Here is a 115,343-nt window from a genome sequence, read left to right as displayed (position 1 = left end):
CATAACCAGATATACCAGTCCTCGCTAAGGTACCCATGACCAACACGTCTACCTCAATACTTTCTACGTAATCTGGAATCTTTTCGTCGGGTTTTCCATGCAGGTGGTGAATCACAATTTCACCTGTAATCCCAGACTCCTCCAACAGCTGTTGCAGAGCTTGTTTATGATCGGCTTTTGCCTTATCGAGTTCATGTTTCAACTCAGCATCATCGACTTGAATCCAAGCGTTACCATTAAGGTAGTTTTCTAAGTAATACTCCCAGCAAGAAATCACGTGTAAACGACTATCGCAGGTGTCGGCTATCGAACGCGATAATTCGAGTAAACGCACGGCTAATGAGTGCTGTTCATCGCTTGCCGTTAATGGGTCGATAGCCACAGCAACACGGCGTTTATCTCTTGGCTTATCAATTGGTCGGTGCAACCAAAGCGGACAAGGGCATTTTCGTAACAGAGTCATATCAATAGCTTTGAAACCCTCAGCACCTTCACCGAGCGGTTCAGCTTCTTTGATGATGAGATCTTTGTTATCAGCTAATGCTTCTTGAATAATACAGACAGCGGGCTTTTCACTGCTTTTCACAGTAAGAGGAAATGCGAGATCCTCTTCAGAGAGTCCCAGCTTCTGTCTATATTCGTGAATACTTTGTTTGAGGGAGTCTTGCAGCGATTGCTCATAACTTTGCTGATACTGGATCATGTCTGTTGGGAAATCAGGACACGCTATTAGCCCTGAGACAGGCACTTTGTTGCTAGATGCAATCCTCATCGCTTGTTCGAGGGCGTCACTATGGCCTGGCAATCCTTGTGTTGCAAAAAGTATGTTTGCGAATCGTTTCATACACACCTCCTTGTTTGGTTAAATATTAACCACCCACAAAGTATAATACCTAACGGATAATTGTAACGGCTTGTGACGTTGATGAAATCAATTCTCATTAAGAGACGGATATTGCTTCATTTTGTTTTACGTCACACTCTCCTTTCTTCACAACTATCGCCTTCGACCTAAATAAATTCCGCTACCTAAAGTTGAGACCAAATAAAAACCCAAATTACTCAAAGTTTTTTCTCACCTTAAGTAACTTGGGTATAAGCAATAACACACTTAGTGTCCGGATTTAAATGGATGACCTAAATTTTCACGCAACTTAGTTTAAAGATGCCATCTCAATCACGAATCGATATGCAAAGTTTTACGGCTTTAGTGACCTAAAATCGCCGTAACTCAATGTTAAGGTTGTTGTTTTGTCGGTGCCAAAGCAATTTCACGAACACATACACCTTGCGGTTGCTGATAAGCAAACAGCACTGCGCGTGCGATGTCATCTGCGGCCAACACACCGCCCATATCCACCTTCCAGGCGTCATAACCATCTTTAATATCTTGAGACGTTGTATGTGAAAGTAATTCCGTTTCCACTGCACCAGGTGCAATCGTCGTAACGCGAACATTCGATGACGCAACTTCTTCACGTACGTTTTCAGAAATAGCATGAACCGCAAATTTGGTACCGCAATAAGCAGCATGATCAGGGAATGTTTTCTTGCCCGCAATAGAGCTGATGTTAATGATCGTACCACTGTTACGTGCTTTCATAGGTGCTAGGACGGACTGCATGCCATTGAGCAAGCCAATTACGTTCACATCAAACATGCGCTTCCACTCCGATGCTTCCTGAGTATCTATCTGACCTAGAAGCATAACGCCTGCGTTATTTACAAGTGCATCTACCGGACCATACAACGCTTCAGCTTTCTCAATTGCAGCCTCAAAAGAAGCTTTGTCGGTCACATCTACCTTTTCACAAAGCGTATTTGGTAAGTTTAATGCTTCCAAACGTTCTACACGTCTTGCTAACAAAAGAAGAGCATGGCCCTGGTCACTGAAGTGACGTGCAATCGCTTCACCAATGCCTGAACTAGCGCCTGTAATAACAATTAACTTTTTCATTTTGAATCCTTAATAGAACGGTTTACATCAGTGGCGGTAAGTTTAAGAAAACTTTGTTTGTTGATATATACCGACCTAGTTGAAACACTGTTGTTATACTGCAACAATACTTTTTTGAATTATGAAGAAGTCATCATGCAAACACACATCAACCTTGCGGATATTCGCTCTTTCGTCCTAATCGCTCAACTAGGAAACTTCACGAAAGCAGCAGAGCAACTTGGCGTTTCTCGCTCACACGTTTCACGTCAAATAACAAATCTGGAGCAACAGATTGGTGTCACTTTGCTACAAAGGACCACTCGAACACTGAACCTCACCGAAGCAGGCAAGGTTCTGTATAAACAGTGTGAAACTGCCCTTCACAATATTGATCAAGCTGTTATGGCAGTGGTTGATGATGTAGAAGACTTAAGAGGTGACATTCGTATCAACTGTGTGGGGGGCTATTTAGGAGAAGACGTTGTCGCAGATATCGTTGCTCAGTTTCTAATCCAACACCCACAAGTGAGCATTAACTTAGATTTTAGCAGCCATCGTGTCGATTTAATCGCGGATGAATTCGATATCGCTTTTCGAATGGGAAAGTTAGACGACTCCAACTTTATCGCTCGCAAACTGATCGATGTGGAAATGGGGACATACGCAAGCCCAAACTATTTAGAAACATATGGCTATCCTTCACATCCAAAGGACTTAGAAAAACACGTTTGTTTGACAGGTAGTGTGACACGGTGGGCATTTGAGAACACGAATACAAAGCAGTCAACTGAACACCAGATACGTGGACAGTTACGATGTAAGAGCGGCAGAGTAATGATAAAAGCAGCCTTGGCGGGAAATGGCATCATCCGTGTGCCAACACTTTATTGCCAACAAGAACTCCAGACAGGCAAGCTAAAAGAAGTGTTTACCGACTGGAGCATTCCGAGTGTGGAATTTTCACTCCTTTATCATCACGACCGACATCAACCAAAACGCATCCGAGCCTTTGTTGATTTTACCACGCAATACTTTCGCAAACTGCAGAGTAAAGACAAGTAACCTGCATGTTGGTACCTGTCTATGTATGTTTTATAGGCTGAGCCTGCGAACCTGGGGTTTGTTCTAGAAAGAGTGTGAGCATTTTGACGCTTAAGGCTTGGTTTTCATAAACGTCAGAGGTGTTTGTCCAGTTTGCTTTTTGAAAAATGCAATAAAAGCACTGTCTGACGAAAACTCCAGCCAATCGGCAGCTGCGCTGACTGGCATGCCCGTTGATAACAATTCAACTGCCTTTAAAAGCCTCCACTGTTGCCGCCAATCTTGATAATTCATTCCCGTTTCCGACTTAAATAATCGTGTTACCGTCTTGGTGCTTGCCCCAACTTTGCTTGCAAGAGCAGTAAGCGAAGGAGCTAGAAATGAAGGTTCAACCAACTCTCGACGAAACGTTGTTAAGCGCCGATGCGATGGCAAAGGCAACTGAAACGAATAACGTTTCGCAGCATAAAACTCCTCCCAAAAAAGCGCCGTCGTATTTACCATCTCGCTGCTAGGCTTATCCCACTCCCAAAATGACATTTTATCAATAAGAGCTTGGAGTAAATTATTCACTTCTATCATCGTGATCTTACTCGGACAGGCAAACTCCTCACAATCAAAATACAAAGATCGGTACGCCACCACATTCGTCATTAGTGCGCGATGCGGCGTATTAGGTGGGATCCAAACCGCCTTTGTCGGTGGCAAAATACAAATCGAGTCTTCCAGAGCAAAACTCATACAACCTTGAGGTGCGTACAATAACTGCCCTTTCTTGTGCATATGCATACCTGAGTCGTGCTTGCCAATATCCGCAGCAATTCCCACTACACAAGTAGAAATTTTGTCTGCATCAAATTGTGTTTTTTCGTTAATAAGCGCCATTTTGTCCGAATGTTGATGTATTTGGTTTTTATGTTGTTATTAGATCAATCATAGCCTCATTTATACTGCCCGCCAACTTCATTAACGATGGGTAACAATATGAATACTAAGCCCTCTTTATGGCTCATGCTGGTTATGTTGATGTTTCCGCAAATTGTAGAAACTATTTATAGCCCAGCGCTGAGCTCAATCGCTCTTTCATTTGATGTAAACCACGCACAAGCAGCCCAAACATTGTCGATTTACTTCCTAGCTTTTGCCATTGGCGTTGTAGTTTGGGGAGTTCTCGCAGATAAACTGGGAAGAAGGCCCACCATGCTTATTGGGCTCTTTATCTATGGTTGCGCATCTTTACTCGCAACTCAAACCGAAAGCTTTGCTGTTGTCATGACCGCGCGAGCCCTAAGCGCATTTGGTATCGCGGTAGGATCCGTTGTCACACAGACCATGCTTCGTGACGCGTTTGACGGTCAAGAACTGAGTAAAGTCTTTAGCTTAATGGGGATGGGTATATCAATCAGCCCGGTAGTTGGCATGCTATTAGGCGGGCAGCTTACAGCGCTTGGTGGATACCGTTATGTGTTTTTTGCCTTGTTTTTAATCGCGTTAGTATTGCTCGCTTACAACGTTATTAAGCTTCCTGAAACACAGAAGGAACAGACACCAGTACGGTTGCATCAACTTAGCTGGAAAATGGTAAGAGACGCGCGAATTTGGCGCTCAGGATTACTGGTTGCTTTGTATAACATTGCTCTATTTTCTTATTACCAGCTTGGCGCATTTACTTTCTCAGCACTTGGGTATAACTCCGAACAATTTGGATACAGTGGCATGGTACTGGGGTTAGGCACTCTGCTTGGGAGTTATTTAAACAAATCCCTAGTGTCTAAAAATGTTCGAAAAAGCCAACTACTTTGGCTCTCAGCAGTATTGCTTAGTTTGGGATCAGTCGGTGTGTTGATTCTGAGCCAATCAATCTGGTTTGTTGCTCCAATGGTGTTAGTCGTCATGTCTTACGGGATTGCGATACCCAACATACTCAGTGATGCACTCGTTAATTATAAACAACAGGTTGGCAGCGCAGGCGCTTTATTTGGGCTCATGTACTACATCATGATCGGGACGGGATTAGCGATGGCTGGAACAGTACAAAACTTAGGTGTCGTTCTATTATCATGTAGCTGTTTAGCGATTTTATTAGCGTTTTCTAAAAGGCAAGTTCATACCAACTTGTGACCAGATACTACACATTGCTTGCCTAATCTTCCGAAGATTGGTCTACATCTTTTCTAACGGTTAACTAAAACGTAAATAAAAAGCGCCTGTCGGCGCTTTTTTATAAATGTGTCATAAGGGCTAGGCGATTGTAAAGTAAAAAATTTGACTATTTTTCAATGAAAGTACTAGGCTTATCTTTTTTAAAAAAACTATGTACCTCCCTCTATCTCGAGTGATATTGTCAATTAATACTAATTTTATTCCATGAATTTTCAAGATAAAGAATGTGATTCAACTTGTAATTAACATCATAAACAAAATAATAATATTTATATTTACCACGATGCCCTTTTATATCAAATTTAACAACAGGGCTAGAGTTTATAAAATCATCCAAGGAGTAATAAATGATATTTGCATAATAATCATTTAATTTATACTTTTCTATTTCCAACCCACTACCATTATCAAAGACAGACAGCTTATCTTCAGAGAATATAAAATTATTTTCTTTATCACTTACTTTATCAATAATATTAGAGTAGTTATCCAATGCATCAACTATGTCAATGAAAAGACCACAAACTGCATTTCTATTTAGTATGCCATTCATTGGGTTTCGGCTATTATTATAAATGCAGTTTATTTTATCAACTTGACGCTCACTAAAAGTAAATATAGCATTGACACCATTTACATTGGTTAGTTCTAATGCAGGTTGACCGTTAAACTTAATAAGATCAACACTCCTTGAATAGCCATTTTTCAGAATATCATTGTATGGTTTATCTAAAATCAATAGGTCACCATCGTCTTCTTTATAAACTGTGCTCGCATGAGCACAACCATAAATAGCTATGGAAAGCACAAATAGAAATAATTTTTTCATATCGAATCACCTAATATACTTTCAAATTCTTTTGCATAAGAAGCTATCAAATCTGCTTGATCTGAACCATTAATTATCTTTCTAGAATTTATGTAATCTGTATTTTTACCAATGTAGTCATCTAAGCTCTTACCAGTAAAAATACCTTCTTCCATCCCCCACAACATTATCATAAAAGAGTTGTGAAGCGTCATTGCCAAATCGGGAGAGTTAACAAAGTCAATACCAAATTTATCCTTAGCTCTTTGATAATTATTTTTCCATGTTAAATGTACATATCCTCTTCCTCGATACTTAAATCCATCACCTTCTTTTAAATTACCATTTAGTTTTGCCCTTTCTCGATACTCATCTGTATCCGCCAAAACGGGATCATATTTATTAAAGTAGTCTTTGCTTCCTATTTCGGGTTTTAAGCTAAAATATTCACCACTTAAAAAGTGGTAGGCTTCATGTTGCGCCGTAGCCAACATATACGCCACTTTTCTAACATCAAACTTGTATTCATTACTAGATTCAGAATAGTATTCGTTTATAACTTTTAACAAATTCCTCAAGTTTCCCTCTGACCGAGAGCCGAAAATAAATGGTTGACGTAGCTTAGGAAACCTAAGCTTATACTGTGTTATAAAATATTCAATATCGATACTAAAACCGTAACTATGAGGCGTAAAAGGCCAATAATGCCAAAGGCTCTTATCATCGCTTAGTTGCAAATCACCTTGTAAATCTTGCATCCATGAGAACTTATCTGCTCTTTCCAGTTCGAATTGCGAGAAAAGATCAAAGCTATCCATCACTTGATCGCGCCATGGGGAGTTACGGTAGTCCTCTATAGTCACAAAACCAGCGGAGCACTTAATATCTAGAGCTTCCTTTGCGGTCTGATGGATTGATTCATAAAGACTTTGTGACGACTCTGTATGCCAATCTGTAGGATGTTTCACAATAAATCGCTCAAAGTGTTTACGCTTACCGTCTAAGTATACTTTGGCATCGCGAGCAGTGAACGAGGAGAAGTCCGTTACTTGATCTTCTGTCACAGATTCAAGTAATTGCTGAATAAACGAATTACTCATATCAACGGCACCGCTACTATCGGCCCCATCGAGAACAACAAGTGGATATTCTTCCGCATTTTTGGGAGAAATCTGTTTTTTGAAAAATTCGGGCGGCTCCTCAAAAGAGAACATCTCGATATGCACACGATTATCTTCTTTCTTAGTTCCAATTGCATCGTTACTGTACTCATGCAGTCCCATGTAACCGATATCTTCCCCCGCTGAAACCTTTATCCCCTCTCTAAATAGGAGTGGGAGTAAAGAAACCACACTACCGTCCCTAATCATTGCCGCCTTGTCCGACATCCATTTAGGTTCTGAAACTGGTTCTGATAGGACAGCAGAGGAATCTTCTAAAATGTCAAAGTCACTATTGAGACCCGAAGCAAACCAAACAATCTTGTTTAACAGTGCTTTTTCGCTACCACTTGCCGATTCACCATTCTCTACCACACGGCACTTTATCATTTTGTAGGTATTTTTGTCGATCTGGTATGGATGGGTCTCCTTCTCTTCTGCGTACAGGTATTCAAGTAATGTTCCTTTAGACATCGACTGTTTTTTTTCACCAGAATTAGTTGGCACATCACTATGTTTGAAAGTGCGTACATTTCTCGCTTCTTGTAAACGGTAACGCGTGGTTATAGATGAATTGGCGCCAATATCTGAAGGTGGCGCAAGGTGCATATAAAGTGTATAGAACTTAAATACATCTTCATTATCTTCGGGGTTTACAGCCTCATGCTCGATAAGCACAAAGTTATTACTATACTTAAACTCTTGCTCTTGGTACGTTGAGGTTAGGTAATCAGGATTTATGCGAAATGCCACTATTTTTCCATCAAGCATCGCTTGAATAGGTCTGAGCCCTTTCCCCCACGGTAACATTTTTGATGTTAAGTGAATGCCACTATGCCAACCGTACCCTTGTCCTATTAAATAACGACCGCTCTTAGCTTGATCAAACAATTTCGTAAAATCACTGAGCGTGTAGTAAGCGTCACCTTCTCGCTGCGCTATCGGAAAAACTGCATCCATGATTTAAATGTCCTAGTCAGAAAAGTTATCGTCAAAAGTCACAAATGATGGGCGGTTCAAGTTGTTTGACTTCGTGTACACCACCGCATTAACCCTACCTAAATTAGTAGCAAAGCTAGATTGACTCGCTATGTTAACGGTACTCCCAAGGGCCATTGCCGATATAGAAATTAGGGTGTCATTTTTGGTTTCGAAAATTTGGCTAATGACGTCAGGAAGTGCTTGTTTGAAGTGGTTAAGTGCTTTTTTATAACCGTTTATCCCCTCTTCAACAGAACTCAACGATCTTGCAGAAGCTTGGCTTTGTATGAAATCTAAACGACCGATGATTTCACTGTTTAGCTCATCGATGTATGAACAGATTTGATTGTTTATCAACGTCCATAAAACAAACTGCAAATACTTCACAGTATTCCCAGTCCCTAAAAAGCGAAGCTTCGCTAATAATTCATAGGGAGGCTCAAACACATCAGCCTGATATAAGACTCTCAATATATCGCCATTTTCGTGCACTTGCTCCAAGAGCAGTTCAACTAAAGGTTCATATTTCTCTAGCGCAGTAGTATCAGTTTGGATGTGATAAAGTGCCGAAACATAAGCATCAGAAAAATCTTTAGAGTGATTTTGACTAATCGCATAAGGAGACGATATACGGCTTTGCTCTAACACAATATCTTTAAAGTCATCATCACTGAAGGATGGGGACATCAATATCCCCCAGTCATTAGCAACCCCAACACGATCTTCCCAAAATGGCGAGCGGCGACCTGCGACAAACGTACAAAAATCATTCGGATCAGGGTAAGTTTCCGTCACAATATTTTCAGCTAAAGATTGGTTCGGGGTGTAAGAGTCTTGAGTTTCGCTGAGCACTAACCTGCATTCTTTTAGAGCGAGACCATTAACAGATGCTTTTCCGCTAGAATCCAGCACTCCACTCCCAATGACAGCACCTGAAGGCTCGACTAAAGAAAATTGTGCATTAGAGTAAGGGAGCCCATTTGGATATTTGCATTCTATATCCAGCGTATACGTCCCTTCCTGCTCTTCAGTCACAGAAACCGATGGGTTTTGTGCGCCACCCAAACACATAGTGTTGGCTTTGTTCATGGTCATTTGATCGGACAGACGACATACGCCCTTACCTTCAAATTTAACCGTTGGTGAGGCTGAAATGAATTTTGCTTCGGCTTCTATCGTGCCTGAGGCAACGCCTTTTCTATCACCGCCCGCATCGCCGGTACTTTTTGAGAACGTACTGCCCTTGATAGCGACACTGTTACCGCCATCCATAGAGACTGTCGTAGTCCCACCAGCAAGGTCTGCTGATTTAGCATTGTTGCCATAAGGGATAGGGACGACTGGCTTGCCGACCTTAGTTAAACAAACATCTGGGAGCGTTGCATTCGCTTCACCACCTGAGCCTTTATGAACTATCGAAAGTCCATTCGCACCAACTGTTACGCCCATAACCAATCCATTTGAATTTTATTGATTGAATGATAAAAGAGATCGCAAACTGCAATCTCTCTAAATAACTAGTGAATTTCACTAAAAGACCAGTGATATTCACAATAAGCCCTAAAACTGGCAGAAGATCTCATTTTAGATCTCTGGTTATCTATACATTTCAAGCAGTTGCTGAAATTTTAAGTCTATGACGATGTAGGTTGCCGCATACATAAGCGCAAACGTCATCGCACTAAGACTCAAGATCAGCTTGGGTGAAATTACCCTTTTCAACGGCTTCTTTAGATATTTAGCTTTAAGGTTGATTAAAGAAACTTTTTCTTGTTCTGCTAGGCGGTCATCTCGCACTAATCGATAAATGGTGCTGCCAATTTCCGCTAACTTTTCGTTGCCACGCTCTTCACGGCCGTACTTGCCTTGGAAACCAAGTTGAAGCAATAAATAGAGAAACTCTATAACGTGACGGTATTTGCGAGGGTCGGCTTTTAAGCGGTCGAGAATAACGAAAAACTTGTCACCACCAGATGTTTCGTTGTGGAACTCAGACAGTAAGCTGTTCTGGCTCCAGTGACTATTTGCCCCCCACTCTTGTCGACAAACAGATTCATCAATCGCCGCACACAAGCAGTAACGAATAACAAGAACCGAAGCACGATCGAGCTCCATTTCATTAAGTTTTCGTTCACCTTTTCGAATCTCACGTGCCACTTGTTCACGAAATGGCATCGGGTCATCAAGCCAAGGGATCGAAGACATACAAGACAGACTGGCGATCAACCATGAGAACTGGTCCACTAGCGGGTTAATACCCATGTTGTCGATAGATAGATCTTGTACTGCGATGTTTCTCGATAAGTCAGGCGCTGGCATTACCTCCATTGGTTTGCCAGGCTCTGGTTGGAATAAGACTACGGTGACGTCGGTTTCTGCGTAACTCATAGACGAACGGCCCAAAGTTGCAATGATAAGTTAGCGAAATCGCCCGCAACGTGAATCGCAATCGCAGCAGTGTTCTTCAATGCCATCCACTCTTCGCCCGTTTTATCGAGCTCGAAATAGGTGTAGCCAGCGTGATACGGCAGCGCGCGTGGCACAACTGGCATTGGTTTGATCTCAATCCCAGGCAGTTGAAGGTTAATCAAGTCACGTATGTTATCGATAGAACCGATCTTCGTTTGGCTGACAAACTGGGTATGCAGAACATCCAAGGTCACGTCGGCTTTAACCGCGAGGATAAAGGTTGTCGTATCAATGATCTTATTGTCAGGGATTGCTGCCGTTCTGATGCCATAGTTCTGATCTTTTAAGGTCAGTGGAATTGCTCTTTGCTCAGACATCACGCTCAATGTCATTTTCGCACTGTCTAGGACGCGAGAAAGACAGCTAGTAAGATCACCATGATTGTACTTCGTAAACTCAATAGGTCGGCGTGTCGTTGAGCACAGCGTCGAAAGCTCACCCTCTGCCTGAAGAAGAATTCGATACAAAGACTCAGGATGCACAGCTTCTGTGCTTGCGAAATGCCAAAACAAGGGTTCGTATCGGTTGAGCGCTTGCAATAGCATAAAGTCAGAAACCGATGATACGCCTTGTTGATCCACCACCCCTAATCGCTGAACTATCGATTCCGCGCGATGCTTCAACATAGAAGCAAACTCGGTCGCAAATTTACTCAGTACTGTCGACGCATGAATATCGATGCAGGTAGGAATGAAACTATCATCTAAGATCACGCTGCCATCAGGCTTCACTTCTGAGATCTTTAAGATCGGAATAGACGTGTAAGCACTCTTATCTTCATGATCGTACATTAAGCAAAAGTTAAGCTTACCGACGACGATATTTGCCATGTCTTCCGAATCATAACAAGCGTCAACCGCTTCTTGAGATTCCATCGTATAGCGCGCACCGTCTTTTTTGGTACCAAATAACTCAGAGCGTTCCGATGGTAACGGACAGCACAAATAAACGACTTTATCGGCAATCGAAGGATCTACATCTTTCACTTCAGGCAACTCGGCAAGCAACGGAAGCTCAAATGGTGTCCGGTCTTGTAAAATACCTTCAGCACGAGTAATACCGATTTTACCCAGTGCTAGTAACTGAGAGTTGATTTCTAAACGTTTAATTCCCCAATGCAAAGGCGATGCATTGGCACTCAGTAGGCTCGATAGTTTACTTTGCGAACGATCGAGTTGTTGAAAATGCTGCGGCTTCATGAACATTCCATCTTGCCAAACAACTGGATTGTATAAAGACATGTTTCTATCCCTTAAAAGTAAACCTGTTCAATGCCGCGAGTGTTATCAGAAATTAACTCACTGCCCTCTAACTTGAGCTTGATGTAGTACTCGCTCTTCTCTTCAATAACTTCCACTTTTCGCCATGACGAACCATCAATATCACGAAAAGCCACTGAAAAACCGACGGCACGAGTGTCAGGGTCTAGCGTTAGCATTTCATGAACTTTTCCACCTGGCTGTATTTGATATTCGTAACGTTTGATGTACTCATCACCCAACGACGCTTTATCGTTTTCAAACAGCGCAAAGAAATCTAAGCTTCGGAACAATACTGGCGAACTTAATTCGTGAAGACGGAGAATAACTGGAGATGACTGGCCCCCATTTCTCACATTGAGTACAGGTGATGCCTCAATAACCAATTCAATCGACGAAGTTTCTGGTGTGATACCAGTGGACTCTTTAAATTGATCCCACATGGAACAACCGGACAACATGGCAAATCCGAGTAATACGGCGATACTACGCATGGTTTCCCTTAATCACTTTGTTATAGTTTTTCTTAATCAGCCCTTTTAAGGATGTTTCATTAAGCAGGCGACGATTATTAGTGTAGAAATCTAGGTATTCGGTCCACAGCTTTGACTTAGTTGAGAACAAAGACTGGCTAGTGACCCTGTTAGCAAATGCTACGGGATCGTTCGTTTCTGACTGTTCTAAAATGAGCTCATTCAGTGCTTTGTTAAACATAACTTGGTGGTCGTTCAGCTCATCGAGCATTTGTTCAACCAGTTCATTTGGAGCCAGTAATTGCTGACTATTCAAAGTGAGCATTAGCTCTGCAATGTTCGAGTTAGCCTCACTCGCACTCTGCTCATCTTTTAACGATTCCACTTCGTGCAACTCTTTCTGTAGGTTATCAATACATAAACGCAAGCAAGTGCCCATTTGCTTGAATAACTGCGCCTCGTTTGTCATCAACTCTGGGTTTCGAATACCCAAACCATCAAAAAACGCTTGCGCTATATCTTGAGAGCAAACGGCCGCATCAGTATCGACTTGTGCTTTCGTCGTACTGTTTATCGCGTGCTCTGCCGTAGGTATTTGAAGTTGCTGATTAGTGTTAGGAGAAGGCGTAAAAGATTGGGTCATCTCTTCCCATTTTGACCCTGTGTTAGCCTGCTCTACGACCATCTCAGTAACATTAGGCGTACGATGTTGTCTTTGAATCGTGCTATCTGGGGCTACTGTGCCAGGTTGCATCACCTCAGCTGAGGCAATATCGGCTCTATGTACCTTACCGCTTTCTGGCGCTAATGCATCATTGACTGATGCGTTACTCTTGGTTTCCACAGCCATCCAGTCTTCAGGGATTAGGCTTGGTTGATCAAATTCGGAATATATGCTGAAACTGTCATCGACCACCTGACGTGTGCTTTCCACGGTTCTAGGTTGTTCAGATTCTGTACGCTCATTATCACGAATTAAGTAATCGTCATCTCGCTGCATCGAAAAGTTAAGGTGAGCAACAGGATCATGACAATCAATGTCATCCTGTTTAGTCTCCATAAACAAATCTTCTAAGGCACCGACTTTTTCTTCCTCTTCGACAACCGCATCTCCTAGACTAACCAGAGGATCGCTAGATACTCGCTCAGGAGCAATATCAGCGGCGATGTCTAGTGTTGAGGTAACGTGCTCAAGAGAAACACCAATCTCATATTGCCCTAAATAAATGATGTCACCATCAACTATCGCAACGGGTTGATTTTTTAGTATTTTATTCCCATTTACCATTGTGCCGTTAGTTGATACGTCACTTATATAGTAGGTATCTCCATACACGCTGAGCAAACAATGAGTGCCCGATATAAAGCGGTTGTGATCGGCTAAAGACACGCTACAGCTTGGGGAACGACCTATCGAACCACCACTTTCAGGCATTTCAATATGCTTTGCACCGGTGTATTCCTCTGGACACTTTGAGATAAATAAAACTAGCTGATTTGAGTACATTTACGAACCTCAAAAGAGCAAAGAAACTGATAGTTCAAGCCCACCAATTCCATCATTTACAACCGGAAGGATATAAGAGGCCTGCGGGATAATTTGTATATGGGCGTCAGGATTACTGCCTAACTTTATAGCAGTACCAAGGGTCACAACCGCACCTAACTCAAACTGGTCGATGTCTTCAACACTCTCATAACGATAGCCCTCTTGGTCTACTTGCCAGCGATTAGAATATTGCGAGTAACCGACAGACAAGCCCGCACCAACGTATGGCGTGAAAACACTCCAAGAAGTCAACGCATATTGAGGAACAACACGAAGTTCATAGTTCGTCGCTTCTTGATATAAGCCGTTTGCTGGCGCTTCAATATCTTCTGCTAGATAGTTTAGCCCTAACCACCAACGCCAACGGTTATTATTTTCATCAATAGGACGAGTATGAACCAAGCCGAACCTAAGCGTATCCTGCTCACCACTTTTACCTTCATCGTATTTAATGCTATCGATAGTCAACATACTGGTAGAGAGTCCATATCGCTCCCCTTTTGCCATTGCAACAGAAGAAAATAGACACATGGCTGAAATCAGCCCAATTTGACTTGGTTTTAGCATTTCGTCCCTCTAGGAAAACCGATATTCTACTTAGAGGCGAAAGATATCAATTATATTCTCTTTTTCAATAAGCCTAAAAAAACACCTATAATTTAATACATTTCAACTATCAGGTTGGTTGTTTTACCTACAAACAAAAACTAAAGAACCGACTACAGATTAAGTGACGAGACAGTAAATCTTTCTATTTAAATAGAAGTCACAGAATTTGATTGCTAATTGAACAAACCGTAATCTCCGATAACAATTTAGTTACTTTTTAATCAACGTTCTCATCTTCATATATAAGTTTCTTCTTATAAATAGACTTAACTATTGATATTAATATTATGAACAAAGATCACACTAAAAGTAATTTAATTTCTTTTAATGAATTTTTATTATCTAATCCGCTTATTTTGTCTATAGAATTGCGTCAGATGTGCACTGCTTATAATTTAATATAACAGTAGTGAAATCCTATATAACTTAATACTTCTATATGATCAGTTGGAACTTTCTTTATGTTTTTTACCGACTTCGCTCGAAGACCAATCGATGAAAATAACCCAAGCGGCTCTAATCCTAATGGTTCTGAGGATTTTGACGAAATTAAACGTCAAATAAACAACCTGAATAAAGTCACAGGGAGAGTCTCGTGGAAAACGGTTCAAACACTCTCAAAAAAGATCTTGAGTACCCAAGCGAAAGACCTACGTTGTTGCTGTTACTTTACCGTTGCGTCAACCTATAACGACGGCTTAAGAGGCCTTGTTGAAGGGTTAAACTCAATACTTGATGTGTGTGTCGTATATTGGTTCAACGCGTATCCAGAGCATTCAAAGTCAAAGGCACGAATGAGCGCTATTGAATGGATGGTAGAGCATACTGAAAAACGAATTAATAAGCATCGAGCGTTACCAGAAGAGCTTCCATTGATAGAGGCAGCACATCAATTATGCTTGAGGATTGAGGAAGAGCTTCGTCTTCATTACGGTATTGAAGCGCCGTCATTAGGTCGCATTCGCCGTATTTTGAATCAATGGATTGAGCAGATAAAAGAACAACAGATTGCGGCTGAGTTACGCGAGAAAAAACAAGCCAACACTAGCGCTCCTGCAGCAACGCAGAAGGCACCTGAAATTAAAGTGAATGTGTCTCCCTCTCCGGCACCGGTGTCATCACCCAACCTAAATAGCCAAGAGAAAGCATCACCGGCAAAGTCTGGTCGATTTATGATCTACTTCGTTATTGGTTTGATTGTTACTGCGATATGTTCACATTTCATGTACGAGCAACAACGTTATCGAACATTGGAACAAAAAATTAATCAAGCTTCACTTAATGAACTTGTAAATTTGGTCGCCTCGTTAGATTACGAAAATAAAAAATATGCTCAGTCATTGAAAACGCAGGCCATTAATCGTGTCGATATTATGATGAATAACTGGTTTTTAGACTCGGCAAAAGTAAGTAACGTCAGCGAGCTCGATAGCTTGACCAATGAATTAATCGCGATCTATCCGGATTCGTCTTCTGCACAGCAACTACGTCAGAACTTTTTGACACAGAGCGCCCATTTAGAAGACCAGTTTATGGATGTTTATAAGCGATTCTCAGACGCAAGAACGGTGTTTGCCAACGTAGCTAGACAGAATGTAGATAAGAACTCTGAAAAGGCGTACGAATACAGTAACTCGTTATTCCCGCTTTTAGGTCGTATTGAATACGCTGAAAAGTATTCACAGCAAAAGGAAATTGACCGCGCAACCCTTTTACTGAACATCTACCTATATAAATTGAGTCAGCTACAAGCTGAAAAAACTGACAATAAATAACAATACAATTAAAGAAGTTTTAGGCTTATGTTCAAACAAAAACTGTTTAGAAATCCAGTGGTGATTTCTACTATATTGATGTTTTTAGTGGCTGTAATTATCACCACTATTTATCTGCTTTTTCTTGACGAAATCGATCAACTTTATCTTTGGCTGACCCTTGGTGCTATCGCCATTGTTTACGTCACTTTTCAATTCACATTATGGTTGAAGAAAAAGAACAACGCTAAAGCTCAACATTTGGAAACCGAGGAAGAAGCACTTTCTATGGTTATCCAGCCTCTTCTTGCTAACTCAGGCAAGAAACCAATTTACCTGATGCTTGGTAATAAAGGGTCAGGGCGACGTCAATTTTTATTTAATTCTAGTGCAATCAAACCGATGGATCGCACTAGAACCGCTAAGAATGACTTTTTTGAATGGTACGAATCTGACAGCGCTGTATACATCAAACCAGACCAACGCTTAGTGTTCCAGGAAGTATCAAGCAGTGATGCTTCTTTATGGAATACGTTCATTGAAGAAGTTATTCATCATCGACCTCGAAAGCCATTTTCTGGGTGTCTATTCTTCACCGATTTCGAGTTCATGATCGTCTCTGAGCCAGAGCAAAAAGAGTACACCATTTCGTCGTTATTGGCGCGCTTGAGTACCATCAACTCTAAAACGTCTTCAGCATTGCCAATCTATTTGATTATGTCAAAGCTAGACAAGTTAGATGGCTTTAAAGAATACATGCACTTTAGCTCTCTCAAGACACGTGTTGAGTTCCTCTCTATCCCACTAAAAGAAGCCAAAGGTGTATTTGCAGAGTACTACCGCGATAGCTATCGAAATCTAGTGAGAGTGCTTGAAAGTAATGCGCTAGATGCATCCGCTAATTCAACGGACATTGATGAGAAACAAGCAATACTCGCTTTCCCTAAGCAGTTTGAGCTATGTCAGTCTGAGGTCAGCTATGTGCTTGAGCGTCTATGTGATGTTAACAACGGTGTCTATTCACTAGACATCCGTGAGATTTTCTTTAGTTCGAGTCTGCAAGGCGGTCGCAAGTACAATTTACTTGCAAAAAGTTGTAGTAATTACTTCAACTTACCTATTATCGCGTCAGAGCATACTCAGTTAACAGAAACGCCTTATTTCTCTCGCTTTCTGATTGATTCACAAATATTGCCGGAAAGCGACTTTGCGGGCGAAAACAAGACGTATCTTCGTCTAATTCAGAGACAAAGCCGTTTGGCAATACTCGGCTCTATTATCCTGCTTACTGGGGGCAGTTACTTCTTTTTCACGACATTAGACAGTAACTTACATGTGATGAATCAACTCTTGAGTATCGATGACAAATCACAAGTGGAGCAAGATGCAAGATTCGATGAGCTTTTAGCGAAGGCGACGAAAGCAATAGAGCCTTCTTATGGGGCGTGGCTTAAAGGTTCTAAGGCTTTGGATGAAGAGATATTACCACTCAACATTAGCCGCTTGGATCAAAGCACTCGCATCGCTTACGAAGCATTACTTAAGGACGTTGCTCAACAGTTGATACCTCTCATTGAGAAAGGTTACCGTCTACAACTGACACAAAATCAAAACACTTTTACACGCGCTTTACCTCTATTGAAGGGGTATCTAATGCTAAACGATCCAACAAAGCGTGATATCCGTTTTTTGCGTCATCAAACTCTCCAAATGATGAACGATTTGAGCAACCAAAGTGACGTCGTCAATCAGGCGATGCGTTATTTGGACGCTTACTTTCGCACACAGTTTGATCCAATTGATATCAATATGGATCTTGTTCGCGCAACACGTCGCTCATTGCTAGCAAATTCGAATGTTGATCTCGTTTATGCAGGCATTTTAAACGAAGCAAATTCGATTGATTTAGGAACCCTAGATCTGCAACGAGCTGTGGGTTTTGAGTTTAGCAATGTATTCAACACACCAATCGATAGTGAACGCTTGATCGTAGATAAGATCTATACCTCCACTGGTTTTAGCACTTTTTATCGACCACGCGTGGACCTAATGTCACAACAAGTCATCAGTGACAACTGGGTTTTAGGTCTGTCACAACACGTTATTCCTACTAGTGAAGAACAAGAAGCCTTCAAAGAGGAAGTACGTAAAAAATATACTGACGACTACATCAGTAATTGGCGCAATGCGCTGAGTGAACTAAAAGTCCAGAACTATGACAATGTCGGCGATCTAACGAACGCGATAGACTTAATCTCGGGCCCTTCTTCACCAATGACAACCGTACTGAAGCAGGTCTATGCCAACACACAATTTTCACCCGTTGGTGAAAAAAATGCTCTGATTTCAAAGCTAGACCCGAAACTCGTGGCAGCGGCAGACTCCGCATCAGACGTAGTAGAGGAAGTAGTTAAGCCTGATTACTTGTTGATGAAACGTGTTGAACAAGCTTTTCACTTATTAAACCAACTTCAGGTCAGTGAAACACCAAACTCCCCTACTCCTTGGGATGAGACCGTAACAGCGCTAAGCCGTGTTCGCACGTATATGAAAGACATTGCTGATGCACCTGACCCGCAAATGGCGGCGCTAGCGGCAGCTCAGCATCGAATGAACAGCAGTGAAGCTGACCCATTAATAAAACTTAAACAGATTGCCCAAAAATCACCGGAACCCGTTCGTAGCTGGTTGTTAGATGTGGTTCAACAAAGCTGGTCAGTCATGATTAAAGAGTCCGCTAAAGGCATTCAAACCCAATGGTACAGCGAGATTTACACCAAGTTTAAAGAGATAGGGCTAGGACGATACCCATTTGATCTAACAGCGACCGAGGAAATCTCAATTGAAGATTTTGAATTACTGTTTGCTTCAGGTGGCTTGTTAGACACATTTATTCAGAAAAATTTTGCACCGTTCTACGATACCAATTTGTGGACGCCAAAACAGGTGGATGGCGAGACGATGCCAATCTCTCCGGCTCTGTTAGTGCAACTGCGTAACTATAACGTTATTCGAGACACATTAATTAATAAAAGCACTAACCGCGTTCATATTCCGTTTAGTGCAAGAGTACTCGATCTTGATTCTAGTGCGATTAGAGCGAGCTTAAAAATTGCAGATACCAATATAAGTTACTACCACGGTCCAAGCCGCATTCGTGAAATGGCATGGCCACCGCAAAATGATGACTTCAATATTAGTATCACACTCCAGGATGTAACCGATGAAGGCAGACAGCACGTTTTAAATAAGAGTGGTCAATGGGCGATATACAGATTGCTAGGTGACTCGACCTTGACAAACACTCATAACGGCAGCTTTGTCAGTGACATAAAAGTGTCAGGGAGGGACTTGAGCTTACGCATCACTCCGTTGACACAGAAAAACCCATTCACTCTTGCTGAGCTGTATAACTTTACGCTCCCTGAGTCGATTTAATAACAATATAAAAACAAAATAGGCAGAACACATGATTTCAAACATGACTTTACAAGGTTTAGATAAATTAGATCGAAAAATACTTTCAAGTCTATTGTCGAATGGGCGAGAGTCGATTGCGAATCTATCCCGAAACATTGGTTTGTCTCGAACAGCAGTAGCAGAAAGAATTAATCGTTTAGAAAAGACCGGTATTATCAAAGGCTATACCGCACAGATTCGTGTAGAAAATGAAGGGCGAAAAGCCGCTAGTTATCTACTGATCTCTTGTGAAAAGGGTAAGAAGAATGATGTAACGAATGCACTTAAAGAAATCCCTGAGGTTCGCTTAACGAGCGTTGTTGGTGGCAACTTTGATATTATTGCTCTAATTGAAGCGCCCGACCTGCAGTCTATTCATCATCTTTGTAATGAAATTGAATCATTTAACGGCATTCAAAGGCTTGATACTACCGTTGTACTGCATCAGCCGATCAGTCGTTAAGCTTTTCTGACCTCTTTGAGGAAAACATAAAGGGCCGCTCGTTGAGCGGCTTTCTTATATGCTTCCGATAAGTCGAATTTTGGCGTCTTTATCACCTGGGTTGCCAAGCCAGAACGTTTGACCTAGTTGGTTCCCTTCTCCATTACCCAGTTTGTTTTCTGGAATACTGTCTAGGTTAACTGTCAACTTTAGGTCCCACGACATTGGGTCACGCAGAATAAAGCGCATCAAGCCCACCAGCGTCTTATGTAACTCACCATCGTAGGAAAACTGCTTAAACGTTTCAAAATCAATGTTGTCGATACACAAGTTAAACTTGCCGTTCAAATCCGCAATGCTTTGTCCCAAGTGTAAGCTTTGTCCCAATACACAATTGGAACGATTGAGTTTGTTACGCTGGCTTTCAGCGATTTCTACGCGTCTATAAACCCATTCTTCGATTCGCACATTCGGCAGTGAAAAGTAGTGCGAAACAATACCGGAAATAAGCTTAGGTGAACGTGTACGCGTAGATAACTGGTTCACGTAAGACAGAACCTTCGCTCGATCTAACTCCGCGACTTCGCAATCTTGCATAACGCTAGAAAGACCAGCCAAATGCAGTATGCGCCCAGAAAACGCATCGCTTGCCCCGCTTTTGTACTGCACGTGATATCGGTATTTCTTCCAAACACGATACAGTAAGCTTGTATAGCGGTTGTGGAAAAAGTCGAAGAAGTCCTTCACTGGGTTATCATCGGGATCACGACCGACGAGTTTCTCAGTGTAAGACGCAGGTAGGGGCGAGCTTGAACCATGCAAGCCAAGAAAGTTCGTCTCAATACGTGAATATTGCTGTCCGTTTCTTTCCATATGAGTAATAAAGTCCATATCACTCTTTGGAAAGCACAGGTTTGGCGACACGCTGAACTCAATTCGCTCTTGGTGAAAGTATTTGTTCTCGCCCACGGCAACAAAGTTTGAGTTTGGCTCCAGCTGGTAGTGTTTCTCTAACAGCAACACCGCTTGGTAGAAACTAAACTCATTCGACTTATCAGAAAGTGTATTAATCATAGTATTGTCTGCTGCCCGATTAGGCTTGCCCAGTTGTAAACCTCGCCCGTCGCTTCATCGAACACCTCTAGTTCGGTAAAGGAGTTCACACTCGAATACAAACGGATAAATTCATTCAATACCGTGGCCATAAGGAACATATCGCCTTCATTTACGAAGAACTTAGAGTCCGTCACGAGCTTGAATTGGTTACCACGCACAGATACACCACGAAATACGCGATCGATTGGTTTCATCTCTGAAGAAATAATGCCATCAAGTCGATGAATCGACGCGCGGTGGGCTTGTCTATCGACTCGAGAGTGGAAGTCGTAAGTCGAGAGCAACACTTTCAACACATCGATATTGGCCAAAGACAAGTAGTTGAGCGACATGTTGGCAATCAACTGCCATTGAAGTTCACCATTAACTTGAGGACTTACTGACTGTGTTGGCTTAGTAATGTTTTTAAACGTCGCATACGTTGGCGACTTGTGCGTCGCGTACGTGATGTCCCCTACTGACAGGCGCTCCGCTAAGTCCGCGTTACTGCATTGCAGTTTCATCAATACTGTTTCAGTCCCTAAATCCGCGATGTCGCCATTGTGAGTATGGAATGAGATATAGCGCTCTAACCCTCTTCCGCTTACTCGCTCACCTACTTTGGATTTGTAGAACTCTCGCTTATCACGTTGGTTGATTTGGTGCTCAAACGACTCAAATTCGATTAATGGTTTACGACGGCGTTCGTCCTTACTCCAACTCTCCACTTGCTCAATGGAATAAACCTCGTAATGCTCTTGAGTGTTACTTTGTGGACGCACCTTGTACTCGTTTCGTCGATGCTCTAAACGGATTGGATCGCCGTCTTTTTCAAACAAGTTAACCGCAGGTGTGCAGTGCAACCTTAAGTGTTTATCTTTAAGTACCACTTCTGAAGGCAAAGCACGCTTAAAGTGGAATTTGATTTTGACCGTGCTGCGTTGCGGAATGCCTTTTAGCCACTCTAAGCCTTTAATGTCGAAGAACATGAACTTATCTGGCAAAGAGAAGAATTCTTGCAGCAAACGGTAGCCTGCAAAGGAGTTTTTGCTGTAAGGCAGCAGCGCCTCGTCCTCTTCATGCCCGACTGGCTTAACGTACTCTGGCCCTAAACGATGTTTGTAGCCACCACCAACATCCAACTCGACGTAATCTAGATAACGGAACAGCCATAAGAAGACAGTGCGAGTAATATGAATCTCACCATGCAGGTGCAAACGCAACGTATCTAAACCGATACGAGACAGCTCAAGGCCATGCTCCGTCGATAACGTCACATCAATCATCGAGCTGGTGCGGCTGTTAGTTTGTTCAATGTTAGTAATCGTAATTGGGTATAGATTGACGTCATAACAAGTACGGAACAAACACTGCGTGCCTTCTACCTGCTCGCTGGCCATTTCCGCACCACGTTTCACCACGGTTTTCTCAGTAACACTTCCGGTATGCGGTTTTAGTTCGCTAATACACAAAGACGGAATCGAACGCATGTAATGTGGCCACAGCAAAGTCATCAGAGATTGCGTTAGCTCAGGAAGTTCATCGTCAATCTTTTCGCGGATGCGTCCGGTCAAAAAAGCAAAACCCTCCAGCAATCGTTCGACATCTGGATCAAAAGTTCCTTCAGAGAGAAAGTGAGTTAACTTCGGATGATATTTGGCAAACTCACTACCCGACTCGCGTAAATACGTGAGTTCATCTTGAAAGTATTTACTGTTACTCAAGTGGCACCTACTAAACGTTAAATTGGCCGTCGGTTCCCATGTAGACATCGATCGACATTGGGACTTTACCGCCGTTATGGGAAACTTCGCCGCGAATACCAAAGCCGAGTTGTAATGGATTATGGTGGTCTTCACGGTAATGAACCTCGACATTCAGCAGTCGGGGCTCAAAGCGTTCTATGGTTGACGTGATGTTTTTTTGAATATGGCGAACGAGGTTTGTGTTGTTAGAAAGTACGTCGTTAAAATCTGGCAGACCATACTCATTGTCGATCATTGCGTTGCCGGAATGCGTATTCAACAAGTCAGCGAGATGCGAGTGAATGGATTCAATCAAATGCTTATGAGACACCACTTTCTCGTAGCAGTTTTTTGGTTCTCCTAGCTCGATCCGCTCTAAAAGACGGTAACCTTTTTCCATATGCGATCCTACGAAAAAAGCAGCCAGTCTTCACTGGCTGCTTGATGGTTTCAGTAATGGGTTATTGGTCTAGCTTACCAACTAGAGACAAGTCGAAGCTTGCGCCCATGTACTTGAAGTGAGGACGTACAGACATCGATACTTTGTACCAGCCTGGATCGCCTTCTACGTCTGATACTTCAACCTTCGCAGCGCGAAGTGGGCGGCGACCACGAACTTCCGCTGGCGGGTTCTCTTGGTCAGAAACGTATTGACGAATCCACTTGTTCAATTCGATTTCTAGGTCAGAACGCTCTTTCCAAGAACCAATTTGCTCACGCTGTAGCACTTTTATGTAGTGCGCTAAACGGTTGATAATGAACATGTAAGGAAGCTGAGTACCTAGCTTGTAGTTCATCTCGGCTTGTTTGCCTTCAGGCGTGTTCGCAAACACTTTTGGTTTTTGAACAGAGTTTGCAGAGAAGAACGCCGCGTTGTCAGAACCTTTACGCATGGTTAGCGCAATGAAACCTTCTTCTGCTAGCTCATACTCACGACGGTCAGAAACCAGGATCTCGGTTGGGATCTTAGTCTCGATTTGCCCCATAGCTTCAAAGTTGTAAACCGGTAGATCTTGTACAGTACCACCGCTTTGAGGGCCAATAATGTTCGGACACCAACGGTACTTAGCAAATGATTCACTGATCTTAGACGCCATCGCGTACGCTGAGTTGCCCCATAGGTAATTATCATGGCTGTCTGTCACTTGCTCATCGTAGTCAAACGCCTTGATTGGGTTATCTTCAACAGAGTAAGGCGTACGAAGCATAAAGCGAGACGTACATAGACCTAGGTAACGTGCATCTTCGTGCTCACGCAGACCACGCCATTTCGCGTACTGTGGACCTTCGAATACAGACTTAAGATCTTTTAGGTTTGGCAGCTCTTCGTAGCTGTCTAGACCAAAGAATTTAGCCGATGCAGACGTGATGAATGGTGCGTGAGACATTGCACCTACGTTCGCCATATATTCCATCAGTTTGATGTCAGGCGACGAAGCAGACATAGCGTAATCACAAATGACGGCGCCAACAGGTTTACCACCGAACTGGCCGTATTCACGTGTGTAGATTTGCTTGTACAGGCCAGACTTCACCACCTCTGGAGCGTCTTCGAAGTCATCAAGAACTTCGTCTTTCTTCGCAGAGATCAGTTCGATTTGAATGTTCTCGCGGAAGTCAGTGTGATCAACCAGGTACTTAAGGCCACGCCACGTTGATTCAATCGCTTGAACTTCTTCGTTATGAAGAATTGCATCAACTTGCTTAGACAATTTTTGGTCGATTTCAGAGATCATCAGATCAACCAGAGATTGGTCGACTTTCTCTGTGTTCGAACTGCTTAGTAGCTCACTGATGAATGCTTCTACGCCGCGTTTTGCAACGTCAAAACCTTCATCACTTGGCTTTAAACGTGTTTCGTTAAGAATGCTATCCAGAAGTGAGCCTGATTCAACTAAGGCTGCTTCTTGTTCTGGCGCTTGTGCTTCTGCAGACATGATATCCCTTACTCTTCTTTCGCGTCTTGGTCGTTGCCAATGCTTAGTTCATCCAACAGTTTCTTTCTCGCTTCTTCATCTTGAAGAACCGATGCGATCTTCTTACGGAACGCAGGAACATTTCCTAGAGGACCTTTCAGTGCAACCAAGGCTTCGCGAAGCTCAAGTAGGCTGTTTAGTTCAGGTACACTTTTCGCGATCGCTTCAGGAGAGAAGTCCTTCATATTTTGGAACGTCAGATCAACTCCAATCTGGCCGCCTTCTTCATCAGAAAGACGGTTTTCAACGTTGACTTTAACGTTTGGAGACATGCCCTCTAGCACTTCGTTAAAGTTGTCTTTGTCGATGTTAATTGGAGTACGTTCTTCAATTGGTGTCTCATCTGCACGCGCAGTAAAGTCGCCAACTACCATCATGCTTAGCGGCAGCTCTACGTCTTCTTGCGTATCGCCAGTTGCTGGAACATAACGGATATTAATTCGCTCTTTAGGAGCCACCGAGCCGTCACGTGACATAATTCGTTCCTTATCTAACTCTTTAATTAGTCGTAAATTGCTTTCCACTCTTCATACTTCTCAGGTAGAAGATCCTTGCTTCCAAATAACCGATGGAGTGTTTTTCGAATTAGGTCTTCTAACTGTGACGATAAGTGGGGTTCCCAGCTCGCGAGATTAAACGCTTTTTGTACTTCCCACCCCTTCTCAAGATACGGCAAACACAACGGGTATAATCCAACAGACTGGTAAGCTGCTATCAATTGTAAATACAGCATGAACTGCCCACGTCCCGAGCTATCCAGCTCAAGTTTGCGGGCAAGCTCTGCGGCACATTCCCCTAGATTTTCTAGAGTGATATCCTCCACTGGCAGCGAGTCTTCCTGCGAAATCACAACCGTTTGAACAACGGGTTGAGAAGTCGAAGAAGTAGTATCTTGAGTCGATAACCAGCTCAAGGTCGCTTCATCTGCAAATGGTATAGAATTCTTAAATGAGAGGTGCTCGATGCCCTCTAGTGATTCAACAAAACGCGTCACTTCTTGTTTCACAGCAAGCGCTGCATCATCAAAGCCCAAGTTATTAAGCATCGAATACACGAAGTAATGGCCCGTCAGCCAAAACGGCGCATCCGTTAATGTGCGCTCCAAACGCTTAATGGTGTCGATGTCGCTTTCTTGTTCAGCTTTATCTCGGTATTCCGCTTGTTGATCGGACGACACTGCCAAGCTCAAAGGCGTTTGATTATTTTGGTGGTCGGGTAGACCATCAATGTCATCCCAAGTCAGATGACGATAAATCCGGTAAGCCAGCGGATCACTTGGGTTCGCATGAAGCATGACTTCCGCAACCTTCTTCAAGGTGCGCTTAGAAGCCGTCGGCGAAGAGAAGTCCGTATCGACATCGACTTCTTTTGCTACCGCTTTCTTAACTGGCGCAGGTTTAGGGGCCGGCGGAACCGCCTTCACCGGTGCGGTTTGCACTTCACTCTGCGCTGGCGTTTCTGCGGCGGCAGGCTGCGTAGCTGGTGCAGGCGCCGCTTGTTCGACGTTAACGACTGCTTCATCGCTCTGCTCATCAGCCGCCGCTTGTTGAGATAAAACATTGAGTTGAGTGCGAATCTCAAAGAAATCCGCTTCTGAGTCTTGGTAAACCTCGTCGTACTGGCGCTGCACTTCTTCAATAGTCGAAATGCAGTTTGATACCAAATCCCATGACTGAGCACTTTCCGCTAACTTGCTGCTGACCAGTTTAAACTGATGGTTCAACCATTCGACCGCGCCATCTCGACCCCGCTTTCGGGAAGGATACAATTCAACGCCAAAGCGACTTAACGCCTCACTAAGCAGCTTTAGACCTTGTTCAAAGCCTTGCAGACCAAACTCTTCTGTTAGCGCGCGAACGAGGTAACAAATGGCTTTTAAGTCTTTACTGTGGTGCTCTAGAACTTCAGTCGCGTGCGTTTTTACTACGCTCCAATCTACTGTTTCGCCAAACAAGGAACCGAATTTCTTCACTTCGGATTCCATCATTTCATAGCAAAACTCGTAACGGGCATCATTACCCACTGGAGATTCATCAGAAATAGGATTAAGCAGACGATCGATATCAATGTTGGACAAAATTCACGTCTCCTTCAGTCAAGTAATCTCTCAACGCACGCGCTACCGCAATTGCGCCATTTGCTGGCTTAGATAATCGATGGCTCTGCTCAATTGCATCCGACGCCATGCTATCTAGAATTTTCGTGATTTCTGTAAATTTGCTTGGTGCATTCCGTTCTAAATCGGCAAGGGATTCATGTAGCTTTTGTTTGTCGTAAACGGATTGCTCCATCACGGTGCTAAACAAAATAAATTCGCTTCTTGCGACGATTAAATCCTTTATTTTTTTGTCTAGTTCTGGCGTATTACCGAAGTAGGCTTTGGCTAATTCAGCTTCTTCAATTGCTTTGGTGTAAAAGTGGGCCTCTGCATGTTTATCGATGGAGTCATTAATATTTTCCATCACAGTCTTTGGTAAGATTTGGTTGTAGAAATAGGCTTGTGACTGGTTTAACAGCCATGCCTCTTTCATTTCATTTTCTGCGAGCTTAGCTTCACCATCTAAAATTAAGCGAGCAATCTGCTTATCTCGACTGCCAGCTATGGCAGATACTTTCATGGAATCGATAGACGCGACATTTAATCCAGACATCACTTTAGTCAACGCCTCATCCGCATATGGAAACAGGGCACCGTCACGAACAAGGGTTTCTCGCAAGGTGACAAGCTCCTTACGTAATTCGACTAATGCCAATGGTAAGCCATCCGCTAACGATTGATACGACGTTAACTGAGCCTGTTTTTCTTCATATAAATTCGAGAGGCTTAACTGCTGAGCTTGATATGCTGTTCGATAAGCTACTGTCATATCAATACTCTGAGTAGCTTGAGACAATTCTTCTTTGATTTTCCATGGAGGCTGAGCCAAAAAAGAAGCCGTTTCAGAGGGCGTAATAACGTGAGTTACAGTAGTGACACCTCGGGAAAAAATGGCATCCAATTGATCTTTATTCTGTTGATACAAATAACTTCCTGCTGTTGCCAGCACACTCAACACTAAGCTCGCCTCTAATATTTTAAAGCGACCATACGCCGTTTTATCATTTGGCTTACAGTGTGTAAGCAGCAAGTCCGCGTTACGCAAGCTACTGAAAATTGGTGCGTTAGAATTTGAGCTAATTGATTGCGTATCGATTCGCGCTAACTGTTGAGCAAAAGAAATAGCGGTATAGCCATGCCCTCTTGGTTTGTTGATGACTTCTTTCAGCAATTTCCAAATATGAGCCGGGATCAAAGCCGGACGCTTTCGATCTTTTAACTGCTTATTCCAAGCATCACCAAATATTGATCCTAAAAATAGGTGTCCAGCGAGCAAAGCGAGAGAGTAAACATCATCTTGCGGTTCCGCGATGCCAGTTTCTATATAAAGAGGGGAAGCGTAGCTCAAGCTTGCTTCTGCGTAAGGTTCTGTCTCTCCAATGTAACGAGCAGCGCCGAAATCAATGAGCTTAACGTAATCGCCTTCACTCACTAATACGTTAGATGGTTTAATATCAAGATGGCAGATACCTCTTGTATGCATAAACTCTAGAGCGCCAGCGAGTTGATACACCAACCAAGCGATGTGGTCGTGGCGGAAGCCTTTAGAAGAATGACGCTCCATTTTTTCTGCCAGTGATTCACCTTGGATCCACTCGTACATCAAATATGGGCGTTCGAATTCGTTGCCGATTTTTACAAAGTTAGCCACGCTAGGGTGTTGAGAAAGCTCCAGCCTGCTCGCTTCGTTAATCAACATTTTGCTCGCAAATTCTGGCGAGTCATCATTGATAACTTTGCAACAGATTTGCTTCTCTGGCTGCCCTTTTTTTGCAAGATGGTAAACCGTTGTCTTACCATTTTTAGAAGGAAGCTTGTCTAATACATCAAACTGTGAAAAAAGCACGTACTCAAGCTTCGGCTTATTTTTTTCTGCTAGCCTTTGCTCATTCAGTTTCTTTTTCTCAATAGCTTTAACAACCAACTGATCGATATATCCTTTGGCTGTACTCTGATTATTAGACACTTAGTACTCTTTCATAGAATAAATATTATTAGAGTTGAATAATATTTTCTTGAACGTACTTGTATCAAGGTTGGTATTTAAAACAAACAGTAAGCCTATTATTTTAGTTATTATTACTAACTTATTAGACTTTTTTACTTACGCTTTCACTGCATGAGTTATACGCTTTTTCGTGTTACAAACTTCAACCTAATAATATGAGTATATTTTCATTGCTATTTGATCGATGAGTGCCCACTAACATTGCAGTAATTGGAGAACTCCTTTGTCACCATGAAAGTCGAACATTAACAACGTAGTTGGTTGCTTAAAGTGGTGCTCTCTGACCGCAAAGGCAATTAAAGCGAGAGAAGAACAACTGCCCATCGTGCCCCACAACTCATTGATAAGCTGCGGTTGTTCTGGGTTCGTGAATCGTTCTGCTTTCGCCCCCAGAGCAAAGCCGTAATCTTCCGAATGCATGCGCAGGTTCGTCATATCGGAATACACTTCACCAAATGAATCGAGCTTTTTACTCGCACGTTGAACAAGTCGAAACATGCCTCTTCGGTCTGAAGTGTTTAATTCCGTATCAATGTAGCCAAGCTGCGCTTGAGGCTTAAGTTTCAATGTTTCTACGGTGTTTTTTCGACAAAGAATTAAACCCGCCCCACCCTCGCTCGGAATAACGCCCCATGGATTATTGGTACTCATTACCATCGCATCGTCGATGAGTGTTTGCATCGAACTCACCAAGGAATCGACACTGATACACATCATAGCATCATATTTATCCAATGATTTCATGGCCTGGAGAACGAAACTAGGCCCACTGGCATGAACAGCATTCACCACAGAGAGAAATTCAGCATAGTTACTTTCACCAAGCCATTCTTGCAGCTTTACTAGAGAAACAGACACAGGCACCGCTATAAGCAAAGGTATTGGTCTCAATGAACGTGGTAACTGTGCTAATAATGAATCAAGCAAGTGGGTGATTAACTCACACGTTTTTTCAAACTGCTCACTTTCTTTGGTGTATTCGATTTTGGCGTAAGTAAAACGCTCGATACCATCATCCCCTACACATTGGTCGAATCTTCCTAAATCAGCATACGAAACTGCACTAGCAATATCTAAATTCATACCGGTTGGCGTCATCACTTCCATCCCTAGCACGTAACGGCCTGTTGAATTATGCATGCTCGCTTACCTCTTCCAACTTAGTGATGGATGTCGACACCAACAAATGCTCCTTGCCCTGACAAGGAAACGCAGCGGTGTAACTGATTGATATAGTTTTCTTTTCCGCATCAACGAATAAGGTGTACATCGCCATATCAGCTTGATAACTTTGATCTTTGAACGTCGCGATCGCACGGTATTTTTCTTTAGGAATTCGAAATGAAAGCGTGTCATCATGACAAAAGCCACTCATCATCAAACGCTCCCCCCCACGAAGGAAGCCTTTGCACTGTTGATCAATAGGCGCGCTTTGGAAGAACCGCTTATCAAAATCGAGTGGCAACATTGGCTTGCGATTCTCAATCCAATCGTCATCGAACGTGCCGGCCAGCTTCTGGCGCGACTCAAAGAACGGAGGCACAGGCCCGAACCCCGCAACGCGTAGCTTTTTCGCGGCGGCACTCCAGTCCTCTCGGGGATAAAAAATCGAGGGTACTTTCTGTTCAAGCAATTCTTTGTTGGAGTCGGCAACCCCACCACCTATTCGGTTACGTAAATCACCGCCTACCGCGCAAGTGTAATCAATGTCTTTTTCAATAAATGGGACTGGATTGCTCAGCGTGATACTGCCAGCATGCTCAACCCATACGCGTTCCCCGTGAATAGCGAGAATCTTATCGATATGACCATCAATCAACACGCGACACTCTTGGTATGTCACTGGCTTTTTCGCGTAACTGCGCGCTTTGCCGTAAACAAGTACATCTGTGTTGTCTTTGGTATACGCGAACTCGTGGTCAACTTTCATCGCAGAGAAGCCTTCTTCGCCCAAATATTGGGGATCATCGAAGATTTCACTTTCACCTAATTCGTGCCAAACCACACCATCGAATTGCCATGTGCGTTTGGCGACCACAACCCACACTTCATCGCCGTTTTCGTCACGTTGAAAACGACCTTTAAGTGATAGCTCAGGGTGCGCCTCAATATCCCATAACTGCATTGCTATTCCTTAAGTTGAATCGTTCGCTCGCAGAAGGTGCGGCCTTTAAATTGTTAAAGTTCCAGTCTTGTTGATGAATCGGCATTGCCATATCCCAAGGCACGTAGGCTCTGGATTGAATACAGAGTTGAAGCCATAGCCAATAGCGGAACAGCACATCAACGTTAGAATCTTGCATCGCAGCTAACGTAGACTCGAAGCTCAATGCGTAACCCAAGCGGCTTGGTAGATTTTGGATATATTTTTCATCTTCCACCCACTCATTGAGCAGATCGACGATCTCTTCCCATTCATACTCGACACCAACATCTTGCGGATTCAGAGGAAGAAGCTTTCCGTAGACGACATACAAGGCTTGAAGCCAAATTTCACCTTCAGCTTCCTCCAGACTTTCCAAGTGCTCGATGATTTGGGGCACCAGTTTCCAATCGCCACTCAGCGCAAAATCAACAGGTGCTAATGAAGAAGAGATATCAAACGCCTCAAACTCTTTTAACTCAAGCAACTTGGCATAAGTGAGCACTTGCGCTGATGGTAATCTATTTGGTTCGATGCCAAAGCTCTGACGGAACCAAGTGCCTCTGTCACGTTTGGTAATCAAACGTTCAAATAGGTATTGTTCGCTGCCTGCATTGTCATTAAGCCAATCAATCCCCTCTTTTACGTCTTGTAAAGCGAGCAGTGGCAAAGCAACTTGAGAGCTAATGATGCTGGCTTTGTGCCAGCGCTTGATGAGAGAAACACTTAATGTTTGACGTACACGTAAGCATTCAAAGTAAAACGCACTGGATGTCGCATTACCCTCAATAAGCTCCGAAAGCGTACTATCCATAGATTCAACCGGAGATTGTACGGCAATGACCATTGCAGTTTTAGCGTCAATATCTTCGAGTAAACTCAATCCGCACAAAAGGTTATCCAACTCTGAGCCCAACTCCCCCTGTAGCATCAGCCAGCTGTAAATTTCTGGCTCCTGGCCTCTTAACTGATGAATCAACCCCGGTGCTAGCCGATAAAACGACAAGTACACCTGCTTCAGTTCTTCAATTTGGCGTTCGATCAGATTGAGATACGCCAACTCACGACTTGGATAACCCCTTTTGTGAATTTGAACTCGCTGCCTGATTAAAAACCCGATACTTTCAGAAGCAATGGATAGCTTTTCATTACAGAAATCCAGCCATGTTACTGGCAACTGGGAAAGGTCATTCACAGCGCGCTCAGCTTTTGCTAACGCGCCTTCGACTTCTTGATTGGTTATGGGTGCCTTTAGGTGCTCGACACCGATTCTTTGTCGCATCTAGTTATCCGTTATTAGCGTGCCATAACGCGATTGCAATTAGTTAACTCGAAGTAATTAGCTCACTTGGCGTGACTTGTTAACACAAAACCATTAGCTAACGCTAGGTAGTTAGTTAATTGCGATCGTTCCGCCTTGAATTTTTTGTGCTTTTTCTGCTTGAGAAGTGACGTACTTCGCTTTAGTGGTAATTCGTCCATCGCGCCCGCTATAGCGAGTTTCTGTCTCACCACTTTTGACTACCAACTCTTGTTCTGTCTCGATAACCATCTTCTTCGCTCGCAATACAAACTCGTCAGAGTCATCCAGAATGGAGAAGAAAATGTCCGTCACAAGAGGCAAGCTTAAGTCGTCGTTCAAAAACTCAACTCGACAACTTAATCGATTATCGATAGCCATTTGCAGTTCAGAACGACGAAAGCCACGTCCTAGTCTCGCAGTGAGTGGCTGCTTAAATGGGTTACCGTCAAAATCAACTCGCACACTGCCCATAGACTCATTGATAGCCACTATTCTTCCAAAACGCGAAAAGCAAGCCGTTGATTCGGCTTGCTGCTCTGATATTACTTCTGTTGTAAGAGGTTGTTTTTCCATTGTTAGTTAACCACTACGTTGCCACCTTTCACGACGACTTTGTCACTGCCTTCGATCGTAATAGCCGAGCCTGATAACTTTATTGAACCATCACTGTTCATCACTAAAGAGGAACCCCCCGTTTTCAATACAATCTTGTCGCCACTGATAATTTGCGTTGCACCATCAGCTTTATAAGCGGTGTTCCCTTTCACTGATACCGTTAAGTTGCCACCAACCGTCTGGTTATCATCCGCACCAATATCTGAACTCCTAGACGCACCGATAGTAAGGTTACTGTTTTCGCCAATATCTAAGTCATCATTTTTACCGATCTTAGTCGTACGGTTATCACCAATTTCTAAGTCAGAATTGTTTTTCACATACTGGGCTTCGTTCGCGTTGTATGTGACGGTAACGTCTTGCTCGACTGTCTCGGTAAACGTACTGTTTACTTGTGTCGTTTTATGCCCATTAATGGTTTCTTTATGGTCACCATGAACTTCATTCGTTTGGTGACGTGCAACCTTCAAGAATTCATCTTGACCGATATCACGGTAACGGTTGTTGAGCACCTTGGTCGACATGTCTTTTTGAGCGTGAATATAGACTTCTTCTTGGTTCGCTTCGTCTTCAAAACTCAACTCGTTGTAACCTGTTCCTTTGTGCGTTTGCGTGCGGAACGTGGTACGAGTTTTGTTTTCTGGCAAAGAGTACGGTGGGAAATGCAAACCGTTGTAAACTGCGCCCGTAACTAACGGACGATCTGGATCCCCCTCAAGGAAAGTCACTACGACTTCGTGGCCAATACGCGGCAAATAAACTGCGCCCCATGTTGGCGCCGCCATGGATTGGCTTACACGAATCCAACAGCTTGAATGTTCGTTGTTATCACCGTAGCGATCCCAATGGAACTGTACTTTCACTCGACCAAGCTTGTCGGTGTAAATCTCTTCACCTTCTGGTCCTACAACGACCGCCGTTTGAGGGCCATCCACTACTGGTGCCGCTAGTTTAGGCGCTTTAAACACCACATCACGTGGAATACATGAGAACTGGTTGTAGTAAGTGGTTGGCATACCACTCGCTTCATCTTCATGCACTTGCGGATCTTGACCTGTGTGCATTACAGACAACATGAGGTAATCGCGGTTAATCTCAGAACGCGGGTGGTCACTGACGTTAAAGCTGTAACCAGATGCTAAGCGCATTACGTCACTCGTTGCTTCCACTTGTTGATTATCGACTATGTGTTCCGACATCCACTCCGTGGTTCTCACCTGACCCATCAGCGGGTCAACGTATCGTCCAGGATAATCAAACTGCTTGAGATCTTGGTCTAGCTCGCCAGCCTGTGTCATCTCTTGTGGAATTTTAGGGTGTTCGTAGTTGTAATCTGTGTACGTAACCTGTCCCGTTCTAACGCGGTTAACTAACTCGAGATCAGAGATATGTTCGCGATCGGCAACACCGCCACCATCGGCATGATAAACAATCGGCCCAATGTAAGAAGCATTTAGTGGCGAGCTTATCAAAGGTGCAATCGCGTCATTACTGTCGACAATGACCATCGTATGATTTGAATCGCTATGGTCAAAGTAATACCACATACCGTGTTCAGCCATCATACGCTGCACGAAGTGCAAGTCAGACTCACGGTATTGCAGAACGTATTCTTTTGGAGGATAAGTACCCGACACTTCAAATCGGTAATCGGTGACTGCCCCATCATCGAGTACTTCTGTGATGATGTCTTGCGCTGACTTTTGCTGGAAAATACGACAATCTTGGCGCTGAGATAAGAACCAAGCTTGAGGAACCAAGACTAATTGATAACGAGAAAAACGACGTCCAGTCCCTAAGTAACGAACTTCATTCACCACGCCGTTGAACACGCGCGCAGCCCCAACACCTTGTCCGTAAAGTGTCAACGTTCCTGCTTTACGTATTAACTCATCGAACGAGATATCTGGATCAAGTGAAAGTAATGAGAGATTGATGTGGAAAGGCTTAGATAACTCTTCATGAACATGAAAGCTCTCAACCCGAAATTCATGCCCACATCCAGGTACTTCAAATTTAAATTCTACGTCATTCACCATATCTTTTACCTGATACAAATAATCGAATTAGGGCCAACAATCGTTGGCCCTGAATCTTTACGCGACGAGCAATTAAGCTTCGCGTGGAGCACGCCAGTCGTCGTTACCCGCAGTACCACAGTTTTCGTGAGTTACTTCGATCGCACGGTAAGTGAACTTAAGCACTTCTTCTGTCACGCGGTCAGCTGTTGCTGCGTCTTGACAGTGGTTCATACGAGTTTGGATATCGACAAGTAGCGCATCAATCAATTTGATTGAGTAGTAGTGCTCTTGTTTACCTTGAACTGAAGTACGGTAGAAGCGGATCACACACTCAGGAAGTTTTTCGCCAGATACTAGTGCGTTGAATAGTAGTGGAGATGAGCGATCTTGAACTTTAGTTACAACAAGTGGACGGTGTACACGTTGACCCGTTGGCTGACCACTTTGTGGATCACGTGGAACTGTTAGCACGTGATCAAGCTCTTGTACTAGGAACTCATCAACGTGAGCTTCTTGCCATGTGTTACCTACTGAATCTGCAGAGTAAGTATCTTTAGTAATATGGCCTTGAGTCTCACCTTGGATAGACATATATGCTGGAGTTGGCATCGCTATTTCCTTTTCTAAAATCTGTTTTGTTTAAATCACCAAATCGCTTATCACCGCGACTACTTGGTATAATCAAAGTCCGTGCCAACTTTAAAAACACAGCAAAAACAACGACTTAATCAAATTAAGACATTATTCACTAATATCTTGAGTACAATTTATTGGATAAAAAACCAAAAAGTTGGATTAAGATAATAATAAATTGTTCTAACTTTAAAAAGTGAAAATAACCATATAAAACCGTGTAAATAAAGTCATTAAAACTAATAAATCCGACACTTTTACTATCAATTAATTTAGAATAACAACGCCATTAAAATAACCACAAACATTAATGTCACAATAATCATTAAAAATAACCAACAAACGATAGTCAAAATATCTTGATAAAAAAAGAACGCAATCACTTTTAGTATAATAGCCGCTACCTCTTTTCCTCTAAAGAATAAAATGGCTATGATAAATATAAACCTTTCTTCATTAATTCAGCGTCTACACCCGATTGCAAAAGTAGCATTAGAAGACGCCGCTGCACTTGCAGTCTCTGAAAAAGCAAACGAAGTTCAAATTGAGCATTATTTACTGAGTCTATTAGAAAGGCCAAATAGTGATTTTGACGTCTTATTAAGTCATTTTGATTGTTCTGAGAACTTATTAAGACAATCGGTTCGATCCACACTCGACACCAACGCCAAAGGAAATGGCAGCAAACCTGTTTTTTCTGCTTTATTAATCGAATGGTTGCAAGAAAGCTGGCTGGTTTCTTCTTTAGATCTATCCGAAACACAAATCCGCTCTGGTGCCTTACTCCTTACTCTTGTTAGCAACCCTCTCCGTTACGGCCAACATGGTTACGCCTCTATCCTTGAAGCGGTAAACCCTGACAGCCTTAAGCGTAACTTTGCAGAGCTTACAAGCCACTCTATTGAGGCGCAAGTTGCTACTTCAGAGAAAACACAAGCTCGTGAGGATGGCTCAGCACTGAGCAAGTTCACAACCGACTTCACTGGTAAAGCACGCAAAGGCGAAATCGACCCTGTTTTCTGCCGCGACCAAGAAATCCGCCAAATCGTGGACATTCTTGCTCGTCGCCGTAAAAACAACCCTATTGCTGTTGGTGAACCGGGCGTTGGTAAAACCGCAGTAGTAGAAGGTTTGGCACTTAAGATTGTACAAGGTGACGTACCAGACAACCTCAAAGGTGTTGAGCTTTACGGCCTGGACATGGGTCTCCTGCAAGCTGGTGCAAGCGTAAAAGGCGAATTCGAAAAACGCCTAAACGCAGTATTGGATGAAGTGAAAAACTCACCAACTCCAATCATTCTATTCATCGATGAAGCACACACCCTTGTTGGCGGTGGTAACCAAGCAGGCGGCAGCGACGCGGCAAACTTGCTAAAACCAGCCCTAGCGCGTGGTGAAGTGAAAACCATCGCTGCGACAACATGGTCGGAATACAAGAAATACTTCGAGAAAGATCCTGCTCTTGCGCGTCGTTTCCAATTGGTGAAACTCGACGAACCGTCTCCTGAGCAAGCAGCATTGATCATTCGTGGTCTGCGCCCAGCATACGAGAAGTCACATAACGTTTACGTGCGTGACGATGCTATCACTGCTGCGGCAGCACTTTCTGCTCGTTACATCTCTGGTCGTCAACTGCCAGACAAAGCGATCGATGTACTAGATACGGCGTGTGCACGAGTGAACATCAGCCTTAATGCCATTCCTGCTTCTGTAGAGACACTGCAGCAAGAACTTGCAGCTCAACAGCGCGAGCTTGAAGCACTTGAGCGTGATGCTCTGCAGCAAACTGGCGACAAGCACAGCCTTGCTAACATTCCAGACCTAAAACTGGCAATGGAAACAACGAAAGAAGAGCTAGCAGAACAAGAAGCTCAATGGCACAAAGAAAAGGAGCAGATCCAAGAGATGATTGCTCTACGCTCTCGCTTGCATGAACTGGTTTTTGGCGAAACAAATGAAGAAGAGCTTTCTGCAGACGAAGATTCAGAACAAGAGCAAGACGTTTCTCCATATGCAGAAATGGATGAAGAAGCCGTTCGCATTGCAATTTCAGCCTGCCAAGAACAGTTAGACGCAATCCGCAGTGGTAACCCGCTGGTTCACTTTGAAGTGGGTCCAGATGAAGTTAGCCATGTGATCTCGGACTGGACTGGTATTCCTATGGGTAAGATGCTTCAAGACGAAGCAGAAACCACGCTAAAACTGAAAGAAAGCCTAACACAAAGCATCAAAGGCCAAGAATACGCTATCGATGCACTGTCTGAAGGCATTCAAACTGCGAAAGCTGGTCTAGGTAACCCAGACGCACCAACAGGCGTATTCCTGCTGGTTGGCCCAAGTGGCGTGGGTAAAACCGAAACGGCTCGTGCGATCGCTGATCAAATGTTTGGTGGTGAGCGCTTTATGACGACCATTAACATGTCTGAGTTCCAAGAGAAGCACACGGTATCTCGCCTAATCGGTTCTCCTCCGGGTTACGTAGGTTACGGTGAAGGCGGCATGCTGACAGAAGCGGTTCGTCAACGTCCATATTCTGTTGTTCTTCTTGATGAAGTGGAAAAAGCCGACCCTGAAGTGTTGAACCTGTTCTACCAAGTGTTCGACAAAGGCACGCTGAACGACGGCGAAGGCCGCACAATCGACTTCAAGAACACGCTGATCATCATGACCAGTAACCTTGCAACACACGAGATTGAATCTTTGGTTCATCAATCAAAAGACATCGATGCGAACATCATCGCAGAAGCTATTCGCCCTACTTTGAACCAACACTTCAAGCCAGCGCTGTTGGCACGTATGTCAGTACTACCATTTGTTCCGCTGTCTGATGAAGCAATGAAAGAAATTATTCACCACAAGCTGAACAAAGTTTCTCAGCGTCTACAGAGCCATCACAAGTTGTCGCTAAGCTACGAAGACAGCTTGGTTGAGTTCGTACTAGGTAACTGTCGCCTTGCTGAAACGGGCGCGCGTAATATCGACGCGGTCATCAACCGTCAGTTGCTGCCGCAACTATCGACTCAGCTATTAGTGCATGACAAGGATGATTCACATACGCAAATCGAAGTGTCTGTCGATGAGCAAGGAACACTAACCTATGCGTTCAGCTAACCATAGCGAACTTAGTAACGCCCTACTTGCGATCAGTCAGTCTTTGGCTGATCGCAGCCAGCTTACCCAAACGTTGGATGCTGTGTTGACTGCTGCGAGACAAATGACCCTCGCAAAGCACGGCATCATTTATGTGTTGGACCAGACTGGGCAGGCGTTGATTCCAAGTACCGCTCACCATAACGATAAAACTATCGTTTCCCATCCTTGGGATGCATTACAGTTAGACTCAGCCAGTGAGAACGATCCATTTAACTTTGCCATTCGTAATGGTGAAGTGGTGTTGATTAACGAGTTGTATAAGTACAACGGCTATGACTGCGAAAGCATCTATCAAACTGAGCAGACACTGGGATTAAAAAGCGAGAACTTATTGGCTTGGCCTTTGATTGATAGCGAAAGCAAAACCATTGGACTGTTAGTCTTACTCGATTTGAACGTCATCGATAACGAGGCAGCCTTGACTGAGTTTTGTCGTATGGCCGCGAGTAATATTCGCCAAGCTGTGTGGTTAGAGCAATACGGGCAAGTGATTAAAAATCTCAATGCAGACAATCAAGCCCTAGTGCGCGAGAATACTCAGCTCAAAAAGCGTACCCAGAAAGCCTATCAAGGTCCTATTGCAGAGAGCGAAGAAATGCTCAATGTCTTGAATCGTCTTGATAAGGTGCTATCTCTTCCTGTCGACGTTCTGTTGCGTGGTGAAACGGGCGCTGGTAAAGAGGTGATCGCGAAATACATTCACGAAAACTCTAATCGTTCAGAACAGCCTTTGATCGTTCAGAACTGTGCGGCTATTCCAGAGCAGTTATTGGAATCTGAGCTTTTTGGGCATAAGAAAGGTTCATTTACGGGCGCAGACAAAGACAAAGTCGGTTTGTTTGAAGCAGCCAACGGCGGCACGCTTTTCCTAGATGAAATTGGCGATATGCCAATGCTACTGCAGGCAAAGTTACTGCGTGTACTACAAGAACGCAAAGTTCGCCCTATCGGTACCAGCAAAGAGATTGAGGTGGACGTTCGCGTTATCGCCGCAACCCACTGTAATCTTATGCAGCAAATCAAAGATGGCGGATTCCGTGCCGATTTGTTCTATCGTTTGAATGTGTTCCCTATTACATTACCACCATTGAGAGCTCGCAAGTCAGACATTATTCCCCTTGCCGAACATTTCGTGCAACACACAACCAACACGCTAGGTCTGCCGCAAGCGCCAGGGTTAAGTGCCAACGTACGTAAACAGCTGCTTGCCTACCAATACCCAGGGAACGTGCGTGAGCTTAAGAACATCATTGAGCGCTCGGTGCTACTGTCCGATTTTGAAACCATTACTCACATTGAGTTTGGCGAACAAATCCCAGAAGATGTACCAAGTATCGACATGAAAGCAGCTTCACCTACCCCAGAGCAACCTGCTTACGAGCAGCAAGCACAAGCGGATTTAGAAGACGTTTCAAAGAGCCTTAAGGACGTTGTCAGCCAATACGAGCGTACAGTAATCATCGATTGCTTAAATGCCTGCAATTGGCACACCAAGAAGGCCGCTGAGCAGTTGGCGCTGCCAATGAGCACACTCAACCACAAGATGAAGAAATACGACATTTCTGCAGCGGGTTGATGGGGCTTTAAAAGAAAATTCTAAATTCAGTATGAAGTCATAAGAAAAGAAAAACCGCCCGAAGGCGGTTTTTTTGCACCTAGGAAGGGTTATCAAGTGACTTTTCCAAGGGCTTGGGTGCTTGAGTTACCGCAGGTTGTTTCTCAATCCAATCTTTCAGCCATTTCTTGCGTTGAGATTCGTTATACTGCTTCCAAGTTTCAGCCGCAGACTTGTCTACGCCTTCCTCTGTCGACTCTTTCTCAATTAACCAAGGCATATCACTAAAGAAATTACCAGCCAAAGCACTATCCGCATTTAAAGAAGGAATAGAAATTACAGCATCACGACCAATATCATAGTCATCAGCTCCATTTAATCCGACTTGTTTTAGATGAGCAACCGAAAGCTCCAAGTTCGCTTTACCACCAATTACACCACCAAACGGTCTTAGGCCTTTTAACCTAACTCCCGTTGGTGCAACATATTCCAAGTTAAACCTCATGCAGTACATCGTATAGTTTTTGCTCTTAGATAGTTCATTCTCTTTAGTGAGACTACCTACAGCTTCACCTATAAACTCACTCATGGCATCAACTTGTTCTCGATGGTTTTCTGAAATAGATTCAGTAAACATCCATTCTTCGTTTTTATAGGCAAACTCACCAATATGATACATATCGGTGAAGTAAAGAGGACCTTTAACTGGCTTGCCATCATTTCCGTCGAGCGCCAGTTGAATACACATATTCACTGCTTCCCACGGCATACCCAAACGTTCATAAAGTGCTTTTTCATGACTCTCACCCAAAATCAGTACATAAATACTGGCAGGATCGTCTTTCTTTTTGTTTCCCCATGAGAAACCATCACGCCAGATATTATCAGCCGATTGGTACCACTTTCTTTCACTGAAAAAGTTCAAACCAGACGCTTTGGTGTCTATAGCCACCAATTGCTGTTTAATGCCATGAAGTATAGGGATGGTATTTTTGTCTCCCTCACCTGCCATTAAGGTAAAGCTCTCTACCATAAGGTCCTGTTCACGTAGACGCAGTTGCTGCTCTCCCAAGTAGGTATCAAGCAAAACCAGTCTAGTTTCTGTACTTAAAGCGCCAATTTGCAACTCATCTTCAGCATCATCAAACTTCTGCCCCAGACTGTACTCTTGTGGTAAATAAAAACTATGTTGCCCTTGGTTTGTTCTAATTCCCAAGCAGTAACGCATATTTTGGAAGCCTCCGCCTTTTACATAGCGCTTAAAGGAATCCGCTTCTGCAAAATAGTCGCTTGGCTGACCCGATATCGCTGCTCCGGAAACTGCCATACTGAACATTGCATCAGAGAACATTAGCTTTGCTTTAGAGGTCATTGGTTTCATACCGTCGATCATCACATCACCGAAGCGGAATGAGGGAATATGCTCAATAGCAATCAACGTAGCGCCGTCATCAATCCCCTGTTGCTTGTAAAAAGCACTTATTCGCCCATCAGGATCTGCTTTGAAGTCACTAACCTTCATTGGCAGCATCCAGTCACTGAAAGCTGGACCTTTAATATTTTCGAGCCCGTCGACGCGATCATAGCCAATAGTAACTGGCTTCGCATACTTGTGTTCTTTTTTAAGTATCAACTGCACTTTCACTTTATCGTATGGACCTAGGCGACTGCTGCTAGATTGCTGAATCCAACTATCATATGACATCCATTCCGGTTCATCACTTTCAGCATAGCGAGCTGACTGAACTAGTATTCGACAATAGCCGATTTCATCTTTCTTTAACTCACTTCCTTGCGGGTTAAATGACTCGGTAAAGTTATCAAACATCGTTTCATTTGGGTGTTCAAACAACATGGTTTGTATCGGGAAGATTTGATTAAATGCACCTGACGCTTTAAAGCTATCCCTGTTTTCGGTTATAGAGAGATGAGAAACTTTGCTATTAGTTGTTATTGGAGCAGGCCAATGCTGCGCACCTTGTGGCATCTTTGTCGATAATTCGGTGTAGTACTCGTTATCACAACGGTTCTTCCAGTTAGCCGCTAAGGTGTTTCCTTTGATCGTATGTACAGACCAATCATCGCTCAAAATGTAGTTCTCAATGTATTCCTTCACCTTGTAACGCTCAACCAAAAACCTAAACGAGATATTAGAATTCCGTTTGGTTTGAGATCCTAGGTCAGCGAGTAATAACACTAAGCCATTAATAGCAAGCGCTCGTAGTTGGTAGCGTTTTAACACCTCCTTACGAACTTCTTCGCTCTCAAGGTGAGTAATGAGTTCCTGATAAGACCTACATTCAATACCTACATCTACCTTACTGCGTCGCAAATCGTTAAGTAACTCGATATGTATTTTTGCCAGCCTTTCAAGCTCACTGACAACCTCATGGCTTTGCTTTAACTCTTCTAGGAAGGAGTCCAACATTAAACTATCAATCACTTTCACCGCAGATATTGCTGTCTTTGAACCCTCTATGGCAAGCATAAACCCTCTTGCCGCAGGAGCTATAGCAGGAATATAGGAAGCGACGTCAACGACACTGTCAAAAATCGCCATTCGCAGTGCGACTTCTGCTTTATCTTGCGCAACCATCTCAGCTTCTAGAGCAAGCCTAGAGCGTTCCATTGCATGCGAGCCATAGCGACTGGGATGAAAGAATATGTTCAGGGATTGCAGGTAAATACGGATTACAACCCGACGGTTTTGTCTTAGATTAGGGTTGTTGCGGTCGACTTTTTCACCTTGTTTGGGAACATAGACAGGTTTACTTTCACCAAAAGCGGCTACCGAAACACGACCTTCAAAAACAGGGAACTCCTTCATGAGCAGCTTTTTCGCATATTCTGCGCGCTCTGCCGAGACCTGCATATTTGCTTTCTCGGTACCGACTTGGCAAGCATGCCCTTCTATCTCTACTCTAAGGTTTGGCTCATTCTCTAAAACGTTGGCAAGAGAAGCAGCAAGCTGTTTAAATATAGGTGCATGATCCTTTAACTCTTTTTCACGCGAGTTAAAGGCAAATTCTATTTTTATTCCTGCGCCTCTAGAGCTATTTACGAGAATGGCGTCAATCTGATTGCCAGATTGATCACGCGCATCTTTTAAAGCCTGTTCTAGTTTTTCTTCCTGGATATGGTTAGCTGTCTTCCAAACTGGAATTTGAGCAAGGTAGTCTTTTGTAACTTCTTCTGTTCCTTGCTCTGCTTTATCAACCTTTTTATTTTGATTAACCAGCTGTTTAGCTTTTTTATACAAACTAAGTGCTGTCAATCCCGTTCCGAAGCCATTAAAACCAACGGTTTTACCACCAGAAAGCCAAGCTTCCGCAACTCGCCCGGCAACCACACGTCGGTTACCCAGACGTGATTCTAAAGAAAGTGCAAGTGCGCTTGACCGAGCTTCATTGGTGTTAAAAACCTTATCGTGAAATAGCGCCTTCCAACCAACACCCGCGATAGCTGGAGTGTGGAGTTCCTGCAACTTATCAAGCGCTTCTTTCGTACTGTAAATACCGTAATACAATTCGCCCGCCGCTTTCATCGCAGGCGGCATCTCGGACTTAACTGCATCCCAATACAGTTTCGAGACGTTATTAAACACCGCTTGGCGGCCATCACGGTCTAAAGTGTCTTGCAAGCTACCGCTCAGCAGCCCTGCTCCTAGCTGAGCAGACACATCTCGGATATTCTTGAGTAACGCAATACTCCTTGAAGCTGGCGTATTGGCTGTTACACCTTGTACATTACCGTGAAGGTAATGTTTCATATTTCCAAAGTACTGAGGGTATTGATAAATCAAGGATTCCTCAAGGGAGATCATATCGCCACTGACAATGGCAAATTTCCCTAACGGAGTGCTTGAAGAAAAGGTAATCTGTTCACGTAGCTCGTAAGTATAGACTGTATCTAAGCCTTCAGAAAATTGCTGAATATGAGCGTCTTTAATGAACTGTGGAACACCATTTTTCATCTGGCTTGGAATAAATTCGACACGGATACTGTATAAGCCTTCTTTAAAATCAGCAGGATCAACGTGAAACATCGCGCATGGATATTGCTTAGCATTTTCTTCTGAAAGCTCATCTTCAGGTAATGCCGCTTGTACTGAAGAGCCTATCGTTTTGTATTCCCCACCTTCTTTGGTTGAGTCAAACTTTTGCAAAGTAACCGTCGCACTTTCATAGCCTTGATCAGAAAAAACCACAGCGCAACTCGCCACAACAGGTAAAACGAAGCCTTTTAGTGTCTCTCCCGATTCACTTACATCTTCATACCACTTGTTATATTCTGCCTGTTCTTCGCTGAGCCCCCCGTTCGCAGCTGGTTCGTAAGGCTTAGCCAATTGTTCAATGCTGACCTCTGTCAAGGTGAGTTTTGCTTCGCTGTTTTCCAACTGGCTACTCAAATCTGCAACTTTTGTAGCTAACTCTTTGGGGTTTAACTCAGAAAGTGAAGCTATTAAAGGCAAGGGCGGAAAGCGGAAAGTGAAGGTCTGCCCGCCCTCTTTGGGTAAATCCCTACCTAACGCATGAATTGTGTGCTCTGGTGTCAGGACCTCAAAAGCCCCATATTGATCGGGCTTTCCGTTACCCAGTGAACATAACTTAAATTTATGGTCGGTAGCCCAAAGCTTAGGGCTATCGCTATCAGTGACGTTAAGTATCGGCACTTTCGCTAACGGGCGAATATTGGAAATATTTTCTCCAACTAGACTCGTGTTGGAGTGCCATGAAGGGTAAGTTTTGTCGTTATTTTCATCTTCTTCGGCTGCAAAGTAAGCGCCAAATAAATAATAACTAGCATGTAGCGGTATTGTATTGCAGTTCTCTACAAGGCTCATAAATCCCCCTCTTTAACAAAATCACCATTATTGGCAAAAGCGTTGTATAGAGAAGAATTACCAGCACTATGGCCTGTCCCAATTTGCTCCCATTTCAGGTATGGCCCAAATTCATTGTTTTCTGTTGTCTTGCTCAATATAACTCTAGCCGCTCCATCTCGTGTGTAATTTACATCTTTACCTAGAATTTCAAAATAACGTAACTTACCTACCGCTCTTGGAACAATTTCTTCCGACTGGAAGGTTCTATTTTTAACGTCAATAAGATAACGGTGCGTTCTGGTTTCTGACCAAACATAACGTCCTGTTGGGCTAATTGCTTTCTTACGGAACTCCTTGGCATCCAAATCACCTCCTCTTTCTTTAGGTGCAACAGAATAAAGCAGTTCATTCGTCTGCTCATCGAAAACTGCTACTCCATATGCAACAACAACAATTCGTTTTCCATTATATATAACAGAGTATTCATTAAAATTAACTTCCGTTTCTTCTTTTTCACCCGTCGCTAACGTGTACTTCCAGTCTTTAAACTTGTCTACGTAGTAAAGATAGCTGCTGTCTTCAGCCCATAGAAACTCTGGGTAGCCACGTGAACGACCTAGTTCAATATACTCACCCGTCTTAAGATCTTTAATTACTTTAAACATCCCTTCTGAAGCCGAATAAGCCAAAGCCAAGTAGCGATTATTTGGAGAGACACGCATTAGACGAACTTTGCCAACAAACTCATCTGCGACCAGACGTAAGTCCGTCCCATCCGTTTTTATACTCCACACTTTATCCCTTTGATCATAGTGGTCTTTCGCTTCATTTCGGGCGTTATCCCAACGAAACACTACACGTGGTAAATCATAAGAGCCTTCATTGGTGAGATCTTCACGTGGCCATTCTTTAGCTTTAAAAATAAAGTGTTTAGGTTTACCCGTCTCTTTGTCATAAATAACGTAATTGTTTTCTGTGATATAAACACGACCATCTTCCCACTGTTGAGCATTTTTTTCTGCGATTCGGTCTTGAACCGTCTGAGGTTTTGGCGCGTGTTGTTTAGGTTCCTTGGCCGATTCTTGATTACAGCCAGATAAGACCGCTAAAGTAATCAAGCATAATGTATGACGTAGATTCATCTTATATTCTCTTCGTTATCTTTCTCGATCGCGTTTAATAGTGTGACAACGCAACCCGAATAAGTTGTTTTGTTAACTTGTCTGATCTTTTTTCTTGTAAGCCAGTAAATCCGCAATGGGTGTTTGAGCAAAAATGACCGTTTTATTATCTCTTCCGTGATGACTATTGCCCTGATAACCACGGAGAAGATCCACTTCTTTAACCTCTGCAGGCCAACCAGTAAAACGAATCAACCTAGAACCATTCTCTTTTTTTATACATTGGCGCAAGCACACTCGCTGCGACCAATCACCATCGCTTTGCCTTAACTCAAAGTAATCATCTGACTCGTCTAGCGTCGTATAGCCCGGATATTCGAAAACTATCTCGACAGATTTAAGTAAATACACGACCGCTACATTTTTATTTACCTGGCTTCGTAACATTGCGTATTTTTCAGGTTTTGAGGTCGCAGCACTTGGTAATACTGAGAGCAGACGAACAGAACCGTCTCCAATTTTAAAGCTTTTCTCACTGCTATAATGGTTAAGATCAGTGACTTTTATGGCCTTGGTTCCAGGATCACTTTCTAGTTCAGATAGTTCACTCTCGCTCAATCGTTTACTGTTATAAGCCAAATATACTTCTTGAGGCTCACCTTTAATCTTGTAAGGAAGCCATATATGCGGGAGAGGGTAACCTTGCGCGCTCCGCTCCACTGGGCTAGAAGCATTAATAGGGCTCAAATTTGTTTCAATCTTTTCTTTGATTTGTGGCTCATAGCCTGTCATGACTATCTCAACTTCTTCCTCAACTAAGTTGAACACTCGAGCCTCTCCAGAGCCATTCAAAGAGCCTTCACTTACCACCTTGCCGTTCTGCACGATTTGGAAAGGCTCATAAGCGAAAACACCGCCTGTTTCAGGATTGGTCATATAGATATCGGCGTGCCTTTTGGGTCTAGAGCCTTCACGAACACTATTAATGTCCGTATCTGAAAAGTAACCATTTTCCGTAATTGCCACTTCGCGCCAAATTTTATTGTTCCAAACAACATACACGTAGCCTGATTTAAACACTTCTGCAGCTTCATCTGATTTATCGCTACCAGGGAAGTGCAACGGAACCACTGGCACTAACACGTTATCCCACTCATCCATCTGAGTTTCTTTATCAACGGGTTGCAGGTCTTCGGCGAGTTTAAGCAAAATTGGCTGAGGCTGGTCAGTGCAAGGGATTTTGATATAGAGCGTTTTGCCCTCAGCTTCGAGATCTTTAAATATCGCGAGGCTGCGGTGTTTGTTTTCTGTATCAGCCTTGCCTACAGTCACTTTTTCTTTTTGAGCTTCGGTTTTTCCCAACATCAAACATGCCGCGTTGCTAGACCACTGCCCTGCAAACTCGACAACGATTTTTTGATCTGGGCTTGGCTCAGAGGGGACATGCGTGTAACTACGAACTAAAGCAACATCGTCGGTAACCTGCTTGTATCCTGCTTTAAAAGCTTTGCTTTCATTCGAAGCTGATACAAAGTCAACGAGTGATTTAAGTCTAGGGAAGCTTTGCAGCTGAGAGTCCGTCAATGGCGAACGACGAGCAACGGTAGATAATGACACCCAATTGCCTTTTCCCAATTCGATTCTTATCGCAGCTAGCAATGCGCTGGTCGTTTTTTTGGCAGAGATGGAAATCTTTTGCGCCAATTCTTTAGGGAGGTTTCTAAGGATGTCATCTGAATTTCGCAAACGCGAAAGCTGTCCTATACACTCGTCCGGTGTAAGAACATAAGATAGCTCGTTGGAGGATAGCTTCGAGCTAGGTATAAATTTGCAAACTAAATGCATTTGAATTCTCCACAACCAACATCGTAAATATGGCTGCGGTGACAATTAAGCTGATAAGGCTTACAAGTACGATTTGGTCTGCGTATCCTACTTACTTAGCCATTTATTTTCAACGAGATAGAAAAATCGCCCGAAATCAAAAACACTAAAAAAATGGTGATTTTTGCTATCAAAACATGCGATTTGACCACAATAAAAGCCAGTAACATCACCCACTCTGTCAAAATGGTAAAATCTTACTATCTAAAAAAATTTAATTTATGGACTGAAGTTAACAAAAATTGTAGTCACGTGCGCTTCAGGTAAGCACGAGGAAATTCAGAAGTTTATGAGGTGCCCTCCTCAGCAACAAACAACAAATTGACTGTTACTGAGGAAGTTTAAATAAAAAGGTGAGCGCATTACGCACTCACAAAAGTAACTGCTCTGAAGCTTGCTAGGATTAAATTTGCTTCATCGCGAGTTAAAGAGGCGAGGTATTACCCATCGACCTCATGCAGAACACTATACTCAGAGTATAGAAACGAGCGTAAATATATAATATTTAAAAAGATTTTCAACGCGACACATTCACCACAGCACCTGCCGAGCGACCATCACAATCACGTCATACACACCTAAAAGCAACATTGGCCTAGTTATTATAGTTATTCAGCCTTGTATTAAGACGATTCATTAATTCGAGTAACTTATCAATAAAGGCAATTATTTTGATAAATATCACAAAAAGTCCCAAAGAAATAAAGCGAGCTAAACGCTCGCTTTATTTATGCCGCATTTTTTAAAGTTTTGTTATCACTAAAATATCGGTTGTAAACAGCACCTAAGGAGGCTGTACTTGCGAAACGATCATAGTTAAATGTTGCTTGAGCCTCTTCGGCAGAGGCGGAAAGCTTGTTGGTACCATTTACATAAATCGTCACTACCCCCTCCTTCAGTCCTGAAAGATCTAAATCAGTTGTCCATGAGTCTGAAAGCACGGTTGCCATGCCTGTGGCTTCTGTACCATCAGCGTCGACTGCTTTGATATCTATGAACTCACCATCTTCAAATCGTTCACTGCTACCACTTACTGTCACGCTTTCCACTCCAGTAACATCGTTGATAACGTCTAGGTGTATTGTCGGTGTAATTGGCATGGAGTAAGCCGTGTTCTGACTACCGGTATTTCCTGATAAGTCTTGGTAGTCACGAACAAGCAACGCCACATTCAGCTCTGACGTGCTTGGTACCACCACATCACCAGTCCAAACACTTGGGTCCGCGGTTGCCATTAATGAAGTGATCGTTGTACCACCTAACTCCGCCGCTGCGGACTGCAGATCTTTATCGAATTCCAGCGTCACCGTCACGCTTTGACCGATGGCTTGGTGCTCAGGCGTAAACGTCACGTTAGTCAAGGTTGGCAGAGATTGCGCGAGTGTAAAGCTCTGGCTTTCACTCACTTCAATGCCCGCTGAGTTCGTCCCCGTCACCATCACGGTATAAGTGCCATTGGTTTGGTGACTCATGTCCATTGCGTCACTGATCCAAGTGCCACCAGCTTGTACCGTTGCGCTGCTGCTTTTTAGTACCATCGCGCTGCCTTGGGCTTTCACGTCAAGACGCAGGGACTGACCGTCAAAGCGTGTCGACGTACCTTCAAATTGTAGCGTGGCGGCATGCGTTTCATCCACATTACCCACTGGCGTAATAGCTAAGGTTGGCGTGATCGGCATGGAGTAAGCCGTGTTCTGGCTACCGATATTCCCTGATAAGTCTTGGTAGTCACGAACAAGCAACGCCACATTGATCTCTGACGTGCTTGGTACCACCACATCACCAGTCCAAACACTTGGGTCCGCGGTTGCCATTAATGAAGTGATCGTTGTACCACCTAACTCCGCCGCTGCGGACTGCAGATCTTTATCGAATTCTAGCGTTACCGTCACGCTTTGGCCGATGGCTTGGTGCTCAGGCGTAAACGTCACGTTAGTCAGCGTTGGCAAAGACTGCGCCAATGTAAAACTCTGGCTTTCACTTACTTCAATGCCCGCTGAGTTCGTCCCCGTCACCATCACGGTATAAGTGCCATTGGTTTGATGACTCATATCAATCGCGTCACTGGTCCAAGTGCCACCGGCTTGTACTGTCGCGCTGCCGCTTTTTAGTACCGTCGCGCTGCCTTGGGCTTTCACTTCAAGACGCAGGGACTGGCCATCAAAACGTGTCGACGTACCTTCGAATTGTAGCGTGGTGGCATGCGTTTCATCCACATTGCCCACTGGCGTAATAGCTAAGGTTGGCGTGATCGGCATGGAGTAAGCCGTGTTCTGACTACCGGTATTCCCTGATAAGTCTTGGTAGTCACGAACAAGCAACCCCACATTCAGCTCTGACGTGCTTGGTACCACTACATCACCAGTCCAAACACTTGGGTCCGCGGTTGCCATTAATGAGGTGATCGTCGTGCCACCTAACTCCGCTGCGGCGGATTGCAGATCTTTATCGAATTCCAGCGTCACCGTCACGCTTTGGCCGATGGCTTGGTGCTCAGGCGTAAACGTCGCGTTAGTCAGCGTTGGCAGAGACTGCGCGAGTGTAAAGCTCTGGCTTTCACTCACTTCAATGCCCGCAGAGTTCGTCCCCGTCAACATCACAGTATAAGTACCATTGGTTTGGTGACTCATGTCCATTGCGTCACTGATCCAAGTGCCACCGGCTTGTACTGTCGCGCTGCCGCTTTTTAGTACCGTCGCGCTGCCTTGGGCTTTCACTTCAAGACGCAGGGACTGACCGTCAAAACGTGTCGACGTGCCTTCGAATTGTAGTGTGGCGGCATGCGTTTCATCCACACTGCCCACTGGCTTAATAGCTAAGGTTGGCGTGATTGGCAATTCGTGAGCGGTGTTATCCTCACCTATGTTGCCAGTCAAATCTTTAAACTGACTAACAACCAAGTCGACACTTAACAGCGCGGTGCTCGGAACTTGTACATCACCAACCCAGACCTTTTTATCTGCCGTTGCTGACAGAGAACTAATGCGATTGCCGCCAAGCGTAGCGGTCGCCTCTTGGAGCTCTTTATCAAACTCAAGCGAGACACTCACGCTTTGCCCCACGCTCTGATGCTCGGGGTTAAATGTCACATTGGTTAGTTTTGGTAAGGTTCCTTCAACCGCGATACTTAAGCTGCTTCCTTTTCCAGGAATTGTGTTGGTACTTTGATAGCTATTGTCTTCTACCTGAATAGTGATATTTTTATCTTGTTTTTCTGGGCTGACATAGTTAACCGTCCACGTAATATTGTCTGAAGTCGACCAAGTATCTTGTTTTAACGTTCCTGTTACACCGCTATCACTAGCGACAAGATGGACATCTGAGATATCAAAGTTCGTAACTTCTTCTGTAAAGTTAAACGCAAGCGTAATCTCTTCGCCTCCAAAAAGAGGGGCGCTTGAGGCGGTAGAGATACTTAGCCCGGGAACGGTTGCCGCTTCCACATGCGCGTCAATAGAACTTTCACTCTTGTTATCCACCTTGTCTGTTGCTGCCACCGTGATCGTATGATCGCCTTTCGGTAACAAATAGCTTATGACATAAGGCCCCGCTTCGGTTGTCGGCTCAGTAATCGCTTGAGGAGCTACTGTGCTACCACCACTCACCGCTTTTGACGTGACGAGATTTAAATTTTTATCTGTAATGTATGCACTAATTTCTAGTTGATACTTATCGTTTGTCGGCACCTTAGAGGTTTGATTAGCACTTAAGCCCGAAATACTTGGAGCGTCATAATCAACAATAGATTCGATAACCTTTCCATCATAACTTTTGCCTAGTAATTCAAAGCTTGTATTCTCTCTTCCAACTGAGTCCGTCACCGTCACCTTAAGGGTATATGACCCTTGGTTATCGACGGCAAAGTTCATCATTCCATTACCACTAGATGAGATAACATCACCTGAGTAACGCAAGGAATCACCGAGGCTTGGAATAAGCTCCACAGAATATTGTGAAGCTTTCACTCTTTCTCCTTCCACCGTAGATACCGTAAACGGCTGGCTTGCCTTGGTTAAAAACAGTTTCCCACCCTGCAAACTCGTAATTCCATCGAAATCAACTGTGACTTTAGGAACACTAATATCAATGACTTTTCTGATATCAGAATACAGTCCGACGCTATCTGTCGCTTTGATGTCTACTGTGATTGAACCACGCCCCTCTAACTGAGATTTCGGTAGTTCAAAGTACGTAGATGAACCATTCCCATCCTCTACTCTTTCTTCTTGATAACTCGGGTTTAAAACCGAGTAGTTTACTGTTGCCAGGCTGCTACCAGTGTCCGTTATGTCAAAACGAAAACGAACATTATCAGGATTTGTTGGCGATTCGGTTACGATAATCTCATCGCCAACACTTGGAGGTGTGTTGTCAACTTTAATATCAACGGTCGCTTCACCGACTCTCGACCACACATCCGTTGCGGTAATCGTTGTCCTGATCGTTTTTCCATCCGCATCGCTAGGAAGTTCACTTGTAAATGTTGAACACTTGTAGGTTGGATCATCTGCACACACCTCTAATTGTGCAAACTTCTCCGGATTATCTTTATAGTTGTAGGATTCCGTTCCAAACCTGGCCATCACATTGTCTAGTCTAGAGTTTTCATACAGCTTAATTCTGAATTTGGCGACAAGCTGCTGACCATTAATGGTTGTGTTTCCAACCGGATCAGTAATTTCAACGACTACCGAACCTTTAGGTAATTCAAGCAGTAGATCGTGCTCTGGCGTCAAGTTTCCTGCTAAATCAGATAAGTTCTTGATTTTGTATTCTTGAGTTGTACTCAGGCCATCAATAATATCGGCATAGGATTCAGAATACGTACACTTGATATTTCCAACACCTTTGGCACAAGTCGTTGGTGTATAAGCTTTGTTGCCAAGATTACGAACCAACTTTGGATATTCATCTGAACTTTCGGTATTCACGCCTGATAAAGCATCATTGAAAGAGAGCTCAAATGTGAGCATCTTCTTCTTCAAAGCTTCATCAAACCAAACATCACTTCCTTTAAAACTGTATGAGTTACCATCTACGACTGTCGGTGCATCAATATCCACCATCGAGAAATTGAACTTGTTGATCGTTTCACGCCCATTTGTACCCAAGGTTTTAGTGATCAAAGTAACAGGTGCTTTGGTCATGTTTTGCCCAACATTGACACTACAACTGTAAGGTTCTTGCGATACGTTGATAACACCAGAAGTTGGTTGCTCATTAGTTGGTGGCGCATCTAGAGAGTTGTATTCTTCACGAACCCAACACTCTAACGTTTTGGCTTTGACCGCACTCAATGTAGTAAAGGTGACATCAAGAACACCATCAGATAAGTAATTTTGGAAGTCCAGCGGGCTTTCAACTGTTAGAACCACGCCTTCACGCTGTACGCTAAAGGTTTGGTTTACTTTTCCAACCTTTCGGTCTTTTTCATCAAGGTAACGAACTTTGTTATAAACTTTGATATCAAGTTCATAATTACCATCTTTGGCAATTTGTGTAGAAAGCAACGTTGCAGTCCAAGTGCCATCTGCGGTTTCTGAGAACGTAAAGTTAGTCCCGTTTTGCTCTCCAGAGAATCTATAAGTTGAGTCAATTCGATCAACGCCACTATCATCAACAATATCAAGCGTCAGTACGATATTTCCATCTTGATAGATGGTGTTGTTTGTAATTGGCGTTCCATCCGTGTAACTCATCGCCAGCGTCACCTGCGGGATTGAGTTGTACACTTTGACGGTAAAATCTTGCTCATCACTGGTTAAGGTTGTGTTGCCACGAACATCAGACCCTTTTAAACGAACCTTGTGTGTACCCGTACCTAAATCACCAAGGCTCACTTTGAGATCCTCATTGATTTTTGTACCGGGAGAGCCAGGTAATGGTTCCAGATCGCTAAACGTCCAATACTCTAGGCTTTCTCGATTTACGCCATTAATTGAAACATCACCGTTTGCATTTAGGTCTAGCGCCGTTAGGTCAAAGACATAGTTACCTAAGTAGTAGTCATTCGCATTGAAACCACTTAAGCCTAATGTTGGCCCATCACGATCAAGAATAACCTTGTGCGTGTTAGAACTAGACTCAAAACCATAAATATCGGTTGCTTTTACATACAATGACGTTGTTTTTTCATCTTCAGAAATGTCTATTTTATCTGTGTCACTCTTGATAAGAGACATGACAAACTCTTTAGATGAATCCGTTGGCACAATTGTCTTAATTGGCGAATCTTTACCACTTTGATACAGCGAGACTTGCTCAAGGTCTGAATCGTCTATTACGGATTTAAATCGCACATTGAACTCACGCCCTATGACATAGTTCTCTTTAGACAATGTGTCTTCAACCCAAGGCGTATTTAGGATGATTTCAGGGCCTTTGTTATCGACTTGGAAGGTGAATTTCCCTGTTGTACTGACATTGGCAGGGTAAGCGTTGTCCGTCGCAGTGACGTAAAATTCATTCCATTCATCGTAATCAAATGCTTTTGAAACCAGTTGGACTTTGACGTCAGGCTGTTCACCAACTAGGTATGGTACGTCACACTCCTCTGTTAGAGGGTCACAGCTTTCTAATGTCAGAGCCTGACCAGATCCGCGGCGCAAATCTATTTTTACGTTATTGCCAGAGCTTAACGTCCCCCAATCAATGACAGGTGTCCATTGGTTATTACCACCTAAACGGCTTTGAACCTGCTCACTTTTTACAATAGGAGCTTCAGAGTCGATACGAATATTGAATCTCGGAGCGGTGCTAGTTAACTCTGAAACGGAGTTACCTAAGTTGTCCTCTGCTGCTGCAACAACTAACCAATCTCCATCACCAGGATAAATCGTAGAGCCTTGATTTGAACAAATCTCGCCCGTACATAGTTTGACTTTAAACGCGTCTTTCGAGTTACTTGCAAAGTTTTCTGGTGTGTATGTTACTTTTTCACCGGTTTGCTGGTAGAAAACAAGGCCCCTCGAGGCAAGCTTATCACCAACAATATCCTCAACCTTGAAGGTTAATTCATGAGTATTGTTCGCATTTAAATAAATACCGTTTTCTACACGTTTACCATCGACATCATTGGGTGGAAGGTAACTGGCCTTAGGGAAGTCGTTATCAATAAACACCGATTCTATAAACGGAGATTTACCATTGTAACCATACGCATTGCCATGTGGGTCCATAGCACTGGTCTCCACGGCAAACTCTATAATATCTTTTAGTTCACTAGACTGGGAGTTAAGGGTGAAGAAGTACTCTTTTCGATAAGTATTGCTGCTGTCTGAGTTTTCTACGATGTTGATGTCCAGTGGTATTTCAATATTTGGCTCATTGGCTTGATACCACATCGTGCTAAACTTCGGGCCGTGAGCGTCGGTTCCTACAATACCAGAAGGATCGTCTAGGACAATTTTAGAAACAACCTCGCCAGCGATATAAAGCCTATTACCAACCATCGTCTCTCTGCCGCTTTCAATGGTTAATTTTGGCTGCGGAGGCAAGGTATCGATACTGCTACCCTCTGTATCAAAAATGTTCTTACCATTTAAGTCAGGATTAGCCATCGAAATATCATCAGCATAGAGCTGCGCGATATTGGTCTCAATACCGTATTTGCTCGCCATGATTTCATAATAGGATTGCGCCAGATCTTTTCGGTAAGTTTCAGCGCCAAACGTGTAAGAATCGAGCGTAACTTGACTTCCTCCTGCCCCTACACCATTTGCTTTTCCATCGTAGCTAAAATCATCGTAAATAGCAGATGCAAAATCTAATGAGTTATTTCTTGGCATTCTCTCGGCAATACTATCAATTGCTTCAACAAGGAATCGGTGTAGATAGTCATTTGATGGCTTGTCTGGAATCGCTTTAGTCGTAAGCATTTCATTGGTTGCATAAGACACAACCGTTGGGTCAAACCCAAAGAATGAGTTGTTATTCGTACCTGATAACGCGTAGCGCACCTCATCAAGAATTTGAATCGCACGTTCTGAAGTTTTCTCTCCCGCTGTCACTTGATCCCACTGGAAATCAAACAAACCAGTCTGATATGTCGATAGTTCAGTAATATAGTAAGTTTGAGAACCTTTGAGCTTAAAATACACACCAATATTGGCCTTGTTTAAGTCAACCGTAACTTTCTTGGTCCCTGGATCTCTTTTCCATTGGTAATAGTATGGCTCACTGCCTTCGATACCAATTAAACGAACACGCATGAAATCATAATTCACTACGTCAGTTGTGGTTTCACAACTCGCTACGTCAAGAGCCATGGACTGGTCACTTTCCAGTTGCTGGATAGTGGTACAACTTGCAAGTGAAGTGAATTCACCACTTGGGCTCAACCCTTCAAGTTGAGCTCGCGCACCAATAAATGGTGTCACCACTTTTATGGTTGGTAGGTCAAAGCTACTTCTAAAATATACTTCTCTTGGAGTGCTTTCGTTATCAGACTCATCGATGGTTTGAATGACTAACTTTTGACTACTGTTTTCTGATACCGATTTAAAGCTGTCACCCAAAATATCTCTTACAAAAGGAATGTAATAAATGACATCCTCTACTCGCCCATTGCTATCTAACAGCGTTTCGTGCGGAATTTTTGCGATGTAATCGTCATCGGATGCGGTTGTGTCAATAACTTGCTGAAGTGAGTAGTTGTTATCGTTGTTTTGGCTTACGTAGTACTTGACGACGAGCTTAAGCTTATTAGCGTTGGAGCCTAAAACCGTATCGGTGTTTACGTCTGAAACTTTCACACGAACATAAGGGATTTTATTCTCTTTCAATAAATTAGCGTTGAAGTTACTAAAATCTATCCCTTTTAATGAGTTCTGAATCCCTAAACTTGCGTACGCATAGTCAATCTTCAGGAAATCGCGGCTTGCTTGAACATTGTCTGGGGTGTACGTATCTTGAGAGTAGATACCATCGTAAGTGGTTCGTTCACCATCTAAACCCACATTTACGTACGTCATTGACGTACCTTCAGGATAGGTTATCGTCTGTGCTGGCGCTTGATCGTCACGACTTACTGCATGCTGCGCAGCGCCCGTATTCCCTTTGCTATCCTTCGCTCGAACCTCAAAGACCGTCGTAGATAGGAATTCATCAGTTGGGTAAGCCTTACTAAACTCACAAGCATTTCCAGACTCTACAGTGACAGGAGAACATGTGACGCCCTCATGTAAGCCATCTTTAAATGAAATACTGACCGAACTAATCTCTTGCGAGCTTTCTTTTACAACCCCTTTCAGAACGTATTCTTTAAGTTGGTTATTAATTGCACTCGCCGATGTAATATCGATAACAGGCGCATCGTTATCCCATTCAAAGTTGATATGAAGACCCGAATGGCTGCCTGGAATTAACTCATTACCCAGTACATCCGCTGTATATAAGACTAACCGTGCTGCTGTTACGTTTGAGAGCCCTGTGGCAGGGTTCATATCTACACTATCGATCTCTTTAGTATTAATGTTAACTTTAACGTTGGTCTCTCGAAGGCCAACTTCAAAATCATCAAATTCAACCGAACAGAATGTGCTTCCAAAATCTTGTATGTCGTTACATTGAAATTCACCAGACCAAGAGCCATTAATCTGATACTGAATAAAGGCGGATACGTCTTCTACACCGATATCATCAACAATTTTTAGGTCAACTTTATCGGTGCCTGCAAGTACATCACGGTCAATGCGTGTCACGATAGGCGCTGTGGTATCAATCTCCGTCCCATCTCGCGGTGGAATGACGCCATCTGTACTGCCATATGTACCTAAGTCATTAAGCTTCTTACTAAAGTCGACATAGTCGGCAGCATCAGTACCAGAAATATTGATACTTGGGTCGTTTACCACGATCAAAACGTGCTGAGATAAGTCACGTGTGTAAACGTCGCTGTTTATCTTTTTCTGTCCAAAGCTGAGGGGAGTCACTGCTCCTGAAGTCTTGCTCACTTCAAGACCATCAAGAACACCATCTGCAATAACATCCCGATATTGGATGTCAGCGAAGTGCATCGAAGTGTAGACGTTATCGCTGTTGCCGTATTTTTTTATAAGATCGTAAGAGTAAGACGAATATGCTGTTAATAAAGCACCGTATTGATGCCCAGCACTAGCAAAACTGCTTTGCCCACCTTTGGTAATATCAATAGGTTTGGTCTCATTTACGTCAAAACCATACATGCTATTGATACTATCCAAAGCGGTTGAAAAGGCACTTTCATCTGTGGCCCCCTGAGAAATTTTGTACTTTGCCAAGCCTGCTGCCAAGTTCGACAGCGGAGTAAGCATTAACTTTTGCTCACTCCCCTCTTTAAAGTTCACAACACCTTCAAATTTAAGTGTCTTCGCATTGCTCACAGATACCGTTTCATTTGTAAACGGATCGGTATAACTCCCCTCTTTTGCAACAACAAAAAGAGGCATTGACGACGATTCAAACTCTAGCAGATAGTTTCCGAAGGCATCAGACGTCGTGTTAGCCAACTTCCGACCTAAGTTTCCATTTTTGAACTCGAAAACCTCAATCTTGGCGCCATTGACTGGGGCGTCAAACACCATACCGGAAATGCTTCCTTTGCTTCTAGCTGGAGGTGTGTTGTCTCCTCCATCACCACCACCACATGCACTCAATAAAAGAGATGTAAGCGTAAGACCTAATGTTAATTTCAGCGTATTTTTAGCGAACATAGTAATTTGGAAAAATATATTTTCCCGAGATTATATTATTGAAAAATATTTTCTCAACGTGACATTAACACCAACAAAATAGGCATAAACACCAAGCCAACCGTCACTTTGACTGAATTATTAAAATTATTTTTACATCCTATAATTATTAACTTAGTTAAAACAGAGGAATTACTCATGCTTTAATGCTAGTTTTTATTTAAAATATTATACTCTACGCACAACTGTCAGTATTGATAAACCAACAAAACTAATGACTATTTTAATAATAAAAAGAAGTGTGCAAGCTCCTACCGTAGCCCTTATCACTACTGCGTTAATCATATTGATTAGCGTATCGCTTTCTCACTACTTCCTCACTCCTGTGGATAGGCTACCTACCATCAAGCCTTTAGAATTCGAAAGTGAGAATGTGCAGCCATCAATTAAAAAGAAGACTCGTAGGCAAAAAATCACTATCGGTGTTGTTGAATACTCTTTTGTCGCTTCATTATTAAAATCAGGAGTGAGTCAAAAAGAGATCAACTTGCTATTAGCACTTATCAAAAGCAAGTTTAATATTATTGACTCTATTAAAAGAGGTGATAACTTTATCTTAAGAACTAAATTAAATAGTAAAAATGAAACTTACATTAGTTCTTTTTACTATTTAGGCAGTAAAACTGATTTATTTATTATCAATGATGGTCACGGTAACGTATTTGATGAGCATGGTGTGTCGATAAATAATCAGTTCATGTTTTCTTCACCCTTTGATAAAAACTACAGAGTGAGCTCTGACTATGACTTAAAGCGAACACATCCAGTGACCAATATAACGACTCCGCACTTAGGCACTGATTATGCCACACCTGTAGGTACACCGATTCGTAGTATTGCTGATGGCATCGTTTTAAAGTCCCGCTACAACCGTTTTGCAGGCAACTACATTAATATCCGCCACACAAATGGCTCTGTATCACGCTACCTACACTTATCTCAGCGCAACGTCCATGTTGGTGAGAAGATCAGCCGAGGACAAGTGATAGGGAAAACGGGTAACACAGGAAGAACAACAGGGCCGCATTTACATCTTGAACTGCACATCAATGGTGTTCCGGTTGATTACGAGCGATACATTCAAAGGCACCCAAACACTGACGTAAATATAGAAATGCTGATTGCAGCGAGAAAAGAAAAAGCAGAGTTAACAGCGGAATGGCAACGGTATGAGCAGTCAAATAGGTAACAACAGCCACTTCGATTCGTGTATTCTTCCTACTGCCATTTATCCGCAACTACAGTAGACCATAACTTTGCTCTAAATCACATAAAACCTTTTCAAATAAGCGACTTTTACTGAAATTACATGTGGTCAATAAAAAATGATAATTTATCGATTTTACTGAAATAACCCAAGCATGTTCATACGCATGATGTTTTCTTGGATTTCTGAATCGTGCAAGTTACAGGTTGAGCACTTCTCTTTGCCTTCAATTTTGTATTTCAGACAGCACGTTTCTCGTCTCACGTAGAGCTTTTGAAAGCCATTAAAGGTCACCTTTTTTACCGTGTTTAACTCACCGCCTTTTGGTGTTACCGCGTTAAATAGGTTTTGCTGCCACTTTGATGCCGCTTGCACGTCTAGATCTAACCTGTCATTGGCTAATGGTTGATGCGCAAGTTTAGAAAACGCCAAATCACACGCGTACAAGGCATTCCCCCAAAACACTTTCGGGCTAACTTTCTGCTTTTTGTACAGCGGCACCAATGGCTCAGAGAGCGTCGTAATGACTTGCGCAAGTTTCTCATCTAAAGCCAGTTCTGACTCCACTTGCATCGCGTTTTCGTTACCAGCCTCAAGAGCAAAGAAAGGCGTTGCACTCAACACTTCAATGCTTGCGATACGATGGTCTTCACCAATGGTCAGATACAGATCATCGAGTGTTAACTGCAACACGCGATCAAACACCAAACGGTGACCGACCAGCGACGTAAGCAAAATCGCGTTGAACACTTTCTGCCAGATAGGCACGGCAAAAGGCAGCTTTGCCTCAATAGAGTTTGCGTAATCTTGCACAACAGCAGGAAACTCACGCTCAAACCATTCACTGGCTTTAATGCCTTTCGGCTGTTCAACAAAACGTAAGCGGAAGAAAGGTTCGTGTCGATTCAAGATAGCTTGCTGCTCGGTGATGCTCAGCGCTTTAACATTCTCAGGCAAAGCCACCAAAGTACGAAACTGATTAAACAGGTTTTCCATTAACGCACTTCCTCACGAACATAAGCTTTTGGTAAACAGTAAACGTAGCCATCAATGACTTCCATTTTTCCTTCCACTTTAAACACCGATTCAAGGGTCGATTGAGTAAGCACGTCCAAAGGCGCCCCCTGTTTTAAGATCTGACCTTTTTTCATTAGTACCAGTTCATCGCAGAACTGCGCAGCTTGGCTGAGTTCATGGAGAACATAAACGATGGTTAAGTTGCGTTCCTTGTTCAACTTATCGAGCACTTCAAGTAACTCGAGTTGGTGACCTAAATCGAGATAACTGGTTGGTTCATCCAGCAATAACCACTGAGCTTCTTGCGCCAAACACATCGCCAGCCAAACGCGCTGACGCTCACCGCCCGACAACGTACTCACTACACGCTTTTCGTAACCAGCCAACCCGACAGAAGCAAGCGACTCAGTAATCACTTCTTGGTCACGCTCACTGTTGCCCTGATACCACTTGCGATGAGCAACACGACCAAGCGCAACAAGCTGCTCAACCAATACACCTTCTGGTGCCGTAGGATGTTGAGGCAGAATCGCAATGTGCTTAGCGAGATCTTTAAGCTTCCATTGGTTAAGCGCTTTACCTTTAAAGGTCACGTCGCCTTTTTTCGCTTTTATCGCACCGGTTAAGGTCTTCATCAACGTACTTTTACCGCACCCGTTTGGGCCAATGAACGCCGTTACCTTACCTTCTTGAAGACGGATGTTCACCTCGTTCAAGATCATCGTATCGTTGTAGCCTGAAGTGAGCGATTGCCCTTCAAGCCCTTTTGAAGATAGGGTCATTAAGAGTGTTTCCTTAACAAGAAGAGGAAAAATGGCACACCAAGCAGTGCGGTAATCACGCCCGCTGGAATTTCGGTTGGGAACAGTAAGTGTTTGGCTAAAGCATCTGAAAGTGCGAGGAAACCAGCGCCGAAAATCAACGTCGTGAACATGGTTCGCAAAGGATCATTTGCACTGAGCAAACGTGCAATGTGCGGAATCACCAACCCCACAAATCCAATCGGGCCAACTGCTGAGACGGCAGGCGCAGTAATAAATACCGTACCTAACAGAATCCCCAAACGCAGCAGAGCACCGTTGATACCAATGCCACGCAAAATCGCGTCATCGTAGCGTACCCATTTCAATGGCAAATACACCAAAATAATGAACGCTAAACAGGCCAAGAACCAAGGCAAAAGATAACTCACTTGTTCCCAACCTCGGCCGTACATACCACCCGCCATCCATTGCAATGCGATATCGGTTTTACCCTGACCAATAGTGAAGATTAGCGCCGAACTCAACGCGCCAAGAATCGCCGTGATCGCTACACCTGTGAGTAGAGTGAGACTGGTATTTCCGATTCGGCTAACGATCAAAACAGGAATCGCACTGAGCAAGCCACCCGCCATTGAAAACAGCAGCAACGCGCTTTCTGTGGTGATATTCCAATTAAACCAAGCAGGTAACAAAATCGCACAAACAGCACCAAGAGAAGCACCAGCGTTCACCCCTAAAATACCGCTGTCTGCCAACGGGTTTTTGAGGGTGGTTTGCAGCAACAAGCCTGATACTGCCAGCATCATACCCGCCATAATCGCCAGCAAAAATCTTGGTAACGTTAGCGACCAAAATGGGTGGTAAGTACCGCGAGTAATAAACAGCTCGCCTGCTTGTCTAAGCTCTGGGTTAGAAGCGATAAACAGTGCAGGAGCGAACACCAGCAAAGCCAAGCAAGGAAATAAGAAACGCGTTTTCATTAATTCCCTCTCAGCTTACGAACAATCAACATAAGAAACCAAGGCGCACCTAAAGTCGCGGTAATGACGCCAATAGGAATTTCCAACGGCATAAGCAGGGTTCGAGAAAGGAGGTCCGCTGCGGTGACAAGTGCCGCACCAATCACAGCTGCACCGCCAAGCCCCAACCCCATCATGCGTGCGAGATGAGGGGCAACAAGGCCAACAAAACCAACAGGACCAAATGCACCAACCGCAACCGCAGTAAGCACGACAGAGACAAAACCAAACGCCAATCTATAACGGTTAATCGCGATACCTAGACCACGAGCAACGGTGTCATCCAGCAGTAAGTAACCACGCTGTCGATGTGTCACCGCAAGCAAGATAAACGCAGGAATGACGGTATAAACAAGCGGCGTAAACACCGACCAATTCGCGCCTGCGTTACTGCCCGTTAACCAGAAAAACAGTGACTCACTGTCTACGCGATCCGACAACAGAATGTAGGTCACCGCTGCTTGGCAAAACGCACTCACAGAAATACCAGCTAAAGCCAAACGCGCTGGTGTGACGCCCTGTTTCCAACTGATGGATAAGGTAATGGCACCGCCAAGCAAACCACCTACAATCCCCCAAAACAAAGTTGGCAATGGCAGCAAAAACATGGTCGCCGTCAACACGCTAAGCGCTGCGCCAGACATCACACCGGTCAGGTTTGGAGACGCTAACGGGTTGCGAACGATGTCTTGCATGAGCGAGCCGGATACCGCCAACGCCGCCCCACCAAAGAGTGCGATTAAGGTGCGAGGTAAACGTAGTTCCCAAAACACTAAAGATGCTTGGCTGCTTGAATTAGAAATCAAAAACGCCATGATCTGCTGGGCATCAAAATGGTAAATGCCACTCGACAAAGACACATAAACCACAGCTAGTAACAAAGCCGTCGCCAAACTGCGAACCATCACCGCACTTGGTTTGGTTATCCTAAGAACATGAGCCATTGATCACCTCATAAACTCGTTCAACAGAAGGCGCAGGGAAAAGATCAGGATACACTTTGTGGGCGATATCCATCGCAACCCAAATTCGTGAAAGCGGCCCTTCTGGCTCTCGCCATGTCATATCAACCAAGTAAACTCGATTGTTCTTCACCGCTTTTAGGCTTTGCCAAATTTTCGATTCGGTAAATTGTGGCTCGGCGTTCTGGTACATGAAAATCACATCGGGATCGAGTTTCACCAACCACTCAAGACCCACTTGCCCAGAAAAAGGCGTTTTCGTCGCGTACGGCGAGTCACCATTCGCACTTCGGATATTCAATTTTTCCATAAGAGCGACGGACATAAAGTGTGAGTAGTATGCTCGCGGAGTGACGCCTGCACTTGTAAGAAATAAACCAGAAAACTGTCTATTACCGAGCTTTGATTGCATTTCATCAAGAAAAGTCTGAAAACACATATTTAGTGATTTCCCTTGCTCTTCTCGCCCCATTGCCATGCTTGCACGCTCTACCGCAGAAAAACTGTCTTCTAAAGTAATCAAATCAAAACCGAGAGGCGGTGCGATTTCGACGAAGCGCTGATAGTAAGGCTCTAACATTCGCCCCAAACCAACAACCAAATCTGGCTTCGCATCGTACAAAGCTTCAAAGCTGGTTCTTGAACGATTACCAAGACTTGGCACGTCATTTAAAGCAGAAAGATAAGGAGGAAATCCACCAGGATAATCGGATACACCAACAGGCTTCTCACCCATTGCTATTACTAGCTCTGCACCAAAAGTAGACACGCTTGCAACACGCGGGAAATGGGTCACATTCGACGTCGAAATAGTATGGTCTAGATCATCGACAACGGATGCGTTTAATCCACTTGCATAAGCAAGCTGAATAGACAGCATTTGGCTAATTATTGAAATGATAACGACTGCTGTAAAATTGCCCATTAAATTACAAATGATAATTATTGATATTTACATTACTTCTTTGCGTGCTAGACTACCACGTAATTACAAAGTGCTCAATAATCGCTAGCTAAATCAATTTATTAACAAGTTTATAAAAGACAACTTTTAGTTGCAGGAAGTTATGAAACTCAAACTATCTAAGCTAAATATTGCAGTGGTAAGTGCAATTACTCTTTCACCTTTCGGCGTTTCAGCGGAAAGTAACGACCAAGTCCAAGCAATGGAAACAATGGTTGTTACCGCAAGCCGTTCTCAACAGCTGCTTAACGACGTTCCTCGCTCTGTGACCGTTATCGACCAAGCACAACTTCAATCTCAATTGAACCAAAGCCGCAGCATCAACGATGTGCTTTCAACCTTGGTTCCAGGTATGGGGACTTCTGTTCACGGTAACCTGAGCAGCAAAGGTCAAAACCAAATCCGTGGTCGTCGCGTTCTGCTATTGATTGACGGTGTTGCACAAAACAACAGCTTCCTAGATTTTGGCCAAGAGTTGTCGGCGATTGATCCGCAAAACGTTGAGCGTATCGAAGTTATCCGCGGTGGTTCTGCGGTATACGGCCTTGGCGCACAGGGCGGTATCATCAACGTGATCACCAAAATGCCAGAAGAAGGCGCAGTAGAATATCGCACTAAAGTTGGCACAAGCTTCCAAGAGTTTGGTAGCGATGCGTTCACTTGGAACGTTTACCAAGAAGCGACTGGCGGTGATAAGAAAGATCAATGGCGTTTAGGTCTGGGTTACGAGCAACGTGGCGGCAGCTACGATGCTAACGGTGACCGCCTACCTTCGGTAAACAACGAAGATGACATGGACAACCTAAACGTAAACGGCGTTTGGAACCGTAACATCGACGAAGATCGCTCACTGACTTTGACTGTTGGCGTTCGTAACATTACTGACAACGACGGTTGGTGTGCAGCGAATGGCGATGCAGCTAACGGCAAACCTGCAGAAGCGGTTCACTGTGGCCCTGGTTACAACAACGGCGTTGCAGGCAAAGATGGCGCGAAACCAAACGATGTGACACGTACGTTCGCTAACTACCAAGCACGTTACCAAGATCTGGGCTTTAGCTTAGGTATGCTAGATGTAACGGGTTACTGGATGACTCAGGACACTGAGACGTTCACGCTTGCGATGAAAGACAAGAACCCAAATTCTCCAACCTTTGGTCAAACGCTATACGGCCACAACGAGACAGATTTTGATCGTTTCGGCGTGAAAGCCAACATCTCTAGCCAAATTGATTGGGCATTCGTGACTTGGGGTATGGACGTTGAACAACAGTCGTTCAAACAGCCAAACAGCGTCGGTTTCTACAACAACACACCGGATGTAGAGCAATTTGCTATCGCACCATTCGCACAGTTCATTACTGATGTAAGCGATAACACGGTTCTTTCTTACGGTATCCGTTACGAGTACGTTCGCCTAAGCGTGGATGATTTCACGGTAGGTAACACGCACAACAATGCAGGTGATCAAGTTCAAGGCGGTGATCCGTACTTTGACAAGTTCCTATTCAACATTGGTGTGACACACGATCTGACCGACAACCACCAGCTGTTTGCATCTTTCGCGCAAGGTATGTCAACGAACGAAGCACTACGTGACATTCGTTCTGGCAACAGCTCAACAGTTGAAGGGGCTATCAAGCCAATTACTACTGACAACTACGAAGTGGGTGTGCGCGGTTTCCTTGGTGAAGCGGACTACTCTCTTGCAGCGTTCTACAGCGAATCTGACCTAGGTTCGACACTGAACGTAAACGAAGCCGGCGATGCGCTAGAAAGTACTCGTGCACCAGAGAAAGTTTGGGGTGCGGAAGCAACGCTTGGTTACAGCATTCTTGCTAACCTTCGTACAGACAGCACAATCTCTTGGCAAGAAGGTGAGCGTAAACTTAACGAAGACAGCGGCTGGGAACCACTAGACGGCACGCGTATCGCACCATTGAAAGTAACGTCTGTTATTAGTTACGACGCTTACGAATTCGGTCGCTACAACATGACGCTGGTTTACTCAGGCAACCGTGATAAAGAAGATGAAATCACTTCTGGCGCGAAATACGCAGTAGACAGCTACTTCGTTGCAAACGCTGGTGTGGACTACGATCTTCCGTTCGGTACGTTAAGCTTCGCTGTTGAAAACCTATTCAACGAAGACTACATGACGGCGTACGCGCAATCAGAGCGTAACAACTCACGTTACTACAACGCACCGGGTCGTCGCTTCCACTTGAACTACGAAGTGAAATACTAAACTTAAAACACAGAAAATGCGCTTAATCAGATTAAGCGCATGTCTTTCACTTCTACTGTTATATTCGTGATTTATTACCTTGAAATTCAAATTAGTGCCGGGTACTAGCTTTGTTTCCTAAATCAGGCAACTAAATCTTCAACCCATGAGCTGAGCAGCTAGGTTCACTCATATACTTAGGCTAACAGCCAGCCTCGCTACAGAACAACCAATTGGAAACACAACAACCAAGCTTTAATCACCCGCTGTTAACGGACATTTTTAATTAAGAGACTGTTCAGCTATGGAAGCAAATCAAGCAAGGGAACCAACCTGGAAGACCTCGCCTATTTAATGACTTAGCGATTACGATGGCTCCTATGGTTAAGCATGTATTTTCATTGCCGCTTAGTTAAGTTTGAGAAATTACAATGCTCAAGTTGGAAAAACCTACGCCATGATAGAAGTGTTAAACAAACTCACTTAGCTAGGTATTTCATCCTAAAGCAGATATAAAATAGCCTCTTCAAAAATGTCATAAACTTAAAAAGCAATAGACTTATGAAGAGGCAATATCAAATTATGGTTGCACCAAATATCAATATATGGTTGCTTTTACACTTGTTACATTCAGTCGATTTACTCTTTACCGAACACGTTGTTCTCTTGTTCTTGAACGCGGATGAATGTAGTACGCTTGGTTAGCTCTTTAAGCTTTGCTGCACCCACGTATGTACAAGTTGAGCGAACGCCGCCAAGGATGTCTTGAATAGTGCCGTGAACACTACCACGGTATGGCAATAATACGGTTTTACCTTCGGCCGCACGGTAGCCAGCGACACCACCTGAGTGCTTGTCCATCGCGCTCTTCGACGACATGCCATAGAATTTCATGAACTTCTCGCCGTCTTTCTCGATCACTTCGCCGCCTGACTCTTCGTGACCCGCTAGCATCCCACCTAGCATTACGAAATCCGCGCCACCACCGAATGCTTTCGCTACGTCACCCGCACAAGAACAGCCACCGTCACCGACGATCATGCCACCAAGGCCGTGCGCTGCATCACCACACTCGATGATTGCAGAAAGCTGCGGGTAACCAACACCCGTTTTTACACGAGTTGTACATACAGAGCCTGGGCCGATACCCACTTTAACGATGTCTGCACCAGCTAGGATTAGCTCTTCACACATATCACCAGTAACCACGTTGCCTGCAGAAATGACCTTGTCTGGGAACTCAGCTCGCACGCGTTCAACATACTCGACCAAATGCTCTGAGTAACCATTAGCAATGTCGATACAAATGAAAATAAATTCATCTGAAAGCGCCATGATGTCTTTGGTTTTTTGGAAGTCTGCGTCAGATGTTCCCGTAGACACCATAACGTTATTCATGGTTACTTTATCTGCTGATTTAGCAAACTCAGCCCAATCTTCTACCGTGTAATGTTTGTGAACAGCGGTCATTACACCATGCTCAGCTAGGGCTTTAGCCATTGCAAAGCTACCAACCGAATCCATGTTTGCTGCGATTACTGGCACACCAGACCATTGACGACCACTATGCTTGAATGTAAAATCGCGGGTTAAATTTACTTGAGAACGGCTCTTAAGGGTAGAACGTTTCGGGCGAAACAGTACATCTTTAAAACCTAACTTAAGTTCTTGTTCGATACGCATTGTGTAATTCCTTGATTCATATGTATATGTGTCATTTCAGAGTGCGTAGTGATTTCGTTGGCAGACGAGTTCACTGTTCTTCGGACACAAAAAAACCGGAGCGTTGGCAGACGCTCCGGTTTTCAGCATTATAGGCTGTGATTTATTTCCTACAAGTCTGATATTTGAATTTTTTTTGTGATACCATCTTGAAAATCGCATATCAAAAACGCTCCCCAAGTCACCAAAACCTCTTATTATTTATAACTATCAACAACTTGAGAAAGCACCTAAGTTAACCCATTGCGCAAACCTTTGCGTCATATCTTAAAAATTAAAACGCATCACCTCTCAAACCTGCCTAAAACTCAATCACCTAATACTAAGATGCCCTGCTAATTCGTAAAAAAGTACTCAAAAAATCGACCAATTTTCTCAGCAATGCATGCAATCTAATTAATTTCGATAGAGCTCTTGGGTGATAGCGGTACGAAGAGTGCTAACGACATCACTTGCCAAAAGACCAATTTGACCATTATGACTCACGTTTATATCAGCAGCATGACTGTGAAGTACCACACCTAAACGTGCGGCAACAGAAATTGGTAAACCTTTGGCTAGTAATGCACCAATGACTCCAGATAACACATCTCCCATTCCCCCCGTCGCCATTCCGGCGTTACCCGCTAGACAGACGTACATTCTCGTTCCATCGTAAATAAGCGTCCCCGCGCCTTTTAAAACCACTACACCGCCATAACGCTCTTGCAGTTGTCTTGCCGCAGAGTATCGGTCACTTTCTATTTGTTGAATGGTTACATTTAGTAGTCGAGCTGCCTCTCCAGGATGCGGCGTGATCACTCGATGGTTGTCGCAAACCAGAGTGCCATCGCACCGCTGGCTCAGCATCGCTAGAATATTGAGGCCATCAGCATCAACAACTTTAGGTTTCTGCTCTTGAGCCAGATATTGATAGGCTTGATAAGCCCACTCATCATCTCCAAAGCCAGGACCAAACACTAATACGTCAGCCCAGCGAATGCGTTTAGTTAAGTCGTTCTCAGTATCCCTGAGTAAGTCAGCGGTGATGCTCTGGCTCATTACTTCTGGGCAACCAACCTGCAGTGGAATAAGGCTACTCGTGTGAGTAATTGCGGCAGTTAAACCCGCTCCGGCTCTAATCGCAGCGGAGGAACATAAACGAATCGCTCCAGACATCCCTTGATTGCCACCAACACAAAGCAACTTCCCGTTGTCACCTTTATGGACCGTTGGATTTGGCTTGGGCATTAATCTTGAAACAACCTGATGATCAATACCTAATGCACTTTCTACTTCGATAGTATCAAACTTAGTATTGACGCCTAAACCACAAAAGTAGAGCTCGCCAACTCGATCTCTCGCTTGTCCAGTGCATAAGCCTTGTTTAACCCCAATGAAGGTTACAGTATGCTCGGCACGAATAGCATCACCTAAAACTGCACCTGTATTAGCACACAGACCAGAAGGAACGTCGACTGCAATCACAGGGGTATGAATTTGATTAATTTGGTCAATATAGCGACGATACTCCGAACGAACCTCACCGCTTAAACCAGTACCTAACATGGCATCAATGATCACATCTGCTTCTAGCAATGCGGTATTCCATTCATCCCAATCATTGTTAACACCGTCGATTGACTGCCAATCTTGGTATGCGCGCAAAGCATCACCTTTTAGCGCAGATACATCACCAATTTGGAAAACATGTACATTGAGTTGAGCTTGTTTCGCAAGAGATGCAAATACGTAACCATCGCCACCGTTATTCCCTTTACCGCAAATCACTAGGATATTTTTTGATTTAGGATACAAATGTAAAAAGCGCTCATACACGGCCATACCAGCGCGTTGCATTAAGCTATACATAGAAACACCAGCCATTTGCGCAGCCAGCGTTTCACCGTTTTTTACTTGCTCTGCGGTGTAGAGTTTTAGGGCGAGATTAAAGTCCATATTCACGTTCTACGCATTGGGAAACACAATTATAAGTATACAAAAAAGCCAAGGCGGACCTTGGCTTTTGAGAAAGTTTTTTATCGCTATTGATTCTGAGACATCAGAGCTTCAGCCGTCGCGTCTTGTATAGACAAAAACAACGAGTTGATTTTTCCAGTCGGTGTGCGCATTGGGTTCAACGTAACATTCTGGTACATAAACTCCGCTTGCTGCGTAACTGGTCGAACATTACGACAGCAGAATAAGTAAGGTCGTTGTCGCCATGTGATGAAGCTGCGACAGCCTAGGTCATACACTGGTTTTGTTTTTAATTTAAACCACTCCTGTGGGATTTCAGGGAAGATATCAAATATAGAACGACCTATCGCATCATGAGACTGCAAACCACTGTGATGAGTCATAAACCCATTCCAGACCTGTACATTGTAATCTCGATCAATGACCACTAAGCCCATGTCGACGTTTTGTACCATATCCACCATCCAATGGAATTGTTCAAACTCTGCTGGCATATTCAACATTAGAACTCCTCCATTAGATAAGACAGTTTGTTATCAAGCAACGGCAAGGATTCATCCACAAACATAAACAACAAGTCACAACGAATCGACGTCCCTTCAATGTTGTAGCTCACTTCGAATGTCATCGTGCGGCTGAATGCTCCAGTTGTAGATTCAATGATCGAGTCAATTGAGATATGCTGACCAAGGAGTACTGGTGGACTTTGGAAGAATCGGACTTCAGACTGCTCGCCTAAACCATTTAAGAACGACCCCACCAAAATATTAGAAATATCCATTAGCAGCTCAAGCTCTTCTAGCTCTTCGCTGTCTGCTGGTACTTTCATCAACTTTTTGAGATCAGATACGCTTGAATCACTCAAAATCACTAGCGCTTCGCCAGCAATACCTTCGCCACAAAATCCCTGACAAACGCCCGATACGTTGTCATGCGACGCCAAGTCGCGTAGCGCCATGTGAAGTTCGCTCACTTCAAAGATATTGACGTTCGGCAGAGGTAGTTGCACAAACACGTCAAAGTGACGCGCCAACGCATCGGCTGCTCGACCAATTGAAACGTTAGCCACTTCCATGTAAATATCGCGACGACGTAAAATCGGTAACTCAATAGAGACAGGCGTGATAATTTGAGGACGAGGTTCTGGCTCGACCAACTCTTTAAGCGCCTTCTTGAGTTCATCTTTGGCGATCGGTTTTTGAATAAACGCTTTTGCACCCAGTGCGAACACGCGCTCTTTCGCTTTAGGTTGGATATCCCCCGACACAACAACCACCGGAGTTTTATCCCCCAACCGTTGCATGTGCTCTAGTGTTTCAAAGCCATCCATTTCTGGCATGGTCAAATCAAGAAACATCAATTTAAACTCGTTTTTTTCGAGTTCTTCTAGCGCGTTTTTTCCGTGGATAGCAAACGTAATATCGGCATTCAATGTGGCTGGTAGTGATCTCGCCATCTGTTTGCGTGCTAACGCTGAATCATCACAGATGAGTACGGGAAAAGACATTCAATCACCTTTTTATATTCCACAATCTGCGCCGGAGTCTAACAGATTGTTACAGCATGTAATACGAGAAAACTGACGAGTTTTTTATTTCTTTATTATTCAATAAGCATACGCAATATGAATGAATGAGTGAACAAAATGACTAAAAAGCAAGCATCACATTCGCTGTTTAGTGACATAAAACAAACATGGGTAAAACTCCTCCACCCAAAGTAAGCAAAAAGTTGCAGCTAACATCCAAAGCCCATTTTTGCTCGAATTTCATTCTTTCCATTTCCATAATGGGTAAACAGTAACGCGCTAAAACTAAAAAGGCACCCTGCTAGAGGATGCCTTTAATAACAATTTCATCGATAAGATATCAATTCTATGGCACACCATGACCTTTAGAAGCCACCCATACGCGATACCATTGCTCTCGAGTAAGTTCGATGTTCAATGCATTAACTGCAGTTTGCACACGCTCGATTTTACCAGAGCCAATGATTGGAATAGGGTTAGATGGCAAACGACGTACCCAGGCATAAATTACTTGGTCAATACTCGCTGCGCCCACTTCTTCACGAATTGCTTCTAATTCGTTACGGACACGAACAGCTTGCTCACTGTCACCACTAAAAATTGAACCACCACCGAGGCAAGACCAAGCCATTGGTCGCGTGCGCAACATTTGCATTTGATCAAGCGTTCCATCGTGTGCAACCTCAAAGTTAAGTGGGTTGATTTCCACTTGGTTAGTAACCAACGGCTTACCTAAGCGAGATTGCAGCAGTTCAAACTGGCGTGGAGTGAAGTTAGACACGCCAAAGTGCTTCACTTTGCCGACTTTATGAAGCTCAGAAAATGCTTCTGCAACCTCGTCTGCATCCATTAACACGTCAGGACGATGAATTAAAAGTACGTCGATTTCATCCACATTCAAACGTTCTAGCGAGTTATTCACCGATTGGTAGATATGTGCTGAGCTCGTGTCGTAGTGATTGATCTTACGCTCTGGCGTTTTATCGCCACACAAATTGATATCGCATTTCGTCACGATCTGAATTTGCTCACGAACACTCTTGTCTAAAGCTAACGCTTCACCAAACAACGCCTCACACTCGTAATTGCCGTAGATGTCGGCGTGATCGACCGTCGTAATGCCTAACTCAATGTGTTGCTTAAGAAATGACAAACGCTCTTGAGCCGTCATTCCCCACTCAACTGCACGCCAATATCCTTGAACCAGCTCTGAGAACTCTGGGCCTTTTGGTGCAGTTACTACTTTTGCAACCATGGGTTTTCTCCTTCAATTGATCTGCATTCATCGTAGTCTTGTTTTCGTACCGGCTCAACGGGTAAACTTTCGCAATTCGAACTGGAGTACGAAATATGTCTTTTGCCCAACGCCTAGCCACCCTGATCGGAGAAGAAAGCATCAGCGGGTTCGCTCGACGCGTCGATGTGTCTGAAGCTTTAATACGCAAATACCTTAAAGGCAGTGAACCTAGCCTAACCAAAGCAAATCAAATTGCAATGCGCGCCAATTGCTCTCTCGAATGGTTAGCAACGGGATGTGGTTATTTATATCGCCGTGCTGAAGTCGTGGATATGGATGCGTACAAACTTGCCTTTCAACACGTTATGAATCAGCCGTTGTCAGACGATGCAGAAGAGCTACACCGCAAGCTAATCGCAGGCTATCAATACCTGCGCGCTCACAAAAAATCGGATGGTTTTTTGGATGAGTCTGCAATGGCGACCTTCCTATCTCTCCATAAAGAATCTAAAAACGAGTCACTTTGACCTCGATAATTTCGCCATCACTGCGCAATTGCACATTTAAGGACGGTGATGGCGTCAGAAACTCGTCCGGTTTTACCCAAAGCAAACTTCGAATCGTTTCTTGTGGATAGCGGTTCATCAACAAAATAACTTCTTTATCGACAAGCTCGGAAGATTTCTTTTCCAGAGCTTCAACGACATCATAGTGTTCTTGTCCGATAGTAACTCTGCGTAAAACTAACCCATCCTTTCTTAAGTTGAGAAGTAAGTCATTCAGACGCTGCCACTCGTATTCAGTGAGAAACGAGAACTGAGCACTTTCTCTTCTCAAAACCACTTCACCATACAAGTGCTGCTGGTAGTACGAAAAATCATCCAAACAAAATGCGCTGATAAACGTTGAATTGTCTAGCAGCTGCACTTCGCAACTATACCAGCTCCCACTTTTTTCTATACGTTCTTTTAGATTGGAATATGGCATAGCTGACAACGTGTCTTGCCACCAGCTCGGCGTTGAAAGTACCGGAAACGTTACCGAACAAAAACATAAAGAAAGTAAGAGTCGAAGATAAAAGCGCATGCACTGCTCTAGTTGGTTGACATCGAACCAAGACATTACTAACTGCAAGAAAATGTTCAAGAGAAAAATAGTGGCAGGTGGCGATGAAAGTTATGGTGATGAAAGTTATAACGCAGAAATTAAGAAGGCGCACATGTGCGTGCGCCTCTACCTCGTTACTCAATCGTGAGTGTGCGAATCGGCGATGTCTATTGATGCATCCCGAACATAAAACGAGGACTTACCGTAGGGTTTGAATCCATCCAAATTGTGTGTAAAACCTCACATCCCTCCTTCTGAAGCAGTCATGTTGCTTTACATTTAAAGCATGGTTCATTTTTTTCAAAAAACAAGTTTTTTATCCTAAATTATGAGAGCAATAGCACAATCTGAGTGAATGAATAATATCGTGACACTTCGAACACTCAATAGTGAAAAGCTAAATTGCATCTTTATTGATTAGGTCTAGACTCTGCGAAGCGTATACTTTCTTTCGTACCTTCCCCCAGCAACAGGAGAGCTTGTTAATGACCAAACGCGAGAGAATTGTGAAATCTGTGTTAGCGCACGTACCGAAAGATGCGATTAACCAGTTTGTCTCTCGAGGGTCAACACCATTTTCTGTTCTCATTATGGCCGCCATTGTGGGTACGTTGGCTGGTTTTGTCGGTACGTATTTCGAGCTTGCCGTTCATTTCGTTTCTGAAACACGAACAGAATGGTTAAGAAGCGAAATTGGTAATGTTCTACCATTGTGGCTGGCAGCGGTTCTCATTAGCGCACTTTTAGCTTTTATTGGCTATTTTCTTGTGCACCGCTTTGCGCCAGAAGCGGCAGGCTCTGGTATTCCTGAAATCGAAGGGGCAATGGATAATATTCGTCCAGTGCGCTGGTGGCGAGTTCTACCAGTAAAATTCTTCGGCGGCATGGGCGCACTTGGCTCAGGTATGGTACTGGGTCGTGAAGGCCCAACCGTTCAAATGGGGGGCGCTGTTGGTCGAATGGTGACCGATATATTCCGCGTAAAGGATGACGATACCCGCCACTCCCTGCTCGCTTCTGGTGCTGCGGGCGGTTTGGCTGCGGCCTTTAATGCCCCACTCGCAGGCATTATGTTCGTTGTGGAGGAAATGCGACCTCAGTTTCGCTACTCTTTGATCTCAATTCGCGCAGTGATCATTTCTGCCATTATGGCGAACATAGTGTTTCGCGCCATCAACGGGCAAGACGCCGTTATCACTATGCCGCAATACCAGTCGCCAGAGCTTCAAACCCTATGGCTGTTTTTATTGCTTGGCGCATTGTTTGGCGTGTTTGGCGTGATCTTCAATAAACTGATTACCGTGGCACAAGACAGTTTTGTCGCAATTCACAAAAACGATCGTAAGCGCTACTTGATTGTGGGTTCGTTACTGGGAGGCGTGTTTGGTTTGCTTCTTTTGTACGTACCCCAACTAACTGGTGGTGGTATCGGCCTTATTCCTGACATTACTAACGGTAACTACTCGGTATCTATTTTAGTTTTGCTTTTCTTTGGTCGCGTAATTACAACCCTGCTCTGTTTTGGTTCTGGTGCGCCGGGAGGCATCTTTGCACCTATGCTTGCTCTGGGAACCTTATTTGGCTATGCGTTCGGAGCAAGTGCTGATGTCTTGCTCCCTGCGCTTGATATCGAGCCTGGTGTATTTGCGATTGCGGGCATGGGTGCCCTGTTTGCTGCAACGGTACGTGCACCGATTACTGGTATTCTGTTAGTGATTGAAATGACGAATAACTACTACTTAATCCTGCCATTGATCATTACTTGTTTGGGCGCTGTGATTATTGCTCAATTGTTGGGTGGACAACCTATTTACAGCCAGCTGCTGCATCGCACAATCAAAAACGAAAAGTTACGCCAACAGGATCTACCAGAGAATCAATCAACATAACATTCTCTTTGTTATCACTTCGCTCCAGACTATCGAAGGGTTTGGAGCGATAAACTCTGCATTTTTACATCTTTTCCCAAATATTCGATACCAAACTCACAAAATTATCATTCTCTGATATTTGCTCACCACCTTTCATGAGAAACCCCTCTCCATACTTGTTAGTATTCGCTACTTAAATAGAGCATTTCATCCAAATCGTCATGTTTTGTTTCATTCAGGCAAAAATCAAATGGAGTAGATTTGAACTGGAGAAGACTTGTGCAGTTTTATAGTGTCCCGCCGTCTCAAGCCGCGTTGGCACTAGGTATGATAGGTTTAGGGCAAGCTTGGGCACTCTATATTCCTGAGATTGGTGAACCGATACGCCCATTTTTGGCGTCACTCGGCGCACTTTTACTCGCCCCTGTACTCATAAAATATGCCGCGAATCCACGATTATTCATGGTCGACATTCGTCACCCGCTGAGTGGTAGTTTAATGGCACCAATGAGTATGGCGTTACTGATCCTTGCAGATTATCTTGCCGCTGTAGCACCTATCATCGCTTATCCACTTTGGTTTATGGCGCTTTTGCTGCATTTTACTATGATGGTGCTGTTTTTTAGCTTTCAGCTAATGAACTTCAAAATGTCCAATATCGTACCGAGTTGGTTTCTTTATCCGGTGGGGCTAATCAGTAGTTCACTAGCCGGTTCTCAACTAGGTCACAACTTATTCTCCGAAACATTAGCGATGATGTGCATCGGCATTTATTTCTTCATGCTGCCACTCGTGTTGTATCGTTTAGTGTTTTTCGGCTCTCTACCAAGGCGAGCAAGACCGACCCTCGCGATTATGGCCGCGCCGGTAAACTTGTCATTAGCAGCATACTTGGTGAACTTTCCCTTACCTGATCCGATACTAACAGGCGCATTGGCAGGGATCGCCATCACTATGACTTTATTGATCTACTTATGTTACTTCCGCTTACTTCGCTTGAAGTTTCAACCTTCTATCGCGGCAGTAACCTTTCCTTCCGTGATCAGCGCTATCGCAATGCATCGCTTAACCTCTTTTTTTGCCGAATCGCACCCTCACTGGCACTGGCTGCACGACTTTGGTTTTCTAGAGCTCAGTATCGCGACTGTATTGGTTGTTTGGGTATCGGCAGGTTACATCAAAATGTATTGGCCAGAAATCATGAAGTCATTTTCTAAACAAGCATAAAAAAGGATGGCGTTTGCCATCCTCTTAGAATAGTGCTTGGTTACCTAACGTAAACCGTGCAGAAACTCGGCACGCGTTGCTGGGTTGCTTTTGAAGATACCGCCCAATGCTGTTGTCGTGGTTTCGCTGGTTGCATCCATCACACCGCGAGATTTCACGCAGTAGTGTGTTGCGTCAATCGTCACTGCCACATCATCGGACTCAAGCAACGTTTGAAGTGCAACAAGAATTTGCTGAGTCATACGCTCTTGAACTTGTGGACGCTGGGCAAAGAAGCGAACGATACGGTTGATCTTTGACAGGCCAATGATCTTGCCACGTGGAATGTAAGCCACAGCAGCCTTGCCATCGATGGTCACAAGGTGGTGTTCACAAGTACTGGTAACTGTGATGTCCTTCACGCGAACCATCTCGCTCACGTTCATCTTGTTCTCAATCACCGTGATTTTAGGAAAGTTGGAGTAATCCAGACCAGAGAAGATTTCGTCAACGTACATCTTAGCAATGCGGTGAGGGGTTTCTTCTAGGCTATCGTCGGTAAGGTCAAGTTGAAGTAGACCTAAGATCTCACGCATGTGGTGTTCGATCTTCTCTTTCTTCTCTTCACGACTTACGTTGTTTGGACGCATTGGCGTTTCCAAACCGCGTTGCTCTAGCGCTTCTTTTACTAACTTCGCTGACTCGCTAAGACCTGACATTCCACTTCCTCTTTTGTTACTTCCGCTTTAATACAAACCCAACCAAAATTGCATTCATATTTTTCGCTTTGAGTTGCTCAGTTTCGTGTCTTTACACCAAGTCACATCAAATATAGGTACTGAGCTGATTTTATTGAGCTCCGCGGGCTTTTTACCCCTTTCGGATGGCTGACAAGGATACTCGGATTTTTGAATAATTACACCCATATTTTATAGGTGGACATTCTTACTCGGTCCCCTTTTTATGGTAAAGTTGCCACAAAACAAAAGAACACAGGATTTTCTCAATGGGCTGCTGCGACGCACCTGGCTTGATGCCAATTGAAGAAGCGATGGACAAAATGCTATCGCGAATCAAACCTATCCAAACAACGCTTTCTCTTCCACTTGCTGAAGCACTCGGTTTTGTACTGGCAGAAGACATCCTGTCTCCTATTCACGTACCGCCATTCGATAACTCAGCAATGGATGGCTACGCTATTCGCATTCAAGATCTTGAGTCATCTTCTATTTTGCCTCTGGCAGGTAAATCATTTGCAGGACAACCTTTTGAAGGTGAATGGCCTCAAGGTACCTGTGTTCGCATCATGACTGGCGCAAAAATCCCACAGGGTTGTGATGGCGTTATCATGCAAGAAAACACAGAAGTAACGGATGCTGGTATTCAGTTCACCCAAACTGACGTGAAGCCACAAAACAACATCCGCCCAACAGGTGACGACATCAAACAAGGAGATATCGTACTGGCAAAAGGTGCACGTTTGACACCTCGCGATATTCCGATGATTGCGTCTCTTGGTGTTAGCCATGTGACAGTAGTACGTAAGCCAAAAGTTGCTTTCTTCTCTACTGGCGATGAGCTTAAACCACTGGGCGAACCATTAGACGAAGGTCAGATCTACGACAGCAACCGTTACGGTATTAAACCGCTTATTGAAAACTTCGGTTGTGAAGCCGTTGATCTTGGCATCATTCCAGATTGCCCAGAGACTCTGAAAGCGACCTTTGAACAAGCGCAAACATTGGCTGATGTGGTTGTTACATCTGGTGGTGTTAGCGTCGGCGAAGCGGATTACACCAAAGACATTCTTGAAGAACTTGGTGAAATCGGTTTCTGGAAGTTAGCAATCAAGCCGGGTAAACCTTTCGCATTTGGTAAGCTAAGTACAGCTTGGTTCTGTGGGCTGCCGGGTAACCCTGTTTCTGCGGTTCTTACTATGTACGTGCTTGTTCAACCAATGCTGGCAAAACTTGCAGGCCATACAGAATGGAAAGCACCCGAATCTATTCCAGCAGCAACTAAAACCGCCTTTAAGAAAGCGCCAGGTCGTACCGATTACCAACGTGGTATCTACACATTGGAAGATGGCAAGTTTGTCGTTGAAACAACCGGTAACCAAAGCTCTGGTGCATTCCGCTCAATGAGCCTAGCGAACTGTTTTGTTGTATTAGAACGTGAACGCGGCCGAGTTGAAGTGGGCGAAACGGTTCAGATTCAACTATTCAACTCAACCCTTTACTAGGAAGTCGTTGTGGATATTCTTTCCGATCAGGAAATGCTGCGTTACAACCGCCAAATCATTCTTCGTCAGTTTGACTTTGAAGGACAAGAAGCACTCAAACAAGCATCAGTATTGATGCTTGGTGCTGGCGGTTTAGGCTGTGCATCAAGCCAATATTTGGCCACTGCTGGTGTCGGTAAAATTACGCTGATTGATGATGATATCGTCGAGTTGTCTAATCTTCAGCGCCAAGTTCTGCACCACGATGCGGATATTGGTCGTAAGAAGGTCGAATCGGCTGCTGATGCACTACGTGAACTTAATCCGCACATTATTGTAGATACCATAGCAAAGCGTCTTGATGATACAGAGCTAAAAAGCTTGATCGAACAGCACACAATTGTTGTTGATGCATCAGATAACGTCGATACGCGCAATCAACTTAACCGCCTATGTTTTGCGACCAAAACACCGCTAATTTCAGGCGCGGCCATTCGTATGGAAGGACAAGTGAGTGTGTTTACTTACGACGACCCAGCGCAACCATGTTACCAGTGCTTAAGTGCCCTCTTCGGCAGCGGTGCGTTAAGTTGTGTCGAAGCCGGAGTCATGGCTCCTGTTGTGGGTATTGTTGGCGCAGTACAGGCGATGGAGGCGATCAAAGTGATTGCTGATTACGGCCAACCAAAGAAAGGCAAAATTCTGATTTTGGATGCGCTCAGCATGTCTTGGCGAGAAATGAATCTGATGAAAATGCCCACCTGTCCGGTTTGTAGTTAGTTCTAAACCTCTAATCATTCCCAAAAAGCCCAACTCGATGTTGGGCTTTTTCTCATTTTGACAATCAGATTTACAACCCTTCTTCCTACAAACATTAAATCAATAAAATTCAACCACTTAAAACTTGGCACATTCCTTTCATTGCATATATCACGAACCAATGAGAGGGCGAATTATGAAAAGGACATCACTACTACTTGGGTCTCTAATAGCGAGCGCTTACGCACAAGCGGCGCCATTTGATACGTGCCCAAGCCAAGCATACCTGTTCCAATCAACCCCGGTTCAAATCTATGGCGTCAATTTGGTTACAGGCTCTACGACTCTTTTAGAGGACGACACAGGTTTGGCTTCGGGCATCAACGGTGTAGGCTTTAACTTCACTGACCGTTATATCTACGGCTACGACACCACAAACAAAAAGATTGTTCGTCTTGGTCAAGACTTCCAAGCAGAGACACTTGATGTTTCGGGTCTTCCTACCGACCACACGTTTTACGTAGGTGACGTTTACAACCACGTCTACTACTTGTACCGCAAAGGCAAAGGACTTTTCTCCATTGACCTTTCTCCGCTCGATTCTGATCCAAATGCGACATTGAGCATCGTGAAAATCAGCTCAACAGCGACTGTGAACCTAACCGACTTTGCATTCCATCCAGGTGATGGCTCCCTTTACGGCATCGACAACAACTCTGGTGTGCTATATCAGTTCAACCCATCAAATGGTAGCGCAACTGCGATAGGTGACACAGGTGAGAAAGGCACATTTGGTGCTGGCTACTTCGATGTAAACGGCAACTACTACGTGTCACGTAACCAAGATGGCAAAATTTATCGCGTTGACCTTTCGGAAGATAACGCAGCCAATATCGCAGCAGGTATCGTTCCTGCGGTTGAGTTTGTATCCAACGGTCCAAGCTCAAGCCAAAATGACGGTGCACGTTGTGCAAATGCTCCGGTGATTAACGAAGACGAGCCAATTGATTTCGGTGATGCTCCAGACAGCTACCACACAACACTTGCGTCAAACGGTCCTCGTCACGAAGTGGACGGTGTAACTTGGCTTGGTTCCATCGCTCCAGATGGTGATGCCGACGGTCAAGCAAACGACAACTCTGTGGGCACAGCCGATGAAGATGGTGTTGGTTTTGTATCCGCACTTGATCCAGGCTTAAGCTCAATTGTGAATGTGACAGCTTCTACTTCTGGCTACCTATCAGCATGGTTTGACTGGAACCGCGATGGTGACTTTGATGATGAAGGCGAACAGGTCTTTACTGACCAATTACTGTCTGCGGGTAATAATCCCCTACCGTTTGTCGTTTCAACCGCTGCAACGGAAGGTTCAAGCTGGAGTCGATTCCGCTTTAGCCAACAAACCGGATTAAACTACGATGGTGGTTCGACATCTGGTGAGGTGGAAGATTACCCAATTACCATCACTGGTAATGGCTACTCAGTGGAATATTTCCCGAGTGCAGAAGATTACGCCACCGTGGCTTATGAAGATAATTGGCCATACACCGCAGACTACGACATGAACGATGTGGTCGTGAAATTCCGCATCACTGAAACCAGTCTTGCTGGTCATGTTGAGAATATTCAGATTACAGGTGACCTAGCGGCTTACGGCGCAAGCTACAAAAATGGCTTCGCAATCCGACTACCGGGTGTATTGAGAAGCTCGATTGAAAATGGATTAACGACGCTATCCTTCAATGGTGTAGAGCAAGCATCTAATGGCTTGGAAAGTATTTCTGATGAAGCCATTTTCATCATCAGTGAAGACTTAAGCACACACGCGGCGAGCAGCTGTAGCTACTTCCGTACCGAGTCTGGCTGTGATGATAACGTTTCACTCACCTTTACCTTGAACGTGTACTTCACTGAAGGCTCTGACCGTTCAGCCATTCAAGCCATGCCATACGACCCGTTCATCTTTGCAACACCGGGCACTTACCATGGCGACGGGATTACCTTCCAACCAGGCCGTAAATGGGAAGTTCACTTAGCAGACCAAGCACCAACAGAACAATTTGATGACCAAAACCTCTTCGGTGTCGGCGTCGATGCAAGTGACCCTGCACAAGGAGTGTACTTCAAAACAGCAAACAACTTACCTTGGGCACTGCTGATAGTAGAAGATTGGGATTGGCCGCTAGAGCGTGTAGACATGGTCGATGCATACCCTCAATTCCAAACTTGGGCTGAGTCTGGTGGCGAACTAAGCACAGATTGGCACACCTCTCCAACACCTAACAAATGCTACATTCCATAGGGAGATAACATTATGAAAGCACTTATCACAATCATCATGGGATTAGCACTAACGGCTTGTGGCGGAGGCGGAGGCGGCGGTGGTGGTAACAGTACACCACCTCCACCAGCTCAAACGACTGTTGCAGAGGAAGAGACTACCCAACAGGAAGAAACAACCGTAGAAGAGACTACCGTAACTGTAGAAAATGCAACCATGCAGGACCTAGTAGTACCGGATGGCTTTAGCTACAACCCAGTGACGGAAGGTACGCTCAATGTAGACATCAGTGGTTTTTCTTCACAACGTGCACACCTAAGCGTGTACAAAGAGTTTGTCGAGAACAGTTCAGGTAACTACGATGCAAAATATCCAAGCAAAGTCGCATCGGTTCCACTCAACAACGGTACAGCAAACGTCGACTTTAATGTTTCTGATAGCCAAGGTAGCCTACTTGTTGAAATTTGGTTCTATGACGGCAGTGACCCAATTCAGAAAGTGATTACTTCAGGAGACAACACTTGGAACATGTAGCTAGATAGATTGAAGGCATAGCGAAAGCAGCCTTTCAGAACAAATCTTCAATCTTTAACTTAAAAATCGCATCGTTCTTTTGAACATGCGATTTTTTTGTTGTAAAACAGTAAGATTATCCACCTAGCAAACTAAAGACAATGCAAGCACTGATTAGTACTGATGAACTCAATAGCCTTTTCGGCCAACCTAACGTCAAGCTCCTCGACGCTAGTATTGCGTTTCAAATCCCTTCTGAAGGCAAAAAGATTCAAGATAAGTGGATTCCAAATACTTTACGCTTTGATTACGACAATGACTTTTGCTTACCCGGTTCTTCCCTGCCGCATATGATGCCAACAGAAGAAGGCTTCAACCAAAGTGCGCAACAACTCGGTTTGAACAACGAAGATTTGATTGTGGTTTACGACAACTCTGGCACTTTAGCCGCGCCAAGAGCTTGGTGGATGCTCAAAGCTATGGGACATGATAATGTTCGAGTCTTAAATGGCGGTCTTCCCGCTTGGATTGAAGCCGGATTCCCTGTTGAAAGTACCCTATCGCAACCAAGCGAAAGAGGTAACTTTGCGGGTAAGCTCAACCAAAATGCCTTTTTGAGTGCACAAGATGTTCTTGCTCATTCAACCAATAAAAGTGCCAACATCATCGATGCGAGAGCCAAAGCACGCTTCCTTGGTGAAGTGCCTGAGCCACGAGAAGGTCTACGTAGTGGGCACATTCCAAATTCGGTTTGCTTACCGTTTCAAGAACTCTTAACCAACGGTCACATTAAACCGAATTCAGAGTTGCAACAGATATTTAGCGCACTAACAATAGATAGTGATAATTCAATCATTTTTAGTTGCGGCTCCGGTGTGACCGCATGCATTTTATTACTCGCGGCGTATCAAATTGGTCTAGACAATCTGTCGGTGTACGACGGTTCTTGGACCGAATGGGGTGCAGACCACTCTCTACCTATCGAGTGTTAAGACAAGTGTCTGTTTAACAAAGTATCTTACGTTTATCTAAAGATGATGTGTTCCAATAAACTAAACGCAGCTTCTAAACCAAACTTGTCATTTCGAAATAGAAACTGGCTATGAGTGATTTGTCACCCCTCATAGCCTGACTACATCAAAAGCCGACTATTTCCGTTAGCGTTCAGATGTCGCGTTGCCGTGCATTTGCTCATCTAAGTTGAGCACGGTTAATGCGTTGCTAACGCTCGTGGCGATCACGTCTATCGCTCCAGTTCTTAATGCTCCGAGTAGAGCGAGTGGCTTGCTGTTCTCAGCTGCGATCGCAATGACTTCCGAGATCGGCCGAAACTCTTCAATACCAAGTCCAATTACTCGGTCACTCATTACCGTGTTCGCTACATTACCGTGAATATCAAAGAAGTCATAACCTGCAAAATCCCCTACCACACCTTTTTGAAGTCTCGACTGAACCACTTCATCAGGCGTAAACCAACCTAAGTCGACCATGTAACTGTTTTCGCTCATGTCACCAATACCAACCAAAGCGACATCGGCTTTACGCGCTAGGTCGAGCGTTTGTTTCACGGTTGCATTTTGCATGAAGGCCAACTTCTGTTCTCTATTTTCTGCGTATGCCGGCGCATAAAGGGTTTCAGAGGTTCCCCCATACTTCTTCGCCAACTGACGACAAATATGGTCGGCGTTATACATACCGCCACGCGGGTGAATACCACCAATGCCACACACAAATTTACAGTCACGCGGCGTAATAACACCTATATGGTGAGCGACGGACGACACGTTGCGCCCTTGTCCGACCGTCACCACCATGCCGTTTTTGAGCGTGCTAGTGAGATAATTGGACACCAATCCCGACACCTGTAGTCGTTGCGCTTCTTCATTCGGTTGATCAAGAGCAACAAGCGCGCGCTTAACGCCGAATCGCTCGATCAAACGTTGTTCAATCTTGGCGCTGAACACCGGATGGTATTTAACGGTAATTTCAACAATGCCTTCATCACGCGCCTGCTTGAGCATTCGCCCGACTTTTGCGCGTGATATGGCAAATTTTCTCGATATCTCTTCCTGAGTCGCACCGTCTTGATAATACGCGACGGAAATCTCTGTCAACAAATCCGTGTTTTCAATGGAAATATCTTGATTAGAACTGCTCATGGTTTCTCTCGCCCTTTAAGAGGATCGATATTGTATGCAATAAGTGAACATATGCTCATTGACTTAGCATATGTTCTTTATCAATTTAAACGCTACATTTGCTCATCGCAATAACATTTTCTCACTACAATTTTTTACCCTCTTGGACAACGCTCAAGCTTTGAACAATAAGGGCAAACGTTTATTTGGGTTAACCACTAAACACACAGTAAAAAAACGTTGATGAAGTTCACTATAAGTCCATTTCAGCGATTGACTTTCAGCATAGATAGGATAAATATGGACACATCATTTACTCAGCTATCGATCAAATGTTCATAGCATTTGTTCGGTAACGAAATTTTCCGTAGTTGGCTGAGCAGATGTCTCATTAAATGCGATGAGACGGTTAGCTAACTCGCTTGCAAATGCACAAGCTGTGATAACAAAAATCACGCTTAAGCCCATTTAAATAGGATGATCGATTATGAGCAACAAGTTAGAGCAACTTCGTAAACTAACGACTGTAGTAGCAGACACTGGCGAAATTGATGCAATTAAAAAGTATCAGCCAGAAGACGCAACAACTAACCCTTCTCTTATCCTTAAAGCCGCTCAAATCGCAGAGTACGCACCTCTAATCGATGCTTCAATCGAATACGCTAAAGCACAGAGCAACGACAAAGCTCAACAAGTTCAAGATACTTGTGACATGCTTGCAGTAAACATCGGTAAAGAAATCCTAAAAACTATCCCAGGTCGTATCTCTACAGAAGTAGACGCTCGTCTATCTTACGATATGGAAGGCAGCGTAGCGAAAGCTCGTCAACTAGTGAAAATGTACAACGATGCTGGCATCACTAACGACCGTATCCTTATCAAACTGGCTTCAACTTGGGAAGGCATTCGCGCAGCTGAGATCCTAGAAAAAGAAGGCATCAACTGTAACCTAACGCTTCTATTCTCGTTCGCTCAAGCACGTGCTTGTGCAGAAGCGGGGGTATTCCTAATCTCGCCATTCGTTGGTCGTATCATGGACTGGTACAAAGCGAAAGAAGGCCGTGACTTCGAAGCTCAAGAAGATCCAGGCGTACTATCTGTAACTAAAATCTACAACTACTACAAAGAATACGGCTACAAAACTGTAGTTATGGGCGCAAGCTTCCGTAACATCGGTGAGATCTTAGAACTAGCTGGTTGTGACCGTCTAACTATCGCTCCTGCTCTACTTGCAGAACTAGAAGCAGCTGAAGGTGAAGTAGTTGAGAAACTAGTTGATTCTAAAGGCGCAGCTGAGCGTCCAGCACCAATGACTCACGCTGAGTTCCTATGGGAACATAACCAAGACCCAATGGCTGTTGAGAAACTGGCTGAAGGTATCCGCAACTTCGCCGTTGACCAAGGCAAACTAGAAGCGATGATCGAAGCTAAGCTTTAATTGCTTACCAAAAGCGAGTAGCCCGTCTACTCGCTTTTACCATCAACACTATTTTCAAAAAATTCTATTTGAACTTGTTTCGGCGAGTTCCCTCTATTTAAATCAAATATCGAGAAGTAATCACTATGGATCGTAAACATCTAGCAAATGCAATCCGTGCGCTAAGCATGGATGGTGTTCAACAAGCTAACTCTGGTCACCCAGGTGCACCTATGGGTATGGCTGACATCGCTGAAGTTCTTTGGCGCTCTCATCTAAACCACAACCCATCAAACCCTGAGTGGGCAGACCGCGACCGTTTCGTACTGTCTAACGGCCACGGCTCAATGCTGATTTACTCTCTACTGCACCTTGCAGGTTACGAGTTGTCTATCGACGATCTGAAAAACTTCCGTCAGCTTCACTCTAAAACTCCTGGTCACCCAGAGTATGGTTACGCGCCAGGTATCGAGACCACAACGGGTCCGCTAGGTCAAGGCATCACTAACGCGGTTGGTATGGCTCTAGCTGAAAAAGCGCTAGCAGCGCAATTCAACAAAGAAGGCCACGACATCGTTGACCACTTCACTTACGTGTTCATGGGCGACGGCTGTCTGATGGAAGGTATTTCGCACGAGGCATGCTCTCTTGCAGGTACTCTAGGTCTAGGCAAGCTGATCGCATTCTGGGATGACAACGGCATCTCTATCGACGGTCACGTTGAAGGTTGGTTCTCTGACGACACACCTAAGCGTTTCGAAGCTTACGGTTGGCACGTAATCCCTGCAGTCGATGGTCACGATGCTGACGCAATCAACGCAGCAATTGAAGCGGCGAAAGCGGATCCACGTCCTACACTTATCTGTACTAAGACTATCATCGGTTTTGGTTCACCAAACAAATCTGGTTCACACGATTGTCACGGTGCGCCACTAGGTGCAGAAGAAATCGCAGCAACACGCAAAGAACTAGGTTGGGAGCACGGTCCTTTTGAAATTCCGCAAGAAGTCTACGCAGAATGGTCAGCGAAAGAAACAGGCGCAGCTAAGGAAGCAGCGTGGAACGAGAAATTTGCAGCTTATGAAGCAGCGTACCCTGAGCTGGCAGCTGAATTTAAACGCCGCGTAAACGGTGAGCTTCCTGCACAGTGGGAAGAGAAAGCAAGCCAAATCATTGCTGATCTTCAAGCTAACCCAGCAAACATTGCATCACGTAAAGCGTCTCAAAATGCTCTAGAAGCATTTGGTGCTCTACTACCAGAGTTCATGGGTGGCTCTGCTGACCTAGCACCTTCTAACCTAACCATGTGGTCTGGTTCTAAGTCTCTAGAAGCAAGCGACTTCTCTGGTAACTACATCCACTACGGCGTACGTGAATTCGGTATGACAGCGATCATGAACGGTATCGCGCTACACGGTGGTTTCGTTCCTTACGGCGCAACATTCCTAATGTTCATGGAGTACGCACGTAACGCAATGCGTATGGCTGCGCTGATGAAAATTCAGAACATCCAAGTGTACACGCATGACTCTATCGGTCTTGGCGAAGATGGTCCAACTCACCAACCAGTTGAGCAAATGGCATCGCTACGCCTAACACCAAACATGAGCACATGGCGTCCATGTGACCAAGTTGAGTCCGCTGTAGCTTGGAAACTAGCGATTGAACGTAAAGATGCACCGACAGCACTTATCTTCTCTCGTCAAAACCTTGCGCAACAAGAGCGCACAGCAGAACAAGTAGCAGACATCGCGAAAGGTGCTTACATTCTGAAAGATTGCGAAGGCAAGCCAGAGCTAATCCTTATCGCAACAGGTTCTGAAGTTGAACTAGCAGTAGAAGCAGCAGCACAGCTAACTGCTGAAGGTAAGAAAGTACGCGTTGTTTCAATGCCATCAACAGACGCATTCGACAAACAAGACGCCGCTTACCGTGAAGCTGTACTGCCATCAGACGTAACAGCACGTATCGCAATTGAAGCAGGTATTGCTGACTTCTGGTACAAGTACGTAGGCTTCGACGGTCGCATCATCGGTATGACTTCATTCGGTGAATCTGCACCAGCTGGCGAACTATTCAAAATGTTTGGTTTCACGACTGAAAACGTAGTGAACACAGCAAAAGAGCTACTCGCGTAATTGCAGTAAAAAGATAGTCAGTTTTCTCTATTGCGAATGTGAAAACTGAAAAGCCCCACCAGCAATGGCGGGGCTTTCTTTTATCTGGCTCCTATTCGCATAAACGCAGCCAGGACATAAACATCACAACTTTCGTTACGACTATTTGTCTTCAAATCGAAGTGCGAGCTGATAGAAATCTTGTACTTGGTCTTTCAACTGTCGGCTGTTTTGCTCAACTGAATGTGTTGCTGCCAAGTTTTGTTCTGCGGTCGAAGCGATAGAATGAATGTGCTGGTTTACATCACTAGATAGCTTTAACTGGTTATTCGCCGCTTCTGCTACATCAACCATCAGCCCACTCATGGTTTGCATCATCTGTTCAACTTCAGACAAACGCAACGCGCTTTGTTCTGCTACTTGAGAACAGGCATCGGTTTGCTCTTTGTTTGCCAGAATATCTTTCTGCCAACTTTGAATCGTTGCCAACATAGTGGAGATAGAAGCTTGGATTTGTTCAGTTGCATTGGATGTACGCCCAGAAAGCGCGCGGACCTCATCAGCTACAACAGCAAAACCACGACCTTGCTCCCCTGCTCTTGCCGCTTCAATCGCCGCGTTGAGTGCCAGTAAATTGGTTTGCTCTGCGATCCCACCAATCTCTTCCATCAAATGGTTCACCTTCTGTGCCTGATCACTCAGTTGATACGTCGTTTCCGTCGCTTTTTCAGCTTGAAGGCTTAACTTCGCTAGATTGGTGTGCGTTTGATCGATGGTCTCCTTCGCCATCAAGCATGACTTCAATGTATCATCAATCAACATATGGGCATCATTGGTACTCGAAGAAACCGAATTTGCCGACGACTCCACCTCTTGGGTAGCATCTCGCACACGATGAATATCGGTATTTTGCTGATTTAATGCAGCCGAGACTTCTGCCGTTGTTTGACTAAGCTCTTCGGCGCAATGCTGCAAAGGCAATGCGGAGTCAGTCATTCTTCCTAACACGGTTCGAATTCTTGCGGATAGCATTTTGATATGGAAATCGGCAATCGAAAATGCCGTGTTACCGGAATAGATCAAGCGACTTACGCTGTCATATTGCTTTTGTAACTTTTTAAGTTGCTGAGGTGTATCAATTAACTCTTGGCGGAATAACAGAGCCAGAACACTTGCAGGTAACGCACTTGCAAGCCAAGCCAACGGCCCTTCAACAGACAACGCATATGCGGTTGCAGGTGCGGTTAGTGCACCAAGTAGAATCGCATAGCGAATGGTTTCATTGATTTTCAACGACCAAGTTCGGCCAGACTTCTCTGCAGCACGCATGCTTTTGTAGGCTTTTGTCGCAATATCAACCCACTCTCGCTTTGGCTTCACGCGCACTGATTGATACCCAACAACATGGTTGTCTTCGTAGATAGGGGTGACATAAGCATCAACCCAATAGTAACCGCCAGACTTAGTGGCATTCTTAACCATTCCACGCCAGGCTTTACCTTGTTTAAGGCGTGCCCACATATCACCGAAAGCGGCTTTAGGCATATCATTATGACGAACTATATTGTGGTTCTGACCGACAAGTTCTTCGTGAGTGTATTCAGCAACGCGGCAAAAGGCTTCATTACAATATGTAATAACACCTTGTAAGTTCGTTGTTGAGACGAGTTCCTCAGACTCCCTCACGAGAGTTTCTTGAGCTTTATGAGAAATATTGGCTGACATAGACGAAACTTCTTTAGTTTTTATTGATTTTCGGCAAGATATATACAGGATTTTTATTTTTATTACAAAAAGTTAGATAAAAAGTCTTATCAAATCGACATTTTTATTGTGGGAATTCACATTATCGATAAAAACATAAAGAAGAGATTGTTGATTTGAGCTAATAAACAAACCCGACACGATAGGCCGGGTTATATATTAAGACTTAATTAAGCGGTTTGTGATTCTGGCTTTTTATTCGTTTTTAACGCAAACATCGCGATAACGAGTAACACAAATGGAAGAACATACAAATTAAGATTCTGCCAACCTACGGTAGACTCAAGCCAACCAGATAGTAATGCGGTGATGGTGACACAACTGAACACGAAGAATTCATTAAACGCTTGAGCCTTGCTTCTGTTTTTCGCTTCATAGCTTTGACTAAACAGCCCAGTTGCTGCGATAAACATAAAGTTCCACCCTATTCCTAACAGGATTAAAGCAAGACTAAAATGCCAGATAGACACTCCATGTATATTAATTCCAATACAAGCAACAAATAGCAATCCACCCGCTAAAATCATATTCTTAGCGCCAAACCGCTCTATCAGGCGGCCCGTGACAAACGCAGGTGCAAACATACCCAACACGTGCCATTCGATCACTCCCGCCGCTTTATCAAAATCAAAGCCACAACCAATCATCGCTAAAGGAGTTGCTGTCATTAAAATGTTCATCACCGCGTACGCAACCATTGCCGCGATAACTGCTAGCATGAAATTAGGTCGACGAATAATCAGTCTGAGCTTATCCGCCTTAGCGTGTAGCGCCTGCGTGTGTGCAGGTGGAAAACGAATGGTTTGTAGCACAACCAACGCAGTTATATAAAGCACGACAAGCACAGCAAATGCACTAATGTATAAGCCATCATCTGACCACTGCTGCGAGTACACGGCCAGATTAGGCCCAAGGATCGCCGCTAACACCCCACCCGCCATAGATATCGAAATCGCCCTATGCCTTGCCGACTCTTCACACACTTCAATGGCAGCAAACCTGTATAGAGTACCGAAACCTATACCAACACCAAGCAAAAACGTAGACATGCAGAACAGATAGAAGTTTTGTTGACTTAATGCATACGTCGCTAGACTAGCACCCAAAATGCCAATGACATTACCAAGGCTAAAACCAAGGCGACGCCCTAACTTGCCCATAATTAGCGACGCAGGAATTGTCGCGGCCATCAGTCCCAAAAACTGCAGTGCAACTGGTAATGTGATAAAACTTGATGACGGCGCAAGTGTTTTGCCAATAAGGGCAATAACAGATATGAGTAAAATATTCCCTGTCATTAATAAGGCTTGGCAGAGGGATAGAAGCCATACATTACGATTCAATTCCAAATTCCTTTTGGTTACGACGTATACAGATAACATATAGGAAAGCAGAAACAATAGAAAGATATGAGAGTAATTCTCAACAAAAAGAGCCAGAGGCATAGTACCTCTGGCTCTTCACTATTCACTTTTCGCTTTTAAAAAGTTTTTCTGTTGAGCTTACTTGTTGCGGCGCGCTTTTACTGCATCAGAAAGCTGACGAAGTACCGTTTCCGTATCTTCCCAACCAATACATGCATCAGTGATCGACTGACCATAAGTGGCTGCTTTGCCATCCACTAAGTCTTGGCGACCTTCAACTAAATGAGACTCGATCATCACACCAAAAATGGCTTCTTCGCCAGCAGAGATTTGCTCGGATACATCATCAGACACCAGCATTTGACGCTTGAACTGCTTCGAGCTGTTAGCATGGCTAAAATCAATCATCACTTTTTTCGGCAGACCTGCGGTGTCCAGCTCATCTTTAATTTGAGCTACATGTGCTGCACTGTAGTTTGGTTCTTTACCGCCACGTAGAATAATATGGCAGTCTGGATTACCAGCGGTTTCTACGATCGCGGAATGACCGTATTTTGTTACTGAAAGGAAGTGATGGGAAGCGCTTGCAGAACGAATCGCGTCGCTCGCTATTTTAATATTCCCGTCTGTACCGTTTTTGAAACCTACAGGACAAGAAAGACCAGAAGCTAGCTCGCGGTGAACCTGAGATTCTGTCGTACGAGCACCGATAGCGCCCCAACTGATCAAATCCGCCACGTACTGAGGTGTGATCATATCTAAGAATTCACTTGCCGTTGGCAAGCCCATATCGGTTAGATCAAGAAGAAGTTTACGTCCGATACGTAGACCATCATTTAGCTTATAGGTGTCATTTAAGTAAGGGTCATTGATAAGGCCTTTCCAACCAACGGTTGTACGCGGCTTTTCAAAATAAACTCGCATAACAACCTCAAGCTGCTCGCCCAGTTCATCACGTAGTACTTTTAGCTTTTTACCGTACTCAACCGCGGCAGCCGGATCGTGAATAGAACACGGGCCAACGATCACGAGTAATCGATCGTCTTTTCCTTCAAGAATATTGTGAATGGCGTTACGGCAATCAAAAGTGGTCGAAGAAGCGGTTTCAGTCGCTGGGAACTTCTCTAATACTGCAACAGGTGGCAATAACTCTTTTACTCTATTTATTCTTACATCATCAGTTTGAAACATTACTTCTACTTCCTGGTTTTATTTCCGACCCCATTTTTACCAACTGAACTCATTGCAACATTGTTCACAAAGCGAGCAGCATCAAGGGCTGTGGTCATTTTCTGTCTAGCGTTTAAGTAACTTATCGGCTTAGGCGTAGACTTGCAATCAGTTTTTGCAAATAAATGCAAATAAAAACCACCTGTTAACCACCGCGCACAATGTAAAGTAAAGTTTACGAAAAAAAGTTCAAAATAATCATCAATTTTCTTATGCACCAAAAAATCTTTACTACAATGTAAGAAATATCAGAAGTTTGTGAGGTATTTTTGGGTAGTAAATGTTGATCAAGTTCAAATATATTGTTGCTTGATATGAAATGATTAGAATATTAAACTAATTTCTTATAAACGCTGGTTTTTTCTAATTTTTTGATAAAACGAAGTAGAAGTTAATATGCAATCAATACAAGGAAACATTATGAACAAAGTAGCAATTGCAGTAGCAGCAGTGGTAGCTGGTAGTAGCGCGCTTTTAAACTCTGCTCAAGCTGAAATGTACATCGGGGGCAAAGTGGGCATGACTACACTTGACGACGCTTGCTATCTAAATAGCCCTTGTGATGATGAAGCGTTCGGTGCAGGACTACATATCGGTTATGACTTTACCGATATCATCGGGCTAGAGTACGGCGTAGACTTCTTAGGCGACTATGAAGGAAACTCTAGGTCAGGGGCTAATACGATTAATACGATTGACGGCAATCTAACGGCTTTAACACTTGCACCTAAATTCAACTGGCACTTAAACGACTCTTGGAATCTGTTTGCTAAGATCGGTGGTGCTTACATGATGTCTGATGACGAAACAGACTTTGTCCCAACAGGTTCTTTGGGTGCTGAATACTCGATCGATAGAAACTGGAGTGTTCGCGCTGAATACCAACGTTACCAAGACATGTCTGACGACGTGTGGGACGACATGGATGCTAACTTCTTTGGTATCGGTGTTAACTACAAATTCGCAGCAGCTCCAGTTGTTGCAGCAGTTGTAACGGAAGAAGTGATCGAGCCAGATCCAGAACCAGTGATGATGAGCAAGGTGCACAAAGAAGAGTACGGTACAGGTACGTTTGAATTCGATAGTGCTAAGTTAACAGAGTCCGTTTCTGAACGTCTGGACAACTTTGTTTCATTCTTGAACGAATATCCTCAAGCTCAAGTAGAGATTACTGGTTACACAGATAGCTCAGGCCCTGCGGCATACAACCAAAAACTGTCTGAGCGTCGTGCTCAATCTGTTGCTGATTACCTAACCGCAGCTGGCATTGGTTCAGATCGTTTGACAGTCAAAGGTATGGGTGAAGAAAACCCAGTTGCTGACAACAGCACTCGCGAAGGTCGTGAGAAAAACCGTCGCGTAGAAGTTGTAGTACCTTCATTTGAATACCAAGAGCTAGTTCAACCAGAATAAGCATCTATGATTCATGATCGATGATGTGGCAAAAATTTATGGGGTGCATTTGCACCCCATTTTGATCTCATATTAAGGGATATTGCCACTATGGTTTTGGGAAAAAGATCAACTCATTATCTTGCACCATAACACAATCCATACCAGCTGCATGCGCCGCTCGCTTCCCCAGCTCAGTATCCTCAAACACAAGACACTGTGACGCCTCCAAGTCGAGTTGTTCCGCGGCCACCAAAAAAGTATCTGGAAAGGGTTTATGGTTCTCTACATCACTCGCGGTTACTACAACATCCAACTTGTCTAATAAACCTGCATGGCTTAATAAGCGCATGGCACTTTCTCGTTGGCTGCCAGTCCCGACTGCAATTTTCTTATGGCCTAAATATTCCTCTAACACGATGTTCGTGCAAGGAATAACGTCAACATGAAGCTCGATAGCAGCGAATGTTTCCATTTTAAATGTCGCGACAGTTTTAGGATCTAATGAAAGCTCATGCACACGATTTAGTTCCTCAACAATTTTAAAGCTCGGCATCCCTCCTAAACTGTGAAACCACTCCTGACAAAACGGAAAATCAAAACGCTCAGCAGTTGCTTGCCAAGCTGCCAAGTGGGCTGGCATGGTATCGATTAGAGTACCATCCATATCAAATATGAATCCCTCATAGGGTCTAAAATCAATCGTGCTCATGTCTTTTCTTCTATTTGTGCATCTGTAATGTTAATTTATCAGCTCTTTCAATCGTCCTTACCGGCATTTACTTATCATGCTCAAAATTTCGAACTCCGTCACAATTCAAGAGTGGGAAATTCAATTATCCCCAATTAGAGCTCAAGGAAATGGTGGCCAGAACGTTAACAAGGTAGCGTCCGCTATACACCTGCGCTTTGATATCCAGCATTCCAGTTTACCTGACTTTTACAAAGAGCGATTACTTGCACTTTCTGATAGTCGTATAAGTAAAGATGGCGTGATCATCATCAAAGCGCAACAATTTCGGACACAAGAACAAAATAAGGAAGACGCCCTAAATCGGCTTCAAGCATTGATAAAAGCTGCCGCTTTACAGGAGAAGAAGCGTATTAAAACGAAACCAACCCGCGCTTCTCAACGCCGACGACTTGATACAAAAAACAAGCACGGAGCGAAAAAACAGCAACGTAAAAAAGTGCTGTATTAGTGCATGTCGTTTTCTCGACATGTTAGTTGAACAACGTTTGCTAGCCCTTGGAAATCTCATTGGATTTCTCTTTTTAGTTACTTATTCAGGAAACAACAATATGACTATTAGGCAAAAACTCTACTTCCTCGGAGTTATCGCCATTTTAGGCATCGTGGCCCTTTTGGGTACGTCATCCCATTTTGAAAATAAGAGCAATGACCTTAATCACGCCATCAAACTCGTTGGTGATCTAGAAATACGCTTACTCAACTTACGCAGAAATGAAAAAGATTTCCTACTACGTAGTAATGACAAATATCTAAATAAGTTTGACGCCAATGTTGACAAGTTTATAGACACAGAAAAAGAGCTTGCGAACATACTCAAGAGTAATGAATTACCTTCCAGTCAACAATTTAAGCAAGACTTGCTCGCATACCAAAGGGGCTTTCAGAATCTGGTCAGCGCTTACCAACGATACGGGCTTGATTCAAAGAGTGGGCTTCTCGCTGGTTACGAACAAGCACTATTAGAAGCAAAACAACGTTCAGACCACCAGCAGTTATTGGCATTAGTCCGTTTTGACTCTGCGGTAAAAGCAGGACTATTCAATAGTGATTTGCTTGAGGGGCAATATGCTCCGGAGCTTATCAAAACAGGTAAGCAATTGGCGGCCCAAAAGCAAGTTGTTGGGGTTGCTTATGACAAAGGCCTACTCGGTGAAACTCGCGCATTATCTCATGCCGTAGAAGAGCAATTTGAAACCTTTTCCACAGCCCTTAGCTCTGCTGCCGCACAACGTGATGAACAAATGTCGACCATCAAGCAGGTCATTACAGCTCTGATCTTAGTCGTTATTTTCGCATTGATTTGGCAAATTTCACGTTCAATCAATACGCGAGTGAATAGCTTACTTGGCACCATTCGAAGTATCAGCGAAACGAACAACATGGGACTTCGATCTGATTTGAAAGGTCAAGACGAGCTATTTGATATCAGTCATCACCTCAATGACCTATTGGATAAGCTTGAGCATCTAATTAGTAGTACCCAAGAAAAATCGGCGCAACTCACTGCAAGTACCGATAATATGCATCGTGAGTTAGAAGGCGTTATGGAGCAATTCCACACTCAAACTGACCACACTGCATCAATGGCGACGGCAGTTCAGCAAATGGTTGCCACAATAGGTGAAATCTCTGAAAGCACATCAGTTGCGGTAGAAGGCGTACATCAGGCAGCGAATAATGCCGAACAAGGTCGAGGAGTTGTTGAGGCGACGGTAACCAACATCGGTCAACTAACCACGATTTTATCAAACAGCCAGCAGTCGATTGGCTCGCTGAATCAGCATGTAGATAAAATTGGTGGTGCCGTGAACATCATCCAAGAAATTGCAGAGCAAACCAACCTACTAGCTCTCAACGCAGCAATTGAAGCCGCGCGAGCAGGCGAACAAGGCCGCGGGTTTGCAGTTGTTGCCGATGAAGTACGCGCCCTAGCTAGCCGAACTCATCAATCCACAGAGGAAATCACACGGGTCGTTGCAGATATTCAAACTCAAATGTCTACAGTTGTTGCTGATATTGATCAATGTAACGATCAAGGGCAACAAACACTTAATGCTTCTGAAAAACTGGATTCTAGCCTGCAACAGATCATCACTGACATGCATTCAATTCAAGGTAATTCGGAGCGCATAGCTTCAGCAATTGAAGAACAAGGTATCGTGATGAACCAAGTTAGCGGTTCAATCACCGAGCTAAACGCAATATCTGAGAATAACATGCAATCCGCTCAGGAATGCTTGCATGAAGTGAACTCTGTCTCTGCTCAAGCTCATGATATGGATGAAGCCGTTGCACAATTCAAAACTGCGCTAAAATAACCCTTTTCAAAATAGAAAGCCCGAAGCAATCATTGCTTCGGGCTTTTTTTCAATTGTCACTTCGTGCTTACTGCGCACTTCGGATGTGATTATTCATCATCAAGAGGAACCAGCTTGGTGTTGCCGCCATGAACTTTCTCACGCTGTCTTTGCACCAGAGCGTAGAAGCCTGGGATCAAGAATGTACCTGCTAGAAGCACACACAATAGACCACCAATCAGCGACACGCCGAGTGAGTTTTGACTCACGTGCCCCGCGCCAGCGGCAAAGATAAGCGGGAAGATACCCAGGATAAATGACCAAGATGTCATATTCACAGCGCGGAAACGTAACGTGCCTCCTTTAACCGCTGCACTATCGATATCAGCATCTTTTTCTTCACGCTCTTGCTTGGCGAACTCCACAATCAAAATTGCGTTTTTCGCCGCCAAGGCTATGAGCAAGACAAGACCAATTTGGGCATACAAGTTAAGCGGCGTGCCAGTTAGATTTAACGCAAGGAAGGAACCTAACGTGGCTACTGGGACCACCAAAATAATAGCCAGTGGAATACTCCAACTTTCATACTGAGCCACCATAAACAAGTAAATGAAGATCAAAGCCAGCGCAAACGCATAAATGGCTTGGTTGCCCGCAAGCACTTCCTGATAAGCCATACCTGTCCATTCATACGTGTACCCTTGCGGAAGAACTTCAGCAGCAACGCGTTCCATTGCGGCAATCGCATCACCACTAGAGTAACCCGGAGCTGGTTGGCCTTGAATGATAGCACTGCGGTACATGTTGTAACGCCATGCCACATCAGGCTCAAACACTTGCTCGTAGCTCACTAGCGTACTTAACGGAACCATATCACCGTTCGAAGAACGAACATGGAAACGCTCTAGATCTTCCATGCTGCTACGGTGCTGGCTATCAGCTTGCATGGTTACGCGGAAGTTCTTACCAAACATGGTGAAGTCATTCACATAAAGCGAACCTAAGTTGCCTTGCAAGGTTTGGAAAATAGACGACAGCGAAATACCTAATTGCTGCGCTTTCTCACGATCGATATCAACGTAGTAGTGCGGAACATTCGCGCGGAACGTGCTAAACGTGTAGGCAATTTCAGGCGCTTGGTTAGCCGCTTGGATCATTTCTCCCATGACCATCGACAAGTCGGTACGACTTCGCCCTAGCGTGTCTTCAAGCACAAACTCAAAACCAGACGCAGCGCCCATACCAGGAACCGCTGGTGGTCCCATCGCAAAAACAACCGCTTGAGGTAACTCTGTCGACGCTCGACCGTTAATACGTGCCGCGATAGCATTAGCAGAGTGCTCTCCTTGCAGCGAGTTACGAGTATCCCAATCATGCAATTTGATAAATACAGAAGCACCGTTTGATGCTGCTGCGCCTGTCATAAACGAGTAACCGTTCGCAACCGTCACACCATCCACACCAGGTTCTTCACCGATCATTTTCATTAAATCATTGGTGACTTCTTCAGTACGTGATAAAGAGGCTGAATCTGGTAGCTGTACGTTAACCAGCAAAATGCCTTTATCTTCTTGAGGAACAAACGCTGTAGAGGTGGTTTTCGCAAAGAAAGTGACCGCTGCAATAGCAACTATAAAGAACGTCGCGAGCAGTAAAGACTTCTTCACCAAGAAACCAGCGATCTGGCCATAACGCGTAGTTATGCGCTCTAAACCTCGGTTGAAAGCCTGGAACCAGTTAGCGGTATTGCCCCCACCCTGCTTCAATACCAAGGAGCAAAGAGCTGGAGACAGCGTCAATGCATTGATGGATGAAATCACAACCGAAATACAGATGGTCAAAGCGAACTGGCGATACATGATACCGGTGATACCTGGCAGCATGGCGACGGGTATGAATACCGCAAGTAGGACCAAGGTCGACGTGATGATTGGGCCCGTTACTTCTTTCATCGCTAGCAACGTCGCTTTACGCGGTGAAATGGTTGGGTCTTTCGCCATGGTAGTATCGACGTTTTCGATAACCAGAATCGCATCGTCCACAACGATACCAATCGCAAGGATCAAGCCAAACAAAGTAACCGTATTAATGGTGAAGCCCGTTGCCTGCATGATGGCAAACGTACCAATCAGAGAAACGGGGATCGCGACAACAGGAATCAACGTTGCACGCGCACTACCCAAGAACAAGTAAGTTACAGCAATCACCAATAGAATCGCTTCAATCAGTGTTTTTACTACCCCTTTGATCGATTCAGATACGAACACGGTTGTATCGTAGCTGGTCTCGTATTCCATTCCCTCTGGGAAGTTTTTGCTCAAGCCCTCAAGGAGCTCCATGACGGCCTGACCACTTTCTAACGCATTCGCATCCGATTGAAGAGACAACGCAACGATTGACGCGTCCTGGCCACGGAACTTACCGTTACCATCGTAGAACTTTTTGCCTAGTTCAACGCGAGCAACATCTTTCAGATAAACCGTAGAGCCATTGGGATTAGCTCGAAGGACTACGTTCTCAAACTCACTCACGCTTTCCAAGCGACCTTTGGTCACAAGGTTAAACTGAACTTCTTGCGGATTGTTGTATGGTGCTGCACCTACACGCCCTGCCGCAACTTGAACGTTCTGTTCAGCCAAAGCGGCGTATACGTCTGACGTGGTTAGCTTAAGGTTGGCCATTTTTTCAGGATCTAACCAAACACGCATTGCATATTCGCCACCACCAATCACGTTAACTTCACTGATACCTTTCGCACGAGCCAACTGATCTTTTACATTCAAGTTAATGTAGTTAATCAAGAACTGATCATCGTATTTGCCATCAGGTGAATAGAAGTTAAGTACCATCAGCAAGTCAGGTGAACGCTTTTTCACCGTCACACCAACCATGCGAACTTCTTGAGGCAATTTTGACTCAATCTGTGACACGCGGTTTTGCACGTTAACTTGCGCCATATCTGGGTCGGTGCCGACATCGAACGTGACGTTTAGGCTGTAAGAGCCATCGTTCGCGCTCTTTGAAGACATGTATATCATATCCTCAACGCCGTTGACTGAGGTCTCTATGGGGTCCGCAATGGCCTGCTCGACAACTTCCGCACTCGCGCCGGTGTAGTAAGCCGAAACGCTTACTGATGGCGGGCTTATCTGTGGATACTCAGCCACTGGCAAAATCGCCAGTGAGATCGCGCCGGCTAGCGTTAATATGATCGAAATAACCAGCGCGAATTTAGGTCTCTGAATAAAGAAACGACTTAACATAGTGCCCCCTACTGCTTATCTTCAGCAGGTGTTTGAAGGCGCACTTCTACACCATTACGCACACGCTGTAGGCCTTGTGTAATAACCGTATCTTCCTGATCGAGCCCTTCTCGAATGATAATGCCTTGTTCAACCTGAGGTCCAAGCTCGACGTTACGACGCTCTGCCACACTTCCCTCAGCCATCACCATCACAAAGTCACCTTCTAAGTCAGTCTGTACGGCACGTCGTGGGATAACAATAACGTCTTTCGTGTTCTTGTCTCTCAAGTTCACTTTGATGTGCTGACCAGGAAGTAGCTTCTGATCTGGGTTTGGAACGAGCGCACGCATAGCAATCGTACCCGTTTTGGTGTCAATACGATTACCTAAGAAATCAAGCTTACCGAGATGCTCAAAAAACTGTCCATTTTCCAGTTCAAGCTGAACTTCAACGCGGTTTGATTCAGCCGAGCCATCACCTTTTACTTGATCCATACCCATAGCTAAACGCTCACGCTCACTCACACTAAATGAGGTATGAACTGGATCTAAACTCACCAGAGTTGTCAGCACGCCAGATGATGGAGAAACCAGATCACCCGTACTAACTTTGGTATCACTAATACGTCCGCTAAAAGGTGCTCGGATTTGAGTATAGGAAAGGTTAACTTCAGCAAGTTTAAGTTGAGCATTTGCCGCTTCTAGCTCTGCTCTCGCACCAAGAAGTGCCGCAGTTAAAGCATCAAACTCAGATTGAGAGATACTACCGCGAGGCAACAAGTTTTTACCTCGAGTATGATCTAATTCGGCTTTTTTTAGCGCCGCTTTAGCTTGTGCAAGTGCGGCTTTAGCACTCGCGACTTGGGCTTCAAAAGAAGATGGCTCGATAGAGTAAAGGAGCTGCCCTTTTTCTACCATTTGCCCCTCTTCAAAGTGACGAGCTTTTAAGTAGCCAGAAATCTGCGCGGTAATATTGGTATCTTCTACTGCTTCAATGCGACCGATATAAGACTTGCTCGGTTGGTAGTCGATAACCGTGACATCCTGAGTCACTACGAGAGGCGCTTGACCTTTCGTTTGGGCATTATTAGCTTCCCCGCATCCAGCGAGGATTGCTGTAGCCGCCATTAGTGCGACAAGTGGTTTCTTTTGCATGTATTTAACGTCTTTATAGAACAGGATATTGTTGAATTCCTATCAACCTTACTCCTTGCTGCCACTGAAAACTTCACTGAAAAGCGCCCAAGGTGTTTCTAAATGTAAACATGAGAAACAAAAGGAAAATAAAGTAATTTAGTTAACAGTGGTATTCAATGAGCAATATACATACAACTCAATCATAACTATTTAATATACGCCTTAGGAGATCGCGAATTTTAGCGTGTGCTTGGAAACACTAACGGGAGTATTGTATTCGGGCGTAAAGTGAGATTCAGTGCTCAAGATAAGAACGTTTTGTGGCTAAAAAGGTAAAAAGTGACGCCTTCATACTCAAGACCCCGATTTTGACTATTTTTTTAATATAAATGGGTTATCATTCAATTAATTCAACGCCTTCGACAGAGAGGATGACTATGATTTCTAAATGGGCGAAACGCTTTTACCAGATGGCAGAACTAGTGGCGTCTTGGAGTAAGGACCCATCAACACAAGTCGGTGCCGTTATTACTAAACAGAATCGCATTGTATCTGTTGGATTTAATGGCTATCCGCATGGTGTTTCTGACAGTGTCGACACCGATGAGCGCGAGTTGAAATACCTTAAAACACTGCACGCGGAAGAGAACGCAATTTTGTTCTCAAAACGTGACTTAGACGGATGTGATATTTGGGTAACGCATTTTCCTTGCCCTAACTGCGCGGCAAAGATCATTCAAACAGGGATCTCACACGTACACTGCCCTGAGCAGTCTGAAGACTTTTTATCTCGCTGGGGAGATAAAATCCAAGTCAGTCAAGATATGTTCGATCAAGCGGGTGTGAAAGTCGACTGGTTACCACTAGAAGACATTGAAATTGAAGACAAAGACGTGCGCTAGTATTCCATCTTAATATTTAAATAGCCCAGAGAGATCTGGGCTATTTTGTTATTAAATCTGCAAGAGGTCTCGACGTAGTCTTTTAACTGTGTTTTTTCGCTGTGAGCTCAGCAATTTTGACGATAACGAGTACTGATTTTTCCATCATTTCAACAGAAATAAACTCATGAATTCCGTGGAAGTTAAAACCACCGGTGAAGATATTCGGGCACGGCAAACCCATAAAAGATAAACGAGCGCCATCTGTACCACCGCGAATAGGTTTTATAATCGGTTCCACATCACACGCTTCCATCGCTTGCTTCGCCAGCTCAATGATATGAGGGTAAGGCTCAACCATTTCTCTCATATTGTAATAGCTGTCTGTTATTTTCAGTTCTACAGAACCATGGCGTAAACCCGTGTTCATTTCATCGACGAGTTTCTGCATAAAGGCTTTTCGCTCCTCAAGCCTTTGACGGTCAAAGTCTCTAATAATGTAACCGAGCTCGCTTCGTGCAACGCCCATTTCTGCCGATTTTAGATGGAAGAACCCTTCGTAACCTTCGGTTGTTTCCGGAGTTTGATCTTGGGGCATTTGAACTTGAAATTTCGCAGCTAAGTTCATCGCATTGACCATTTTGCCTTTTGCGGTACCTGGATGAACGCTAACACCATGAAAAATTACATCAGCGTTTGCTGCATTAAAGTTTTCGTATTCCAACTCACCTTGCGGGCCACCATCTACAGTGTATGCCCATTTCGCGCCAAATTTTTTAACATCAAACAAATCTGCACCACGACCGATTTCTTCATCCGGAGTAAAGCCGATACAAATGTCGCCGTGTGGAATGTCTGGGTTTTCCAGTAGCAGAGCTACCGCGGAAAGAATCTCTGCGATACCGGCTTTGTTATCCGCGCCAAGTAATGTAGTGCCATCGGTAGTAATAAGATTGTGGCCATGTAGGTGATGTAAATCTGGGTATTGCACGGGAGATAACACTTCATCCCCCAACCCTAATGCAATATCGCCACCCTGGTAATCTTCGATGAATTGCGGCTTTACGTTTTTGCCAGATGCATCCGGCGCGGTATCCATATGGGCAATGAAGCCGATAGGAGGAACCTCATAATCAACATTGGCTGGCAGTTTAGCCATCAAGTAGCCATTTTTATCCAAAGTCACGTCACTTAAACCAAGCTCGATCATCTCTTTTTTAAGTAACTCAGCAAACACAAGCTGACCAGGTGAACTTGGGCAAAGCGTCACATATGGATTGGATTGGGTATCAAACGTGACGTATCGAAGAAATCTTTCAACTAAATGTTTCATATTTATTCTCATTGTTTTGTACGATGAGGCTTTATCATGCATTGATAAGCTGACGTTGCCTCATCAAACCTCACGCTATGTTACGCTCTTAGTTCAATAAGAATTTGCTTTGAATCATTTTTTGATAAGAAAGGCTTCTGCACTTTCCCCTCGCTAATTGAAGCACGAATTTAATCTAAAAGTTCCTCAGCCAGTACTCGCCACTCTTTAACCTGTTCACGAAAATGACGCCATTGCTTATCGGTCATCGAACGAGAAACATCTAATGTCAGTTGATCAACCAATGCAAAGTTAGAGTCAATATTCTGAGAAAGCTGCTCACTATAATAACTCTCTGGCTCGAACAAGAGTCGCATAAATATATCTTGATAAGTCACAACATTAGATTTGTTGTCGAACAAGTATTCGAGCTCTTGATATACCGTGGCTCGATAATCTCTCCATAAAGGGCTGTTTAAAATAACTTGCTGAGAAAATGTTTGAGCTAACTGACGCTGATTTCCTGATAGATTCCCCAGCCATTCTTCCATCCACTCTTCAGTGTTATCCAGAATAATTTCACGCACTTCGTCTTCTGTCTTATCGGCATATTTTGCGTTTCGCTCTTGATAATGTTCTTGTACATTACTCAAAAACTCGCGTTCTTGCTCTTTCGTTAATTGCAAACTTAACGCAAAAAGATCTGGTGCTGCTTTGCTGACCACTCTATCGTAATGCGATCGCATTCTATCTCGATTTTTTTGTAAGTAATTTAAGGTGATATCGCTCGCTTTTAATCTCTCAAGGTCTTTTAAATGTTCGATATATAATGGTAACTCCTCTTTCTTGTGCCAGTCTGCCAACAATAATAAACGCTCTTCCACTAGGACTTCTTGTTCCCCTTGCAACGAGACATAGTCCTCTAAGTAATCGAGCACGAACCAATCGATATTGCTGTATAAAAACTTTTTCGCACAACCGGCAAGCAGAAATACGAAGCAAAATAGAAGGCCATAACGAAGCGCCTTATTAGATACATCCTTTAATTTAGTCACTTATTCGTATTCCCTTTTCTGTTGATTAAGTTCTATACTCAACCTGTATCACTTAGTATTGCGGCAAACTTACACCAGTGTGACAAATATTGATTGCCACCTTAATAATATATAGAGTTTGAAATTAACTTTTTGATCACAGCTATCCGCAAAAAAGTGAGTTAGAGCGCAATTATCGGCTAAAAAACGTACCGAACGACGCTCCCTATAACGGCATATAATTTGCATTGATGTTTTTTGGATGGTTTATGGAGGCGAAGTATGGCAGCCGCTGAGCAACTTGATACCAGTGTAGAATATGAGATTCGATATTTTGAACAGGGGAAAATGCACTGCATGAGAGTCATTGCTGAAAGCAAAAAAGTGGCTTATCAGTACTATTTGGAGTGTGGTAAGCACAACAGTGACTTGTACTCTATTCGCCCAGACAAGTAAAAAAACCGCCTAACAGGCGGTTTTTTTATTCGTCAGAATCAATATAACTGTTTGATTTTATTTATTATTACAGATTCAAATCCAACAATGTTATTTGATGTCGCCAAAGCGCTCAAGATAAAGGACGGTTGCTGCAGTACGAGAAGGAACTTGAAGCTTTTTAAGTAAACTCTTCATATGTACTTTAACCGTAGACTCAGAGATAAAAAGACGATCGGCAATTTGCTTGTTGCGGAAACCTCTTGCCACCTCTCTTAAGATCTGCGATTCACGATCGGTCAGTGTATCAAACACGTCCTCTTGCTCTGAACGTTCACTCAAATACTTAGAAACTTCTTGGCTGTATGCCTTGTCCCCTTGGTGCGCTTGTTTTAGCAACTCAACCAACTCATCGGGCTCAGTGTCTTTCAATAAATAGCCATCGGCACCACTTCGAACTATTGCTTCGATATCTGCTGGGCTATCTGAAACGGTTAGAATGACAATTCTGGCTTCACAGCCATCTGCACGCAGTGCTTGCAAAGTATCAAGGCCAGACATGCCTTTCATATTAAGATCAAGAAGTACAAGATCCAGTTCCAGCTCATGCGCTTTCGCTACTGCATCCGCGCCATTACTTGCTTCTGCAATAACCTCAAACTCAGGCTCAAAGCTTAAAAGCTGGTGGATACCTCTTCGCATGAGTGGATGATCATCCACCAGCATTACCTTACACACTGTCACTGTTTACTTCCTTACTATGTTGGAATTCTAATTTTACGGTACAACCTTTGTTTATCGATGCTTCGATGTGAAGATCGGCATGCAGTCTAGCGGCCCGCTCTTGCATGATACTCATACCGTAATGATTTAATTTTTCGTCTTGATGTTCAAAGCCTATTCCATCGTCGCTAACGGTTACTGTGACTTTTCCATCATTATCGAGACATTGAATGTGAATATTATCTGCTTGCGCATGTTTGATAGCATTAATTGCCGCTTCTCTTATCAACTGTAGTAAATGAACCTGCTGATGTGCATCCAGTTCAGTTGATGAAAGTCTATTTTTTAGCGTAATGTCCGCAGCAGTTTGTTCACTGAGCGTTTCAACCATGTCTTGCAATGCTTGGCCAAAACTGCCCTCTTTAATCGTAAGACGAAACGTCGTCAGCAACTCGCGTAACTGCGTATAAGCCGCAGATAAGCCCGTATCTAGCTCAGCAATAACTTGATTAGCCTGCGCGATCGCCTTTTCGTCAGGTAAGTTCTTTACGCTTCTCTTTAACAAAGCGACCTGAATTTTTAAGTAAGAGAGTGCTTGAGCCAATGAATCATGCAACTCCCGAGCAATAGTGGCTCGCTCTTCCATCAGCAGAATTTGTTCTGCTTGGCGCTGCGCCCGATTGTAATACACGGCGCGTGATAAAATCTGCACGAAGTTGTCAATAAGAGCCTCGTTCGGACAAGGTAACCCTGCTTTCCAATATAAATAGCCCAAGTGCTCGCCATCTAGCATCAGGGCTTTACCGTGGCAATCTTCATCACAATCTTGGCAGCATTCTTCTCCTTCCATCAATATCCAGCTCGGTTCTCCCAGCTGCTCGATTTCAAGTTTGACCGCTTTAATGCCCTCAAGACTGACAATATGCTGCAAAATCGCCTGGAAATTGTCTTGATTAATACGCGACGCCGTGAGTTCTTTTGACGAGTCATACAGCACTTCTAAAGACTGGTTGGCATGCTGCAATTTACGTGTTTTCTCATCAACCGCTTGCTCTAATCCTCGGTACAACTTACCAAGGTCTGTCGCCATCCGGTTAAAGGTTCGAGTCAGTATTCCCATTTCATTGTCGCTAGATACATTGAGCGATATATTGAATGAGCGATTTTTAATTTGCTCGCTAGCAAAAACTAAGGCACGCAGAGGCCGAACAACTTCGAGGCGCACAAAATGAACGACAAACATACTGACACAAAGGATGCCACCCAACCCTAACCCGCCGATCCAGGCTAAGTTAATCAGTTTTTGCTCCGAAAAGCTTTGCAGCTTAAATACAAACTCATCGATTTGTTCAACAAAACCGGCCACTAGGAGTTGATATTCTGCCGGGTTGTCTCCTCTCAGCACCGCCTTGAGTTCATGCCATCTGATAATAAGACGGTAGTAATCGTGAGTGATGTCTTCAGGCACAGACCAATGCTGAAGCGCTTTCATTGAAGGTGAATATATCGAATGTTCAAATGCGTCAATATGTGAAGAATAGTCAACAGATTTAACCTGAATATCATTCGCCAGACGGTAGCTTTGCATTCGCATCGAGCCAGCAACATTGACGGCTTCAGCATCGTTCAAACTGGACGCTAACGTAAAAATCGCAAAACCAGTCGTAGCGACTGAGAGCAGCAAAATAAGAAGCATCGCGGACGCAATCGTGCGCGTCACTGACTTTTTCACATTTTTAAACAATCTGAGTTCCTCGCCCATTAACAATCCTATTTGTACGTGCAATGAACCCATTACCTTTCAACTTTATCAATATGTGATCACCTGCGACGGAATTTATTGATCCAAAACAATATTGCATACCATTTACCCCCTAAGAGGTATTTATACAAATATGTCAAAAACTACAATTTCGTTAGTTTAAATGACAGTTTATTAATGAAAATTGTGGACTATGCTTAGTTTGGGTTCCAAGTTTCGAGGTGACTAAGTGGTAGACCTTTCCAGAAGAAGACTCTTTGCAAGAAAAGCGCACCCCGACAACGCCGTACGTTTGCCTTGGTTAACTAAACCGCAACAGTTTACGGACGATTGCACTCGCTGCGGTAAATGCATTGAGGCCTGTGAAACAAAGATTATAACCAAAAGTGATGGCGGATTCCCCTCGGTCGATTTTTCCATCGATGAATGCACATTTTGCTATCAATGTGCAAACGCCTGTCCTGAGCCCCTTTTCTTGCCAGAAACAGAACAACCTTGGCAAGCAAAAGCAAGTATCAACGATAACTGCTTAGCAAAACAAAATGTCGAATGCCGAAGTTGTGGGGATATGTGCGACCCGATGGCAATTCAGTTCAAATTAGAACTGGGGAAAGTAGCACAACCCAATTTAGACCTTGATGAGTGTAACGGCTGCGGCGCCTGTGTTTCAGTGTGCCCGACTTCATCCATCAATGTGAGCAATACAACAGCCTAAGCCGAATGTCGTCGGCCAAAGGCAATAAAAATAAATGAGAGAGCTATATGTCACTAAATGAAGTGCATATTTCAAGTTTGGTAGTACATGTGCTGCCGGAACATTTGGACGAAATCAAACAAAAGATAGAAGCACACGAAAATGCGGAAATCTATGGTGACAGTCCTGAAGGCAAGATTATCGTCGTACTTGAAACTGAGAACCAAGGTTTCATCACAGACACTATCGATGCCATTAACAATTTACCGAACGTCTTAAGCACGGTATTGGTTTATCACCAAATCGAAACTGGGCTTGAAGAAACGGATGAAGAAGACACTGGAACACAACATTCCCAAATCGAGGGTGAAGTATGAAAATGACAAGACGTGCGTTTGTGAAAGCAAACGCGGCTGCATCAGCTGCTGCTGTCGCAGGTGTGACACTACCAGCATCTGCAGCCAACCTGATTGCAAGCTCTGATCAAACCAAAATCACATGGGACAAAGCACCTTGTCGTTTCTGTGGTACAGGCTGTTCTGTTCTTGTTGGCACTCAAAACGGCAAAGTGGTAGCAACACAGGGTGACCCAGAAGCACCAGTAAACAAAGGTCTGAACTGTATCAAAGGTTACTTCCTTTCTAAGATCATGTACGGTCAAGACCGTCTAACTCAACCGATGCTACGAATGAAAGATGGCAAATTCCACAAAGATGGTGAATTTACACCTATCTCTTGGGATGACGCTTTCGACATCATGGCTGAGAAATGGAAAGCTTCCCTCGAGAAAAAAGGCCCAACAAGCGTAGGTATGTTTGGCTCAGGCCAATGGACAGTAATGGAAGGCTACGCTGCGTCAAAGTTAATGAAAGCAGGCTTCCGATCAAACAACATTGATCCAAACGCTCGTCACTGTATGGCTTCTGCCGTTGTAGGTTTCATGCGCGCATTCGGTATCGATGAGCCAATGGGTTGTTACGATGACTTCGAGAACGCAGACGCTTTCGTTCTTTGGGGCTCAAACATGGCAGAGATGCACCCGGTTCTATGGACTCGCATTACTGACCGCCGCCTAAGCCACCCTCACGTTAAAGTGAACGTGCTTTCTACTTACTACCATCGTTCATTTGAGTTGGCTGACCACGGCTACATTTTCAATCCTCAGTCTGACCTTGCAATTGCTAACTTCATCGCAAACTACATCATCGAAAACGATGCAGTAAACTGGGACTTCGTGAACAAACACACGAACTTCACTCAAGCAGACACTGACATCGGCTACGGTCTACGTGACGACGATCCGCTACAAAAAGCAGCGAAGAACCCGAACTCTGGCAAACTCACTTCTATCTCATTCGAAGAGTACAAGAAATCAGTAGCGCCATACACAGTAGAGAAAGCATCTGAAATCTCTGGTGTTGAGAAAGAGAAGCTTATCGAGCTTGCGAAGCAATACGCGGATCCAAACACGAAAGTGATGTCTCTATGGACGATGGGTATGAACCAGCATACTCGTGGTGTATGGATGAATAACTTGGTTTACAACATCCACCTACTAACCGGTAAGATCTCGACTCCGGGGAACAGCCCATTCTCACTAACGGGCCAACCATCAGCATGTGGTACCGCTCGTGAGGTTGGTACGTTTGCTCACCGCCTACCAGCGGACATGGTGGTTGCTAACCCTAAACACCGTAAGATTGCAGAAGACATCTGGAAACTGCCAGAAGGTACGATTCCACCAAAACCTGGCTTCCACGCCGTATTGCAAGACCGTATGCTGAATGACGGCGTTTTGAACTGTTACTGGGTTCAATGTAACAACAACATGCAAGCCGGTCCAAACATCAACACAGAGCGTCTTCCAGGTTACCGCAACCCAGAAAACTTCATCGTTGTGTCTGACCCATACCCGACAGCAACAGCACAAGCAGCAGACCTTATTCTTCCTACCGCAATGTGGATTGAAAAAGAAGGTGCTTACGGTAACGCAGAGCGTCGTACCCAAGCTTGGTACCAACAAGTGGGCACAGTCGGTCAAGCAAAATCGGACCTTTGGCAACTAATGGAGTTCTCGAAACGCTTCAAAATGGAAGAAGTGTGGCCTGAAGAGCTTCTAGCGAAAGCGCCTCAATACCGTGGTAAAACAATGTACGACGTACTTTACCGCAATGGTAACGTCGACAAATTCCCTATCGAAGAAGCTCGTGAACTGAATGACGATGCTCACCACTTCGGTTTCTATGTCCAAAAAGGTCTGTTTGAGGAATACGCAACATTTGGCCGTGGTCACGGGCATGATTTGGCTCCATACGACCGCTACCATCAAGTACGTGGTCTACGTTGGCCTGTTGTTGATGGTAAAGAAACACAGTGGCGCTTTAAAGAAGGTTCAGACCCATACGCGAAAGAAGGTTCTGGTTGGGACTTCTACGGCAATGCTGATGGCAAAGCGAAGATCATTTCCGCGCCATACGAAGCGCCACCAGAAGTACCGAACGAGGAATTTGATATGTGGTTATGTACTGGTCGTGTTCTTGAGCATTGGCACACAGGCACCATGACTCGTCGTGTACCTGAATTATACAAAGCAGTACCAGACGCAGTGTGTTACATGCACCCAGAAGACGCAAAAGCACGCAATGTTCGTCGTGGTGAAGAAGTACTCATGGCAAACAAACGCGGTGAAGTACGCGTTCGTGTTGAAACTCGCGGTCGTAACCGTCCGCCAAAAGGTTTGGTATTCGTACCGTTCTTTGATGCACGTATTTTGATTAACAAGCTTATCCTAGATGCGACTGATCCACTGTCTAAACAGACAGACTTTAAGAAGTGCCCAGTCAAAATCACTAAGATTGCTTAACCTTCAGATACTGAATGCTACGGCCGTCATTATGGCGGCCTAATAAAGAATTTAAGCCATAAAGGCGGAGATGAAATGATGAAAAAATTACTTGTCGCAGTTTTATCTGTAGGTGCGTTAGTGACAGGCATTGCGCAAGCTGAGTTGGATAATCCAGGTGGTATTGGTGGTCTAGAATCTTTACGTGGAATGTCTCAATTGGAAGATACGCGTCCAGCAGACGAGTTCAAAGACTTCCCTAAAGATCAAATTGTTGAAGACAGCTATGTTTATCAACCACCGTTGATCCCACACAGCATTCGTCACTACGAAATTTCGTTAAATGCTAACAAGTGTCTTGCATGTCATAGCTGGAAAAATGCAAAAGAGTCAGGTGCGACTAAAATTAGCGTAACGCACTATGTAAACAGAGAAGATGCGGTACTGGCAGATATGTCTCCTCGTCGTTACTTCTGTTTGCAATGTCACGTTCCACAAACGGATGCAAAACCACTAGTGGAAAACGAGTTTAAGGCAGTCGATTCGCTTCAGTAATTGAAACGCGAGTACTAAGAGGTTACTTATGAAAATACTTAAAGCGTTTTGGAAGAGACTGTCGAGCCCGAGTAAAGCTGCCGCTGGTGTGGTTTTATTTTTAGGCTTCGCTGGTGGCCTTCTATTTTGGGGCGCATTCAACACAGGTATGGAAGCAACCAACACAGAAGAATTCTGTTCTGGCTGTCACGCGCCGATCGTTGCTGAAATTCAAGAAACAATTCACTACTCCAACCGCTCTGGTGTTCGTGCGATTTGTTCAGACTGTCACGTTCCTCATGAATGGACGGATAAGATCGTTCGTAAAGTACAGGCATCTAAAGAGCTATTTGCACACTTCGTAACGAAGACGATCGATACGCCAGAGAAGTTCCAAGAGCGTCGTGGACACCTCGCAGAGCGAGAGTGGGCACGTATGAAGAAGAATGACTCTCTTGAATGTCGTAACTGTCATGAGTTTGATTTCATGGATTACTCTCAGCAAGGATCACGTGCGGCAGAACAACACTCCACCGCTCTAGCTTCAGGCGAGAAAACATGTGTAGACTGTCACAAAGGTATTGCGCACAAACTACCAGACATGAGCGGCGTTGAAGGCTGGCACTAAGGAGACTTACCATGAGTACATTAGAATCTGTAATTTGGCATATCCTTGGCTACAGTGCTATGCCAGTGATTATTCTTTCCGGCTTTGTGGCGGTAGCAGCAATCTCTCTCTGGCTGCTGTCATTTGGTAAGGATAAAGAGGTGTAACGTAACGCATCTCTACTCGTCAACTAGCCTATTTGTTGACACTGAGCGCCGAGCAAATGCTCGGCGCTTTTTATTTATTAATCAATGGTACTTGCCAACAATAAACAAGCAATCATACATAAAAAAAGCGACCATAAAGGCCGCTAAGATTTACTGCTATAGGGAGTCGTTTAAGATTCTTTTACTGGCAGAACCTGTTTGACGTATTGTCCTGGCGCCTCATCAATAACCGGATGGTTTTCTGAGCCAATAGGGAAAGGCTCAACTTGCTCTTTAGGGTTGAATTGGAGTAACCACTCGTTCCAGTGTGTCCACCACGATCCCTCTTTGTGTTCCGCGTTATTCAACCACTCATCAGCAGAGTCATCCAAATTATCGTTCAACCAATAACCATACTTATTTTTAGCTGGAGGGTTCACGATGCCCGCAATATGACCAGACTCACCGAGGACAAACGTTTTGTTACCACCCGTGTTCAGCGCACCACGGTAAGTTCCCTGCCATAACGCAATGTGGTCTTCTTTCGTTGACACAAAATAGCTAGGAATTTTGATCTTATTTAGATCAATCCATACTCCACCAATTTTGACGCCTTTATCTTGCACCAGCTTGTTCTCTAAATAGAGCTCGCGAAGCAAGAAATTGTGAGATGCAGCGCTGACGTTGGTGCTGTCACTATTCCAGTACAACAAGTCAAAATCAACCGGACTGTTACCCTTCAAGTAATTGTCGACGTAGTAGTTCCAGTACAAGCTGTTTTCACGCAGTAAACTAAACGTCACGCTTAAGGAACGGCCGTCCATATACCCTTTTGCGTTATTTTGCGCTTCAATTGCACTAACAATGGTGTCATTGATATACGCGCCGACTTCACCTGGTTGAGAGAAGTCGAGCAACGTAGTGAAGAAAGTGGCAGACTTAATGCGCTTCTTCATACGTTTTGCAGCGTAGTAGGCAACCGTGCTTGCTAAAACAGTACCACCGATACAATAACCAGCAGCATTGATTTGCTCTTGTCCTGTTATATCTTCAATTGCAGCGACGGCTTTCACTACGCCTTCTGTCACGTAGTCACCAAACTCTATGTGCGCTTGTGCCTTGCCTGGATTGCGCCAAGACATCATAAATACACTATGCCCCTGCTCTAACAACCATCGAACCATTGAGTTCTTTGCTGTTAAATCAAGGATGTAGTATTTATTGATGAAAGGTGGGACGATGAGCAGCGGCGTCGCATTCACTTTCTCTGTTAGAGGTCGATATTGAATCAACTCAAACAATTCGTTTTGAAAAACCACATTGCCCTGTGTCGTCGCAACGTCATCGCCCACGCGGAATGCATTGTTATTCGTCATACGAATTTTTAAAATGTCTGCGCTCGACTCAACGTCTTCTTTCAACTGCTCTAAGCCTGCCAGTAAGTTTTGACCGTTTTGCTCAAGTGTCAGCTTCAAAAGCTCTGGGTTAGTGGCGATGAAGTTGGAAGGAGAAAGGGCGTTAATGGCTTGGCGAGAGAAAAAAATAATACGTTCTTTCGTCTTTTCATCTAAGCCTTCCAAAGACTCGATGGTGTCCAGATAGGTCTTACTAAATAAAAGGTAGGATTGTTTGATGAAGCTATACATGGCTTCATTTTGCCACGCTTCGTTTGAGAAACGCTTATCCCCTTTTTCAGCTTCGACGATTTGTGCTTGGTTCCCTGCCAATGCAACATTCTGCCAAATTTGCAGCTGCTGTTCCCACCACTGTGCTTGCAGCTTTAAAATCGCAGCAGGCTGATTCGCAGCTTGTTCGAACAGTTTGGCAGTATCCTCAAAGTTCACTTCTTGCATGGCCTTGTTTAAAGGAGAGTTCACGACTGCCTTGTTCACTTCGAAATCATGCCACCACTGATGATTGGTTTCCTGAAGCTTCACAAGATAG

Annotated in this window: 81 protein-coding genes and 1 pseudogene (2 of these 82 cut by a window edge); 30 read left to right on the top strand and 52 right to left on the bottom strand. The window is 44.1% G+C overall.

Annotation, left to right across the window (positions count from 1 at the left end; genetic code table 11):
- Together R7Z47_RS06035 and R7Z47_RS06030 are read right to left on the bottom strand one after the other, a co-directional pair.
- A protein-coding gene (locus R7Z47_RS06035) for a universal stress protein (protein WP_005373330.1) crosses the window boundary here: on the bottom strand, positions 1-844 show its 5' portion. It extends 92 nt beyond the left edge of the window; only the first 844 of its 936 coding nucleotides appear in the window; it begins with the start codon at positions 842-844; its stop codon lies beyond the left edge, outside the window.
- Positions 845-1,237: 393 nt separating this feature from the next.
- Entirely contained in the window at positions 1,238-1,957 is a 720-nt protein-coding gene (locus R7Z47_RS06030) for an SDR family oxidoreductase (protein ID WP_053307575.1), read from the bottom strand.
- Positions 1,958-2,092: 135 nt separating this feature from the next.
- Between R7Z47_RS06030 and R7Z47_RS06025 the strand changes: the two genes are divergently transcribed.
- Positions 2,093-3,001, top strand: coding sequence for a LysR family transcriptional regulator (locus R7Z47_RS06025; protein WP_053349221.1), 909 nt, complete (start codon positions 2,093-2,095; stop codon positions 2,999-3,001).
- A gap of 90 nt (positions 3,002-3,091) precedes the next feature.
- On the opposite strand, the gene R7Z47_RS06020 is transcribed toward R7Z47_RS06025, so the two are convergent.
- Positions 3,092-3,865, bottom strand: a complete 774-nt coding sequence (locus tag R7Z47_RS06020) for an AraC family transcriptional regulator (RefSeq protein ID WP_132937156.1) — start codon at positions 3,863-3,865, stop codon at positions 3,092-3,094.
- A 99-nt stretch (positions 3,866-3,964) separates the two neighbouring features.
- Between R7Z47_RS06020 and R7Z47_RS06015 the strand changes: the two genes are divergently transcribed.
- On the top strand, positions 3,965-5,101 hold the full coding sequence (locus tag R7Z47_RS06015; RefSeq protein ID WP_170896930.1) for a multidrug effflux MFS transporter: 1,137 nt from the start codon (positions 3,965-3,967) through the stop codon (positions 5,099-5,101).
- Positions 5,102-5,324: 223 nt separating this feature from the next.
- Here the strand turns inward: R7Z47_RS06015 and R7Z47_RS06010 are convergent, their stop codons facing one another.
- From R7Z47_RS06010 to R7Z47_RS05975, 8 genes and pseudogenes are all read right to left on the bottom strand, one after another.
- Positions 5,325-5,972, bottom strand: a complete 648-nt coding sequence (locus R7Z47_RS06010; RefSeq protein WP_115386567.1) for a hypothetical protein — start codon at positions 5,970-5,972, stop codon at positions 5,325-5,327.
- Entirely contained in the window at positions 5,969-8,071 is a 2,103-nt protein-coding gene (locus R7Z47_RS06005) for a hypothetical protein (protein ID WP_262607089.1), read from the bottom strand. The genes R7Z47_RS06010 and R7Z47_RS06005 overlap by 4 nt, the downstream gene beginning before the upstream one ends.
- Positions 8,072-8,964: 893 nt before the next feature.
- A pseudogene (locus R7Z47_RS27155) lies at positions 8,965-9,541 on the bottom strand (DUF4150 domain-containing protein); the annotation flags it as partial.
- A gap of 147 nt (positions 9,542-9,688) precedes the next feature.
- Positions 9,689-10,480, bottom strand: coding sequence for a type IVB secretion system protein IcmH/DotU (icmH, locus tag R7Z47_RS05995; protein ID WP_005373354.1), 792 nt, complete (start codon positions 10,478-10,480; stop codon positions 9,689-9,691).
- Complete coding sequence (gene tssK, locus R7Z47_RS05990; protein ID WP_005373357.1) at positions 10,477-11,802, bottom strand: type VI secretion system baseplate subunit TssK; 1,326 nt, start codon at positions 11,800-11,802, stop codon at positions 10,477-10,479. The genes icmH and tssK overlap by 4 nt, the downstream gene beginning before the upstream one ends.
- An 11-nt stretch (positions 11,803-11,813) precedes the next feature.
- Entirely contained in the window at positions 11,814-12,314 is a 501-nt protein-coding gene (tssJ, locus tag R7Z47_RS05985) for a type VI secretion system lipoprotein TssJ (protein ID WP_213874283.1), read from the bottom strand.
- A complete protein-coding gene (locus R7Z47_RS05980; protein ID WP_262607090.1) occupies positions 12,307-13,800 on the bottom strand; it encodes a type VI secretion system-associated FHA domain protein in 1,494 nt (497 codons plus the stop codon). Before R7Z47_RS05980 ends, tssJ begins: the two co-directional genes overlap by 8 nt.
- A gap of 9 nt (positions 13,801-13,809) precedes the next feature.
- A complete protein-coding gene (locus R7Z47_RS05975) occupies positions 13,810-14,409 on the bottom strand; it encodes a hypothetical protein (RefSeq protein WP_017633753.1) in 600 nt (199 codons plus the stop codon).
- Positions 14,410-14,912: 503 nt separating this feature from the next.
- On the opposite strand from R7Z47_RS05975, the gene R7Z47_RS05970 reads away from it, so the two are divergent.
- From R7Z47_RS05970 to R7Z47_RS05960, 3 genes are read left to right on the top strand one after another with little or no spacing between them, the layout of a single operon-like run.
- Positions 14,913-16,226, top strand: a complete 1,314-nt coding sequence (locus R7Z47_RS05970; RefSeq protein WP_005386112.1) for a type VI secretion system ImpA family N-terminal domain-containing protein — start codon at positions 14,913-14,915, stop codon at positions 16,224-16,226.
- A gap of 27 nt (positions 16,227-16,253) precedes the next feature.
- Positions 16,254-19,643: a type VI secretion system membrane subunit TssM gene (tssM, locus tag R7Z47_RS05965; protein WP_318129891.1), complete on the top strand. Its 3,390-nt coding sequence runs from the start codon at positions 16,254-16,256 to the stop codon at positions 19,641-19,643.
- Between the two features lie 31 nt (positions 19,644-19,674).
- Positions 19,675-20,127, top strand: coding sequence for an Lrp/AsnC family transcriptional regulator (locus R7Z47_RS05960; RefSeq protein WP_005373369.1), 453 nt, complete (start codon positions 19,675-19,677; stop codon positions 20,125-20,127).
- A gap of 54 nt (positions 20,128-20,181) precedes the next feature.
- On the opposite strand, the gene tssG is transcribed toward R7Z47_RS05960, so the two are convergent.
- The 13 genes from tssG to R7Z47_RS05895 form a co-directional block, all read right to left on the bottom strand.
- Entirely contained in the window at positions 20,182-21,180 is a 999-nt protein-coding gene (tssG, locus tag R7Z47_RS05955) for a type VI secretion system baseplate subunit TssG (protein ID WP_005373373.1), read from the bottom strand.
- Positions 21,177-22,925, bottom strand: coding sequence for a type VI secretion system baseplate subunit TssF (gene tssF / locus R7Z47_RS05950; protein WP_017633756.1), 1,749 nt, complete (start codon positions 22,923-22,925; stop codon positions 21,177-21,179). The genes tssG and tssF overlap by 4 nt, the downstream gene beginning before the upstream one ends.
- 10 nt (positions 22,926-22,935) lie before the next feature.
- Positions 22,936-23,346 (bottom strand): type VI secretion system baseplate subunit TssE, encoded by a 411-nt coding sequence (tssE, locus tag R7Z47_RS05945; RefSeq protein WP_005373376.1) that lies wholly within the window; start codon positions 23,344-23,346, stop codon positions 22,936-22,938.
- 61 nt (positions 23,347-23,407) lie between these two features.
- Positions 23,408-24,883 carry a type VI secretion system contractile sheath large subunit gene (gene tssC / locus R7Z47_RS05940; protein ID WP_005373378.1) on the bottom strand — a complete coding sequence of 492 codons (1,476 nt, stop codon included), beginning with the start codon at positions 24,881-24,883 and terminating at the stop codon, positions 23,408-23,410.
- 8 nt (positions 24,884-24,891) lie between these two features.
- On the bottom strand, positions 24,892-25,398 hold the full coding sequence (gene tssB / locus R7Z47_RS05935; protein ID WP_005373381.1) for a type VI secretion system contractile sheath small subunit: 507 nt from the start codon (positions 25,396-25,398) through the stop codon (positions 24,892-24,894).
- Between the two features lie 26 nt (positions 25,399-25,424).
- On the bottom strand, positions 25,425-26,999 hold the full coding sequence (gene tssA / locus R7Z47_RS05930; protein ID WP_262607092.1) for a type VI secretion system protein TssA: 1,575 nt from the start codon (positions 26,997-26,999) through the stop codon (positions 25,425-25,427).
- Positions 26,986-28,986, bottom strand: coding sequence for a serine/threonine protein kinase (locus R7Z47_RS05925; RefSeq protein WP_262607093.1), 2,001 nt, complete (start codon positions 28,984-28,986; stop codon positions 26,986-26,988). Before R7Z47_RS05925 ends, tssA begins: the two co-directional genes overlap by 14 nt.
- 237 nt (positions 28,987-29,223) lie before the next feature.
- The gene (locus R7Z47_RS05920; RefSeq protein WP_064369337.1) at positions 29,224-30,168 is read right to left on the bottom strand and encodes a hypothetical protein; all 945 of its coding nucleotides are present in this window, start codon (positions 30,166-30,168) and stop codon (positions 29,224-29,226) included.
- Positions 30,161-31,153, bottom strand: coding sequence for a DUF2169 domain-containing protein (locus tag R7Z47_RS05915; protein WP_017633760.1), 993 nt, complete (start codon positions 31,151-31,153; stop codon positions 30,161-30,163). The genes R7Z47_RS05920 and R7Z47_RS05915 overlap by 8 nt, the downstream gene beginning before the upstream one ends.
- Complete coding sequence (locus tag R7Z47_RS05910; RefSeq protein WP_238844320.1) at positions 31,134-32,453, bottom strand: hypothetical protein; 1,320 nt, start codon at positions 32,451-32,453, stop codon at positions 31,134-31,136. Before R7Z47_RS05910 ends, R7Z47_RS05915 begins: the two co-directional genes overlap by 20 nt.
- 111 nt (positions 32,454-32,564) lie before the next feature.
- On the bottom strand, positions 32,565-33,047 hold the full coding sequence (locus tag R7Z47_RS05905; protein WP_130546348.1) for a hypothetical protein: 483 nt from the start codon (positions 33,045-33,047) through the stop codon (positions 32,565-32,567).
- A gap of 2 nt (positions 33,048-33,049) precedes the next feature.
- Positions 33,050-35,128: a type VI secretion system tip protein VgrG gene (tssI, locus tag R7Z47_RS05900; RefSeq protein WP_136976736.1), complete on the bottom strand. Its 2,079-nt coding sequence runs from the start codon at positions 35,126-35,128 to the stop codon at positions 33,050-33,052.
- A gap of 72 nt (positions 35,129-35,200) precedes the next feature.
- Positions 35,201-35,719 (bottom strand): Hcp family type VI secretion system effector, encoded by a 519-nt coding sequence (locus R7Z47_RS05895; RefSeq protein WP_005373415.1) that lies wholly within the window; start codon positions 35,717-35,719, stop codon positions 35,201-35,203.
- A 456-nt stretch (positions 35,720-36,175) separates the two neighbouring features.
- On the opposite strand from R7Z47_RS05895, the gene tssH reads away from it, so the two are divergent.
- Together tssH and R7Z47_RS05885 are read left to right on the top strand one after the other, a co-directional pair.
- Positions 36,176-38,854 (top strand): type VI secretion system ATPase TssH, encoded by a 2,679-nt coding sequence (gene tssH / locus R7Z47_RS05890; protein WP_318129947.1) that lies wholly within the window; start codon positions 36,176-36,178, stop codon positions 38,852-38,854.
- Positions 38,841-40,472, top strand: coding sequence for a sigma-54-dependent Fis family transcriptional regulator (locus R7Z47_RS05885; protein ID WP_318129889.1), 1,632 nt, complete (start codon positions 38,841-38,843; stop codon positions 40,470-40,472). Before tssH ends, R7Z47_RS05885 begins: the two co-directional genes overlap by 14 nt.
- Positions 40,473-40,551: 79 nt before the next feature.
- On the opposite strand, the gene R7Z47_RS05880 is transcribed toward R7Z47_RS05885, so the two are convergent.
- From R7Z47_RS05880 to R7Z47_RS05865, 4 genes are all read right to left on the bottom strand, one after another.
- Positions 40,552-45,294, bottom strand: a complete 4,743-nt coding sequence (locus tag R7Z47_RS05880; protein WP_318129888.1) for an OmpA family protein — start codon at positions 45,292-45,294, stop codon at positions 40,552-40,554.
- Entirely contained in the window at positions 45,291-46,418 is a 1,128-nt protein-coding gene (locus tag R7Z47_RS05875) for a Tricorn protease domain-containing protein (RefSeq protein ID WP_213969564.1), read from the bottom strand. The genes R7Z47_RS05880 and R7Z47_RS05875 overlap by 4 nt, the downstream gene beginning before the upstream one ends.
- 72 nt (positions 46,419-46,490) lie before the next feature.
- Positions 46,491-48,242 carry a hypothetical protein gene (locus R7Z47_RS05870; RefSeq protein WP_262627218.1) on the bottom strand — a complete coding sequence of 584 codons (1,752 nt, stop codon included), beginning with the start codon at positions 48,240-48,242 and terminating at the stop codon, positions 46,491-46,493.
- A gap of 767 nt (positions 48,243-49,009) precedes the next feature.
- Positions 49,010-58,843, bottom strand: coding sequence for a tandem large repeat (locus R7Z47_RS05865; protein WP_318129885.1), 9,834 nt, complete (start codon positions 58,841-58,843; stop codon positions 49,010-49,012).
- Positions 58,844-59,225: 382 nt separating this feature from the next.
- On the opposite strand from R7Z47_RS05865, the gene R7Z47_RS05860 reads away from it, so the two are divergent.
- Positions 59,226-60,200, top strand: a complete 975-nt coding sequence (locus R7Z47_RS05860; RefSeq protein ID WP_025998710.1) for a peptidoglycan DD-metalloendopeptidase family protein — start codon at positions 59,226-59,228, stop codon at positions 60,198-60,200.
- A 153-nt stretch (positions 60,201-60,353) separates the two neighbouring features.
- On the opposite strand, the gene R7Z47_RS05855 is transcribed toward R7Z47_RS05860, so the two are convergent.
- The 5 genes from R7Z47_RS05855 to R7Z47_RS05835 are packed head-to-tail and all read right to left on the bottom strand — an operon-like array spanning position 60,354 to position 64,905.
- Entirely contained in the window at positions 60,354-61,214 is an 861-nt protein-coding gene (locus R7Z47_RS05855; RefSeq protein ID WP_262606673.1) for a (2Fe-2S)-binding protein, read from the bottom strand.
- A complete protein-coding gene (locus tag R7Z47_RS05850) occupies positions 61,214-62,017 on the bottom strand; it encodes an ABC transporter ATP-binding protein (protein WP_262606674.1) in 804 nt (267 codons plus the stop codon). The genes R7Z47_RS05855 and R7Z47_RS05850 overlap by 1 nt, the downstream gene beginning before the upstream one ends.
- A complete protein-coding gene (locus R7Z47_RS05845) occupies positions 62,017-62,979 on the bottom strand; it encodes a FecCD family ABC transporter permease (protein ID WP_158155851.1) in 963 nt (320 codons plus the stop codon). The genes R7Z47_RS05850 and R7Z47_RS05845 overlap by 1 nt, the downstream gene beginning before the upstream one ends.
- The gene (locus R7Z47_RS05840; RefSeq protein WP_262606675.1) at positions 62,979-63,962 is read right to left on the bottom strand and encodes a FecCD family ABC transporter permease; all 984 of its coding nucleotides are present in this window, start codon (positions 63,960-63,962) and stop codon (positions 62,979-62,981) included. Before R7Z47_RS05840 ends, R7Z47_RS05845 begins: the two co-directional genes overlap by 1 nt.
- Complete coding sequence (locus R7Z47_RS05835) at positions 63,946-64,905, bottom strand: ABC transporter substrate-binding protein (protein WP_262606676.1); 960 nt, start codon at positions 64,903-64,905, stop codon at positions 63,946-63,948. The genes R7Z47_RS05840 and R7Z47_RS05835 overlap by 17 nt, the downstream gene beginning before the upstream one ends.
- A gap of 142 nt (positions 64,906-65,047) precedes the next feature.
- Here R7Z47_RS05835 and R7Z47_RS05830 point away from each other — a divergent pair, with 142 nt between their 5' ends.
- Complete coding sequence (locus R7Z47_RS05830; RefSeq protein WP_213886146.1) at positions 65,048-67,192, top strand: TonB-dependent receptor; 2,145 nt, start codon at positions 65,048-65,050, stop codon at positions 67,190-67,192.
- A 618-nt stretch (positions 67,193-67,810) separates the two neighbouring features.
- On the opposite strand, the gene R7Z47_RS05825 is transcribed toward R7Z47_RS05830, so the two are convergent.
- From R7Z47_RS05825 to R7Z47_RS05805, 5 genes are all read right to left on the bottom strand, one after another.
- The gene (locus tag R7Z47_RS05825) at positions 67,811-68,854 is read right to left on the bottom strand and encodes a GMP reductase (protein ID WP_005373458.1); all 1,044 of its coding nucleotides are present in this window, start codon (positions 68,852-68,854) and stop codon (positions 67,811-67,813) included.
- A gap of 435 nt (positions 68,855-69,289) precedes the next feature.
- Positions 69,290-70,831, bottom strand: coding sequence for an NAD(P)H-hydrate dehydratase (locus R7Z47_RS05820; protein WP_262606678.1), 1,542 nt, complete (start codon positions 70,829-70,831; stop codon positions 69,290-69,292).
- Positions 70,832-70,917: 86 nt separating this feature from the next.
- A complete protein-coding gene (locus R7Z47_RS05815; protein ID WP_005373463.1) occupies positions 70,918-71,355 on the bottom strand; it encodes a PAS domain-containing protein in 438 nt (145 codons plus the stop codon).
- Positions 71,355-72,359 (bottom strand): response regulator, encoded by a 1,005-nt coding sequence (locus R7Z47_RS05810; protein ID WP_005373466.1) that lies wholly within the window; start codon positions 72,357-72,359, stop codon positions 71,355-71,357. The genes R7Z47_RS05815 and R7Z47_RS05810 overlap by 1 nt, the downstream gene beginning before the upstream one ends.
- 367 nt (positions 72,360-72,726) lie before the next feature.
- Positions 72,727-73,635 carry an aldo/keto reductase family oxidoreductase gene (locus R7Z47_RS05805; protein WP_005387688.1) on the bottom strand — a complete coding sequence of 303 codons (909 nt, stop codon included), beginning with the start codon at positions 73,633-73,635 and terminating at the stop codon, positions 72,727-72,729.
- 95 nt (positions 73,636-73,730) lie between these two features.
- Here R7Z47_RS05805 and R7Z47_RS05800 point away from each other — a divergent pair, with 95 nt between their 5' ends.
- A complete protein-coding gene (locus tag R7Z47_RS05800; protein WP_005387686.1) occupies positions 73,731-74,144 on the top strand; it encodes a helix-turn-helix domain-containing protein in 414 nt (137 codons plus the stop codon).
- Here the strand turns inward: R7Z47_RS05800 and R7Z47_RS05795 are convergent.
- On the bottom strand, positions 74,125-74,739 hold the full coding sequence (locus tag R7Z47_RS05795) for a hypothetical protein (protein ID WP_262606679.1): 615 nt from the start codon (positions 74,737-74,739) through the stop codon (positions 74,125-74,127). The genes R7Z47_RS05800 and R7Z47_RS05795 overlap by 20 nt on opposite strands.
- Before the next feature lie 470 nt (positions 74,740-75,209).
- On the opposite strand from R7Z47_RS05795, the gene clcA reads away from it, so the two are divergent.
- Together clcA and R7Z47_RS05785 are read left to right on the top strand one after the other, a co-directional pair.
- Complete coding sequence (gene clcA, locus R7Z47_RS05790) at positions 75,210-76,613, top strand: H(+)/Cl(-) exchange transporter ClcA (RefSeq protein WP_005373473.1); 1,404 nt, start codon at positions 75,210-75,212, stop codon at positions 76,611-76,613.
- Positions 76,614-76,874: 261 nt separating this feature from the next.
- Entirely contained in the window at positions 76,875-77,822 is a 948-nt protein-coding gene (locus R7Z47_RS05785) for a TDT family transporter (RefSeq protein ID WP_262606680.1), read from the top strand.
- A 44-nt stretch (positions 77,823-77,866) separates the two neighbouring features.
- Here the strand turns inward: R7Z47_RS05785 and folE are convergent, their stop codons facing one another.
- Positions 77,867-78,520, bottom strand: a complete 654-nt coding sequence (folE, locus tag R7Z47_RS05780) for a GTP cyclohydrolase I FolE (RefSeq protein WP_005373478.1) — start codon at positions 78,518-78,520, stop codon at positions 77,867-77,869.
- Positions 78,521-78,807: 287 nt separating this feature from the next.
- Between folE and moeA the strand changes: the two genes are divergently transcribed.
- The 5 genes from moeA (at position 78,808) to R7Z47_RS05755 (ending at position 84,567) form a co-directional block, all read left to right on the top strand.
- Positions 78,808-80,043 carry a molybdopterin molybdotransferase MoeA gene (moeA, locus tag R7Z47_RS05775; RefSeq protein ID WP_262606681.1) on the top strand — a complete coding sequence of 412 codons (1,236 nt, stop codon included), beginning with the start codon at positions 78,808-78,810 and terminating at the stop codon, positions 80,041-80,043.
- Between the two features lie 9 nt (positions 80,044-80,052).
- Positions 80,053-80,802, top strand: a complete 750-nt coding sequence (gene moeB / locus R7Z47_RS05770; RefSeq protein ID WP_010647133.1) for a molybdopterin-synthase adenylyltransferase MoeB — start codon at positions 80,053-80,055, stop codon at positions 80,800-80,802.
- Positions 80,803-80,977: 175 nt separating this feature from the next.
- The gene (locus R7Z47_RS05765) at positions 80,978-83,083 is read left to right on the top strand and encodes an LruC domain-containing protein (protein WP_230237989.1); all 2,106 of its coding nucleotides are present in this window, start codon (positions 80,978-80,980) and stop codon (positions 83,081-83,083) included.
- Positions 83,084-83,095: 12 nt separating this feature from the next.
- Positions 83,096-83,596, top strand: a complete 501-nt coding sequence (locus R7Z47_RS05760; RefSeq protein ID WP_230237988.1) for a hypothetical protein — start codon at positions 83,096-83,098, stop codon at positions 83,594-83,596.
- 140 nt (positions 83,597-83,736) lie between these two features.
- Positions 83,737-84,567 carry a sulfurtransferase gene (locus R7Z47_RS05755; protein WP_154204245.1) on the top strand — a complete coding sequence of 277 codons (831 nt, stop codon included), beginning with the start codon at positions 83,737-83,739 and terminating at the stop codon, positions 84,565-84,567.
- Between the two features lie 165 nt (positions 84,568-84,732).
- On the opposite strand, the gene R7Z47_RS05750 is transcribed toward R7Z47_RS05755, so the two are convergent.
- The gene (locus R7Z47_RS05750) at positions 84,733-85,734 is read right to left on the bottom strand and encodes a sugar-binding transcriptional regulator (RefSeq protein WP_262606682.1); all 1,002 of its coding nucleotides are present in this window, start codon (positions 85,732-85,734) and stop codon (positions 84,733-84,735) included.
- A gap of 466 nt (positions 85,735-86,200) precedes the next feature.
- Between R7Z47_RS05750 and tal the strand changes: the two genes are divergently transcribed.
- Together tal and tkt are read left to right on the top strand one after the other, a co-directional pair.
- Complete coding sequence (tal, locus tag R7Z47_RS05745) at positions 86,201-87,151, top strand: transaldolase (protein WP_005373488.1); 951 nt, start codon at positions 86,201-86,203, stop codon at positions 87,149-87,151.
- Between the two features lie 125 nt (positions 87,152-87,276).
- Positions 87,277-89,268: a transketolase gene (gene tkt / locus R7Z47_RS05740; protein ID WP_042522667.1), complete on the top strand. Its 1,992-nt coding sequence runs from the start codon at positions 87,277-87,279 to the stop codon at positions 89,266-89,268.
- A 141-nt stretch (positions 89,269-89,409) separates the two neighbouring features.
- Here the strand turns inward: tkt and R7Z47_RS05735 are convergent, their stop codons facing one another.
- The 3 genes from R7Z47_RS05735 to aroG form a co-directional block, all read right to left on the bottom strand.
- Positions 89,410-90,972, bottom strand: coding sequence for a methyl-accepting chemotaxis protein (locus R7Z47_RS05735; RefSeq protein ID WP_017819900.1), 1,563 nt, complete (start codon positions 90,970-90,972; stop codon positions 89,410-89,412).
- Positions 90,973-91,181: 209 nt separating this feature from the next.
- Positions 91,182-92,354 (bottom strand): MFS transporter, encoded by a 1,173-nt coding sequence (locus tag R7Z47_RS05730; protein WP_021035943.1) that lies wholly within the window; start codon positions 92,352-92,354, stop codon positions 91,182-91,184.
- Between the two features lie 159 nt (positions 92,355-92,513).
- Positions 92,514-93,566, bottom strand: coding sequence for a 3-deoxy-7-phosphoheptulonate synthase AroG (aroG, locus tag R7Z47_RS05725; protein ID WP_017635200.1), 1,053 nt, complete (start codon positions 93,564-93,566; stop codon positions 92,514-92,516).
- Positions 93,567-94,025: 459 nt separating this feature from the next.
- Here aroG and R7Z47_RS05720 point away from each other — a divergent pair, with 459 nt between their 5' ends.
- Positions 94,026-95,018 (top strand): OmpA family protein, encoded by a 993-nt coding sequence (locus tag R7Z47_RS05720; protein ID WP_005373499.1) that lies wholly within the window; start codon positions 94,026-94,028, stop codon positions 95,016-95,018.
- An 88-nt stretch (positions 95,019-95,106) separates the two neighbouring features.
- Here the strand turns inward: R7Z47_RS05720 and R7Z47_RS05715 are convergent, their stop codons facing one another.
- Positions 95,107-95,709, bottom strand: a complete 603-nt coding sequence (locus R7Z47_RS05715) for a beta-phosphoglucomutase family hydrolase (protein ID WP_213901436.1) — start codon at positions 95,707-95,709, stop codon at positions 95,107-95,109.
- A 76-nt stretch (positions 95,710-95,785) separates the two neighbouring features.
- Between R7Z47_RS05715 and arfB the strand changes: the two genes are divergently transcribed.
- Positions 95,786-96,199, top strand: a complete 414-nt coding sequence (gene arfB / locus R7Z47_RS05710) for an alternative ribosome rescue aminoacyl-tRNA hydrolase ArfB (protein WP_170893137.1) — start codon at positions 95,786-95,788, stop codon at positions 96,197-96,199.
- A 100-nt stretch (positions 96,200-96,299) separates the two neighbouring features.
- Positions 96,300-98,069 carry a methyl-accepting chemotaxis protein gene (locus tag R7Z47_RS05705; protein ID WP_025767924.1) on the top strand — a complete coding sequence of 590 codons (1,770 nt, stop codon included), beginning with the start codon at positions 96,300-96,302 and terminating at the stop codon, positions 98,067-98,069.
- Positions 98,070-98,158: 89 nt separating this feature from the next.
- Here R7Z47_RS05705 and vmeZ read toward each other — a convergent pair whose 3' ends face one another.
- Both vmeZ and vmeY read right to left on the bottom strand, forming a co-directional pair.
- Entirely contained in the window at positions 98,159-101,311 is a 3,153-nt protein-coding gene (vmeZ, locus tag R7Z47_RS05700) for a multidrug efflux RND transporter permease subunit VmeZ (protein ID WP_225474095.1), read from the bottom strand.
- 8 nt (positions 101,312-101,319) lie between these two features.
- Positions 101,320-102,447, bottom strand: coding sequence for a multidrug efflux RND transporter periplasmic adaptor subunit VmeY (gene vmeY, locus R7Z47_RS05695; RefSeq protein ID WP_225474096.1), 1,128 nt, complete (start codon positions 102,445-102,447; stop codon positions 101,320-101,322).
- Between the two features lie 419 nt (positions 102,448-102,866).
- Here vmeY and R7Z47_RS05690 point away from each other — a divergent pair, with 419 nt between their 5' ends.
- A complete protein-coding gene (locus R7Z47_RS05690; RefSeq protein ID WP_005373515.1) occupies positions 102,867-103,331 on the top strand; it encodes a dCMP deaminase family protein in 465 nt (154 codons plus the stop codon).
- An 82-nt stretch (positions 103,332-103,413) separates the two neighbouring features.
- On the opposite strand, the gene pepT is transcribed toward R7Z47_RS05690, so the two are convergent.
- Positions 103,414-104,643: a peptidase T gene (gene pepT / locus R7Z47_RS05685; RefSeq protein ID WP_213893513.1), complete on the bottom strand. Its 1,230-nt coding sequence runs from the start codon at positions 104,641-104,643 to the stop codon at positions 103,414-103,416.
- Positions 104,644-104,813: 170 nt separating this feature from the next.
- Entirely contained in the window at positions 104,814-105,677 is an 864-nt protein-coding gene (locus tag R7Z47_RS05680) for a DUF6279 family lipoprotein (protein ID WP_213907780.1), read from the bottom strand.
- Positions 105,678-105,938: 261 nt separating this feature from the next.
- Here R7Z47_RS05680 and R7Z47_RS05675 point away from each other — a divergent pair, with 261 nt between their 5' ends.
- Positions 105,939-106,112: a hypothetical protein gene (locus R7Z47_RS05675; RefSeq protein WP_005373524.1), complete on the top strand. Its 174-nt coding sequence runs from the start codon at positions 105,939-105,941 to the stop codon at positions 106,110-106,112.
- A gap of 90 nt (positions 106,113-106,202) precedes the next feature.
- Here the strand turns inward: R7Z47_RS05675 and R7Z47_RS05670 are convergent, their stop codons facing one another.
- Both R7Z47_RS05670 and narQ read right to left on the bottom strand, forming a co-directional pair.
- Positions 106,203-106,817: a response regulator gene (locus R7Z47_RS05670; protein WP_031777156.1), complete on the bottom strand. Its 615-nt coding sequence runs from the start codon at positions 106,815-106,817 to the stop codon at positions 106,203-106,205.
- A 4-nt stretch (positions 106,818-106,821) separates the two neighbouring features.
- The gene (narQ, locus tag R7Z47_RS05665) at positions 106,822-108,558 is read right to left on the bottom strand and encodes a nitrate/nitrite two-component system sensor histidine kinase NarQ (RefSeq protein ID WP_025767926.1); all 1,737 of its coding nucleotides are present in this window, start codon (positions 108,556-108,558) and stop codon (positions 106,822-106,824) included.
- A 247-nt stretch (positions 108,559-108,805) separates the two neighbouring features.
- On the opposite strand from narQ, the gene napF reads away from it, so the two are divergent.
- The 6 genes from napF (at position 108,806) to R7Z47_RS05635 (ending at position 113,420) form a co-directional block, all read left to right on the top strand.
- Positions 108,806-109,291 (top strand): ferredoxin-type protein NapF, encoded by a 486-nt coding sequence (gene napF / locus R7Z47_RS05660; protein ID WP_005373529.1) that lies wholly within the window; start codon positions 108,806-108,808, stop codon positions 109,289-109,291.
- A gap of 47 nt (positions 109,292-109,338) precedes the next feature.
- The gene (locus R7Z47_RS05655) at positions 109,339-109,647 is read left to right on the top strand and encodes a chaperone NapD (protein ID WP_005373535.1); all 309 of its coding nucleotides are present in this window, start codon (positions 109,339-109,341) and stop codon (positions 109,645-109,647) included.
- Positions 109,644-112,133 carry a periplasmic nitrate reductase subunit alpha gene (napA, locus tag R7Z47_RS05650; protein WP_225474097.1) on the top strand — a complete coding sequence of 830 codons (2,490 nt, stop codon included), beginning with the start codon at positions 109,644-109,646 and terminating at the stop codon, positions 112,131-112,133. Before R7Z47_RS05655 ends, napA begins: the two co-directional genes overlap by 4 nt.
- A gap of 78 nt (positions 112,134-112,211) precedes the next feature.
- Positions 112,212-112,667: a nitrate reductase cytochrome c-type subunit gene (locus R7Z47_RS05645; RefSeq protein ID WP_005389061.1), complete on the top strand. Its 456-nt coding sequence runs from the start codon at positions 112,212-112,214 to the stop codon at positions 112,665-112,667.
- A 28-nt stretch (positions 112,668-112,695) separates the two neighbouring features.
- Positions 112,696-113,274, top strand: coding sequence for a NapC/NirT family cytochrome c (locus tag R7Z47_RS05640; protein WP_005373542.1), 579 nt, complete (start codon positions 112,696-112,698; stop codon positions 113,272-113,274).
- Between the two features lie 11 nt (positions 113,275-113,285).
- Positions 113,286-113,420 carry a TIGR02808 family protein gene (locus tag R7Z47_RS05635; protein WP_005373546.1) on the top strand — a complete coding sequence of 45 codons (135 nt, stop codon included), beginning with the start codon at positions 113,286-113,288 and terminating at the stop codon, positions 113,418-113,420.
- A gap of 170 nt (positions 113,421-113,590) precedes the next feature.
- On the opposite strand, the gene phaC is transcribed toward R7Z47_RS05635, so the two are convergent.
- On the bottom strand, positions 113,591-115,343 hold the 3' portion of the coding sequence (gene phaC, locus R7Z47_RS05630; RefSeq protein WP_017819891.1) for a class I poly(R)-hydroxyalkanoic acid synthase. Its footprint extends 23 nt past the window's final position; 1,753 of the gene's 1,776 nt are visible here — the last part of the coding sequence; the start codon falls outside the window, past its right edge; it ends in the stop codon at positions 113,591-113,593.

Source organism: Vibrio sp. 1641, assembly GCF_033339995.1.
In the GTDB taxonomy this organism is placed as follows: domain Bacteria; phylum Pseudomonadota; class Gammaproteobacteria; order Enterobacterales; family Vibrionaceae; genus Vibrio; species Vibrio alginolyticus.
This window is presented reverse-complemented; position numbering and strand designations above follow the sequence as displayed.

What these genes read in the sequence shown, in the direction of transcription:
- R7Z47_RS06030 (WP_053307575.1), bottom strand. Translation starts at nt 1,957, where the DNA reads ATGAAAAAGTTAATTGTTATTACAGGCGCTAGTTCAGGCATTGGTGAA.
- R7Z47_RS06025 (WP_053349221.1), top strand. Translation starts at nt 2,093, where the DNA reads ATGCAAACACACATCAACCTTGCGGATATTCGCTCTTTCGTCCTAATC.
- R7Z47_RS06020 (WP_132937156.1), bottom strand. Translation starts at nt 3,865, where the DNA reads ATGGCGCTTATTAACGAAAAAACACAATTTGATGCAGACAAAATTTCT.
- R7Z47_RS06015 (WP_170896930.1), top strand. Translation starts at nt 3,965, where the DNA reads ATGAATACTAAGCCCTCTTTATGGCTCATGCTGGTTATGTTGATGTTT.
- R7Z47_RS06010 (WP_115386567.1), bottom strand. Translation starts at nt 5,972, where the DNA reads ATGAAAAAATTATTTCTATTTGTGCTTTCCATAGCTATTTATGGTTGT.
- R7Z47_RS06005 (WP_262607089.1), bottom strand. Translation starts at nt 8,071, where the DNA reads ATGGATGCAGTTTTTCCGATAGCGCAGCGAGAAGGTGACGCTTACTAC.
- icmH (WP_005373354.1), bottom strand. Translation starts at nt 10,480, where the DNA reads ATGAGTTACGCAGAAACCGACGTCACCGTAGTCTTATTCCAACCAGAG.
- tssK (WP_005373357.1), bottom strand. Translation starts at nt 11,802, where the DNA reads ATGTCTTTATACAATCCAGTTGTTTGGCAAGATGGAATGTTCATGAAG.
- tssJ (WP_213874283.1), bottom strand. Translation starts at nt 12,314, where the DNA reads ATGCGTAGTATCGCCGTATTACTCGGATTTGCCATGTTGTCCGGTTGT.
- R7Z47_RS05980 (WP_262607090.1), bottom strand. Translation starts at nt 13,800, where the DNA reads ATGTACTCAAATCAGCTAGTTTTATTTATCTCAAAGTGTCCAGAGGAA.
- R7Z47_RS05975 (WP_017633753.1), bottom strand. Translation starts at nt 14,409, where the DNA reads ATGCTAAAACCAAGTCAAATTGGGCTGATTTCAGCCATGTGTCTATTT.
- R7Z47_RS05970 (WP_005386112.1), top strand. Translation starts at nt 14,913, where the DNA reads ATGTTTTTTACCGACTTCGCTCGAAGACCAATCGATGAAAATAACCCA.
- tssM (WP_318129891.1), top strand. Translation starts at nt 16,254, where the DNA reads ATGTTCAAACAAAAACTGTTTAGAAATCCAGTGGTGATTTCTACTATA.
- R7Z47_RS05960 (WP_005373369.1), top strand. Translation starts at nt 19,675, where the DNA reads ATGATTTCAAACATGACTTTACAAGGTTTAGATAAATTAGATCGAAAA.
- tssG (WP_005373373.1), bottom strand. Translation starts at nt 21,180, where the DNA reads ATGATTAATACACTTTCTGATAAGTCGAATGAGTTTAGTTTCTACCAA.
- tssE (WP_005373376.1), bottom strand. Translation starts at nt 23,346, where the DNA reads ATGGAAAAAGGTTACCGTCTTTTAGAGCGGATCGAGCTAGGAGAACCA.
- tssC (WP_005373378.1), bottom strand. Translation starts at nt 24,883, where the DNA reads ATGTCTGCAGAAGCACAAGCGCCAGAACAAGAAGCAGCCTTAGTTGAA.
- tssB (WP_005373381.1), bottom strand. Translation starts at nt 25,398, where the DNA reads ATGTCACGTGACGGCTCGGTGGCTCCTAAAGAGCGAATTAATATCCGT.
- R7Z47_RS05920 (WP_064369337.1), bottom strand. Translation starts at nt 30,168, where the DNA reads ATGCATAATTCAACAGGCCGTTACGTGCTAGGGATGGAAGTGATGACG.
- R7Z47_RS05915 (WP_017633760.1), bottom strand. Translation starts at nt 31,153, where the DNA reads ATGCAGTTATGGGATATTGAGGCGCACCCTGAGCTATCACTTAAAGGT.
- R7Z47_RS05910 (WP_238844320.1), bottom strand. Translation starts at nt 32,453, where the DNA reads ATGCGACAAAGAATCGGTGTCGAGCACCTAAAGGCACCCATAACCAAT.
- R7Z47_RS05905 (WP_130546348.1), bottom strand. Translation starts at nt 33,047, where the DNA reads ATGGAAAAACAACCTCTTACAACAGAAGTAATATCAGAGCAGCAAGCC.
- tssI (WP_136976736.1), bottom strand. Translation starts at nt 35,128, where the DNA reads ATGGTGAATGACGTAGAATTTAAATTTGAAGTACCTGGATGTGGGCAT.
- R7Z47_RS05895 (WP_005373415.1), bottom strand. Translation starts at nt 35,719, where the DNA reads ATGCCAACTCCAGCATATATGTCTATCCAAGGTGAGACTCAAGGCCAT.
- tssH (WP_318129947.1), top strand. Translation starts at nt 36,176, where the DNA reads ATGATAAATATAAACCTTTCTTCATTAATTCAGCGTCTACACCCGATT.
- R7Z47_RS05885 (WP_318129889.1), top strand. Translation starts at nt 38,841, where the DNA reads ATGCGTTCAGCTAACCATAGCGAACTTAGTAACGCCCTACTTGCGATC.
- R7Z47_RS05880 (WP_318129888.1), bottom strand. Translation starts at nt 45,294, where the DNA reads ATGAGCCTTGTAGAGAACTGCAATACAATACCGCTACATGCTAGTTAT.
- R7Z47_RS05875 (WP_213969564.1), bottom strand. Translation starts at nt 46,418, where the DNA reads ATGAATCTACGTCATACATTATGCTTGATTACTTTAGCGGTCTTATCT.
- R7Z47_RS05870 (WP_262627218.1), bottom strand. Translation starts at nt 48,242, where the DNA reads ATGCATTTAGTTTGCAAATTTATACCTAGCTCGAAGCTATCCTCCAAC.
- R7Z47_RS05865 (WP_318129885.1), bottom strand. Translation starts at nt 58,843, where the DNA reads ATGGTGTTTGACGCCCCAGTCAATGGCGCCAAGATTGAGGTTTTCGAG.
- R7Z47_RS05860 (WP_025998710.1), top strand. Translation starts at nt 59,226, where the DNA reads ATGACTATTTTAATAATAAAAAGAAGTGTGCAAGCTCCTACCGTAGCC.
- R7Z47_RS05855 (WP_262606673.1), bottom strand. Translation starts at nt 61,214, where the DNA reads ATGGAAAACCTGTTTAATCAGTTTCGTACTTTGGTGGCTTTGCCTGAG.
- R7Z47_RS05850 (WP_262606674.1), bottom strand. Translation starts at nt 62,017, where the DNA reads ATGACCCTATCTTCAAAAGGGCTTGAAGGGCAATCGCTCACTTCAGGC.
- R7Z47_RS05845 (WP_158155851.1), bottom strand. Translation starts at nt 62,979, where the DNA reads ATGAAAACGCGTTTCTTATTTCCTTGCTTGGCTTTGCTGGTGTTCGCT.
- R7Z47_RS05840 (WP_262606675.1), bottom strand. Translation starts at nt 63,962, where the DNA reads ATGGCTCATGTTCTTAGGATAACCAAACCAAGTGCGGTGATGGTTCGC.
- R7Z47_RS05835 (WP_262606676.1), bottom strand. Translation starts at nt 64,905, where the DNA reads ATGGGCAATTTTACAGCAGTCGTTATCATTTCAATAATTAGCCAAATG.
- R7Z47_RS05830 (WP_213886146.1), top strand. Translation starts at nt 65,048, where the DNA reads ATGAAACTCAAACTATCTAAGCTAAATATTGCAGTGGTAAGTGCAATT.
- R7Z47_RS05825 (WP_005373458.1), bottom strand. Translation starts at nt 68,854, where the DNA reads ATGCGTATCGAACAAGAACTTAAGTTAGGTTTTAAAGATGTACTGTTT.
- R7Z47_RS05820 (WP_262606678.1), bottom strand. Translation starts at nt 70,831, where the DNA reads ATGGACTTTAATCTCGCCCTAAAACTCTACACCGCAGAGCAAGTAAAA.
- R7Z47_RS05815 (WP_005373463.1), bottom strand. Translation starts at nt 71,355, where the DNA reads ATGTTGAATATGCCAGCAGAGTTTGAACAATTCCATTGGATGGTGGAT.
- R7Z47_RS05810 (WP_005373466.1), bottom strand. Translation starts at nt 72,359, where the DNA reads ATGTCTTTTCCCGTACTCATCTGTGATGATTCAGCGTTAGCACGCAAA.
- R7Z47_RS05805 (WP_005387688.1), bottom strand. Translation starts at nt 73,635, where the DNA reads ATGGTTGCAAAAGTAGTAACTGCACCAAAAGGCCCAGAGTTCTCAGAG.
- R7Z47_RS05800 (WP_005387686.1), top strand. Translation starts at nt 73,731, where the DNA reads ATGTCTTTTGCCCAACGCCTAGCCACCCTGATCGGAGAAGAAAGCATC.
- R7Z47_RS05795 (WP_262606679.1), bottom strand. Translation starts at nt 74,739, where the DNA reads ATGTCTTGGTTCGATGTCAACCAACTAGAGCAGTGCATGCGCTTTTAT.
- clcA (WP_005373473.1), top strand. Translation starts at nt 75,210, where the DNA reads ATGACCAAACGCGAGAGAATTGTGAAATCTGTGTTAGCGCACGTACCG.
- folE (WP_005373478.1), bottom strand. Translation starts at nt 78,520, where the DNA reads ATGTCAGGTCTTAGCGAGTCAGCGAAGTTAGTAAAAGAAGCGCTAGAG.
- moeA (WP_262606681.1), top strand. Translation starts at nt 78,808, where the DNA reads ATGGGCTGCTGCGACGCACCTGGCTTGATGCCAATTGAAGAAGCGATG.
- R7Z47_RS05765 (WP_230237989.1), top strand. Translation starts at nt 80,978, where the DNA reads ATGAAAAGGACATCACTACTACTTGGGTCTCTAATAGCGAGCGCTTAC.
- R7Z47_RS05760 (WP_230237988.1), top strand. Translation starts at nt 83,096, where the DNA reads ATGAAAGCACTTATCACAATCATCATGGGATTAGCACTAACGGCTTGT.
- R7Z47_RS05755 (WP_154204245.1), top strand. Translation starts at nt 83,737, where the DNA reads ATGCAAGCACTGATTAGTACTGATGAACTCAATAGCCTTTTCGGCCAA.
- R7Z47_RS05750 (WP_262606682.1), bottom strand. Translation starts at nt 85,734, where the DNA reads ATGAGCAGTTCTAATCAAGATATTTCCATTGAAAACACGGATTTGTTG.
- tal (WP_005373488.1), top strand. Translation starts at nt 86,201, where the DNA reads ATGAGCAACAAGTTAGAGCAACTTCGTAAACTAACGACTGTAGTAGCA.
- tkt (WP_042522667.1), top strand. Translation starts at nt 87,277, where the DNA reads ATGGATCGTAAACATCTAGCAAATGCAATCCGTGCGCTAAGCATGGAT.
- R7Z47_RS05735 (WP_017819900.1), bottom strand. Translation starts at nt 90,972, where the DNA reads ATGTCAGCCAATATTTCTCATAAAGCTCAAGAAACTCTCGTGAGGGAG.
- aroG (WP_017635200.1), bottom strand. Translation starts at nt 93,566, where the DNA reads ATGTTTCAAACTGATGATGTAAGAATAAATAGAGTAAAAGAGTTATTG.
- R7Z47_RS05720 (WP_005373499.1), top strand. Translation starts at nt 94,026, where the DNA reads ATGAACAAAGTAGCAATTGCAGTAGCAGCAGTGGTAGCTGGTAGTAGC.
- R7Z47_RS05715 (WP_213901436.1), bottom strand. Translation starts at nt 95,709, where the DNA reads ATGAGCACGATTGATTTTAGACCCTATGAGGGATTCATATTTGATATG.
- arfB (WP_170893137.1), top strand. Translation starts at nt 95,786, where the DNA reads ATGCTCAAAATTTCGAACTCCGTCACAATTCAAGAGTGGGAAATTCAA.
- R7Z47_RS05705 (WP_025767924.1), top strand. Translation starts at nt 96,300, where the DNA reads ATGACTATTAGGCAAAAACTCTACTTCCTCGGAGTTATCGCCATTTTA.
- vmeZ (WP_225474095.1), bottom strand. Translation starts at nt 101,311, where the DNA reads ATGTTAAGTCGTTTCTTTATTCAGAGACCTAAATTCGCGCTGGTTATT.
- vmeY (WP_225474096.1), bottom strand. Translation starts at nt 102,447, where the DNA reads ATGCAAAAGAAACCACTTGTCGCACTAATGGCGGCTACAGCAATCCTC.
- R7Z47_RS05690 (WP_005373515.1), top strand. Translation starts at nt 102,867, where the DNA reads ATGATTTCTAAATGGGCGAAACGCTTTTACCAGATGGCAGAACTAGTG.
- pepT (WP_213893513.1), bottom strand. Translation starts at nt 104,643, where the DNA reads ATGAAACATTTAGTTGAAAGATTTCTTCGATACGTCACGTTTGATACC.
- R7Z47_RS05675 (WP_005373524.1), top strand. Translation starts at nt 105,939, where the DNA reads ATGGCAGCCGCTGAGCAACTTGATACCAGTGTAGAATATGAGATTCGA.
- R7Z47_RS05670 (WP_031777156.1), bottom strand. Translation starts at nt 106,817, where the DNA reads ATGCTGGTGGATGATCATCCACTCATGCGAAGAGGTATCCACCAGCTT.
- R7Z47_RS05655 (WP_005373535.1), top strand. Translation starts at nt 109,339, where the DNA reads ATGTCACTAAATGAAGTGCATATTTCAAGTTTGGTAGTACATGTGCTG.
- napA (WP_225474097.1), top strand. Translation starts at nt 109,644, where the DNA reads ATGAAAATGACAAGACGTGCGTTTGTGAAAGCAAACGCGGCTGCATCA.
- R7Z47_RS05645 (WP_005389061.1), top strand. Translation starts at nt 112,212, where the DNA reads ATGAAAAAATTACTTGTCGCAGTTTTATCTGTAGGTGCGTTAGTGACA.
- R7Z47_RS05640 (WP_005373542.1), top strand. Translation starts at nt 112,696, where the DNA reads ATGAAAATACTTAAAGCGTTTTGGAAGAGACTGTCGAGCCCGAGTAAA.
- R7Z47_RS05635 (WP_005373546.1), top strand. Translation starts at nt 113,286, where the DNA reads ATGAGTACATTAGAATCTGTAATTTGGCATATCCTTGGCTACAGTGCT.